The organism is Pseudarthrobacter cellobiosi, from assembly GCF_023913755.1.
GTDB classification, from domain to species: Bacteria; Actinomycetota; Actinomycetes; order Actinomycetales; family Micrococcaceae; genus Arthrobacter; species Arthrobacter cellobiosi.
In genome coordinates this window covers 1-109018 of sequence record NZ_JAMXBJ010000038.1, presented here as the reverse complement: position 1 = coordinate 109018, position 109018 = coordinate 1, and the positions used below count along the sequence as shown (strand labels likewise).

Annotated in this window: 83 protein-coding genes, 1 tRNA gene, 1 pseudogene and 1 riboswitch; of the genes and pseudogenes, 34 read left to right on the top strand and 51 right to left on the bottom strand. The window is 66.5% G+C overall.

Translation table 11 applies throughout. The annotated features are described in order from the left end of the window. A partial coding sequence (locus tag NG696_RS06950) for a hypothetical protein (protein WP_252574909.1) occupies nt 1-350 on the bottom strand: 350 nt, incomplete at its 3' end. Between the two features lie 51 nt (nt 351-401). Between NG696_RS06950 and NG696_RS06945 the strand changes: the two genes are divergently transcribed. From NG696_RS06945 to NG696_RS06935, 3 genes are read left to right on the top strand one after another with little or no spacing between them, the layout of a single operon-like run. Next, entirely contained in the window at nt 402-845 is a 444-nt protein-coding gene (locus NG696_RS06945) for a DNA glycosylase AlkZ-like family protein (protein WP_252564936.1), read from the top strand. Next, nucleotides 838-1218: a DNA glycosylase AlkZ-like family protein gene (locus NG696_RS06940; protein WP_252564938.1), complete on the top strand. Its 381-nt coding sequence runs from the start codon at nt 838-840 to the stop codon at nt 1216-1218. Before NG696_RS06945 ends, NG696_RS06940 begins: the two co-directional genes overlap by 8 nt. 32 nt (nt 1219-1250) lie before the next feature. Further along, nucleotides 1251-1781, top strand: a complete 531-nt coding sequence (locus NG696_RS06935) for a hypothetical protein (RefSeq protein WP_252564940.1) — start codon at nt 1251-1253, stop codon at nt 1779-1781. Between the two features lie 84 nt (nt 1782-1865). Here NG696_RS06935 and metX read toward each other — a convergent pair whose 3' ends face one another. Together metX and NG696_RS06925 are read right to left on the bottom strand one after the other, a co-directional pair. After that, the gene (gene metX, locus NG696_RS06930) at nt 1866-2981 is read right to left on the bottom strand and encodes a homoserine O-acetyltransferase MetX (protein WP_252564941.1); all 1116 of its coding nucleotides are present in this window, start codon (nt 2979-2981) and stop codon (nt 1866-1868) included. Between the two features lie 12 nt (nt 2982-2993). Continuing rightward, a riboswitch (SAM riboswitch) is annotated at nt 2994-3108 on the bottom strand. 68 nt (nt 3109-3176) lie between these two features. After that, entirely contained in the window at nt 3177-4529 is a 1353-nt protein-coding gene (locus NG696_RS06925) for a bifunctional o-acetylhomoserine/o-acetylserine sulfhydrylase (RefSeq protein WP_252564943.1), read from the bottom strand. Between the two features lie 203 nt (nt 4530-4732). Between NG696_RS06925 and NG696_RS06920 the strand changes: the two genes are divergently transcribed. Next, nucleotides 4733-5371 carry a VOC family protein gene (locus NG696_RS06920; protein WP_185263043.1) on the top strand — a complete coding sequence of 213 codons (639 nt, stop codon included), beginning with the start codon at nt 4733-4735 and terminating at the stop codon, nt 5369-5371. 125 nt (nt 5372-5496) lie between these two features. On the opposite strand, the gene NG696_RS06915 is transcribed toward NG696_RS06920, so the two are convergent. Beyond that, complete coding sequence (locus tag NG696_RS06915) at nt 5497-6276, bottom strand: CPBP family intramembrane glutamic endopeptidase (protein WP_252564945.1); 780 nt, start codon at nt 6274-6276, stop codon at nt 5497-5499. A gap of 170 nt (nt 6277-6446) precedes the next feature. Between NG696_RS06915 and NG696_RS06910 the strand changes: the two genes are divergently transcribed. Beyond that, nucleotides 6447-7103, top strand: coding sequence for a histidine phosphatase family protein (locus NG696_RS06910; protein ID WP_252564947.1), 657 nt, complete (start codon nt 6447-6449; stop codon nt 7101-7103). 17 nt (nt 7104-7120) lie between these two features. Here NG696_RS06910 and NG696_RS06905 read toward each other — a convergent pair whose 3' ends face one another. The 5 genes from NG696_RS06905 to tdh form a co-directional block, all read right to left on the bottom strand. Beyond that, nucleotides 7121-7909: a DeoR/GlpR family DNA-binding transcription regulator gene (locus NG696_RS06905; RefSeq protein ID WP_058929556.1), complete on the bottom strand. Its 789-nt coding sequence runs from the start codon at nt 7907-7909 to the stop codon at nt 7121-7123. Nucleotides 7910-8005: 96 nt separating this feature from the next. Further along, nucleotides 8006-9217, bottom strand: a complete 1212-nt coding sequence (gene hutI, locus NG696_RS06900) for an imidazolonepropionase (protein ID WP_252564949.1) — start codon at nt 9215-9217, stop codon at nt 8006-8008. A 12-nt stretch (nt 9218-9229) separates the two neighbouring features. After that, nucleotides 9230-10351 carry an NAD(P)/FAD-dependent oxidoreductase gene (locus tag NG696_RS06895; RefSeq protein ID WP_252564951.1) on the bottom strand — a complete coding sequence of 374 codons (1122 nt, stop codon included), beginning with the start codon at nt 10349-10351 and terminating at the stop codon, nt 9230-9232. Nucleotides 10352-10444: 93 nt separating this feature from the next. Continuing rightward, nucleotides 10445-11641: a glycine C-acetyltransferase gene (locus tag NG696_RS06890; RefSeq protein ID WP_252564952.1), complete on the bottom strand. Its 1197-nt coding sequence runs from the start codon at nt 11639-11641 to the stop codon at nt 10445-10447. A gap of 8 nt (nt 11642-11649) precedes the next feature. Next, entirely contained in the window at nt 11650-12696 is a 1047-nt protein-coding gene (gene tdh, locus NG696_RS06885; protein WP_252564954.1) for an L-threonine 3-dehydrogenase, read from the bottom strand. A gap of 135 nt (nt 12697-12831) precedes the next feature. On the opposite strand from tdh, the gene NG696_RS06880 reads away from it, so the two are divergent. Further along, nucleotides 12832-13743: a LysR family transcriptional regulator gene (locus NG696_RS06880; protein WP_252564956.1), complete on the top strand. Its 912-nt coding sequence runs from the start codon at nt 12832-12834 to the stop codon at nt 13741-13743. Between the two features lie 57 nt (nt 13744-13800). On the opposite strand, the gene NG696_RS06875 is transcribed toward NG696_RS06880, so the two are convergent. The 5 genes from NG696_RS06875 to NG696_RS06855 form a co-directional block, all read right to left on the bottom strand. Further along, complete coding sequence (locus tag NG696_RS06875; protein ID WP_252564958.1) at nt 13801-14415, bottom strand: hypothetical protein; 615 nt, start codon at nt 14413-14415, stop codon at nt 13801-13803. A 216-nt stretch (nt 14416-14631) separates the two neighbouring features. After that, entirely contained in the window at nt 14632-16140 is a 1509-nt protein-coding gene (gatB, locus tag NG696_RS06870) for an Asp-tRNA(Asn)/Glu-tRNA(Gln) amidotransferase subunit GatB (protein ID WP_252574908.1), read from the bottom strand. Then, nucleotides 16140-17699, bottom strand: coding sequence for an Asp-tRNA(Asn)/Glu-tRNA(Gln) amidotransferase subunit GatA (gene gatA, locus NG696_RS06865; RefSeq protein WP_252574906.1), 1560 nt, complete (start codon nt 17697-17699; stop codon nt 16140-16142). Before gatA ends, gatB begins: the two co-directional genes overlap by 1 nt. Nucleotides 17700-17701: 2 nt before the next feature. After that, a complete protein-coding gene (gene gatC / locus NG696_RS06860; protein WP_056348187.1) occupies nt 17702-17998 on the bottom strand; it encodes an Asp-tRNA(Asn)/Glu-tRNA(Gln) amidotransferase subunit GatC in 297 nt (98 codons plus the stop codon). Between the two features lie 145 nt (nt 17999-18143). Beyond that, nucleotides 18144-19655 carry a CitMHS family transporter gene (locus tag NG696_RS06855; RefSeq protein WP_252574904.1) on the bottom strand — a complete coding sequence of 504 codons (1512 nt, stop codon included), beginning with the start codon at nt 19653-19655 and terminating at the stop codon, nt 18144-18146. Between the two features lie 239 nt (nt 19656-19894). Between NG696_RS06855 and NG696_RS06850 the strand changes: the two are divergent. Together NG696_RS06850 and NG696_RS06845 are read left to right on the top strand one after the other, a co-directional pair. Continuing rightward, nucleotides 19895-21575: pseudogene (locus NG696_RS06850) on the top strand (sensor histidine kinase). Then, complete coding sequence (locus NG696_RS06845) at nt 21568-22230, top strand: response regulator (protein WP_252574902.1); 663 nt, start codon at nt 21568-21570, stop codon at nt 22228-22230. The pseudogene NG696_RS06850 and the gene NG696_RS06845 overlap by 8 nt, the downstream one beginning before the upstream one ends. 96 nt (nt 22231-22326) lie before the next feature. Here the strand turns inward: NG696_RS06845 and NG696_RS06840 are convergent, their stop codons facing one another. The 20 genes from NG696_RS06840 to NG696_RS06745 form a co-directional block, all read right to left on the bottom strand. Next, entirely contained in the window at nt 22327-22710 is a 384-nt protein-coding gene (locus NG696_RS06840; protein WP_058929567.1) for a RidA family protein, read from the bottom strand. A 38-nt stretch (nt 22711-22748) separates the two neighbouring features. Further along, on the bottom strand, nt 22749-23261 hold the full coding sequence (locus NG696_RS06835; protein WP_252574900.1) for a GNAT family N-acetyltransferase: 513 nt from the start codon (nt 23259-23261) through the stop codon (nt 22749-22751). Nucleotides 23262-23287: 26 nt separating this feature from the next. After that, entirely contained in the window at nt 23288-24106 is an 819-nt protein-coding gene (locus NG696_RS06830; RefSeq protein ID WP_252566172.1) for an inositol monophosphatase family protein, read from the bottom strand. Further along, the gene (gene ligA / locus NG696_RS06825; protein WP_252574898.1) at nt 24103-26433 is read right to left on the bottom strand and encodes an NAD-dependent DNA ligase LigA; all 2331 of its coding nucleotides are present in this window, start codon (nt 26431-26433) and stop codon (nt 24103-24105) included. Before ligA ends, NG696_RS06830 begins: the two co-directional genes overlap by 4 nt. A gap of 447 nt (nt 26434-26880) precedes the next feature. Further along, entirely contained in the window at nt 26881-27447 is a 567-nt protein-coding gene (locus NG696_RS06820) for a hypothetical protein (RefSeq protein WP_252566175.1), read from the bottom strand. Between the two features lie 122 nt (nt 27448-27569). Further along, the gene (locus NG696_RS06815) at nt 27570-32015 is read right to left on the bottom strand and encodes a type VII secretion EssC family protein (RefSeq protein WP_252574896.1); all 4446 of its coding nucleotides are present in this window, start codon (nt 32013-32015) and stop codon (nt 27570-27572) included. Further along, the gene (locus NG696_RS06810) at nt 32012-32716 is read right to left on the bottom strand and encodes a hypothetical protein (RefSeq protein ID WP_104061062.1); all 705 of its coding nucleotides are present in this window, start codon (nt 32714-32716) and stop codon (nt 32012-32014) included. Before NG696_RS06810 ends, NG696_RS06815 begins: the two co-directional genes overlap by 4 nt. A gap of 61 nt (nt 32717-32777) precedes the next feature. After that, complete coding sequence (locus NG696_RS06805; RefSeq protein WP_252574894.1) at nt 32778-34631, bottom strand: serine/threonine-protein kinase; 1854 nt, start codon at nt 34629-34631, stop codon at nt 32778-32780. Continuing rightward, a complete protein-coding gene (locus NG696_RS06800) occupies nt 34628-36358 on the bottom strand; it encodes an FHA domain-containing protein (protein ID WP_252574892.1) in 1731 nt (576 codons plus the stop codon). Before NG696_RS06800 ends, NG696_RS06805 begins: the two co-directional genes overlap by 4 nt. A gap of 1 nt (nt 36359) precedes the next feature. Next, complete coding sequence (locus NG696_RS06795; RefSeq protein ID WP_252574890.1) at nt 36360-37259, bottom strand: PP2C family protein-serine/threonine phosphatase; 900 nt, start codon at nt 37257-37259, stop codon at nt 36360-36362. Beyond that, on the bottom strand, nt 37256-38782 hold the full coding sequence (locus NG696_RS06790) for an RDD family protein (protein WP_509908564.1): 1527 nt from the start codon (nt 38780-38782) through the stop codon (nt 37256-37258). The genes NG696_RS06795 and NG696_RS06790 overlap by 4 nt, the downstream gene beginning before the upstream one ends. Further along, entirely contained in the window at nt 38779-41385 is a 2607-nt protein-coding gene (locus NG696_RS06785) for a transglutaminase TgpA family protein (protein ID WP_252574888.1), read from the bottom strand. Before NG696_RS06785 ends, NG696_RS06790 begins: the two co-directional genes overlap by 4 nt. Continuing rightward, nucleotides 41382-42713 carry a DUF58 domain-containing protein gene (locus tag NG696_RS06780; RefSeq protein WP_252566194.1) on the bottom strand — a complete coding sequence of 444 codons (1332 nt, stop codon included), beginning with the start codon at nt 42711-42713 and terminating at the stop codon, nt 41382-41384. The genes NG696_RS06785 and NG696_RS06780 overlap by 4 nt, the downstream gene beginning before the upstream one ends. Nucleotides 42714-42766: 53 nt before the next feature. Next, nucleotides 42767-43738, bottom strand: a complete 972-nt coding sequence (locus tag NG696_RS06775) for an AAA family ATPase (RefSeq protein WP_056348155.1) — start codon at nt 43736-43738, stop codon at nt 42767-42769. Between the two features lie 64 nt (nt 43739-43802). Continuing rightward, complete coding sequence (locus NG696_RS06770) at nt 43803-49928, bottom strand: Ig-like domain-containing protein (RefSeq protein WP_252574886.1); 6126 nt, start codon at nt 49926-49928, stop codon at nt 43803-43805. Nucleotides 49929-50015: 87 nt separating this feature from the next. Beyond that, on the bottom strand, nt 50016-50321 hold the full coding sequence (locus NG696_RS06765; RefSeq protein WP_252566202.1) for a hypothetical protein: 306 nt from the start codon (nt 50319-50321) through the stop codon (nt 50016-50018). 19 nt (nt 50322-50340) lie between these two features. Beyond that, nucleotides 50341-51465, bottom strand: coding sequence for an adenylate/guanylate cyclase domain-containing protein (locus NG696_RS06760; protein ID WP_141139924.1), 1125 nt, complete (start codon nt 51463-51465; stop codon nt 50341-50343). Continuing rightward, on the bottom strand, nt 51455-52054 hold the full coding sequence (locus NG696_RS06755; RefSeq protein ID WP_252574884.1) for a PH domain-containing protein: 600 nt from the start codon (nt 52052-52054) through the stop codon (nt 51455-51457). Before NG696_RS06755 ends, NG696_RS06760 begins: the two co-directional genes overlap by 11 nt. Beyond that, on the bottom strand, nt 52047-52955 hold the full coding sequence (locus NG696_RS06750) for a biotin--[acetyl-CoA-carboxylase] ligase (protein ID WP_252566208.1): 909 nt from the start codon (nt 52953-52955) through the stop codon (nt 52047-52049). Before NG696_RS06750 ends, NG696_RS06755 begins: the two co-directional genes overlap by 8 nt. A gap of 68 nt (nt 52956-53023) precedes the next feature. Continuing rightward, nucleotides 53024-53911, bottom strand: a complete 888-nt coding sequence (locus NG696_RS06745; protein ID WP_252574882.1) for an SDR family oxidoreductase — start codon at nt 53909-53911, stop codon at nt 53024-53026. A gap of 235 nt (nt 53912-54146) precedes the next feature. Between NG696_RS06745 and NG696_RS06740 the strand changes: the two genes are divergently transcribed. The 4 genes from NG696_RS06740 to NG696_RS06725 all read left to right on the top strand — a co-directional run bounded on the left by NG696_RS06740 (nt 54147) and on the right by NG696_RS06725 (nt 59405). Then, nucleotides 54147-55730, top strand: a complete 1584-nt coding sequence (locus NG696_RS06740) for an acyl-CoA carboxylase subunit beta (RefSeq protein WP_252566213.1) — start codon at nt 54147-54149, stop codon at nt 55728-55730. Next, nucleotides 55727-55990 carry an acyl-CoA carboxylase subunit epsilon gene (locus tag NG696_RS06735; RefSeq protein ID WP_252566216.1) on the top strand — a complete coding sequence of 88 codons (264 nt, stop codon included), beginning with the start codon at nt 55727-55729 and terminating at the stop codon, nt 55988-55990. The genes NG696_RS06740 and NG696_RS06735 overlap by 4 nt, the downstream gene beginning before the upstream one ends. A gap of 9 nt (nt 55991-55999) precedes the next feature. Next, complete coding sequence (locus NG696_RS06730) at nt 56000-57685, top strand: DUF885 domain-containing protein (protein WP_252574880.1); 1686 nt, start codon at nt 56000-56002, stop codon at nt 57683-57685. A 256-nt stretch (nt 57686-57941) separates the two neighbouring features. Next, nucleotides 57942-59405 (top strand): dicarboxylate/amino acid:cation symporter, encoded by a 1464-nt coding sequence (locus NG696_RS06725; RefSeq protein ID WP_252566221.1) that lies wholly within the window; start codon nt 57942-57944, stop codon nt 59403-59405. Between the two features lie 95 nt (nt 59406-59500). On the opposite strand, the gene NG696_RS06720 is transcribed toward NG696_RS06725, so the two are convergent. Further along, a complete protein-coding gene (locus NG696_RS06720) occupies nt 59501-60079 on the bottom strand; it encodes a hypothetical protein (RefSeq protein ID WP_252574878.1) in 579 nt (192 codons plus the stop codon). 160 nt (nt 60080-60239) lie between these two features. Between NG696_RS06720 and NG696_RS06715 the strand changes: the two genes are divergently transcribed. The 6 genes from NG696_RS06715 to NG696_RS06690 all read left to right on the top strand — a co-directional run bounded on the left by NG696_RS06715 (nt 60240) and on the right by NG696_RS06690 (nt 67384). Next, entirely contained in the window at nt 60240-60929 is a 690-nt protein-coding gene (locus tag NG696_RS06715) for a TetR/AcrR family transcriptional regulator (RefSeq protein ID WP_252574876.1), read from the top strand. Between the two features lies 1 nt (nt 60930). Further along, on the top strand, nt 60931-63456 hold the full coding sequence (locus tag NG696_RS06710; protein WP_252566229.1) for an MMPL family transporter: 2526 nt from the start codon (nt 60931-60933) through the stop codon (nt 63454-63456). A 9-nt stretch (nt 63457-63465) separates the two neighbouring features. Then, the gene (locus tag NG696_RS06705; RefSeq protein WP_252566232.1) at nt 63466-64152 is read left to right on the top strand and encodes a Maf family protein; all 687 of its coding nucleotides are present in this window, start codon (nt 63466-63468) and stop codon (nt 64150-64152) included. 129 nt (nt 64153-64281) lie between these two features. Beyond that, entirely contained in the window at nt 64282-66096 is a 1815-nt protein-coding gene (locus NG696_RS06700) for an acetyl/propionyl/methylcrotonyl-CoA carboxylase subunit alpha (RefSeq protein WP_252566235.1), read from the top strand. A 19-nt stretch (nt 66097-66115) separates the two neighbouring features. Then, on the top strand, nt 66116-66556 hold the full coding sequence (locus NG696_RS06695) for a YybH family protein (RefSeq protein ID WP_252566237.1): 441 nt from the start codon (nt 66116-66118) through the stop codon (nt 66554-66556). Nucleotides 66557-66652: 96 nt separating this feature from the next. Then, entirely contained in the window at nt 66653-67384 is a 732-nt protein-coding gene (locus NG696_RS06690; protein ID WP_252566240.1) for a glutamine amidotransferase, read from the top strand. A gap of 146 nt (nt 67385-67530) precedes the next feature. On the opposite strand, the gene NG696_RS06685 is transcribed toward NG696_RS06690, so the two are convergent. After that, a complete protein-coding gene (locus NG696_RS06685; RefSeq protein ID WP_252566243.1) occupies nt 67531-68943 on the bottom strand; it encodes an MFS transporter in 1413 nt (470 codons plus the stop codon). A gap of 271 nt (nt 68944-69214) precedes the next feature. Between NG696_RS06685 and NG696_RS06680 the strand changes: the two genes are divergently transcribed. Genes NG696_RS06680 through NG696_RS06670 form a run of 3 tightly spaced genes read left to right on the top strand, consistent with a single transcriptional unit; the run spans nt 69215 to nt 74476 of the window. Further along, entirely contained in the window at nt 69215-70687 is a 1473-nt protein-coding gene (locus NG696_RS06680; protein ID WP_252566246.1) for an MFS transporter, read from the top strand. 1 nt (nt 70688) lies between these two features. After that, nucleotides 70689-72917 (top strand): molybdopterin oxidoreductase family protein, encoded by a 2229-nt coding sequence (locus NG696_RS06675; RefSeq protein WP_252574874.1) that lies wholly within the window; start codon nt 70689-70691, stop codon nt 72915-72917. Beyond that, nucleotides 72914-74476, top strand: coding sequence for an FAD-dependent oxidoreductase (locus tag NG696_RS06670; protein WP_252574872.1), 1563 nt, complete (start codon nt 72914-72916; stop codon nt 74474-74476). Before NG696_RS06675 ends, NG696_RS06670 begins: the two co-directional genes overlap by 4 nt. A gap of 123 nt (nt 74477-74599) precedes the next feature. Here the strand turns inward: NG696_RS06670 and NG696_RS06665 are convergent, their stop codons facing one another. Further along, complete coding sequence (locus tag NG696_RS06665) at nt 74600-74785, bottom strand: PspC domain-containing protein (protein WP_252566255.1); 186 nt, start codon at nt 74783-74785, stop codon at nt 74600-74602. Between the two features lie 78 nt (nt 74786-74863). Further along, entirely contained in the window at nt 74864-76279 is a 1416-nt protein-coding gene (locus NG696_RS06660; RefSeq protein WP_252566258.1) for an NAD(P)H-quinone dehydrogenase, read from the bottom strand. Between the two features lie 127 nt (nt 76280-76406). Here NG696_RS06660 and NG696_RS06655 point away from each other — a divergent pair, with 127 nt between their 5' ends. Continuing rightward, nucleotides 76407-77225, top strand: a complete 819-nt coding sequence (locus NG696_RS06655; RefSeq protein ID WP_252566261.1) for a purine-nucleoside phosphorylase — start codon at nt 76407-76409, stop codon at nt 77223-77225. A 76-nt stretch (nt 77226-77301) separates the two neighbouring features. Here the strand turns inward: NG696_RS06655 and NG696_RS06650 are convergent, their stop codons facing one another. Continuing rightward, nucleotides 77302-77787, bottom strand: a complete 486-nt coding sequence (locus NG696_RS06650; protein WP_252566264.1) for an RrF2 family transcriptional regulator — start codon at nt 77785-77787, stop codon at nt 77302-77304. Between the two features lie 112 nt (nt 77788-77899). Between NG696_RS06650 and NG696_RS06645 the strand changes: the two genes are divergently transcribed. Then, entirely contained in the window at nt 77900-79657 is a 1758-nt protein-coding gene (locus NG696_RS06645) for a phospho-sugar mutase (RefSeq protein ID WP_252566267.1), read from the top strand. Between the two features lie 111 nt (nt 79658-79768). Here the strand turns inward: NG696_RS06645 and nirD are convergent, their stop codons facing one another. Then, nucleotides 79769-80131, bottom strand: coding sequence for a nitrite reductase small subunit NirD (gene nirD / locus NG696_RS06640; RefSeq protein ID WP_252566269.1), 363 nt, complete (start codon nt 80129-80131; stop codon nt 79769-79771). 265 nt (nt 80132-80396) lie between these two features. Between nirD and nirB the strand changes: the two genes are divergently transcribed. From nirB to NG696_RS06610, 6 genes are all read left to right on the top strand, one after another. Then, nucleotides 80397-83042, top strand: a complete 2646-nt coding sequence (nirB, locus tag NG696_RS06635; RefSeq protein WP_252574870.1) for a nitrite reductase large subunit NirB — start codon at nt 80397-80399, stop codon at nt 83040-83042. A 2-nt stretch (nt 83043-83044) separates the two neighbouring features. Continuing rightward, complete coding sequence (cobA, locus tag NG696_RS06630) at nt 83045-84079, top strand: uroporphyrinogen-III C-methyltransferase (protein WP_252574868.1); 1035 nt, start codon at nt 83045-83047, stop codon at nt 84077-84079. Nucleotides 84080-84093: 14 nt separating this feature from the next. Then, nucleotides 84094-85248 (top strand): uroporphyrinogen-III synthase, encoded by a 1155-nt coding sequence (locus NG696_RS06625; protein ID WP_252574866.1) that lies wholly within the window; start codon nt 84094-84096, stop codon nt 85246-85248. 206 nt (nt 85249-85454) lie between these two features. Continuing rightward, on the top strand, nt 85455-86381 hold the full coding sequence (locus NG696_RS06620) for an FAD-dependent oxidoreductase (protein WP_252566280.1): 927 nt from the start codon (nt 85455-85457) through the stop codon (nt 86379-86381). A 101-nt stretch (nt 86382-86482) separates the two neighbouring features. Further along, complete coding sequence (gene deoC, locus NG696_RS06615) at nt 86483-87208, top strand: deoxyribose-phosphate aldolase (RefSeq protein WP_252566283.1); 726 nt, start codon at nt 86483-86485, stop codon at nt 87206-87208. A gap of 52 nt (nt 87209-87260) precedes the next feature. Continuing rightward, nucleotides 87261-87506 (top strand): hypothetical protein, encoded by a 246-nt coding sequence (locus NG696_RS06610; RefSeq protein ID WP_252566286.1) that lies wholly within the window; start codon nt 87261-87263, stop codon nt 87504-87506. A gap of 113 nt (nt 87507-87619) precedes the next feature. Here the strand turns inward: NG696_RS06610 and NG696_RS06605 are convergent, their stop codons facing one another. Both NG696_RS06605 and mfd read right to left on the bottom strand, forming a co-directional pair. Further along, complete coding sequence (locus NG696_RS06605) at nt 87620-88441, bottom strand: metal-dependent hydrolase (RefSeq protein ID WP_252566289.1); 822 nt, start codon at nt 88439-88441, stop codon at nt 87620-87622. A gap of 6 nt (nt 88442-88447) precedes the next feature. Next, a complete protein-coding gene (gene mfd, locus NG696_RS06600) occupies nt 88448-92140 on the bottom strand; it encodes a transcription-repair coupling factor (protein ID WP_252574864.1) in 3693 nt (1230 codons plus the stop codon). A gap of 179 nt (nt 92141-92319) precedes the next feature. Between mfd and NG696_RS06595 the strand changes: the two genes are divergently transcribed. From NG696_RS06595 to nhaA, 4 genes are all read left to right on the top strand, one after another. Next, the gene (locus NG696_RS06595) at nt 92320-93873 is read left to right on the top strand and encodes an SDR family oxidoreductase (RefSeq protein ID WP_252566295.1); all 1554 of its coding nucleotides are present in this window, start codon (nt 92320-92322) and stop codon (nt 93871-93873) included. A gap of 48 nt (nt 93874-93921) precedes the next feature. Next, nucleotides 93922-94419: a DUF2505 domain-containing protein gene (locus NG696_RS06590; protein ID WP_056348089.1), complete on the top strand. Its 498-nt coding sequence runs from the start codon at nt 93922-93924 to the stop codon at nt 94417-94419. A 4-nt stretch (nt 94420-94423) separates the two neighbouring features. Then, nucleotides 94424-94645 (top strand): SCO4848 family membrane protein, encoded by a 222-nt coding sequence (locus NG696_RS06585; protein WP_252566298.1) that lies wholly within the window; start codon nt 94424-94426, stop codon nt 94643-94645. 71 nt (nt 94646-94716) lie between these two features. Next, complete coding sequence (nhaA, locus tag NG696_RS06580; protein ID WP_252566301.1) at nt 94717-96030, top strand: Na+/H+ antiporter NhaA; 1314 nt, start codon at nt 94717-94719, stop codon at nt 96028-96030. A gap of 44 nt (nt 96031-96074) precedes the next feature. Here nhaA and sufU read toward each other — a convergent pair whose 3' ends face one another. From sufU to NG696_RS06535, 9 genes are all read right to left on the bottom strand, one after another. Next, nucleotides 96075-96524: a Fe-S cluster assembly sulfur transfer protein SufU gene (sufU, locus tag NG696_RS06575; protein ID WP_252566303.1), complete on the bottom strand. Its 450-nt coding sequence runs from the start codon at nt 96522-96524 to the stop codon at nt 96075-96077. A 24-nt stretch (nt 96525-96548) separates the two neighbouring features. Then, nucleotides 96549-97874 carry a SufS family cysteine desulfurase gene (locus NG696_RS06570; protein ID WP_252566306.1) on the bottom strand — a complete coding sequence of 442 codons (1326 nt, stop codon included), beginning with the start codon at nt 97872-97874 and terminating at the stop codon, nt 96549-96551. A gap of 426 nt (nt 97875-98300) precedes the next feature. After that, nucleotides 98301-100973, bottom strand: coding sequence for a helix-turn-helix transcriptional regulator (locus tag NG696_RS06565; protein ID WP_374211188.1), 2673 nt, complete (start codon nt 100971-100973; stop codon nt 98301-98303). Between the two features lie 34 nt (nt 100974-101007). Continuing rightward, nucleotides 101008-103746, bottom strand: a complete 2739-nt coding sequence (locus tag NG696_RS06560; RefSeq protein ID WP_252566309.1) for a LuxR family transcriptional regulator — start codon at nt 103744-103746, stop codon at nt 101008-101010. A gap of 112 nt (nt 103747-103858) precedes the next feature. Then, a complete protein-coding gene (gene pth / locus NG696_RS06555) occupies nt 103859-104455 on the bottom strand; it encodes an aminoacyl-tRNA hydrolase (protein ID WP_252566312.1) in 597 nt (198 codons plus the stop codon). Between the two features lie 79 nt (nt 104456-104534). Beyond that, nucleotides 104535-105125 carry a 50S ribosomal protein L25/general stress protein Ctc gene (locus NG696_RS06550; RefSeq protein ID WP_058929619.1) on the bottom strand — a complete coding sequence of 197 codons (591 nt, stop codon included), beginning with the start codon at nt 105123-105125 and terminating at the stop codon, nt 104535-104537. Nucleotides 105126-105407: 282 nt separating this feature from the next. After that, nucleotides 105408-106388: a ribose-phosphate diphosphokinase gene (locus tag NG696_RS06545; RefSeq protein ID WP_252574862.1), complete on the bottom strand. Its 981-nt coding sequence runs from the start codon at nt 106386-106388 to the stop codon at nt 105408-105410. Then, the gene (gene glmU, locus NG696_RS06540) at nt 106388-107869 is read right to left on the bottom strand and encodes a bifunctional UDP-N-acetylglucosamine diphosphorylase/glucosamine-1-phosphate N-acetyltransferase GlmU (RefSeq protein WP_252566315.1); all 1482 of its coding nucleotides are present in this window, start codon (nt 107867-107869) and stop codon (nt 106388-106390) included. Before glmU ends, NG696_RS06545 begins: the two co-directional genes overlap by 1 nt. Before the next feature lie 110 nt (nt 107870-107979). Beyond that, nucleotides 107980-108051: transfer RNA gene (locus NG696_RS06535), tRNA-Gln, on the bottom strand. A 148-nt stretch (nt 108052-108199) separates the two neighbouring features. Here NG696_RS06535 and NG696_RS06530 point away from each other — a divergent pair. After that, nucleotides 108200-108844, top strand: coding sequence for a TetR/AcrR family transcriptional regulator (locus NG696_RS06530; protein WP_252574859.1), 645 nt, complete (start codon nt 108200-108202; stop codon nt 108842-108844). Nucleotides 108845-109018: the final 174 nt, after the last annotated feature.

The window sequence follows — 109018 nt, the reverse complement described above, 5'->3', positions numbered from 1 at the left end:
GAGCGGCGGCACGGCGTGAGCGGCGGCACGGCGTGAGCGGCGGCACGGCGTGAGCGGCGGCACGGCGGGAGCGGCGGCACGGCGTGAGCGGCGGCACGGCGTGAGCGGCGGCACGGCGTGAGCGGCGGCACGGCGTGAGCCAGTGACAGCTCCCCCGGACAGGCATGGATCCGGATGAGGTGGTGCGGCGGCGGCTTCACGCCCAACGGCTGCGCGGGCCCGGCCTGGGCTCCCCGGAGGACGCCGTCCGGCACTTGCTGGCGGTCCAGGCGCAGGAGTTTCCTTACGCCCGCTGGAGCCTGGCGCAAAGGACCGGCAGTCTTGGAGCTGCCGTCGGGGCCCAGTCTCATCGGGTTGCTGCCGAGGCTGCGGTGGCCACCGCCGCGTAAGTGGAGGAGGCGGTGTCCGACGGGCGCATCCTGCGCACCCATATCCTGCGGCCCACCTGGCATTTTGTGCACCGCGAGGATCTTCGCTGGCTGACGGCCTTGTCCGCGCCGCGGCTTCACCAGGGCAACGCGGGCATGTACCGGCAGACGGGGATTGATGCCGCCGCCGCTGACCGGAGCGGACAGGTCCTGGCCGAAGCCGTCCGGGGCGGGTCACACCTGACCCGCGAACAGCTGGCCGCGCGGCTGCAGGACGAAGGGTTCGGGGCCACCGGCTTCGGGATGGCCTACATGATCATGCACGCCGAGATCAGCGGAATCCTGACCAGCGGGTCTCCGGTGCGCAGCCGGGGCGGGGCCCTGAAGCAGACCTACGCCCTTTTTGGCCGACGTGCGGCTCGGCCTTCAACAGACCCTGGCGGCTGCTCCCGAAACGCTGGCAACGGCGGTGATTGACGGCGTCGAGCATTACTTCGACGCCGGCACGGAGGGCGGGGCGGATGGCGGCAATGCCACACCGGCGTCCGGACCGCGGATCGACCTGATCCAGTGCTACGACGAATACGTGATGGGCTATTCCGCAACGCGGCACTATCTGTGCGGCAGCGCTCCGGCGTTCCCGGTCGCCGGGGATCCGATACATGTGGTGCTGCTGGACGGGCGGATGGCCGGCTGCTGGCGGCACACCATGTTCTCCGGCCGCTGTGAGCTGGATATCCGGCTTGTCCGCTGCCGCGGACCCGGTACTGGACGCGGCGGTGCAGGACGCCGTGGACCGGTACGGGGCCTTCCTGGGGATCCCGGCCGCGCACGTGGGCTCCGGGGTTAAGCTGGAAGGACACATATGAGAGGCGCTACACCGTGAACAGCTTGTTTTTCTGGATCATCATTCTGTCGTTCGTAATACCGATGGCGATGCGGATGTACCGGAAATCCGTGAACAAACGGAACCAGGAGCAGAGCTTTTCCGGGCGCTACCCCGAGCAGTTTCCAGGCGGCGGGCAGTACCCCGGCAGCGATCAGTACCCGGAGCCGCAGAACAAACAGCCCCGTGACGGCTACACGCAGCAGGACTACATGAGTGGCGGCTTCCGGCAGATCATGAGCCCGCAGCCCCTGCCGCCGAGCCAGCCGTTGCCGCCCATGCAGCCGATTCCTTCTGCGGATCAGCAGTTCCCGCCGTACGGTCAGCCGCAACCCAACGGCCAGCCGGTGCCGGAGCAGCGCGCGGAAGCACCGCAGCAGCCTGCCGCCCCCGGCATTCCCCTGCCGCCGTCGGGCCCGCAGGGATACCGTGCCCGGAAGCTGGCCGAACTCGACCAGCAGTACAGCAACGGCGAGCTGGCCATGGAGGACTACATGAAGCGCCGCTCCGAAATCATGAACGGCTGATCCCTTAGTCAGCGCGAACGAACACTTGTGGCCCTGATTCCAGGGCCTCAAGTGTCCTCTCGCGCATAAGGGCGGTGCTTGCGCTTAGACGAGGAAGGTGTTCCGGAGCTGGACGCCGAGCTGGCCGATCTCGGTCAGGAAGCCGTCGTGGCCGATCGGGGCCTCAATAACGTGCACGTCCACGTCGCCCGGGAGCGCGTCAGCCAGCTCGCGGGACTGGGACGGGAAGTACAGCCGGTCGCTGTCCACGGCAGCCACGAAGAACCTGGCGGTGGCCCGGCCCAAGGCCTCGTTCAGTGAACCCCGCCCACGGCAGACGTCGTGGCTCATCAGGGCGTCGGTGATGGCGATGTAGCTGTTGGCATCAAAGCGCCGCACCAGCTTTTTGCCCTGGTGGTCCAGGTAGCTTTCCACCTGGTAGCGGCCCCGCTCCCCCAGCGCTGCCGCCTGAAACGGCGATTCCGGGTGCTGGGCCGATCGTCCGAAGCGGCCATGGAATTCCTCGGCGGAGCGGTAGGTGATGTGCGCAATGCGCCGCGCCAGGGCCAGTCCGTCCTCCGGCAGCGGACCGCCGTAGTAGTCGCCGTCGTTAAAATTGCTGTCCTGGCGGATGGCGAGCGTCTGCGCCTGGGCGAACGCGATCTGTTCGGCCGTGCTGGCGGCACCGATCGAGATAACGGCGCACCGCTGGACCCGTTCCGGGTAGGTGACCGCCCATTCCAGGGCCCGCGCGCCACCCATGGAGCCGCCCAGCACGGCGTACCAGCTCGGGATGCCCAGCTGGTCAGCCAGCCTGGCCTCAGCCGCCGTCGTGTCCCGCAGCGTTACCAAAGGGAATCGCGACCCCCAAGGCTTGCCGTCCGGGGCAACCGAGGATGGCCCAGTGGAGCCGTAACAGCCACCCACAATGTTGATGGAGACCACAAAGAACCGGTCCGTGTCCACCGGCGCACCGGGCCCGGCCAGCTGTTCCCACCAGCCGGGCTCGTCACTGTCGCCGCGGGTCACGTGCGTGCTTCCGGTCAGGGCGTGCTCAATCAGGACGGCGTTGGAGCCGTCCGCGTTGAGGGTTCCCCACGTTTCATAGCCGAGGGTGACTTCCGGGAGGTAACCGCCCGCTTCGAGCTCAAGTCCGCCGATGCTGGCGTAACGGACCACCCCGTTTCCGGGTGCTGCCGTACGGGAAATCGTAATCGTCATGGAAGGACCTTTTCTATGCGCTTGCCCACCCTCAATTGACCGGCAGGCCAGGTCCTCACCCGGGGCACCCCACCGCAAAAGAGGGTTGCCGGCCAGCAAGCCGGGGCTGTCGCTGGCACTCATGACCTGCTTCGAGTGTACGAACAGCCCCGGTCTATTGCTAAGCGTGTGACTGGTTGTGACTTTGCGGGAGCCCTACTGCTGCTGGCCTGCCGCGTCTTTGCTGGGGTCCGCCGCGCCCTTGGCCGCCCGGAAGCCGGCCTCAAGGTCGGCGAGGATGTCATCAATGTGTTCGATGCCCACGGACAGGCGGACGAGTCCCGGAGTGACCCCGGCGATGGCCTGCTGCCCGGGCGAAAGCTGGCTGTGCGTGGTTGACGCCGGGTGGATCACCAGTGAACGGACGTCCCCGATGTTGGCCACATGGGAGTGCAGTTCCAGGGCATCCACGAAGCGTTTCCCGGCCTCTGCGCCGCCGGCCAGGTTGAACGCGACCACCGCACCCGTGCCCTTGGGGCCGTATTTGCGGCCACGCTCATACCAGGGGCTGGAGGGCAGCCCCGCATAGGCGACGGATTCGACGTCGTCCCTTGCCTCAAGCCACTGGGCGACGTCGACGGCGTTGGCAACGTGCCGCTGCACCCGCAGGCTCAGCGTTTCCAGCCCCTGGGCGATGAGGAAGGCGTTGAAGGGTGACACGGCCGAGCCGAGGTCGCGCAGCAGCTGGACGCGGGCTTTCAGGATGTAGGAAAGGTTGGCGCCAAGGGCTCCGGCTGCCCCGAGGTCACGGGCATAGACCAGCCCGTTGTAGGTGGGGTCCGGGGTGTTGAAGCCCGGGAACCGTTCCGGGTCCGCGCCGAAGTCGAAGTTGCCGGAGTCCACAATCACACCGGCAATGGCAGAGCCGTGGCCGCCGAGGTATTTGGTGGCGGAGTGGACCACAATGTCCGCGCCCCATTCGAGCGGGCGGATGAGGTAGGGCGTGGAGAGCGTGTTGTCCACAACGAGGGGCACGCCGGCGTCGTGGGCGGTCCGGGACACACCCTCGATGTCCAGCACGTCCTGGCGGGGGTTGGAGACCACTTCGGCGAAGAAGAGCTTGGTATTGGGCTGGACGGCATCGCGCCAATGGTCCAGGTTGTCCGGGTCAGCCACAAACGTGACGGAGATGCCGAACTTCCTGAGGGTGTGCGCCAGGAGATTATAGGTCCCGCCGTACAGGCTGGGGCTGGCCACGACGTGGTCACCGGCCTCGGCAATGTTCAGGATGGCAAAGGTTTCAGCGGCCTGTCCCGAGCTCAGCAGCAGACCAGCGAGCCCGCCCTCAAGGCTGGCAATCCGCTGTTCCACAGCATCCTGCGTGGGGTTGCCGATGCGGGTGTAGATCGGCGCGAGCTCCGCGAGGGCAAACCGGTTGGCGGCGCTTTCGGCACTCGGGAAGACGAACGACGTCGTCTGGTAAATCGGGAGCGCCCGCGCGCCGGTGGCGCTGTCCGGTTCCTGGCCAGCGTGGATCTGGCGGGTTTCGAAAGACCATCCGTTCGACATTCAATGCTCCTTGACGTGGCGTGGCACTGCTCGGTTGCGTTCAGTGTAGGAAGACTTTCCCTGACGGGAACAGGATTGTGACGAACGTGGTCAGCCGGCCGCTCTTCTCCTGCTTTCCGGCGGAATGTCCACTCGTGACGCAACAGATTCCGGTAAGGCTACCCTTAGCTGAGAGCCGGATCACAAAGTGCCAAGATGATGGCATGCGCATGGATCACGTCTCTTACGCCTGTGAACAAGATGGCCTCGTTGCCACCACCGAACGTATTTCGTCCGCCCTCGGCGTTGAAGCCGTGAAGGGCGGCGTGCACCCCCGGTTTGGAACCCGGAACATGATTATTCCCCTCGCCGGCCACAAGTACCTGGAAGTCGTGGAGGTCCTGAACCACCCGGCATCGGACAAGGCTCCCTTCGGCCAGGCTGTCCGGGCCCGGTCCGAAGCCGGCGGCGGCTGGATGGGCTGGTGCGTCGAAGTGGACGACCTCGCTCCGTTCGAAGACCGCCTGGGCCGTGCTGCCGTCAACGGCAACCGCAAGTTCCCGGACGGCCGCGAGCTGGTCTGGAAGCAGATCGGCATCCTGGGCCTGATCGCGGACCCACAGGTCCCGTACATGCTCAAGTGGGAGGGCGACCCCGCCCTGCACCCGTCCAACGCCTATGAGAGCAACGTCAAGATGAGCTGCCTGACCATCGCCGGTTCCGCCGCCCGCGTGACGGAATGGCTGGGTGAACCCGTCGAGAAGCCGCTGGAGGATGTGGCCGTTGACTGGGTGGCTCCGCACGGAACCCCGGGCATCCTGTCGGTGACCTTCGAAACCGCCACGGGCGCAGTCACCATCTGATTGCACGTTCAACAGCTTCGGCCGCCATCAGCGGGTGCCAATGATGCCACCCACCGATGGCGGCCGAATCCCTTTAAGCCGGACCTGGGTAAGTACACCCGTGCCGCACGGGCACGGCGGCTGTCCTAGCCCAGGCCCACCGCCCGGCCAAAGAGGCTGAAGCCAACGAACGCCACGATGTCCAGCAGCGCATGCGCGATGACCAGCGGCATCACCCGCTTGGTCCTGGTGTAAAGCCAGGCGAACACCACACCCATCACCGCGTTGCCGATGAACGGTCCAAACCCCTGGTACAGGTGGTAGCTGCCGCGGAGCATCGAGCTGGCGAAGATGGCAAGCGGCATGCTCCAGCCGAACTTGCCGAAGCGGTCCAGGAGATAGCCCACCACGATAACCTCCTCCACCACGGCGTGCCGCAGCGCGGACAGGATCAGGACGGGAACGGTCCACCAGTACGAGTCGAGTGCGCTGGGGATGATGGCCGTGGTGATCCCCAGGGCACGTCCCGCGGCGTAGAGGCCCAGCGACGGGACCCCGATCAGCGCCGCAAGGCCGAGTCCCTGCAGCAGGTCGCGGCCCGGCCTGGCAAAGTTGAAGCCCAGCTTCCGGAACGCCGAACTGCCCTGGCTGCCCACGCCGGCGCCGGACTGCCGCTGGTCCGTAAGGAAGTAGATGACCAGCAGCACGGGCACCAGGGCGAAAATGATGTCCAGCAACTGGTACGTGAGGTCGAAGTACTCGCGCGGGCTCTGTGACCGGTTCAGCGTGGACGTGCCTTCGGCCAGCGGGGCCCGCGTCATCTTGTCCAGCAGCTGCACCACCGAGTAGACGGCGGACTGCCCCAGGGAAAGACCCAGCACAATCCAGACTTCGATCCGCAGCCGACGGCGGGAGGGAACCAACATGGTTCCATCTTGCCTGTAGTTTCTGGTTCTTCGCTGATTAGGCTGAGTCCCAGCTCGCCGGGACTCACCAAAAGTGAAAGAGCGTCCGCCAAAAACCTACCAAAAGTGAGAGAGCGTCCATGCGGCGGCACCTATGCTAGGGGCTTATGAGCGCGCCAGGGAAAATCTTCATGATCCGGCACGGCCAGTCCGCGGCCAATGTCGATACGTCCATCTACAACAGGGTCCCGGACTACCGGATTCCGCTGACTCCCCAAGGCCTGGCGCAGGCCACGGTTGCCGGGGAACGGATCCGCCGCGAGCTGGATGGCCGGCAGGTCTGCGTCTACGTATCCCCGTACCTTCGGGCGCACCAGACCCTGGAGGCACTCAACCTCGGCAATCTCACGGAACGTGTGATCGAAGAACCGCGCCTACGCGAGCAGGACTGGGCCAATTTCCAGATCACCGGCGACATCGAGGACCAGAAGGAACTCCGCAACGCCTACGGCCACTTCTTCTACCGGTTCCGGGAAGGCGAATCCGGCTCGGACGTTTACGACCGGATCTCATCCTTTATGGAGACGCTGTACCGCCACTGGTCGAAGCCGGACTACGCCCCCAACACCTTGCTGGTGACCCACGGGCTCACCATGCGCCTGTTCTGTATGCGCTGGTTCCACTGGTCGGTGGAGTATTTCGAATCACTCAACAACCCGGACAATGCCGCGGTGCGGACCCTTCACCGCACCGACCTGGGCAAGTACGAACTCGATATTCCGTTCAGCCAATGGGTGGACCGCCGGGTGGACGAGACCGTCCTGGACGCGCCGCCGGTGATCTTTTAGGGATTGTTGCCGGTCCCTTAGTGCGGGGCCACGATCACTTCGGTCCCGTTGGCTTCGAATGCGGCCTTGTCCTCGGCGGATATCCCGGAGTCAGTGATCAGGCGGGTGAACGCGTAGCCGTCCATGGTGGCGAAGGCTCTGACACCGACCTTGGAGGAGTCGGCCAGCACATACGAGATCCGGGCCCGGCTGGCCAGCAGGGCATTCACGGACGCTTCGCCCTCCCCCGTGTTGGTGGGACCGACCTCGGGGTCGATGCCGTTCACGCCGATGAAGGCGATGTCCATGACCACTTTCTGCATGATGATGTCGGTGTACGGTCCCACGAGTTCGTACGAGCGGGGGTTCAGGATGCCGCCGGTCACCATGACTTTGATGTTGGGGCGGACAGCCAACTGCGCAGCGATGTTGATGGCGTTGGTGACCACCGTCAGGGTGGACTGGTGGCCGGGAGCGTTGAGGTCCTCGCGTGTGGCCAGGATCTGCGCCAGGGCCGTGCTGGTGGTGCCGCCGCACAGCCCGATCACCGCGCCGGGAAAAATCAGCGCCGAAGCCGCCTGGGCAATCTGTTCCTTGGCTTCGGCGTGGTCGTCACGGTTGTACCGCCCGGGGAGGTCGTAGGCCAGGGCGCCGGTGGTGGCCCCGCCCCGGGTCCGGGTCAGCAGCCGCCGCTTGGCCAGGCTGTCCAGGTCTCGCCGCGCCGTGGCCGGCGAAACCGCGAGCTGGGAGACAATCTCCTCCACCTCCACCTGGCCGGTCTTGGCGAGAATGTCCAGGATGGCCGTCAGGCGGTCAGTGCGGGTCATGGGGGCCTCTCAGCGTCAAACAGTCACCAAAATATGACGTTATCTGATCATAACAGGCACAAATGATCACCTCGCAATCACAAAGTGCGCCCCTGATTAGCGTGCCCGTACACCGGCTCGCCACACAGCGTACGTGAGCGGCATGCCCGGGCGGTAAGCGAGATGCGTTGCCGAGGGGGCGTTGAGCATGTGCAGGTCTGCCCGGTGTCCGACGGCGAGGGAACCCACCGCCCGTTCGCCGTCGGCGTCGTGCCCTGCCTCCCGGTGCAGCGCCAGCGCTCCCCCATACGTTGCGGCGCGCACCGCTTCATGGACGCTCAGGCGCATCTGCAGCACAGCCGTAGCCACGTTGAACGCCATGGAACTGGTGTATGAGGTACCCGGATTGCAATTGGACGCCAGCGCCACCTGCACGCCTGCGTCCAACAGTTCACGCCCCGGGGCCAGCTGCTGCCGGGTGGAGAGATCGCACGCGGGGAGGCAGGTTGCCACGGTGCCGCGGGCACCAGTACCGGTTCCCGGGTTCCAGCCGGACCAGCTTTCGGCCAGCGCCACCACGTCACCGGCCGACAGGTAGTTCACGTGGTCCACGCTGGCTGCGCCGAGTTCCACCGCCAGCTGCACGCCGGGACCCTCGCCGAGCTGGTTGCCATGGACGCGGATCCCCAGTCCGGCGGCCCGGCACGCCTCCAGCACACGGCGGGACTGCTCTGCCGTGAAGGCGCCTTCCTCGCAGAACACGTCCGCCCACCGGACGTACGGCCGGACGGCGTCAAGCATGGGCCCGCAGACGAGATCGGTGTAGGCCTCCGCATCGGTGCCCGCGGGGACAAGGTGGGCACCCAGGTAGGTGACTTCGTCTACGACAGTGGAGGCGATCCGGGCACTCCGGGCCTCGTGCTCAATATCCAGCCCGTAGCCCGTCTTGGTTTCCAGGTAGGTGGTGCCCTGCGACACGGCCTCCGACACACGCGCCATCGCCAGCCGGGTGAGGTCGAAATCGGACGCGCGCCGGGTGGCGTCCATGGTGACGGCGATGCCCCCGGCCGAATACGACTCCCCTGCCATCCGCGCCTCGAACTCCGCTGTGCGGTCGCCGGCGAAGACCAGGTGTGTGTGCGAATCCACCCAGCCCGGCAATACGGCCCGGCCGCCGGCGTCCACGGCGTCATCGGCCGCCGGCGCATCCGCGGCGGAACCGAGCCAGGCTATCCGTTCGCCCTCGATCACCACTGCGGCATTCTTAACGACGCGGTGTTCCAGGTCCTGGGTCATCAGCTCGGCGATGTTGGTGATCACGGTGCTCATGGGTTCCATTGTTCAGCGCCGGATGGACCAGCGCGTGGCGGCCAGCGCCTCCGCTGTCCGGGATGCCGGATCGTGGGCCTTAGCGGCCGCCCTGTGCCCGGTGCCCTGTCCGGCCAGGATCTGCGCGGCGGCGAGCTCCGCCATGGCCGATGAGGTCTGGAAACCGTAACCGCCCTGACCGGCAAGCCAGTAGAACCCTGGGGCTTCGGCGTCGAAACCGGCTACCGGGACGCCGTCGGCTGCCTCGGTCCGGAGCCCCGTCCACGCGCTCCGTACTCCGCGGATTCCCAACGTGGTCAGCTGGTTGAGCCTCACGATCAGCCGCTCGACGTCGCCGGGCCGCGGCCGGGCGTCCTCCGGTCCGCTGGGGACCGTTTCCGACGGCGAGATCAGGACGGCAGATCCCTCGCGGCGGAAGTAGAACGTATTGTCCGCTGCCGCCACCATGGGACTGCCCTCAGGAAGTGGATGTTCGACGTCGACAATCGCCGCCGTGCGCCGGTAGGGCTGCAGTCCAAGCTTCTCCACACCGCTGATAACGGCGAGTTCGTCGGCCCAGGCGCCGGCGGCGTTGACCATAACCCCGGTCTGGAAGGCTTCCTGCCCGGCACCGATTTCCCACCCGGAGCCCAGCCGCTGGGCGGAGTGCACCCGGGCGCCGGTGATGATGTCGGTGCCGGCGGCTTCCGCCCGCTCCCGGTGGTCGGCCAGCAGCAGCGGGGCGTCGCAGCCGAAGGATCCGGTGTCCAGGCCTGCGGCGGAGAAAGCTCCGGGGACCAGCGCAGGGCACAGTTCCAGTGCCCGTTCATGCGTGATGGCATTCATGTGGCCGCTGCCCTCGGCGCGGACCGATTCCTCGGTGCCGATGAGCATAAAGCTCCGCGGCGTCAGGACGGGTTCGGGCAGTTGCGCGTCCCGGGCCGCGATCAGTTCCAGGGTCCGGACCGTGAGCTCCCGGACCACGTCCGGGCCGTAACTGGGAATGAGCTGGCGGGCGGAACGGGAGGACGTGTGGTACCCCAGCTCCTGCTCCGCCTCGACCAGCGCCACGCTGCAGCTGCCCGCGAGCGCGGACGCCAGGGACAGGCCGGCGATGCCGCCACCCACAATCAGGACGTCGTAGTGTGCTGCCATGGCTCCATCCTCGCAGAGTTGCCCTGCGTCCGCGCCGGGTCTGGCCCGCCGCGTCAGCACGCGGGCTCGCCGGGCTGGGTTAACCCGGCTGGGTTAGCCTGCTACCGCCGCACGGCTGGCGACGAACGCACGCACGCACGCTTCGACGTCGTCCGCTGAGTGCGATGCTGAAAGCTGCACGCGGATCCGGGCGGCGCCGCGCGGGACCACTGGGAAGCTGAAGGCGGTGACAAAGACGCCGTGCTGGAGCATCTGGTCCGCCACCTTGGCGGCCATTACGGCGTCCCCGAACATCACGGGGACAATCGCGTGTTCGCCGTCGAGGAGTTCAAAACCTTCTTCGGTCATCCGGCGGCGGAACAGCCGGGCGTTCTCGAAGAGCCGGGTCCGCAGGTCACCGGAATTCTCCACCAGGTCAAGCGCCTTGATGGTGGCGGCGACGATCGCAGGTGCCAGGGAATTGGAGAACAGGTACGGGCGCGCTTTCTGGCGGAGCATGGCCACCACTTCACTGCGGCCGGACACATAGCCGCCGGACGCGCCGCCCAGGGCCTTGCCAAACGTTCCGGTGTAGATGTCCACGCGCTGGGACACGCCTGCGTGCTCGGGGGTTCCGGCACCGGTGGCACCCATAAAGCCGACGGCGTGGGAATCGTCCACCATCACCAGGGCGTCGTGCTTCTCGGCGAGGTCGCAGATGGCCTCCAGCGGTGCCAGGTAGCCGTCCATGGAGAACACGCCGTCGGTGACGATGATCTTGCGCCGCGCATCCTTCGCCTCAATTAGCTTGGCCTCGAGGTCCGCCATGTCCTGGTTGGCGTAGCGGAACCGCTGGGCCTTGCAGAGCCGGATGCCGTCGATGATGGAGGCATGGTTGAGGGCATCGGAGATGATGGCGTCCTCGGGGCCGAAGAGGGATTCGAAGACACCGCCGTTGGCATCGAAGCAGCTGGAGAACAGGATGGTGTCCTCGGTCCCGAGGAACCTGGAGACCCTGGCTTCGAGTTCCAGGTGAAGATCCTGGGTGCCGCAGATGAAGCGGACGCTGGCCATGCCGAAGCCTCGTGAGTCCATGGCCTCTTTGGCCGCGGCGATGATGTCCGGGTGGTCCGCGAGGCCCAGGTAGTTGTTGGCGCAGAAGTTCAGGACGGTGGCGCCGGGCTGGCCGATCTGCCCTGCCGTGATGTGGCTGGACTGCGGGGAGTTGATGCTGCGTTCGGTTTTGAAGAGCCCGGCAGTGCGGATGTCGTCCAGCTCAGTCTGCAGCTGGTCCTTGATGGAGGTGTACATGGTGCTCCTTAGAGTTCGGTCCAGTCGAGGACAACTTTTCCGCCGACGCCGGCGCGGGCGGTAGCGAAGCCCTTTTCCCATTCTGCGGCGGGCAGCTTGTCCGTCACCACCGCTGAGATGCCGGCGTGCAGCACGGGGTTGGAGGAGAGCATGGCGCTCATGGCGTACCAGGTCTCATACATTTCCCGGCCGTAGATGCCCTTCAGGGTCAGCATGTGCGTGACCACTTTGCCCCAGTCGATGGTGATGTCCTGGCTGGGCAGGCCGAGCATGGCAATGCGGCCGCCGTGGTTCATGTTGTTGATCATCTCAGGCAGGGCGGTGGGGTGGCCGGACATTTCCATCCCGATGTCGAAGCCCTCCCGCATGCCGAGTTCACGCTGGGCGTCCTTGACCCGCGTGGTGGAGACGTCGATGGCCAAGTCGACGCCCAGCTGGCGTGCCAGGTCGAGCCGGGGCTTGGAGACATCGGTGATGGCGATCTTGCGCGCACCGGCGTGGCGGGCCACCGCGATGGCCATCAGCCCGATGGGGCCTGCCCCGGTGATCAGCACGTCCTCGCCCACCAGCGGGAAGCTGAGGGCGGTGTGCACGGCGTTGCCGAACGGATCGAAAATCGCGCCGAGTTCCGGGGTGATGGAGGGGTCGTGGTGGACCCAGACGTTGGTCTCAGGGATGACCACGTACTCGGCGAAGGCGCCGTCCCGCTGGACGCCGACGCTGACGGTGTGGATGCACATCTGGCGGCGGCCCGCGCGGCAGTTCCGGCAGATCCCGCAGACCACGTGGCCCTCGCCGGATACCCGGTCCCCCACTTTGACGTCGCGGACGCCGTGGCCGATTTCCACTACTTCACCGTAGAACTCATGGCCGGCGATGAGCGGCGCCTGGATCATGCCCTGCGCCCACGCATCCCAGGACTGGATGTGCAGGTCGGTGCCGCAGATCCCGGTGGTCATGACCCGGATCTTGACGTCGTTGGGGCCGGCCTCGGGCTCGGGCCGGTCAACCAGCTCGAACCCGGCGTGTGCACCGGACTTGTAGAGTGCCTTCATTGGCTTCCTGACTGTTGGCAGTAACCCGCGGCCTGCGGGTGTGGTCTCCCTTCATTAGAGCCACTTCGAAGCATTAGCACAAGCAGAATTCTCTCAATCGACGATGAAGCATTCGCTTATGCATAGACTGGATGGATGGAAATTCATCAGCTGGAAATCCTCCGCGAACTGGGGGCCCTGGGCAGCGTGAAGGCGGTGGCGGAGACGCTGATGGTCACGCCGTCCGCAGTGTCCCAGCAGCTGGCGCTGCTGCAGCGCAACGTTGACGTTCCGCTGACCAGGAAAGAGGGCCGCAACCTGGTGCTGACCGAGGCCGGCCAGGTGCTCGCCGACGCAGGTGCCGCCGTCGTCAGTGCCATGGCGGATGCCCGGACGGCGATCGGCGCCTATCACGGCTCGCCCGTTGGCCCCGTGACCATCAGCGGTTTCCACAGCGCGGGCCAGGCGCTGTTCGCGCCGCTCGCGCGGATGCTGGACGCGCCCGACCAGCCGCGGATCCAGCTTTCCGACGAGGACGTGGCGCAGCAAGACTTCCCGGCCCTGACGGCGCGGTACGACCTGGTGCTGGCGCACCGGATGGACCACAGCCCGCGCTGGCCGGAGGAGCGTGTGGCGGTCATTCCGCTGGCGCACGAACCGCTGGATGTTGCCTTGCCGGCCGGACATCCCCTGGCGGACCAGGACACCGTCACCGCGGCCGACGTCGTGGGCGAACCGTGGGTGACCAGCCACACCGGATACTCCCCCGCCGACGTCTTGTCCGCCGTTGCGGCCGTCTCCAGCAAGGAACTGAACATCGTCCACCGGATCAACGACTACTCCACCGTGGCCGCGCTGGTGGCGGCGGGCGGTGTGGTGGGCCTGCTGCCGCGGCATACGGCGCGGCCCGTGCTCAACCCGGGCATTGTGCTGCGGCCGCTGGAGGGCATCAGCACCCGGCGGCGGATCGACATCCTGGCCCGGCCGGAGAACCTGAAGCGCCGCTCTGTGATGATTGTGTGCGAGGCGCTGCAGGCGATCATGACCGGGCTGGTGGAACAGGGCTAACCCAACTGAGTAGCACTAACTGTCGTTTTCAGGGCTCATAACGACAGTTGGCGCTACTTACTTGGGGGCAAGCCGCTTGGCGTGGCCGAGGCCCTTGCCCAACCCGTGACCGCGCCCCTTGCCCAGGCCTTTTCCGTGGCCCGGACCCGTGCCTTCGACGATCTGCCGGGCGGTGGCATTGTCACCGTTCTTCACGCCGGAGACCCTGACGGCCTCACCCGTGGCGATTTCCGCGATGGTGACCTCTGACCGCTTCAGCCGTTTGCCGTCGTCGCCCGTTGCCGGCGAACCGTCCGCGGCCGGGGCAGGGAACTTGATGATCCTGGTCTCCGCGTTGACGCCGTAGGTCTGGGTGAAACCGTCCTCGCTCTTGACGGTGAGCGACGTTTCGCTGACGGCCTCCACGGTGCCCTGCTGGGTCAGCAAGGTTTCGAATGTCCCGTCGGCCTTCTTCACCACACTTTCACTGTGCAGGTGCTGCGGGCGCTGGGCCTTGGCCGGCTTCTCCTGGCCCTTAGCCTTGTCCGATTTCCCCGGCGCAGAGGCCGACGGCGACGGCGACGGCGCGTCTGTGGCGGACCAGGCGATGGCCACACCCGTGCCGGTCAGGGCCAGAGCAATGACGCCGGCCAGCAAAGCCTTGCGGAAACTCAACGGTTCTTGGACCGACATGGCCATTCCTCCCACGGCACCGGCAGGGCTCCGGCGCCCTGGAACTTTAGTCTAGAACCGGCAGGCCCCGCTGAACACGCGTACTTTGCGGGCGGGAAGTGAGTACTTAAAGCCGAACTGGGTCGCAGTAGACGTCGTCATGAGCGCTCATAACAACATTAACTGCGACCCAGTTGGGTTAAAACACGTGGCTTAGCGCCTGGCTTGGCCTACGGCTCAGCCCTCAACTCCAAGCTTGGCGAGGATCAGCTCCTTGACGCGGCCGGCGTCGGCCTGCCCGCGGGTGGCCTTCATAACGCCGCCGACGATCGCGCCGATCGCCTGGAGTTTGCCGGCGCGGATCTTGTCCGCGACGTCGGGCTGCGCGGCGAGCGCGGCGTCGATGGCTTCCAGCAGGGGGCCGTCGTCGGAAACAACGGCGAGGCCGCGCTTCTCCACGATCTCCGCCGGGGTGCCTTCACCGGCGAGCACGCCGTCCAGGACTTCGGTGGCCATCTTGTTGTTGATCTTGCCGTCCTCGACCATCCGGTTCAGCTCCACGATGGTGGCGGGCTGGACGCCCAGCTGGCCGGGATCGACGTCGGCGTTCTTCGCACGGCCAACGATCTCGCCCATCCACCACTTACGGGCGACAGAGGCAGAAGCTCCTGCGGCGATGGTTTCCTCGATCTCATCCATAACGCCGGCGTTGACAACGTCGCGGAATTCCAGGTCCGAGTAGCCCCAGTCTGCTTGCAGGCGCTTGCGGCGGGCCGCCGGCGGCTCGGGCAGTGTGGCGCGGAGCTCCTCCACCCATTCGCGGGACGCAACGATCGGAACCAGGTCGGGCTCCGGGAAGTAGCGGTAGTCATCGGCGTCCGACTTGGGCCGGCCCGAGGTGGTGGTGCGCGTGTCCTCGTGCCAGTGGCGGGTTTCCTGGATGATCGGGTTGCCGGCATCCAGGACGGCTGCGTGCCGCTGGATCTCGTAGCGGACGGCGTGTTCGACGGCGCGCAGCGAGTTGACGTTCTTCGTTTCGGAGCGGATGCCGAAGCGTTCGCGGCCGTGCGGGCGCAGCGAAACGTTCGCGTCGCAGCGCACGTTGCCGCGTTCCATCTTCGCGTCTGACACACCAAGGTTCTTGACGATCTCCCGGACGGCGGCCACGTAGGCCTTGGCCAGCTCCGGGGCGCGGGAACCGGCACCCTCGATGGGCTTGGTGACAATCTCCACCAGCGGTACGCCGGAGCGGTTGTAGTCCACCAGCGAGAAGTCGGCACCCTGGATGCGGCCGGCGGCCCCGCCCATGTGCGTCAGCTTTCCTGCGTCCTCTTCCATGTGGGCGCGCTCGATCTCCACGCGGAAGATGGTCCCGTCCGACAGTTCGATGTCCAGGTAACCGTCGTACGCGATAGGGTCCTCGTACTGTGACGTCTGGAAGTTCTTGGGAGTGTCCGGATAGAAGTACTGCTTCCGGGCGAACGTGCAGGATTCAGCGATCTTGCAGTTCAGGGCAAGGCCGATCTTGATCGAGGACTCGATCGCGACCCTGTTCACTACCGGCAGCACGCCGGGCATGCCCAGGTCCACCTCGTTGACGTTGGTGTTCGGCTCATCGCCGAAGACGTTGGGCGCGGAGGAGAACATCTTGGACTTGGTGTTGAGTTCCACGTGGACCTCGAAACCCAGGACGGGATCGTACTTCTCCATGGCCTCTTCGAAGCTCAGGGTTGCGTCCGTGCTCATTATTTTGCCTCCTTGGCGTCAACAAGGGTCTCAACCAACGGCGGCGCCTGGTCCAGGAGCGGGCCGCCCCACTGTGCCTCCAGGAGGGATTCCAGGACAGCACCCACCCGGTAGAGCCGGGCATCCTTGCGGGCCGGAGCCAGCAGCTGGATGCCGACGGGAAGGCCGTCCTCGTCCGCCAGGCCGCCGGGCAGGGTCAGCCCGGGCACACCTGCCAGGTTGGCGGGGATGGTGGCGACGTCGTTGAGGTACATCGCCAGCGGGTCATTCAGTTTCTCCCCGAGCTTGAACGCCGTGGTGGGCGCCGTGGGAGAGATCAGGACGTCGGCCTGTGCGAACGCGGCCTCGAAGTCGCGCTGCACCAGGGTGCGGACCTTCTGGGCCGACCCGTAGTACGCGTCGTAGTAGCCGGCGCTCAGGGCATAGGTGCCCAGGATGATGCGGCGCTTGACTTCGTCGCCGAAGCCGGCGGCGCGCGTGGCTCCCATAACGCGTTCGATGGTCATGGGTCCGTCCTCGGGGAGGACACGCAGGCCGTACCGGACGCCGTCGAACTTCGCCAGGTTGGAGGAGGCCTCGGACGGCATGATCAGGTAGTAGGCCCCGAGGGCGTACTGGAAGTTGGGGCAGGACACCTCAACGATTTCCGCACCGGCCTGCTTGAGCAGCTCCAGGGATTCGTTGAAACGGTTCTCGACGCCGGCCTGGTAGCCCTCGCCGTGGAGTTCCTTGATGATGCCGATCCGCATGCCTTCGACGTTGCCCACGCGGGCAGCGGCGACGAGGTCTTCCAGGGGGTCGGGCAGGGACGTGGAGTCAAAGGGATCATGCCCGCCGATGACCTGGTGCAGCAGCGCCGAGTCCAGGACGGTGCGGGAAACCGGGCCGATCTGGTCCAGCGACGAAGCCATGGCGATGGCACCGTAACGGGAAACACCGCCGTACGTGGGTTTGACTCCCACGGTGCCGGTGACGGCGCCCGGCTGGCGGATGGACCCGCCGGTGTCCGTGCCGAGGGCCAGCGGGGCCTCAAAAGCAGCAACGGCCGCGGCCGAACCGCCGCCGGAACCGCCGGGGATCCGGTCCAGGTCCCACGGGTTGCGGGTGGGGCCGTAGGCGGAGTGCTCGGTGGAGGACCCCATGGCGAATTCGTCCAGGTTGGTCTTGCCCAGGATGGGCATTTTGGCGGCACGGAGGCGCTTGACCACTGTGGCGTCATAGGGGCTGTGCCAGCCCTCGAGGATCTTGGAGCCTGCCGTGGTGGGCTGGCCGATGGTGACGATGAGGTCCTTGACCGCGATCGGCACGCCGGCGAGTACGTGGAGTTCCTCGGCCGCGGCACCACCGGCGGCGCGGATGGCGTCCACCTCGGCGGCGACGGCGAGCGCTTCCTCGGTGTTGACGTGCAGGAACGCGTTCACGCCGCGTTCGCCGCCGTCGACAGCTGCGATCCGGTCCAGGTAAGCCTGCGTGACCTCGACGGAGGTGACCTCGCCCGCGGCCAGCATGCCGGCCAGCTGCGCGGCGGACAGGCGGATGAGTTCGTTGGTGTCAGTCATGGTTATGCCTCATCCAGGATTGCCGGGACCTTGAAACGGTTCTCGTCGGAATCCGGAGCCCCCGAGAGTGCCTGCTCCGCGGTGAAAGTGTGGCCCACAACGTCCTCGCGGAACACGTTGGTCAGCGGGATCGGGTGGGAAGTTGCCGGGACGTCATCACCGGCGGCTTCACTCACGGACTTCACTGAATCAACGATGACGGCGAGTTCGCCGGCCATCCTGTCCAGCTCTTCAGCACTCATCTCGATGTGAGCGAGCTGCGCGAGGTGCGCAACATCGTCACGGTTGATCGCAGCCATGGATCTCCCCTGCAGGTTCGGATTGTTTTCCGAACCAGTCTAGTGGGGAAACGTCAGTGCCCGTCTGACGACCCCCAGCGGGCGTCAGACGGGCACCTCGGTGCCGTGGTCCCGGTCACGGGGACCGGCCACAGGCAGCTACAGACTAACCGATCCCGATGGCTCCCGTCAGCATTCCCACACCCAACATGACGAGGGAAACCACTGCGGTGCGCCACAGGACCTTTTTGTGGTGGTCGCCGAGGTCCACCTTGGCCAGCGAAACGAGCAAGAGGATGGCCGGAACCAGCGGGCTCTGCAGGTGGAACGGCTGCCCGGTGATGGAGGCACGCGCGATCTCTGCGGCGCTGATTCCGTAGTGTGCGGCGGTCTCGCTGAGCACGGGCAGGACGCCGAAGTAGAAGGCGTCGTTGCTCATGAAGAAGGTCATGGGGATGCTGAGGACGCCGGTGATGACGGCCAGGAAGGGGCCCATTTCGGTCGGGATGATCTGGACGAGCCACGCGGACATGGCCTCCACCATTCCAGTGCCGGTCAGGACACCGGTCAGCACTGCGGCCGCCATCACCATGCTGACCACGGCCACGATGGACGACGAGTGGGCCACCAGCTGGGCGCCCTGTTCCTTCACGTTGGGGAAGTTCACTACCAGCGCGATGGCCGAACCGACCATAAAGACGAAGGGCAGCGGGACGAGGTCGGCCACGAGCATCACCATCACGGCGACAGTCAGGACAAGGTTGAACCAGAACAGCTTGGGGCGAAGCGTGGAGCGGTTGGGATCCAGGGCGGTGTCGGCCAGCCCGCCGTCCTGTTCATCCACCAGCGTTTCGGTGCGTTCCAGGACAGCTACTGACGAACCTTCCGGAGAGTAGCCGCCGACGGCGGGACTTCCGGTTCCGGGGGTACGTGACCCATTGCGGCCGGTACCGGCGGAGGCAGCGGCGGTGCCGCCGTCGGAAGCGCCGCCGTCGAACTTTTCAGCGGTGAACGGCTCTGCCGTATCCGGCGTTCCCCAGATTTCCGGTGCGGTGGCGCGGAGGCGGTTGCGTTCCTGCAGGCCCAGCAGCCAGGCGAAGCCGAACACGACTACAAGGCCGGCGATGAGGGACGGGATCATCGGGACGAAGACGTCATTGACGTCGAGGTGCAGCGCGGTGGCGGCGCGGGCAGTGGGACCGCCCCACGGCAGGATGTTCATGGTGCCGTTTGCCAGGCCGGCCACGCAGGTGAGGACAACCGGGCTCATCTTCAGGCGCAGGTAGACGGGCAGCATGGCGGCGGTGGTGAGGATGAAGGTAGTGGAGCCGTCGCCGTCCAGGGAGACCGCGGCCGCCAGGATGGCCGTGCCGAGCACCACCTTGGCGGGGTCATTGCCGAGCTTGCGGAGGATGAACTTCACCAGCGGGTCGAACAGCCCCACGTCGATTATCAGGCCGAAGTAGACGATGGCGAACATCAGGAGGGCCGCCGTGGACGTCATGGACTTCATGGACTTCATGGACTCCAGGACCATGTCCCCGATGCCCAGTCCGGCACCTGCGAAGAGGCCAAAAACGGTGGGGACGATGATCAGCGCCAGTACTGGCGTCAACTTCTTCGTCATGATCAGCACCATGAATACCGCGATCATTGCGAATCCAAGTAATACCAGCACGGCCGGCTCCTTCGTGTGAACAACGCCACCGCAGTGTGACGCGTGCTACAGACATTAGGGTGGCGGGCGTCACGGCAGCGCCTTTGGCTCAATTGATTGGCATACTGCTTATTCGGAGCATTTTGCGCATTGTGCTCAGTGCCTAAGATGGGGAGAAGAACTTTGATTTCCAGCGCCCCGGCTGCCCCGTACATACCGGCGCGTGCGACGGCGGGAGGAGCCCGGTGCCACGGCTCGCCATGCGCTTCTCCACCCAGACACTGCTCCTGCAGTTGGGTGTCGTGCTGCTCGTGGTGCTGCTCAGCGGCGCCGTCCACGCCTGGCTGGTGTCCGGGCGGATCGGCGACGAGGCCGAGAACCAGGCTTTGACCCTGGCCCGGACCGTGGCCTCGGATCCGCACATCCGCTCCGCCGTCGAGGCCATCAGCAAGGAAGAGGGCACGCCGCCGGCTCCCGTATTGGCCGCCGGGCCCGTGCAGGCCGCCGCAGAGGCCGCCCGCCTCGGCACCGGCGCCTTCTTTGTGGCGATCACGGACGAGACGGGCCTCCGCCTGGCCCATCCGGACCTTGCCCGTCTCGGCGAGCACGTGAGCACCGATCCCTCGGTGGCGCTTTCCGGTCAGGAAGAGACCACGCGGAACACCGGGACCCTCGGCCCGTCAGCAGGTGCCAAGGTGCCCATCTACGCCCCCGGGTCCTCCACAACCGTGGTGGCAATTGTCAGTGTTGGCGACTCAATGGAAACGCTGGGCCAAAGCCTCGCGCGCGATATCGTCCCGATCGCCCTCACCGCGGGCGGTTCCCTGTTGGCGGGTGTGCTGGCCTCGTTCCTGCTGCGGCGCAGGCTCCAGCGCCTGACGCTGGGCCTGGAGCCTGAGGAAATCAGCATGCTAGTCCATGACCAGGTTGCCGTTTTGCAGGGCGTGGACGACGGCGTCATCGGTGTTTCGGCCGACGGCAGGATCAGCGTGTTCAACGCAGCGGCGCAGCGCCTTTTGGAGCAGCCGGACCTTTCCGGGACGCCGTGGGCCGACGCTCCGCTGCCCGAGCAGCTCAGGGCGTTGACCCGGCCGGACGCTGCGGAGGCGGACGCCATCGAGCTGGTAGCCGGTGGCAGTGTCCTGGTGGCCAGCGCGCGCAAGGCCCTGCATCGAAGCGAGGACCTTGGCTGGGTGGTGATGCTCCGGGACCGCACCGAACTCCAGCAGCTCAGCCGGAAACTCGACGCCGTGGGCACCATGTCCACGGCCCTGCGCGCCCAGCGCCACGAATTCGCCAACCAGCTGCACACCATCGCCGGCCTCATGAGCATCGAGCAGCACCAACAGGCCCGCGAGTACCTGGCCGGGCTGGCCGCCACGGGGCCGCTGAAGTTCCCCGTGGACCAGGCCGAACTGTTGCAGGACCCGTACTTGCAGGCGTTTGTGGGTGCCAAGGGTGTGGAGGCCGACGAGCGCGGCGTGACGCTGCGGATCGGCCCCGAAACCCTTGTCCGCGGCCAGGTCACCGAGCCGCAGGACGTGACCACCGTACTGGGCAACCTGGTCGACAACGCGGTGAACGCCGCCGTCGCTGGCTCCTCCCCGGATCGCTGGGTGGAGCTGGGTGCTGGATGAACCGCACGACGACGCCGGGACGAATGCGGAAGCGGTCTTCGCCGAGGGATTTACGACGGCGGCTGGCCCAGTATTGGCGGCTCCGGCGGCTGCTGGTGGACGGAGTGGCGGGCAGGGGCTGGGCCTGGCCCTGGCCCGGAAGCTGGCCCGGCGCCGCGGCGGAGACGTCCGCTTGCTGGAGCCGGGGACACCGGGCGGACCCGGTGCCGTGTTTATGGCTTCCCTGCCACGCACAACGGCCGGGACCACCGCCGGGACACCTGCGGGGACCCAGGATTTAGCTGGAAAGGACAATGATGCCTGAGGATTTCAGGGTGCTGATTGTGGACGACGATTTCCACGAGGCCAAGCTGCACGCAACGTATGTGGATTCGGTGGCGGGATTCCTGGCGCTGGCGCCAGTGGGGTCGGCATCCTTGGCGCTGCAGGCGATCCACAGCCTCCGCCCGGACCTGGTGCTGCTGGATGTCTACCTCCCGGACGCCTCAGGTCTCGACCTGCTGCAGCAGTTGGACGTGGACACCATGATCCTCAGCGCCGCATCGGACGCCGAGTCGCTGCGGAAAGCGTTCCGCCGCGGCGCCCTCGGGTACCTGTTGAAGCCCTTTACCGCCGAGTCGCTCTCGCAGCAGCTACGTTCGTATGCCCGGTACCGCAGGCTGCTGGGCCAGCCCGGGGCCCTGGACCAGGGCTCCCTGGAGCGGGCCAAACGGGCATTGATCCCCGGGGACGTGGCGCCAGCGGCCAAACCCCGCTCCGCCACCGAGGCCGCGGTGTTGGAATCGCTGGTCGCCGGCGAGCAGTATTCGGCGGTGGAAGTGGCCGCCCGCGTGGGGGTTTCCCGGGCCACGGCGCAAAGGTACCTGTCCTCGCTGGCCGACGACGGCGCCGTCGGCATCCAACTGCGCTACGGAACCACCGGACGCCCGGAACACCGCTACAGCCTCCCTGGCCAGTAGTCCCTCCCCCTTAAGCGCGAACTGGCAGATAACACGCTCAAAGTCGGGATTTGAGGGTATTACCTGCCAGTTCCCGCGGGGGTGCGGGCGGATAGGCTAGCTGGCGCTCTTCTGGGCCACGAGCTCGATTTCGACGAGCATCTTCGGGTCAAGGAACGGCAGGACGTGCACAAGGGCAAGCGTGGGGCGGATCTCGCCGAAGACTTCGCCGTGGGCGCGGCCGGCCTCTTCCCATTTGCTGATGTCCGTCAGGTACAGCTTGGACTGGACCACGTCTTCGAAGCTGAAGCCGGCATCGGCCAGGACCACGCCGAGCTTCTGCAGGATGTACTGCGTCTGCGTGTAGAAGTCCTCGCCCACAATGCCGTCCTCGCCGCTGGCGGCCGTGGCGGAAATATAGAGCGTGTTGTCCACCTGGACGGCGCGGGAGTAGCCGAGGGTCTGCTCCCAGACGGAGCCGGTGCCGAATGTTTTGCGCATGGTGGGCCTTTCAGTGCCGAAAATGAGTCGGCACCACTTTAGGTTGACTGGACGTCAAGCCGGTAAACCAGCAGCTTTATGTCGGTGCCCGGAATCGGCCAGTCACGCTCGGGGACTCGTTTGAAGCCCGTCTTCCGGTAGAGGCCATGGGCGCTCTCCCAGGTCCCGCCGGTGGTGAGGGCCACGCCCGTGATCCCCTCCAGCGATTTCGCATGCTCAATGATGGCTTCCACCATGGCCTTGCCTGCGCCGCTGCGCTGCACCGCGGGATCCACCACAAGCATCCGGAACTCCAGCTCATCAGCGAGGGCGATGTCGGCGAACGGTTCACCTGCCAGTGCCAGCGTCACGGAACCCACCACCTGCCGGTCACGCTCGGCAACCCAGATCGTGGCCTTCGCGGCACGTGCGGCAACATCCTGGATCTGCTGCATATAGGGGTGGTCCGCGCTGTCGAAATACCCTGCTGCCAGGTACGAGTCCACGGTGATCCTGGCGATGGCCTGGAAGTCTGCCTCAACGGCCGGTCGGATGGTTATTTGCGATTGCACCTGACAATGCTAGTGGCGCAGCAGCGTCACAGCGGAAACTTGCCGGACAGCGCCAAGGTCCCGGCGCAGGTCCAGGCGGACAGCCTGTCCTCGTCGGCGGGTCCGCCGTCCAGCGGACTGGCCAGCCGGGGACGCCGGACCCAGCAACCGGCTTCCTCGGCAATCAGCGCACCGGCGGAGAAGTCATGTTCGTTGAGCCCGCGTTCGCCGTAGGCGTCGTGGGTCCCGTCAGCCACCATGCAGAGGTCCAGCGCCGCGGAGCCCAGCCGCCGGACGTCGGCGAATCCATCCATAAGACTGCCCAGCAGTGCAGCCTGCTCGGCGCGGATGGCGGGGTCGTAACTGAAGCCGGTGGCGAGGATCTGCCCGGCGCGGTCCGGCGCCGGACCCTGGAGCTGCGTCACCCGGCCGCCTTCTTCCAGCCACGCACCCTGGCCGCGGGCAGCGTAGTAGACACGGCCCAGCGCCGGGGCGTTGACGACGCCGGCCAGCCAGACGCCGTCGGAATCCGCCACTGCCACGGAGGTGGCGTAGTAGACGATGTTCCGGATGAAGTTGGTGGTACCGTCCAGCGGGTCGATGGACCAGCGGTAGCCGCTGGGGGCAGCGGGCCTCGTGGTGCCATGCTCCTCCCCCGTAATGGTGTCCTGTGGACGGGCAGCCGTGATGGCATCCCGAACGGCATTCTCCGCCGCGACATCAAAGGCCGTAACCCAGTCGCCGGCGTCGCCTTTGTTACTGACGTCCAGCGTCTCGCCATTGCGGGAAGCCAGCACGGCGGCGCCGGCGGCGGCTGCTTGCCGGGCCACCGCAAGCAGTTCGGTGCTGAGGTCCGGATGGCTCATTCGGCTGCCTCTTCTGATTCTGTGGACGTCGGTATGGGCGTGGCTTCGGCAGCGGGGGCCGGGCCGTTCGCAAGGAGTTCCCGGAAACCGTCCTCGTCCAGGACGGGAATTCCGAGCTGTTCGGCTTTGTCCAGTTTGGTGCCGGCGCTTTCGCCGGCGATGACGTAGCTGGTGTTTTTGGAGACGGAACCGGCAGCTTTGCCGCCCCTGATGAGGATGGCTTCCTTGGCCTCGTCCCGGCTGAAGTTCGGCAGGGAGCCGGTAACCACAATGGTCAACCCTTCCAGGGTCCGCGGCATGGAGTGGTCGCGCTCGTCCTCCATGCGGACCCCGGCCGCAGCCCAGCGGTCGATGATTTCCACGTGCCAGTCCTCGGCGAACCATTCCTTCAGCGCGGCCGCGATGGTGGGGCCGACACCATCCACATGGGCCAGGTCCTCCTCCGAGGCGTTCCGGATGCCGTCCATGGTGCCGAACGCGGCGGCCAGGGCCCGTGAGGCGCGGGGACCAACATGCCGGATGGACAGGGCAACGAGCACCCGCCACAGCGGCTGCGTCTTGGCTTTGGTCAGTTCGTCGAAGAGCTTGTTCGTGGTTGCCGTGGGCTTGGACGGTGTTTTGGCGGTGGCTCGAGACCAGAAGTACGGGACCAGGTCCCACGTACCCGTGCTCACGCCCTTGGTGCGCTTCTCGCGCCAGACCTTCACGTCTGCCAGTTTGTTCCGCAGCTCGTCCAGTCCGGAATCCGCAGCCAGTTCGAACAGTGCGGACTCACTGGTCAGGATACCGTCGCCGGCCGGTTCCACCCTTCCGCCGTTGGTGGCTGGATCCGCACCCGGTCCGGAGGTCAGCGCGATGGCTGCCTCCCAGCCCAGGGCCTCGATATCGAAGCCGCCGCGCCCGGCCAGGTGGAAGACGCGCTCCCGAAGCTGCGCCGGGCAGGAGCGGGCGTTGGGGCAGCGGATGTCCACGTCACCTTCCTTGGCCGGTGCCAGCGGTGTGCCGCAGGCAGGGCATTCGGTGGGCATCACGAAGTCCCGCACGGGTGGTTTCTGCTGGTCGCGCAGGGCGAGCACCGGCCCCACAATTTCCGGAATGACGTCCCCGGCCTTCCGCAGGACAACGATGTCGCCGACCTTCACACCCTTGGCCTTGACGACGTCCTGGTTGTGCAGCGTGGCCATCTCCACGGTGGACCCGGCCACCTTGACGGGCGTCATGATACCGAACGGGGTGACGCGTCCGGTGCGTCCGACGTTGACTGCAATGTCCAGCAGTTTGGTGTGGACTTCTTCCGGCGGGTATTTATAGGCCACGGCCCACCGCGGCACCCGGGTGGTGTAGCCCAAGGCACGCTGGGTGGCGAGATCGTCCACCTTGACCACAATGCCGTCGATTTCATGCATGAGGTTGTGCCGTTGTTCGCCATAGCGCTTGATGAAGGCAAGGATCTCCGGCAGGCCCCCGAGAACCTCGAAGTACGGGCTGACGGGAAGGCCCCATTGTTCCAGCACGCCGTAGGTCTGGGACTGGCTCAGGGTTTCCAGCCCTTCGCGCGCACCAATGCCATGGACAAACATCCGCAACGGACGCTTGGCGGTTTCCGCCGGATCCTTTTGCCTGATCGAACCGGCGGCGGCATTCCTGGGGTTGGCCAGCGGCGCCTTGCCGGCTTCGATCAGTGCCTCATTGAATTCCGCAAAAGCCTTGGAAGGGATAAAGACCTCGCCCCGGATTTCCACCTCCGGGGGAAAGCCGGTGCCCGTCAGTTCCGTCGGGATTTCCTTGATCGTCAGGACGTTGTGGGTGATGTCTTCACCCGTGGTTCCGTCACCCCTGGTGGCCGCCCGGACCAGTTTCCCGTCGCGGTACAACAGGTTGACCGCGAGGCCGTCAATCTTCAGTTCCGTGAGCCACGCGAGCTGAGCCGTATCCCCCAGCTTGCTGACACCGGCCTCGGCTTTGGTGATCCAGGCCTCCAGCTCCTCCAAGGAAAAGACGTCCTCGAGGCTGTACATCCGCTGCAGATGTTCGACGGCGGCGAACGCTGCTGAGACTTCCCCGCCAACCTCCTGCGTGGGCGAATCATTGGCGACCAACTCCGGATGCAGGGCCTCGATCTCCTCCAGGCGCCGGAACAATTCGTCGAATTCGGTGTCGGAGACCAGGGGTTCGTCCTCCTGGTAATACGCAAACCGGTACTTCCTGACCAGGTCCGTCAGGTTCTCATATTCTTCGCGCACTGAACCGGCGGGGACGGCGTCCGGCTCGGTTAGTTCCTCAGTGCTGTTTGCTGTTTCCTCTGCGGGGACCGGTGCTGTGCTCACAGACCTATCTTGCCTTACCGCCCCGACATTGCGCCCAAACGCCTGCTGCGCCGCCGTGCCCCGCGGTTAAGTGCCGCGGGGCCCGGACACTGTGCTGTGTCCGGGCCCCGCGTTAAAGCTTCTGCGATTAGCGTGAAGCCTGGGTCCTGCTCGTTGGCGTTCTTGGTGGCCTTCTGGCCAGCATCCTTGAGCGCCTGGATGACCTGGTTCAGAGCTGCGGGGTGCGTGCCTGACCATTCGCCGCGGAAGTGAGTGGCGTCCGGGCCTTCCCAGCAACGCTGCCCATGGGCACGGAACGCCTCCATGTAGGTAGCAGTAACTGTCGTTTTGAGCGCTCATAACGACAGTTACTGCTACCTAGTTTGGGAAGGTCGGGGCTGAGGAAGGCGGGGCGGGTTGGGGAGCGAAACCTGGATCTCGACAAGCTCGATCACCGGATAACAAAGGTCAGTGTGAGGCGAGGCGGTTCCGGCTCCACCAGGCGAAGGCGAGGCCGGCGACTCCCACCAGCAGCACGCCCGCCATGATGGCCAGCAGGCCGGGGCCGCCGAAGAGCCCGGAGCCGTCGTTCCGGGAAACGGCGGCGGCCTGTGTGGGCTTGGCCGACTTGGTGACTGGCTTGTTCCAGTTCGATTCCGTGGACGGGGGTGCGGACGACGGTGGGCTGGGGATGGTGGTGCTGGGCGCGGCCGACGGCGATTCCTCACTCGGCGACGCGCTCGGTTCCGGGGCGAGGGTGGGAACCGTTACCGGTGCTGGCGCCACGGGCGGCGGCGCCGGGGGCTGGGTTGGGACGATTGGGGACGGGACTACCGGCGGCACTTCAGGTTTGCCCTTGCCCGGATCGTTAGGCTCAGTGCTGGCCGTTTCACAGTTCAGCAGGCACCACTGCGGCGTGGGTTCGCCGTCTTCGGCCTGCGCCGGGACCGCCGCCGAAAGGCCAACCAAGAGCGCCAGCACCGCAGCGGCCGCAGCAGCGGACACGTCGCGGAGCACGGATGAGGATCGGATCATGGTTACCTTTTCGACAGCGCGCGGCACCCCCTGCCGCAGCGAACAGTGTTTCCGGTAGTCTCCTACAACGCGGCACGGGCCCGCAAATCCAATGGATCTACGGGCCCGTTGGAAGCAACGGCTCAGCCCCTGTTTTCCGGCGGCAGCGCAATCTGCAGTTTCCGAGCCTTGCCGCGGCCCACGATGTAGCCGCGGCCCGGTATGAACTCCGGGCTGACCCGGCCCAGCGACGTGTTGAGCAGACTGTCCCCTTCGATGTCGCCCGGGTTGATGAGCAGGCCCCGGCGTCCGGATTTGAAGGGCTGGGACAGCGACCAGGCGGAGGACCAGGTTGATGTTTCCGATTCCCCGATGACCCACTGGTCGGCCTTGATGGACGCCGTCACGAGCTGCGATACGCCCGATTCCGCCACGGTATCCGTGAACTCGGTCAGGCCCTCGATGAAGATCGCCAGCTTCCCGGGGTTCCCGGAAGAGTGCTCCGTGAGGTCCTCGATGATCTCAGCCAGGTCATCGGCACCCACCACCGAACGGTTCCAGAGCGGCAGCGACGCCACCGCGGACCGGCGGGAGCCGATGTACACCAGCTCCGTGTCCGGGTTGGACCGGCGCAGCGCGTAGGCCATGGTCACCAGCGCCACCGTCCTGCCCGCCCCTGGCGGACCCGCCAGAAGCAGCGGTCCCTGGGCCATGATCCCGGCCGGCTGCAGGGTTTCGTCGTCGACGCCGATGACGGGAAGGTCCGGGCTGCCGGGAGGCAGCACGTCCAGATCCACCTGTTCGGGAAGCCGCTGGATTTTCGGTGCCGATTCCAGCCCCTGGCGCAACATCGCCTGGCTGAGCTTATGGACTTCGCGGGCCTGCAGCGCCAGGTTCGAGTTGCCGCCCAGGACGGCGAGCTGGACCTCGTAGCCGCCCAGCATGCCGCGCCCCGGCGGTGAGGAACTGGTGAGGACGTCCTTCGCGACGTCCATGGACATGTAGTCGTCCTCGGACGTCAGCCGCAGCACCAGCCGGCGCTGGATGGAAGCCAGCAATGTCGCCGGTACGGCGTTGGGCCGGTCACCGGTGACCACGAGGTGGATCCCCAGGGGACGGCCGTCGGTGGCCAGCTGCAGGAAGATGTCCCAGAGTGCGGACAGGCGGCTGAATTCGTACGTTTCGCGGAACGCCGAAATGCCGTCCAGCAGCACGAAAATCCGCTTCTCGTCCGGGCGGTTGGCCAGGGTCCGGTATTCGACGATGGTGGAGGCCCTGACCTCGGCGAACCGGGCGGACCTTTCGTCGGCGATGTCCCGGAGCAGGCGGAGAAGCCGGCCGACGCGTTCCACGTCGTCACCGTTGATGATCTCGCCGACGTGCGGCAGCTCTTCGAGCATCTTCAGCCCGGAGGAACCGCAATCGATCCCGTAGATGTGCACGGGCCCGCCGCGGGGCGTGACGGCGGCGGCAATCGCAATGCCCCGCAGGGCGGCGGACTTTCCGGAGCCGCCTGTGCCGTAGATGGCCATGTTGCCGTCCTGGTCCGGCTCGTAGAACACCGTGGGCTGTTCCTGGCGGGCAGGATCATCCGCCACACCCAGCAGCAGCCGTTCGTCCGTCCGGGGGTTCGGGAGCTTGGAGAAGTCGTACGTCTTGGCCAGCTCGTCCAGCCACGGTTTGCGCGGCGGCCGGATGGCCAGCGATTCCGCGGCCCTGACGATGTTGGTGGTCATTCTGGCGATGTCATTGGGTCCGGCCGGAGCTTCCTTGACGGGCTTCTCCGGGGCGGGCGCCTCCCAGCTGGGCCCTGACCCGAAGGCCATTTCCACGATCTCGATCTGGGGACGCTGGGGCTTCTCCGTGGTCCAGCCGCCGGCATAGCCGGTCTGGAACCCCTGGATACGGCCGGGCCCGGTCTTGGCGGCACCGCGGCCCGGGATGGACGGGTCGAAGTAGGCCGCATCAGGCACGCCGAGGATGTCGGTGGCATCGTCCTCGTCCGCCATACGCAGGGCAACCCGGAGGTTGGTGTTGGCGCGCAGGCTGTCCTTGATGACTCCGGCGGGACGCTGCGTGGCCAGGATCAGGTGCAGGCCCAGGGACCGGCCACGGGCGGCAACATCCACCACACCGTCCACAAATTCGGGGACCTCGGTGGCCAGCGCCGCGAATTCGTCCACAACAATGATCAGGTACGGCGGAGCTTCCGGGTCGGCTTCGCGCTGGAGCCCCAACAGGTCCTTGGCCTTCTTGCGGTTCAGCAGGTGCTCGCGGTAGTGCAGCTCCGCACGGAGGGAGGTCAGGGCGCGGCGGACAAGGTGCTGGGAGAGGTCGGTGACCAGGCCCACGGTGTGGGGCAGGCTGAGGCAATCGGCAAACGCCGCCCCACCCTTGTAATCCACAAACAGGAAGCTCACGCGGTCCGGGCTGTAGGCGGCAGCCATGCCCATGACCCAGGACTGCAGGAACTCCGATTTGCCGGCGCCGGTGGTGCCGCCCACCAGCGCGTGCGGGCCCTCGTTCTTCAGGTCCAGGTAGAGCGGCTCGATTCCCTTGGAACCCACCAGCGCGCGGAGGGTCCCGTTGTCCTTCCGGTTGGGAACCGCGGAGGCATGGACTGAATTGTTCTCCACCCAGCGCTCCGCCACGGCCTGCGGGTTGTCCAGGAAGTCCTTGCCGATCAGGGTGGCGTAGGACACCGCACGCGGCAGGTCGGAGTCGTCGCTGACCGGCTTGCCAACGTCCACCACGGGCGCCAGCATCCGGGCCAGCTGCGCGGCCAGTTCGGCGTCAAGGCTTTCGCAGCTCACGGGATACGTGTGCCGTCCCAGCCGCACCTGCCCGGTGGTGGTGCCGTTTTCGCCGTCAACCACCATAAAGTCCCGGCAGGCGGCAGGGAGTGCCTGGATGTCGGTGGCCACCCACATCACGTGGACGCCGGAATCCGGCCCGCGCTCGGCGAGGCGGGTCAGCCTGCCCCGGTCCACCGGAGCATCGTCCTCGACGATGACCAGGACCGCCGGCAGCACCGGGACCGGGATCTCGTCCTTGGCAGGGTCCACGGATCCCCGGTGTTCCGGGGTGGAGCGCTTGGCCATGGCTTCGCGTGCGTCGAGCAGGTCCTCAAGCCTGGCCACGAGGGAGGAGCCGCTGGCTGAACCGGCGGCCAGGTGGTCGCCGTTGAGGGGGCTGTGGCCGGAGCCCACGTGGGGCAGCCACTGCAGCCAGTCCCAGCGCTGCCGGGACTGCGCCGACGTAATGGCTGTCACCACGGCTTCCGCGGGCGAGTGCAGGCCCACGAACTGCAGGACCATGCCGCGCGCAACGTCGTCAACCAGGCCCCGGGCTCCGGCCACGCCGAAGGACCCGGCGGTGCGCAGCTGGGAGACCATCGGGACACCCTCGATGTCCCTGAACTGCTTCAGGCAGTCCTGGATCTCGCGCATGAATTCAGCTTCGGTGTCGTTGCTGTTGGGTTCCTCGAACAGGATGCGTGATGTACCGGTGCCGAGCCCGAACCGCAGACCCAGGAAACCGGTGTGCTCGGGGCGGTGGGTCCACAGCAGCGGACCGAGTTTGTAGATGGAATCCACGGTGTCGCTGACCGACGGTGCTTCCTGCAGGCGGACCGCGCGTTCCACGTGCTGCAGTTCGGTGATGTCCTGCCGGAACGCAGCCATGGACTCCCGGAACTGTTTGAGCTGTTCCTTCTGCTGGCGCCTGGTCTGCATCTTGTGGTCCACGTAGTGACCCACAATGAACAGCGGCATCATCATCATGAACACCACCGAGAGGATGTTCCGCGTGACCGCGAACATGATGCCGCCCATCAGCAGCGGCGCCATCAGCATGATGTATGGGAACGGCTGGTGGTCCGGACGCTTGGGTCCGGCCGGTGGCACGCGCTTAGGCGCCTCAAAGCGGGGAACCACCCGCGGGGAGCGGTTGAAATCGACAAGGGGCGACGTCGGGGCTGCCGCCAGGTTGCGGCCCAGCGGCACCACGGTAACGGTGGTCTCCCCCAGCGTCACCGTGTCCGAGGAGTTCAGGGTGGCCCGAGTGACCGGCAGGCCGTCCATCAGGAGGCCGTTGGCGGAGTTCGTATCCACGATCTCCACGCTCTCGCCCACGGTGATGCGGGCGTGGCGTTTGGAGGTCAGGGGGTCCGTGAGCCGGATGTCCACGTCCCGGTCCCGGCCGATGTAGCTGGTGCCGGAAGGCAGCGAAAATTCCTGGCCGACGTCGGGCCCGGAAAGGATCCGCAGGGTGGCTGCGGCGGGTCCGCGGTTGGCGCCGGGTGCGTTGAAGAGTTCGCTGACCTCGGTCAGGGACACCACGGATCCCGGCCGCAGGCCCGATTCAAGGAGGTTGTCCGTGCGGGTCAGGACGCTGCCGCGCACGCCGCCGCCCACAAAGGCCTCGTCGATGCGGAGCGAAAGGTTTTCCGGTGCCGGTGATCCCTTGCGGTCGGGGTCCGCGACCCATAGCTGTGTGGCGATATCCGCCACCGTGGCCAGGCCGTCGACGGTGACGGCCAGGTCCCTGGTTTCCGCCGGGTCCCGGCGGAGTGTCAGCCGGATCCTCATCCTTCGTCCACGCCCCTCATCTTTTCCAGTAAGTACAAATCATCGGGGGTGACCAGGTGGGAGGTGACGGCGTGCTCGACGAGCCTCGCGCGCCGGTTGGTGGCCAGTTTCCCGCCGCCGCCGCGGAGGCCCACCACGCCCACGCGGTCAAGTTTGTCGCAGACGTTGTCGAGCTTTCGGTTGAACCGGGTGAGTGCCCAGCCCAGGGTCTTGGCCGCCGCAGCCGAGGACGGGATGGCGCTGAATCCGGTCCCTTCCCGCCGCAGCATGGGTTCGGCCAGGGCCACGATAAGGGCCCTTTGCGAGTCGGTGAAGACCACGGGGCCGATGGTGGTATCGCCATTGCTGTCGTCCTCGCGTGATTCCTGGCGGAAGGACGGCGTCTTGAGGTGGACGGCGAACTCATACGTGGTGGGCCCGGCGGTGAAAATGACGTTTGTGTGGCTGAACACCAGCGGGATGCGCGCCCCCGGCGACAGCCAGGCCTGCATCCCGCCTGAACCGTCGGCGACGGTGGCGGACAACATCCCGCCCACGTTGCTCAGCCACCAGATCCCGTCGTAGCGGGCCACCTGCAGGAACTGGCGGTGAAGGTACGGGTTGTCGTCCACCTCAAGGTCGCCTTCACGGCCGATGTTGAAGATTTCCTCATCGGACGGTTCGTACCATTCACCACAGAAATCTATGGCTAGATCCCCCATTTTCCGCGCCTCCTCGTCGGGCGGTGCCCGCGTTCACTAACTGTTGCAGTCTTTTCTGCCGTCACTTGCGGATGCAGGCGATCGAGTCTTCTTCCAAGGGTGAGAACGCGCCGTCACTCCGGACGATCATCACCTGGACACAGGTGGGTTCCGTCGGATTCAACGCAACCTGGGCGGTTGGCTCGGCAGTGGACTGGTACTCGCCGTTGCTGCCCAACGCGTAGACCCGCCACTTGTAGGCGTCGCCCGACTTTGGCTGCGGATTGGTCCACGTGAAAGTCGCCTTGCCGGCGGCGTCCACAGTCCCGGCCAGGTCCGCGACGTCGGGGACTGTCCCGTTGTCCAGGGCATCCGCCGGGGGTTTGCTGACCTGGCCGGTCTCTTCGACCTTCCGTGCCGGAGCCGAAGACGCCACCACGATCCCTACGATGATGGCGAGGACCAGCAGCGTTCCGCCCGCGGCGGCGAGCCACACGTTGCGCCTGCCGTGGTCGGGCGCCGCTTCGGGGGCGGTTTCGGTGACCGGGGCCGGTCGGCTGATCGTCGCGTCGATTTCCGGATCGGCACCCGCCGCCCGGTGGCCGGGCGCGCCGGGCCGGCCTGCCTGCCGGCCTGCCCGCTGTCCGGTTAGTTGGCCGGTTTGTTGGCCGGCCGGTGCAGGAAGGAGCCCGGGGCGCTGGACGGTTGCGTCCGGCGCCGAGCCGTATTCGGCCGCGGGTGTACGGCCTCGAAGCATCGTGGCATGGGCCCACTCGCCAGCGGGGTTGCTACCAGCCTGCGAGCCGCCGTCCTGCTCACCGTCCTGCTGACCGGCGAAGAGGTTGCCCGGAACCTGGGGCCGGGGTCCTCCCGGGGCCGCAGCGGCAGGGGGGAAGCCGCCAGCCGGAAAGCCCGACGGCGGCGCACCGGTTCCGGGGCGTTGCGGCCGGGTGCGTGCCGGGAAAGTAGGGGCGCTGCCGGTCCGCTCCGGGTCGATGGACGCGATATTGCGGACGCGGGTTTCCTCGAAGCCGTCATCCGGGTGGTTCTCTTCCAGTTGCTGCTCTTCGAGTACCTCGAAGGGCGTGACCGAAAGGTTCAGTTCGGCCTGGATCCGCTGCAGGGCGAGGGCAAACGCGTGGGCTGAGGAGTACCGGGACGCCGCGGATTTGGCCATGGCCGTGGACAGCGCCCGCTCCAGTGACTCCGGAACGTCGGCCCGGCCCAGGCGCGGCAATGCCGCGCTGGTGATCCGCGAGATCAGTTCTCGCTGGGAATTATCGGTCCCGGGCATCACGAACGGCGACCTGCCGGCCAGCAGTGTGTACAGCGTGGCGCCCAGCGCCCAGACATCCACCATCACGCCGTCCACGGAGCCGTCCGCGAACTGTTCCGGCGGCGACCATGGAATGGACATCCCGGCGTCCTCGTCGGCGTCGCCGCCTAGGGTGCCCGAGATTCCGAAGTCCGTCAGGGCCGGCCGGTTGTAGTCCGTCACCAGGATGTTGGCGGGCTTGATGTCCCGGTGGGCGATGCCGGCCCGGTGGGCAGTCTCGACGGCGGACGCCACCTGAATGCCGACGGCCAGCACCTCATCAACGCTGAAGCGCTGACGGCGGTACCGGACGTCCAGGCTGGGCCTGGAGCAGTACTCCATTGCCAGGTAGGAGTGACCGGCCTCGGTCACCTCGGCCTCGAAGATGGTCACAATGTACGGGTGGGAGGAGAGCTGGGCCATCAGGTTGGCCTCGGACTCGAACCTGCGCCGGGCACCCTCGGTCTTCAGATCCGACAAAAGGACCTTGACCGCCACCTTCCGGCGCGGCCGGTCCTGTTCGTAGAGATAGACGTCCGAGAACCCGCCGGAGCCGAGCAGGCTGCTGTACGTAAACCCCGGAATGTGGGGCGGCGGCGCAACCGGCCGTTTGGAACTCAAAGAATCTCCTCAAAACGCAGTGAGATGTCGTCACCCAATTCGGCGATGTCGCCGTCGAGCAGGATGGCCATCTCGTTCTGGGCCAGGCGGCGCGGCGGCTGACCCTCGCGGACCAGGACCGTACCGTTGGTGGCCTTGAGATCGCAGAGCATCACGTGCCAGCCCTCCAGCCGCACTTCCACGTGCGAGCGCGAGATGTCGCCGCTAGGGCTGGCCACCTGGACCAGCCGCGGCATAACACCACCCTGGACCCGGGAAACGGACGGCTGACGCCCAATGACCAGCGACTGGTCAAGGTCAACCAGTGCACCCGTAGAGACCCGCATCCGGCCCAGCCGTGGCCGGGCCACCTGAACGGCATCGGCGGGCAGCGGCGAGCCGCAGGCAGCGCACTGCGCCTGGGTGGGTGGATTGGCGTGTCCCCGACCGCAGACCCGGGCCAGCACCAGGGGGCCTGCGGCCGCATCCGGCTCCGGAACCGGGGCGGGATGCGCGGCCATTCCGGCGAGGTCGCTCTTCATGATCGTGTGGCCGTCGTGGTCACCGTCGAAGGCGTCCGGGTCTGCTGCCGGCTGCCCTGCGTGCGCTTCTGCCGGGACGTCCGCCGGGGGCTGATTCGACGGGGACAGGTTCGACGGCGGCAGAATCAACGCTGGCAGATTGGACGACGGCGCGGCCCGGGCAGCAGGTGTGCTCCCGCCGGTCCGCCACGGGACCGAGTCGATAAGCCCGCCGATCGTCCGGGCGGCCGCTGCGGCCGCAGGCGGTGTGGCTGCAGGCGGTGTGGCAGGTGGACCTGCGGGTTCGTGGGCGGGCGGTGCCGGAGCCGGGCTGGCCACTGCCTCCGGCTGTCCTGGAGCGTCCGCCTGTGCCGCATCGACCGGTGCCGGAACCGCGTCAACAGGTGTCGCAGGGGCGCCGTGATCTTCCTCGGGTTCGTCGCGGACGGCTGCGTCCTCGATGCGGCGGACAACAGTCCGTTCCCAGAGGTGGTCGTAGCTGCCAGTCATTTCGTGGGCCGGGACCTGATCAGGATGGGCCGTGCGCTCCGGGGCGGGCTCCATGTCCGGCTCGGGGTCCGGGGCTCCGGCTGCAAAGTTGGCGTCATCATCCATGAGCCCCATCACCGTTTCGGCGGAGACCTCCCGGTCATGTTCCGGCTCTGGTTCAGACGCAGGTTCAGCTTCCGGTTCAGTTTCCGCTACGAGGACGACGCCGCCGACAACGGTGGGTGCCTCGACCTCAGCGGGCGTGTCAGCCGGAGCCGCCACCTCCTCCACGGGAATTCCGGTGGGCGACACTGTCAGCGACTCCAGCAGGACCACGCCTTCGCTCAGCGGCAACGCGGGTCCGGGCGGGCCGTCTCCGGCCACAGTGAGGCGGTACCACTCGGGGGTGTCCAGGCGGCGCTCCGTCCAGGTGGTGACGTCCCGCCCGTTCAGGTCCACGGTGCCGCCGGGCAGCTGTACGGTCAGGTCCAGGTCGCCGCGGAGGAAGATCCGGAGCGCGTCACCGGAATCGACTATCCCGAACGACGGTATTTGCGCCAGGGAAACGCCGAAGCTGCTGGTGACGGCGTGGAGCACTTCGTGGACTTCCGGGGCGTGCTCCAGCAGTTCCCACAGGGACTGGCCCAGGGCGGGCGGGGTCCCGGGCCCCAGGAGGACCACAGTGTTGGCCCGGACAACACCGAGCCAGGTGCCCGCGACGTATGTTGCGGTGGCCATCTCAGTGTTCCCCTCTTCCGTCGTCCTGGCCGGCCGGCCGGCTGGCGTCAACAATCCGCGCCCGGGGCAGCGTGACCTCCGCGGCATCAGCGGCGGGGCGGGGCGCCGTGGTGGCGATGCCGCCGTCGTTCATCACGTTCCTGGCGTCCACCACAATGACGGTGACGTTGTCCCTTCCGCCGTTGCGGAGCGCGGCCTGGATCAGGGCATCCACCGCGTCCTGCGGATGGCCCACGGTGCTCAGGATCCGGAACATGTGCTCATCCGTCAGCTCGGCATTGAGCCCGTCCGAGCAGACCATGATCCGGTCGCCTTCCTCCACGGGCAGGAGCCAGTAATCAGCCTCGGTCTCGTCCCCCGTGCCCAGCGCCCTCGTGACAACGTGGCGGCGGGGGTGGACGGTGGCCTGCTCGGGGGTGATTTCACCGGCATCCACGAGTTCCTGGACCTCCGAATGGTCCACGCTGACCTGCTCGAAGTGCCCTTGGCTTAGCCGGTACGTGCGGGAATCCCCGATGTTCATAACGAGCCAGTACGGCATGCCCATCTGTTCCACCACAACGGCTCCAGTGAGTGTGGTCCCGGCGCGGGCACCGGTCACCTTCCGGATGGAACTGTCGGCGCGGAGCAGGTATTGCTGGAGCACTGCCGCCGTGACGCTGCGCTCCCCGGTGGCGAGCTGTGGCATGGCAGCGAGGGCGCGGACGCACATGCCGCTGGCAATCTCGCCGGCTTCGTGTCCGCCCATGCCGTCTGCCACGGCGAAGACGGGGTCGGAGGCGATGAAGGAATCCTCGTTCAATTCCCGGCGCAGCCCGCGGTCGGTGCCGTAGCCGTAACTCAGGCTGAGGCCGGTTCCGTGGTCTGCGTCAGCTGGGTCACTGGCGGGCTGTGAGTTCATGCCTGTCCTAGGTGGAAGGAACGGTCACCAAAGTGGACAGTGGATCCCGGGCTGACAAAAGCGGGCACGCCCGGCTGCAGTGGCCTGCGCCGGCCGTCCGGTGTGGTGACGGCGCTGCCGTTGGTGGAGTTCCGGTCCGTCACCCAAATGCCGGCACCGTCGGTCAGCAGGTGGAGGTGGGTCTTGGAGATCGAGCGGCCGGGATCACTGACCGCCAGGAGCTGGGCCTGCTGCTCCCCCGCCTGGCCAAGGGGGTTCCTGCCCAACAGGACGTTGCGGTCGAGCTGGAAGTCCCGGCCGTCGTCGAGCTTTATCCGCAGCACGGCGACGGGCGCCGCATGCGTTGCGCCGCCGCGCATCTGTGTGCGGTCGAGGTCGTCATCTGGATGGAACTGGGCGCCCGGCGCGGGAACGGCTGGGGCCGCGTACGGGACATGCGGCTGGAAAGGAGTGGACGACGGCGGCGCGTCCGGCTGGGGTGCGAACGGCGGCGGCGCGGCTGACGGTTGAGCCGCTTCCGGCTGCGGAGTGTAAGGCTGCACCGGGGCGGGCTGTTGGGCGGGCGACTGTTGGGCCGGCTGCCACGGCTGCCACGGTGGCTGGGCCCCGGGCGCCTGGGCGTTCACAACCTGGGGCGGCTTTGCGGCTCCGGCCACGGGTGAGGCGACCTGCTGGACGGGCGGGAGGTCCAGGGGCGCGAAACTGTACGGGCCCTGGATGCCGCCGGACGTGATGGGGTTGCGGCCGTCCTTGACGTCGAACACCAGTGTTTTGGCCGCGGTATCATGCCAGCCGCGGAGCCTGCCGTTGCGGTCCCAGGTGTTGGACACGGCCACCAGCACGGCCCACACCGCGCCGGCCATAAGCAGTGGGCCAAGGATGAAGACGGCCACATCGAACCATTTGAAAATGACGATGGCAACGGCGGCCAGGAGCGTAAGGATGATGCCCGCGCCGGTGATGAGGCCGCGCAGGAACACTCCATCGGCGCCGGGGGCGTAACCATCCTTGTCAGCGCTACGGATGCCCATGACGTGGTTGCCGAGGGTCTTCCCGGAGCGGCCTTCCATGCCCACCAGGACCGCCAGATAGACCAGCGTCAGTCCCAGGCCGATGCCGCCGAACAGGACCAGCGAACTGGTGTCATAGATGATGAAGCCGCCGCTTTGGGTGCGGGTGATTCCCGCGAACCCGATGGCGAAAGTCACCACCAGGACCGCGACGGGGGCCAGCCAGTCGAGCACTGCTGCGCCGAGCCGTTTTCCCGCCGTGGCCGGAACAAGCTCAAGATTGGCTGCCATTCCCGTTCCTCCCCCTGGAGCCGTTTGTACTACCGGGATAGTACCGGGATTCTGGCTGGCGTGCGCCGCCACACGCTCCATCATGGCCCGCTGTGCATGGTCCACGTTGCGTCCGCTGCGTGCCGCCCTGTTGGGCAGTGGAGCACCGCACGCCGGACAGAACGTGGCGCCGCCCCGGATCAGTTGCTGGCACCGCTGGCAGCGCTCGGCCTCGTTCATCATGATTCAGTGGGGTTCTTCCTGCCAGGGTTCCGCAGAACGGCGGACTCATCAGGCTCGGAAGCCGCCGCCGTCGTCCCGGGTACGCTTTCCTGTGCTGCCGGATTCGGGGTTCGGGCAGCGTCCGGGCCGGTCCCCACCCTACCGGTGGCGGACCGCCATCCGGGGGAACCCTGGCCGGACGGACGTACCAGCGGGCCCAGCCCGAGCCTGGCGCCACGCAGCTTAAGGGCGTTGCGGCCATCAGCCAGCAGCGACCGGGGTGAGAAGCGGGCCTGCTGGCGGCGCCAGAACCCCAACGCCCCGGTCATCTCCTTCAGCGAGCCGTCCACGATGGTCCAGTATTCCCGGACCTCCTCCTCGCTGGGCTGGCCAACGCCGAAGATGGAGGCGTCCGCACGGTGCGCCAGCATGGTGGTGGTCTGCCCGGTGGCCGGGAACGAGTCGGCAAGCACTACTGCGCTTTCGCGCCGGGTTGCACGGCTGTCGATGCCGGCGCCCAAATCAGTGGCGAGGCTCACCACCTCGTTCCAGCCGCCGCCTACACGCTGGGCCGGGTGCCCCTCCGTGAGGCGGGCCTTCCGGCGTCGTGATTTAAGGAGCGCGATCAGCAGCAGCGGCAGGGCAAGGATGGACAGCGGGATCAGGGCGATGCCCAGGGCCCCGAGCAGGGCACCCCAGAAGAGCCACGGATTGTTTTTCTTCTCGTCGGCGTCCAGGGCGTCCGGCGAGGAATCCGGCGGCAGATCGGCCGGTTCCTGCGGCGGGGGCGGCGGCTGCAGCACCTGGGGCTTGGGTGTGGACTTGTTTTCGGGGTCCGGCGGGATGGGGACGTTGTCCTTGGGCGGTGTGGGGTCGAAGCTGACCCAGCCCACCCGGTCGAAGGCCACCTCAACCCAGGCGTGGACGTCCTTTCCCGTGACCTTTACCTCGCCGGCGCCGTTCTCCGGGCTGGTCGGATCGGGGTAGAAGCCCATGACCACGCGTGACGGGATGCCCAGGTGGCGGAGCATCAGCGACATGGACACGGCATACTGCTCGTCGTCGCCGAGCATCTGCTTAGCGGTCAGCAGGTTCCTGATCCGCGACGAGCTGTGGCCGGAAACGCTGGGCAGCTGGCCGTCGGCGACAAGGCCGTTGCTGAAGGCGCCTGTCTTTTGGAAATGCGCCTCGATCTGGCGGACCCGGTCAATCGCGGTGGGCGCATCGGCCGAGAGATCGTTGGCCTGTGACCCCACCACCGGCGGGACCTCGACGACGTCCGGCAGCGTAATCTTCGCGAAGTCGTACTGCGTCAACTGACCGTGTTCGAGCTTCACGGGATCGGACACCTGGACGCTGTAGGAATCGCCCTCGGACAGGCCCTGCGTGGTCACGGCCGTGTCTGTGCCCGCGTTGAAGTACAGGCCCGACGCCGCGGCGGAGGCGCTCTGGTCAAAGCTCAGGCCGGTGGTCTTCCGGCCTCCCGGGACAAAGTGGCCCTGGTAATCCTCGATGGTGATGTCGATGGAGTAGTCATTCGAGGGGACGATGCCCGAGGTGTCGGCCAGGGTGTTGATGGACTCGGTGTCGCCCACCTTGCTGAAGCTGCCGGAGCCGTTGGGATCCATGTTGTAGTTGGTGCCGTTGAAGGCATCCAACGCCCCCAGCCGGACACGGCCGTCCCGGGGCAGTCTTTTGACCACGAACAGGGTGTCGTCTTTCTTGTCCTTGACGAACGTCCGGAAGCTTGCCAGGGGCGTGACGTAGTCCTTGGGATCGAACGGCGGAACCACCACGTTGCGCAGGACCTTGCGGTCACCGCTGGCGGTGACCAGGGGCGCCGCCACCGCGGTAATGGCGACGCTTGCGGCGATCACGGCAGCGGCCGTGCCCAGCCGGCGGAGCTTGGCCCGCTGGGCTGTGGCCGCATCGGTCTGCGGACGGTTGACTGAGACTTTTCGCGTGTCGCTGCGCCGTAGCGCGTCACGGCGGAAGGTGGCCCAGGCAATCGCAATGACGGTGAGTCCGATGCCGCGCTCCACGGTGAGGAAGGCAGCGTTGGTGCTGAAAGCTATGCCCGTGACGAAAAGCACCAGCACGGGAAGCAGTGGCCAGTACGGGGTTTTCAGCCGCCAGGTGAGGATGCCGGCAACCAATGCGGTGAGCAGCGAACTCAGGAACGGGACGATCAGGACGCCGCCGGCAGACCCTACCGGAACGCCCACCGTGAGCATGTCCTTCCAGGCGAACACAACTCCAAGGAGCAGCGTCCGCAAGGAGTCAAGGCTGGGAACAAAACCGGCAATCGCCGCGTCCGGGACTGCGAGGAGCGTGCCGAACACCAGGTAGGCCCCAAGCGCGAGGGCTGTAGTGATCAGCAAACCCAGGCGCAGGTGCGCGTTGGCGGCAGCGATGCCAAGGCCCAAGAGGATGCCGCCGAAGCCCGAGACCAGATAGTAGGGGTCCCCGCCGAAGCTGAGGCTGAAGCCCAGCAGGCCCAACCCCAGCAGGACGGTGAGGGCGCCGGCGTCGAGCACAAAATGCCAGGCCGGCTGGCCGTCGGCGAACGATGATTCGTACTGCCGCTGCTGCGAGCGTGGCCGGAGGCCCGGTGCGGAGCTCATGCGGCCGCCTTTCTGAGGACGATGGCGAGGTCAGCGAGGTCGCCGAGGGTCAGCACTGTCAGGTCTGCGATGTTGGCGCGGCCCGGGGCAGCACCGATTTGGAGGCGCACGGCCAGGCTCCTGACACCGAGCGGCACGGAGGCCGCGGCCGAACGGAGCTGGGAAGGTGTCACGTTGCTGCCCACCACAAAAAAGACCACCGATGCGTTGGGGACGGTGTCTGCCAGTGTGCGGGCGAGGTCGACGGCGGTCCGGCGCATGGGTGCCCCGGCGATCCGTGTCATGTCGTCCAGCATGTTCCGCCCGGTTTCGCAGCGCAGCGGCCCCTTTTGCGTCAGGACGTCCAGCTCGCGCTGCTCGCGGATGGCCTGCCGGCCGATCGAGGCGGCCGCTGAGATGGCCATTTCGAATTCCTGCTCTGATGCGTACTCGTCCGTGTTGATCGACAGCGAGATGGCCAGGTGGGCGCGCCGGGTCTCCTCGAACTGGCGCACCATCAGCTTGTTGGTCCGCGCGGTGGTCTTCCAGTGGATGTGCCGCCGGTCATCGCCCGGTACGTAGTCCCGCAGGGCATGGAAGGACACGTCCGCACTGGACAGGTCGGTGGTTGGCATTCCCTCGAGGTCGCGGATGAATCCCGCCGCGGAACCGGCCAGGGCCACTGTCTTCGGGTGCACGAACAGGTCCTCCGGTTCCGTCCACAGCACCTGCCGACGGAGGAGGTGCAGGGGGTCGGCCCGGACGGAGCGGACAGGTCCCACCACGATGACGGCGCGGCGGGCGGTTGGAATGGTGAAAAGGTCCTCGTGCACCTGCGCGGGCTTCATCCTGGGCAGGTGGAAGACGGCGGTGGCGTTGCCCACCGGCAGTTCCAGGGCGGCGGGCAACAGGGGCCTGGCCGAGGTGTTGGAGACGGCGATGCTTCCTACCGCACTGTCCCCGACGGCCACACGGGTCCGGGCGAGGTCCAGGATCACGCCGTAGGATGACCGGCCCAGGATGAACCCGATGGCGATCAGGAAAAGGACAAACGCCGCGATGGCCGCCGCCTTGGCCTCCTGCCAGCCGAAGGCCTGACCGGCAGTCCACAGCAGGATGGAGGCGGCCAGGACAGACCAGCCCAGGACGCTGACCACCGAAAGGACAGGCCACACATAGCGCAGCCACAGGCCACGGACCCTCTCCCACGCCGGGGTGAGGGCGAGGGCGGCGGTGCTGGTAGCTTCGGCCCAGACGGACGAGGGATGCAGCCTGGTGGGTCTGCCGTCCCGGCGGAAGGGTTGCCGGAGACGTTCAGCAAGCCGGGTCAACGGAGTGCTGCTGGACATAAATGTGCCTTTGTTCGCGCTGGTCAGTGGTGGTCTGGAGCTCCGAGGGAGCGTCAGACGGCGGCGCGCTGCTGCGGTGCCGCGATGTCGGACAGCACCCGGGCCAGAACGGCCTCGGGGGTGGCGCCGGAAAACTCAGCTTCCGGGTCCATCACAAACCGGTGCGTCCACACCACGGCTGCCAGTTCCTTGATGTCGTCAGGCAGGACGAAGTTCCGTCCCTGCCCCGCGGCCCAGACCTTCGCGGCGCGGACCATGGCGATGGCGCCACGCACGGAAACGCCCAGCCGGGTCTCGGGCGCGTTGCGGGTCTCTTCGCAGAGCCGGGAAATGTATTCAAGGACCGCCGTGTCCACATGCACTGTGGCAGCAAGGTCAGCCATGTCCGCCACGGCCTGCGTGGTGATAACTGCGGAGATCTCCTTGGAGCGGTCCTTCAGGTTCGAACCGCCGAGCAGCTGGACCGTGGAGGCGTGGTCCGGATAGCCGATGGAGGTCTTGATCAGGAAGCGGTCCAGCTGCGCCTCCGGCAGGCGGTACGTACCGGCCTGCTCGATCGGGTTCTGCGTGGCCATCACCATAAACGGCCGGCCGGCCTCGTAGGTGACGCCGTCCACGGTGACCCGGGATTCCTCCATGACCTCCAGCAGTGCCGACTGGGTCTTGGGCGAAGCGCGGTTGATCTCATCGGCCAGGACGATGTTGTTGAAGATCGGTCCCTTGTGGAACTCGAACTTCTGCGTTTTCTGGTCGTAGATGGTCACACCCGTGACGTCCGAGGGCAGGAGGTCGGGGGTGAACTGGATGCGGTTGTTGGACCCCTGGACGGTGGCGGCCATCGCCCGGGCCAGCATGGTCTTGCCGGTGCCGGGGGCGTCCTCGAACAAGACATGGCCCTCGGCCAGCATCGCGGTGAAGGTGAGCCGGATGACGTGGTCCTTGCCGAGCACCGCCTGTCCCACGTTGGCAACGAGCTTGTCGAAAGTGCCTGCAAACCATTCGGCCTGCTCGGTGGTCATGGTCATGAAGGGAGTCCTTTTCTTGTGGTGCTGGTCTGTTGGGGCTGGAGCGGACGGGCTGTGTGGACCGTCAGCACCGGCCGACGTCCGGGCCGCTGATATCGATGGTGGCGAGCTTGACGTACCAGCCCGAGTGGGGGCCGCCGTCCATGCGGTACCACTTGTAGTACCCCGGGTCCGATTCCGGTGAACCGTAGATGTTCATCCAGCAGGCGCTGTTGATCCAGCCATCCGAGGTGGACACCCAGTTCGCGTCGTTCCCGCCGCAATCCGGGCTGCCGTTCCGGTACCCGAAGCGGTCCGGGACGCCGGGCTTGCCCGGGCAGCTGTTGTTCGTGGCGGGTTTGACGCGGACCTTCGTAGGTGTGACCGGCGGGGTGGGATCGGCGCCGGACGTGGAAGTGACAGGCCCGCCAATGGCGCCGTCCACCACAGTCACGGCACGGACGCGCAGGTTATGGCTCTTGGACCAGCCTCCAGCGCCGGCGTCGAAGCTGTTGGCCTGGCCCACGTTCTGCCAGCCACCACCGTCCATGCTCACTTCGTAGCGGTTGAGCGGGCGGCCGTTGGTGTTGGGGTTGTTCCAGGACCAATGCACCTGGCCGTCGCCCTTGGGCGAAGTCATGCCGTTCACGTTGGGTGCGTTCGGCGGACCGTAGGGGTTGCCGGTACCGATGGCTTTGGCGTCCCCAGACACGTTGTTCTTGGTGGACGTCGCGATGATGGTGACCGTGATGTCCCGGCCGTTAGTGAGGCCACCGATGGTTCCGCCGCCGGCTTGGATGCTTCCCGACTTGCCGTCTGCGTTGTACGTGTACTGGATTTCGGTGTCCGTCGAGCCATTCCGCTGGGCCTGGGTCAGCGGCGTAAACGTCACGCGGAGCTGGCCGCTGTTACCGGTGTCAGCCACGGTTCCGCTGCTTACCTGGCCTGGCTTGCCGGCTGCCCGGATCTGGGCCGACGGGTTGCTGGTACCGCTGGTGCCGGCCTTGTTGGTGGCCGAAACGGTGAAGGTGTAGTCGGACTCGGAGTTGTCCACGGTGACGTTCTGCGTGGTGCCTGAAGCCACCGGCTGAGTGGCCACTACGGCCCCGCCCTGCAGGGTAGTCAGGGTATACGACGAGATCGCATCACCGTTGTTGTTCGGCGCAGTCCAGCTGACCTTCAGCTGGCTTGTGGATCCCACCTGGCCCGCCTGGGTCGCCGTCGGGGCGGCCGGGGTGGCCGGGACGCCCGCCGGGACTTCCGCTGCCGAGTACGGGCTCCACTCGGACGGATCCTTGGCATCATTGCGGGCCAGGACGCGAACCTTGTAGGAGACGCCGTTCTGGAGTCCCTTCCAGACATAGCTCACCGCTGCCAGGTTCTGGATCTGGGCGTTCTGCCCTGGCGGGGCCGGCGAGATTTCCAGATCGTAGGTCTTGACCGGTGATCCCTTGCTGGCCGGTGCCACCCAGTTCACGGAAAGCTGCTTGTCACCGAACTTCAGGGTGGGCGCCAGCGGCGTGTCCGGCTTGACGTCCGGGCGGACCTCGGCGGAGGCCGGGGAACGAACAGACTCGCCGAACTCGTTAGTAGCGGTGACCTCGAAGTGGTACTTCGTATTGTTGACCAGCCCGGTCAACGTGCAGGTGTTCGCCGGACAGTCCTGCCTGAAGCCCGATTCGCCGTAGACCGTGTACTTGGTAATGGGCGCACCGCGGTCTGCCGGGGCAGACCAGTTGAGCAGGGCAGTCTTGTCGCCAACGCTCTGCGCCTGCGGGGTAGTCGGTGCCAGGGGCTTGTCCTTGACGGTAAGCCGGATTCGCGCCGTGGCGTTGCGGGAATCGTCTCCTGTCTTGTCTGCCACCGTATAGGCGACCACCATGGTCCCCGTGAAACCGGACGACGGCGTCACCGTCACCGACTCCCCGGACACCGTTGCGGTGCCCTGGCCCGTCTCGGTTGATGCCGAAATAATCTTCAAGGCGGTCTCTGGGAAGGGGTTTGCGTCGTTGGCCAGGACCTTCACGGTGACCGGATTCCCGGCGGCCGCGTTCGGCTCCAAGTCATCGTTGGCCACCGGCTTGGGCCGGTTGGAAGCCGTGACAGCCAGCTGGTAGGTGGCCGTTGCCTCCAGCCCGCGGGAGTCCTTGGCCTTGATCTGGACCGTGCCTGCCGTGCCCGTGCCGCTGGAATCAGCGGCGGAGACCTTCAGGGTCTTGCCGTCAATGCTTGCGTTGAAGCCGGACGGCATGCCGCCCACCACTTCGTACTTCATGTTCTCGAGGTCGTCACGGTCCGGATCGGCGGTCAGCTTGCCCAGGTCCAGGGTGGCGCTATCGCCCTTGGGCACCTCAACGTTCGCGCCCAGGAGTTCCGGCGGGTTGTTGCGGTTGGGGTCAGGCAGTACCTTGGTGCGGATGCTCAGGGTGGATTTCAGCCCTGCAGGATCATCCGGCCCGGTGCCGTCGGTAACCTCAAAGCTCAGCGAGCCCGGGCCAGCGTAGTCAACGCCGGCGGTGTACTTCAGCGCTGTTCCGTCACCGGATACCGGGTTGCTGCCATCCGAACCGATGAGCTTGATCCGGTCAGTCTGCGTCAGGCGCGGTGAGCGTCCCTCCCGGACCTTGACCCATTCCTTGAGGTCAACGTTCACGGATTGTCCGGCGATGACCTCAATAACCTCGTCTTTGACGAGGGTGGGAACCTGCTGCCCCAGCCCCGGCGCCCAGATGATGGCTGTGGACTTTTGGCCGTCCACGTCTTCGACGGTGTATGGGATCAGCTGCGGCTGTTCGGTCAGGTCTACGAGCATGGTGCCGTCAGGCCCCGGGCGGGCGGTGAGGGACTCGGTGCTCAGCTTGAGGTTCTCGCCGACGCCGTCGGGGTCTTCATCGTTCTTGAGGACCGGCACATCCACGGCAGTCTTGCCCATCGCCTGGGCCGAGGTGACCCGGTCGTCGCGGGCGATGGGCGCCTTCAGCGGAACCTCGTTGTCCACCACCACGCGGATGGTGGCTTGGGCGGTGGCGTCGCGGTCGTCGGCGATGGTGTACCGGACGTTGACCGTCCCGGCAGCGCCGGGAGCGGTCAGGATGATGCGGCCGCTGGTCTTGCTGACGGTGGCCTGGAGGGCGTCGTCGGCCTCGATACCGTCCGTGAGGATGCGGATGATGTCGCCGTCGGGATCGGTGTCGTTGCCGGTGGCGTCGACGGCGATCTGCCGTCCCGGCCGGACCTTCACTTCGTCATCCACGGGGGTGGGGTTCTGGTTCGTTTCGCCACGGGGGGCGATGCCCACCGTCACGGTGCCGGTGTTGACGGCGCCCTGGCGGTCCACCACCTTGTAGCGGAACGTATCTGTACCGGCGCCGTCGCCGGCAGCGGTGAAGTCGATGAAGTTGCTGCCCACGGTGGCGGTTCCCATGGCCGGGGTGCTGTCGATACCCGTTAGCTGAACGGAGTCGCCGTCGGGATCGATGCCGTCCAGCGGGACGGGAATGCGCACTGTTCCGGCGGCAACCACACGGGCGGTGAGATTCTGAGGCTGAGGCCTCGAATTCTCGGCCCCCTCCAGCGGAAGGACGTGAATGGTGACGGCGGCGGCGCTCTTCTGCCCCTGCGGGTCCACGGCATTGTAGATGGCTCGCACCGTCTTGGGCTGCGGCCCGGCGATGAAGCGCAGGGTGTTTTCCGAGACGAAGCTCTTGCCGTCCAGTTCATCCACGGCCTGTGGCAGGACGGGGTCCACGCTCAGCTCCAGGCCCTGCGGGTGGGTGTCGTTGTCCAGCACCGGGATGGTGACGACGTCGTTGACCCTGACGTTCACTTCGTCGGGTTTGGGCTGGGGGGCCTCGACGACGGCGGGGGCCGGGACGGGGACCACGGAGACGCTGCCGGTGGCTGATTTCCTGCCGTTGGACATGGTGTATTCAAAAAGGAACGGGTCCTTGGTGCCCAGCACATCGGTGATGCGCAGGACGCTGTGGTCGATCACGCTGACCGAGGCCGTGGTGTTGTCCGGGAGTTTCACGGACTGCAGCACCAGCACGCCGCCGGAAGGATCCGAGTCATTGGCCAGCGGGTCCAGCAGCACGCTGCCTCCGGTGGGCATCAGCGCAACGTCGTGGACCGCCACGGGGTCACCGGCGTCCTTGCCGGACTCCACATCAACCCGGATCAGGCCCTGGCTGCTCTGCGGGCCGTTGCTGGCGATGTAGGTCAGGTAGACGGGACCGGGAGTGGTGCTGCGGAACGTGAAGGTACCGCCGTCGGTGACCGGGCCCAGTTCGGCAGGACCATTGGCCTCCACCTGCGCCAGGCGGAGGGCGCCGCCGTTGGGATCGACGTCGTTTTTCAGGGGCGCGATCACCAGGTCCTGGCCCACCACGGCAGTGACGTGATCGGCGTTGACCACCGGCGCCAGGGCACCCGGCGGCTGGACGTTCACCACGACTTTTCCGGCGACCGTTGCCCGGCCGTCCCAGATGGTGACTTCCACGTTTTTCTTGCCGGCGGTGGCGCCGGAGTCTTGGAACGTCAGCAATCCGTCACGCCGGACCTTGACCTGGTCCTGGTCGTTGTCTGCCTTGGCGTCCAGCAGGACAAGGTCGTCGCCGTCGGGATCCACCCAGTCGGTGAGGATGTTCTGGCTGACGGTTTTGCCCTGTTCCACCAGCATGGTGGTGGAGTCTCCGCCGCGCTTGAATGCCGGCGGCTTGTTTTCATCGGCTGCCACCACGTTGAGCGTGACCTGTCCGCCTGCTGAAAGTCCCCGGCCGTCCGCGGCGTTGTAGCTGAACGTCTCGGCGCCAGGCCGAGCGTCCGCGGGAACGGAGATCTGGAACGCGGTGCCGCCGTAGATGCTCTCCAGCGTTCCGGCTTTGGACCCTGAATCGCCGACGGCGGCGGTCAGGACGTCGCCGTCAGGATCCGAATCGTTGTCCAGGACGCTGAGGATGGTGGTCCGCCCCGGACGAACGCCCAGGGTGTCCGGTTTGGTTTCCGGCGGCCGGTTCGGTTTAGTGCGGTCCGGCAGGACGTTGATGGTGTTGTTGTCCGCTGATTCCTGGTCCTGCTCATCGGATTCGTTCTTCGGAGGAACAACGTCGTCCCAGTTGTTCACGAGCTGCATGTTCTGGTTCACCAGCCACACGTTCCCGGAGTTCACATCGTTCAGGACCACCAAGTCCCGGTTCACCCGGAAAACGTACGACGGCGACGCACTCGCCTTGGGCACCTCAACGTTCTTGTCATCAGCATCATTGATGCAGTCACGGACATACTCGTTCGCCCCGGACCACGCAGCATGCACACACCCGGCGAGCTGCACCGGAGCCGCCGGCACACCCTCGCCATCAAAGGTGACCGTCTTCGCCGTCGAACCGTCCAGCGGCTGCTTCAGCAACGCCTTCTGCGTCGAAACCGCCACAAAATCACTCGCCGGGCCGCCCTGCTGCAGCTTCGCATCCCGCGCATTCTCCAACTGCAGCCGCTTACCGCCCGGCAGGAACAGCTTCCCTGCAGCAGCATCCAACACCACCGGATTGTCCCCCACCACCGTGATCTGCAGGTCCCCTGCACCCTTAAGCTCACCCCAGGTACTGGAATCGGTGGACACCACTTCGCCGTTCGCGTCCACCTCCGTGACAGTCACCGCGCCCGACTTGGGATCGGCACTGTAGATCCGGTCATCGGTACCGACTGCGGAGACCAGACCTTCGGAGCCAACCATCACAGGTTCCGAGGCTTCCTGGTCAAAACCATTTACCGTGGACGGCGACACCGCCCAGACCTTTCCCGATGCGGCGTCCGTCACTGAGATCACGCTGGCACCGAAGCTCACATCCGCCGAACCCGGCAGCTGTCTGTCCCCGCCGAGGCGCATGTTCGCAGGAGAAACCTGGTTCAGCGTCGAACCCGTCTCATCATCCACAAACACATCCCCGGCATTCTGGAGAATATCGAAAGTGGTACTCGCCGGCGTCACCGCACCATCCAACACACGCGAGGGATAATTCAGCCGACCCACCGCATTCTTGGACTTGGAGACTACCCACACGCCGCCGTCGTTCAACTCCACCTCCGTGGTCTTAAACCCCGGATAGATGATCGCGCCGGCAACCAGCACAGCGCCGGCCGCGGCAAAGGCCGAACCGGTAACGATCTTGTTGTGGCGCTTCTTGAGACCGAACTTCCCCAGCAGTGATGTCACAGCGTTACTAATCCCCCAATTGTGTCGCGGCCCCCAGTGCGGCCCCTCCAAAGACCCGATACCGGGCTCTCTGTTCCCCGCGTCAGCCTACCGAAGCATGGCTGCTGCCGCGATGGGGAGCGCTCCCCTGGTGCTGCGCGACAGGCCGCCGCCAGGGTCGACTATAGCGCGATACGCCAACAACTGGATAAACCAGCAGGTCAGGACAAACACGTCCCTGACGCTCAGCAATGGGGTATTCCATGGCTCCCGGACCGTCCCGGTTTCGTGGGCGACGCCACGATGTAACGTCCGAACCGGCGCCTCTTCCTGCGCGCGGATTTTGTGGCACGTTCCTGCGCGCGGATTTTGTGGCACGCGGATTTGTTGCGCAAGCCATTCGGCGAAGTTCATGGCCGGGGACGGTAAACGGCTAGTCGAGGACCAGGCCTTTTCCTTGACCGCGTGCCAAGAGCACGGGATGGATTTCGCCGAACCCACGGACATTTTCAGCAGGCTGCGGAACGAGAATGAAGCGCTTGTCCTGATCCAGCGCGGATGCAGTCATGGAGTCGATCAGGACCGTTCCCGGATCCGCCAACGTGGTGAGACGGGCGGCGAGGTTGACCGTGGGGCCGTAGATGTCCCCCAGCCGGGACAGGATCCTGCCCCAGACCATCGCCACCCGCGCTTCCGGCAGGATCTCGTCTTCGGTGAACGCCTGTGCCAGGGCCAGCGAGATCTCGGCTCCGGCAGCCGGAGTTTCCGCGATATACAGGACTTCGTCGCCTACCGTCTTGACCAGCCGCCCGCCGCCAACGGAAATGATCTCGGCGCATTTGTTCTCAAAGCGCTGGACCAGCCGGGCGAGGGTCTTTTCATTCATCCGGCGGGAGAGACTCGTATACGAAACGAGGTCAGCAAAGCCGACGGCGCGGGCCAGCGGCAGCGGGGCGTCGTCTTCGTCGCCGTCGCGGCCTTCTTCGCTGGCCTGCAGGCCGGCTTCGGCGCGCACGGCCAGGCGTTGCACGCCGGCATTGAGTTGCCGCCGCCACGAATAGACCAGCATCTCCTCTAGTGCATCCAGTAGTGAGGGAAGTTCCTTCACCAGGCGCTTGCGGGCCACAGCGTCCGTCACGCCCTGCTCGTGGACCATGTCCTCCACCAGGGCCTCGATCTGCCAAACCACCATGCGGTCCGTCATCTGTCCGATGGACCGGGTCACGGAGATGGCGGCTTCCTCGGTCAGCACTCCGGTGCGGACCAGGTCAACCACGGTAGACAGCGCAGCCTGATCCCGTTCGGTGAAGGCGACGTCTTCGTCGCCGAAGTTCGGGAAACCGAGGGCACGCCACAGCTTCCGGGCCGAAAGGAGGGACAGCCCTGCCCCGGCGGCCACCTCACGGCGCCGCAGCTTCCGTTCGCCGCCCAACAGCCGGGCCTCGAGAGCCTTGGCAGCCACTCGTTCCGGAGAGAGTGTGCCTGTTGCCGGGTGGGCGGTTTCGGGCACGGCGGGAGCCGGCAGGTCCGCTTCGTCCCGCTGGTCCTCATCGTTCATCGTCTCCACCTTCTCTCAACTCCCACGGCAACGCTTCGTCTGTGTAATCCGATATCTCATCAGTCCCCGGGTCCCCGCCCACGGGCAGTTCGTCAATCGCATCCAGCACGAAGTCCCGGAACCGCACTGCTTCCGGGACGTCCTGGATGTTCACCACACCTTGGTACCCGGTTTCCAAGGATATATTCCCGGAGCGCAATATGCGCTGCAGCACCGACTGGTGGACCGACACGTTGCGGATCGACGCGAGGTTGACCTGCTCGTCCCGGCGCCGCACCATGCCGTAGCGGGCAACAATCCGCCGGCTCGTGAGGATGTACCGGGTTGCCTGCCACCGCAGCAGCCGAGGCAGGCAATATGCCAACCATATCCACGCAGCGGCCAAGACGCATGCAAGGACGATCCAGGGTGTCCAGTCAGCGGAAGCCAAAGGCACCAACCGGGTAGCCTCGCCCCGCACGGTCCAGGCACTGGCAAAAGCTGCAGCCGCCGGTGCCGCAATGAAGGCTGCGGCCGGGCCGGCCAGTTTCCTCGGCTGCGGGCGGGTAATCGTAATGACCTGCTCGCCCGGCACGAGGCCTTTACGCATAGCCGCTTTCAGCGCCCTGGCCCGGCGGGGTCCATGGGCGCAGGTGGACCACATCGCCGGCGGTGACCACATGCTCGCGACGGTCCTTGTCCACCACCAGCAGTGAGCCGTACTCGTCCAGCCTCGAAGCGTGCCCGATGATCTCGTGGTCACCGGGCAACTGCGCGCGCACCTGCTTGCCCAGCGTCACCATCACGGACTCCACCCGCTTGTGGAGCGAAGGGCCGCCGGCAATCCCGGCGGTGGGGTCGCCGTCGGCATTGCAGAAGCTGCGGTAGAGCACGGCGAAATGGGCGAGGTAGCTCTTGAGCAGCACGGTCCGATCAACAGTCAGCGGTTCTTCCAGGGCAACCGACGTCGCTGTGGGCACCGGGAGTTCCGACGCGGTCAAAGTCACGTTCAGGCCGGTCCCCAAAATGACCGGAGGAACAGAGCCGTCCCCCATGGGCCCCAGCTGGGCAAGGATCCCGGCGATCTTGCGGCCACGGACCAGGACGTCATTGGGCCACTTGAGCTCGGCCGGAATGCCCGCGGTCTCAAGAAGCGTCTCCCGCAGCGCCAGCGCGCCCAGCAGTGACAGCCACGAATACGTGTGCGTGGGCAGGGGCCTGCCCTCGGCATTGGCGGGCCGCAGGACCAGGGACACCGACACCGAGCTCAGCGGCGGCGCTTCCCACCGCCGGTCCAGGCGTCCGCGGGCAGCGGTCTGGTACTCGGCCGTCAGCACCGACAGGTCCGGCCACTCCTTTGGCTCAACCGTCACCGAGCGCAGGAGGTCCGCGTTGGTGGAACCGGTGGAGTCCACCACCACCACCTTGGCGACGCCTGTGGCCGCCAGGAAATCCTGGTCCGCCAAGGCTCCACGATCCAACGGATTTCCTGGGGTGTGTGAGTCATCCATGGTTGAATCCTATCGACTCAGGCGCCGCCGCTGGCTGTTCCCGCAGCCACGTGAGTGGAACCCGCGGCTCAGAGGAATATGTCCGGAACCAGGCGATCCTCCGCGGCCCCGAGGCTGTACGGACGGAAGTCGGTGACACCCGCCGCGCGGAGCACCTGTTCGTCCGTATAGAAGTTGCCGCTTGGTGCACCGGCGCCGGCCAGGTTGCTGCCGGTCAGGACGGCGTGGGCTGCGTCGGCCATGATCTGTGGTCCGCGCGCGGCCTGGACGATCTCCTGGCCGCCGGGCATGTTCCGGATGGCCGCGGTATCGATGAGCGTGCACGGCCAGAGCGAGTTGACGTTGATTCCGTCGGCCTTGAGTTCTTCGGCAAGGCCCAGCGTGGTGAGGCTCATCCCGTATTTGGCCATGGTGTAGGCCAGGTGCCTGCCTGCCCACTGGGGGTCAAGGTTCAGGGGCGGCGACAGCGTCAGGATGTGTGCGTGGGCCGATTTGCGGAGGGCGGGCAGTGACAGCTTGGACAGCAGGAACGTGCCGCGGACATTGATGTCCTGCATCAGGTCGTAACGTTTCATGTCCACGTCGTCGGTGGTGGAGAGATCGATCGCGGATGCATTGTTGAGCACGATGTCGATCCCGCCGAAGCGTTCGACGGCGGCCGCCACGGCTCCTGCGACGTCTTCGTCGCTGCGCACATCACCGACGATTGCTAGGGCGTGGCCCCCGGCGGCCTCCACCTGCTCGGCGGCGCTGAAGACGGTGCCTGCCAGCTTGGCGTGGGGCTGGCCGGTCTTGGCCATCAGGACAATATTGGCACCGTCCTGTGCCGCCCGGGTGGCAATGGCCAGCCCGATGCCGCGGCTGCCGCCGGACATCAGAATGGTGCGGCCCCGAAGGGACCCGGTGGCCTGGTAGGGCCCTGCGGCAATGGACCTTGCGTCGTTGCTGGAAGTCATGGCTCCACTGTAGCCGAGGTATGTTACTGGCGAGTAACATAGTGCTGGCCGCCGGAAAGTGCGGAAAATTGTAGGTTTTCTACAGTCGTCCCACGCAGATGCGTCATTAGACTAGCCAGCAGGGTTCGTCTCTTGTGTGGAATCTACTTAAATCCCGCGCCTGACCTGCCAGTTACCACCGCACGCAGCACCACATTGTTACAGCACCAATCTGCTACAGAGCCGGAGACACTTGATGAGCCACGATCTGACAACGACAGCGGGAAAGATCGCCGATTTCCGCGACCGCCAGGCCGGTGCAGAACAACCCTCCGGCCCCGAAGCCATCGAAAAGCAGCACGCCCGCGGCAAGAACACCGCCCGCGAGCGCGTGGAACTCCTGCTGGACGAAGGCTCGTTTGTGGAGCTTGACGCACTGGCCGTGCACCGCTCCACCGCCTTCGGCATGGAAAAGAAGAAGCCGCTCGGCGACGGGCTGGTCTCCGGCTACGGCACAGTGGACGGGCGTCCCGTTGCCGTCTACAGCCAGGACTTCTCGGTCTACGGCGGATCGTTGAGCCAGGTCAACGGCGAGAAGATCGTCAAGGTCCAGGAATTCGCCCTGCGCAACGGCTGCCCTGTAGTGGGCATCCTCGACGGCGGCGGTGCCCGCATCCAGGAAGGTGTGGCCTCCCTGGCCATGTTTGCCGACATCTTCCGCAATAACGTCCACGCTTCCGGCGTCGTCCCGCAGATCTCGCTCATCATGGGACCGTCCGCCGGCGGCGCGGCCTACTCCCCCGCCCTCACGGACTACGTGGTGATGGTGGACAAGACCTCGCACATGTTCATCACGGGACCGGACGTCATCAAGACCGTCACGGGCGAAGACGTGGACATGGAAACCCTCGGCGGCGCCCGCCAGCACAATGCCAACACGGGCACCTCAACGTACCTGGCCTCCGACGAAGCCGACGCCATCGAGTTCGTCCGCGAACTGCTGGACTTCCTGCCGTCCAACAACCTCTCCGAGGCCCCGGTGCTGGAGCACCAGCAGGAGCTGGAGATCAACGACAACGACCTCGCCCTGGACACGCTCGTCCCGGACTCTGCCAACCAGCCGTACGACATGCGTACCGTCATCGAGCAGATCGTTGACGACGCACACTTCCTGGAGATGCAGTCCCTGTATGCCCCCAACGTCATCATCGGCTACGGCCGGGTGGAGGGACACACCGTGGGCATCGTGGCCAACCAGCCGCTGCAGTTCGCCGGCACGCTGGACATTGCAGCCTCTGAGAAGGCTGCGCGCTTCGTCCGGAACTGCGATGCCTTCAACGTCCCCATCATCACCCTGGTGGATGTGCCCGGCTTCCTGCCCGGCAAGGACCAGGAGTTCCAGGGCATCATCCGCCGCGGCGCCAAGCTGCTGTACGCCTACGCCGAAGCCACCGTCCCCAAGCTGACGGTCATCACCCGCAAAGCTTACGGCGGCGCGTACATCGTGATGGGCTCCAAGAAACTCGGCGCGGACCTGAACCTGGCCTGGCCCACGGCGCAGATCGGCGTGATGGGTGCCCAGGGCGCCGTCAACATCCTGTACCGCCGCGACCTGGCCGCCGTTGCCGAGGCCGGCGGGGACGTTGAGGCCCGGCGCGCCGAGGTCATCCGCCAGTACGAAGAAGAGTTGCTGAACCCCTACCAGGCCGCCCAGCTGGGCTACGTGGACGCGGTCATCGCACCGTCCGATACCCGGGGCCACATCATCAAGGGCCTTCGCGCCCTCCGCGACAAGCGGGCGAGCCTGCCCACCAAGAAGCACGGGAACATCCCGCTGTGATCGCGAAAGATCCGCTGGTCGGAGCCCCGTTGGTTGAGCCTGTCGAAACCAATGCGCCCGCCGATGCCCCCGTGCTTTCTGTAGTCAAAGGGCAACCGTCGGCCGAGGAGCTCGCGGCGCTGACCGCCGTCGTGCTTTCCCTGGGCAGCGCGGACGCCGTGGCCGACGGGAAGCCCACCGCCCGCGACTGGGTGCGCCGCCAGCAGCTGCGGCTCGCCCCGACGCCGGGTCCCGGCGCCTGGAGGCGGAGCCGGGGTTAGGCTCGTGGGGTGACTACCGAAGCCGCCCCCGCCGCCCGTCCGCACTCCGCCATCGATGCCGTGGCGGATGACTATACCGACACACTTATCCGCCTGAACCCGTCGCTTGCCACCGAGTTGGGGCTGCCGGGGCATGAGACCGAGTACCCGGATTACTCCCCCGCCGGCATCGCCGGTTTCGCAGCGGAAGCCCGCAAGGCCCTTGCTGCCCTGGAGGGCCTCGCGCCCCAGGACGACGTCGATACTGTCACCCTGGACGCCATGCGGGAACGGCTGGGCCTCCAGCTGGAAATCCACGAGTCCGGCTGGGACGTGGCGGAGCTGAACAACATCGCCTCCCCCGCACAGGACATCCGGGCCATTTTCGACCTCATGCCCACAGACACGGCTGAGCACTGGGAACGCATCGCCGGCCGCGCGCTGAACGTCCCGGGCGCCCTCCGCGGCTACACCGAATCACTGCGCCAGGCCCGGGACGCGGGCAAGGTCGCAGCCGAACGCCAGGTCTCCATCGTCATCGAGCAGACCGCCAAATACGCCGCCGAAGACGGCTTCTTCGCCAAGCTCGCCGCCGAGGCCCGGACTGCGGACGGTCCCCTGCCGGGCGAAACGCAGGAAACGCTCGACGCCGGCGCTGCCGCTGCCCGGGGTGCCTACCGGGAGCTCGCGGAGTTCCTCCGCACAGAACTGCTCCCTGCCGCGCCGCAGCAGGACGCCGTCGGCCGGGAACGCTACGCCCTGGCCTCGCGCTCCTTCCTGGGCGCCGCCGTCGACCTCGAAGAGACCTACGCGTGGGGAGTCCAGGAACTCGACCGGCTCATCGCCGAGCAGGAAAATGTTGCGTCCATCATCAAGCCAGGGGCCAGCATCGAGGAGGCCAAGGATGTCCTCAACAACGACCCGGCCCGCCAACTCAAGGGCACGGAGGCCCTCAAGGCGTGGATGCAGGAACTCTCGGACAAGGCAGTCGCCGAGCTTGCCGGCGTGCACTTCGAGATCCCGGACGTGATGAAGAAGCTCGAATGCCTCATCGCCCCGACCGACGAGGGCGGCATCTATTACACAGGCCCCTCCGATGACTTCAGCCGACCCGGCCGGATGTGGTGGTCAGTTCCCGCCGGCGAAGACACCTTCACCACTTGGGCCGAAACCACCACGGTCTTCCATGAAGGCGTCCCCGGCCACCACCTGCAGGTGGCCACCGCCACCTACCGGCGGGAACTGCTGAACAAGTGGCGGCGGAACATCTGCTGGACTTCCGGCCACGGCGAGGGCTGGGCCCTGTACGCCGAAAAGCTTATGCAGGAACTCGGCTACCTGGCCGATCCCGGCGACCACATGGGCATGCTGGACATGCAGCGGATGCGGGCGGCCCGCGTGGTGTTCGACATCGGCGTCCACCTGGAACTGGAGATCCCCGAACGCTGGGGCAGCGGAACATGGACCCCGGAGGCGGGCTACGACTTTCTCAAAGAAAACCTGCCCATCAGCGAAGGCCAGCTCAAATTCGAATTCACGCGCTACCTCGGCTGGCCCGGCCAGGCCCCGTCCTACAAAGTGGGACAGCGCCTCTGGGAACAGATCCGGGCCGACCTCGAAACCCGGCCCGGCTTCGACCTCAAGGCCTTCCACACCAAGGCATTGAACATCGGCTCCGTAGGCCTCGATACCCTCCGCCGGGCGCTGCTCTCGTAGGTCCACCCGGGATGGGCCCGGAGGGGCCACATCCTCGGCGTGCTGCTCCTTCGTCGCTCTGACGCACGCTGCCGGATGCGCCCCCTCCGGCCCCCTGAGTGCGAGACGTTTGCCACATCCGGCGCGGGAATAACTTCACAATTGCCTTGTGGGACGCCGGATTTGCGGGATTCTTGGCTTATTGTGGCGAGGCTGCGGCGTAACATTTCTCAACATCTGTTCGCCGTGATAAGAAACCCGGGCCTAGCGTGTTCTGGTGAGCACTCAAACCCGCACCCCCGAATCCGCAGGAAAGACCGGCTTCCAGCTGCCCAAGTGGGCTGGCTCGTTCGGTTTCCAGATCATCGCCGCCCTCATTGTGGGCCTGGGCCTCGGCCTGCTGGCCAAGTACACAGGCAGCACCAAGGAGGCCCCCAACGGCCTCGGCGCCACGCTGCAGACCATTGGCTCCAGCTACGTTTCGCTGCTGCAGACCGCGGTAGTTCCGCTGATCTTCACGGCCGTGGTGAGCTCGATCTCGAACCTGCGCCAGGTCTCCAACGCCGCGAAGCTGGCCTGGAACACCCTGCTGTGGTTCGCCATCACCTCCCTGATCGCCGTCGTGATCGGCATCGGCCTCGGCGTGCTCCTGCAGCCCGGCGCCAACACCGGCATCACCCAGGAGGCCAAGTACGCCGGCAAGTCCGGTGACTGGTGGTCCTTCCTGATCGGGCTGTTCCCCAAGAACTTCCTCGGACTGGGTGCCACCTCCACCGTGACTGAAAGCGCCACCGCGGCCACCACAGTCAGCACCTCCATCAGCTTCAACGTGCTCCAGATCCTGGTGATTGCCATCGCCGTCGGCGTTGCCGCCCTCAAGGTCGGCAAGGCTGCCGAGCCGTTCCTGAACCTCAACGCGTCGGCGCTGGCCGTTATCCAGAAGGTCCTCTGGTGGATCATCCGCATCGCCCCGCTCGGCACGGTGGGCCTGATCGGCAACGCCGCGGCCGTGTACGGCTGGGACACCATCGGCGCGCTCGGCAAGTTCACGTTCGCCATCTATGTGGGCCTGGCCCTGGTGCTGTTTGTGGTTTACCCGACGCTGATCCGCTCGCACGGCCTGTCCGTGAAGCGGTACTTCTCCGGGGTCTGGCCCGCCGTGCAGCTCGCGTTTGTGTCCCGCTCCTCGATCGGAACCCTGCCGCTGACCCAGCGCGTCACGGAACGCAGCCTCGGCGTTCCCCGCGCCTACGCTTCCTTCGCCGTGCCCCTGGGCGCCACCACCAAGATGGACGGCTGCGCCGCGATCTACCCCGCGATCTCGGCCATCTTCGTGGCCCAGTTCTTCGGCGTCCAGCTGGACGTCAGCCACTACCTCCTCATCGCCCTCGTCTCGGTCCTCGGTTCCGCCGCAACGGCCGGCACCACCGGCGCCGTGGTGATGCTCACCCTGACGCTCTCCACGCTGGGACTGCCCCTGGCCGGCGTCGGACTCCTGCTCGCGGTGGACCCCATCCTGGACATGGGGCGCACCGCGGTCAACGTCGCGGGTCAGGCCCTCGTGCCCACCATCGTGGCCAAGCGGCAGGGCATGCTCGACGAGGCGCTCTACAACGCACCCCGCAACGGCACTCCGTTTGTGGACGACGACGCCGACTCCTCCGCTGCGGATCCTTCCGCCATCGCCGGAGGTACTGACTCTCCGGAAGCCGGACGCGAACTGGCCGACGCGAAGGCCTGACGCACGGCTCGAACAGCAAAGAGGAGAAGTCCCCGGGAAGTGCTCCCGGGGACTTCTCCTGTTCGGTGCCGGGTTTCGCTCAGCCCGGCCTCTTGTTAGCGGCCGCCACCTCCGATGACTCCGTTCTGGACCGCCTTGGTCACGGCGTCGGCCTCGGCCTGGGTCAGCTTGCCGTCGGTGACGGCCTGGTCCAGGCGGGTCTTCAGAGCCGCGGCGCGATCTGCCTGTTCGGCGGTGCGCAGCTCTTCAAGCGCCGCCGTGACCTTGGCCTCGTCGATGCCGAGCGTCGCCGCGAGGGACTTCGCGAGTTCAGCCTGCTTCGCGGCCGGGTCCGGCCGGGTTCCTTCAGTTCCGTCGGCCGGCGGGGTGGTGGACTTGTTGGCCTCGCGGTAGGCCTTCAGGGCCTCCGTCACCTTGGCCTCGTCCACCCCGAGCTTGGTAGCCAGTGCCGCGGCGTCCACGCCGCGGAAGCCGCCGTGGCAATGGCCACCCCGCATGCCCTTCCCTTCAGCTGGGGCAGTTCCGGTGCTCCCGTCGGCTGAGGCGCTTGAGCTGGCGCTGGGGGTGGGCGTCGGCGTCGTGGTTGCGGACGCCATGCCTGCGACGCCGATCCCGGCGCCAAGGGCCACCGCGGTGGCCGTGAGGCCAAGGGCAATTCTCTTTGTGCGTACCATTCTTGTCTCCTGGATCTGCCGTCCGGTGACGGCTGGTGAAGGTGTCCCAGACGGGACTCTTCCAGTCTTCGGCGGCAGGTTCAGGCTCAGCTGTCGGGAACCTTTCATCTTCCTGTGAATCAACTTGCGCGGCGTGCAAACTTGCACGTAGTGTAATTTCATGCCCGAACTTCTCTCGCGCCGTGAGCTGAACAAAGCCGCCACCCGCCAGGCCATCACCGATGCCGCCCTGACCCTGCTGCGCGCCCAGGGACCCGGGAATTTCACGGTGGAAGACATTGCCGAATCAGCCGGGATCTCGCGCCGCACCTTCTTCAACTACTTCAGCAGCACCGAGGCCGCACTTGCCTCCATGACGCACGGGTTCCTGGACAACGCCCTTCAGCAGTTCCGGCAGCGGCCCGCCGACGAGCCCATCCTCGAATCGGCGCGCGCGGCCCTGATGCAGCTGGCCGACCCCATGACGGTGGCGCCGCTGGCTGAACTCTTCACCCTCACCCAGGACAACGCGGTCCTGTCCCGGTCCGAACTTGAGGCGTGGGACCACTGCACCGAAGAGATCATCAGCGCGGCCCGGGAGCGCTTCGCAGGAACCCCGGGCGCCGTCGTCGACGAACTGTACCTGCGCTCCCTCGCAGGCTCCGTCATCTCCTGCGGGAAGGCGGCCATGGACGTGTGGTTCGCCCGATGCGGCGCCGATCTCTCCCCCGCATCACTCGCTGTCCTCCGGCAACTGCTCATTGACGCCATGGGCCACCTCGGCTCCGGCTTCGGCAGCCCCGTTCCGGCAGCCAGCCCCTCCGCGACGTCCACAACCGGCACTACCCACCTCAACAAAGAACGGCTCTGACATGGCCCTGCTGCTCTACCGCCTCGGCAAGTTCTCCTACCGCCACCGCTGGCTGGTCATTTCGCTCTGGCTCGCGGCGCTGGTGGCCGTCGGCGGCTCAGCAGCCGCCTTCCACGGCACGCTGTCCAATAACTTCCAGATTCCGGGCACTGAGACACAGCGGATCGCGGACAAGCTGAAGCAGGAACTGCCGGCAGCGTCGGGCGGCTCTGCCACGATCGTCTTTGAAGCCCCGGAAGGCGGTTTTACTGACGGTAGCCGCGCCGCCGTCACGGCTGCCCTCACCAAGCTTGGTGACCTGCCTGACGTCAAGGCCACGGTGGATCCCTTCGCCACGCAGGCCCAGCTGGACCAGGCCGGGCATGCCATCGCCGACGGCGAGCAGCAGCTCGCCGCGGGCAAGGCCCGCCTGGATGCCTCACGTGCCGAGCTCGCCGCCGGCACCGCGCAGCTGAACGCCGCGGAGAAGCAGCTCGCTGCCGGCGGCGCAACTGCAGCCATGATCGAGGCCCGGCTCGAAGCACAGAAGGCCGCCCTGGCACAGGGCCAGGCGCAGCTCGACGCCGGCACACAGGAATGGGAGGCCGCCAAGGCCAAGCTCGATCTGGGCAAGCGGCAGGCGGAGGCATCCGGCGGGATCCGGTTTGTCTCGGCGGACGGCCAGGCTGCCGTGGCACAGGTGCAGTTCAACACCTCCATCAACGCCCTCACCCCGGCGGTGCGCCAGCAAGTGCAGGACATCGCGCATGAGACTTCGTCCGCGGGCGTGACGGCACTGGCCAGCAAGGAAATCACCGAAGACATTTCAGAACTCTTCGGCACGGCCGAAATCATCGGCATCGGCGTGGCGGCCCTGGTCCTGATCCTGATGCTCGGCACGCTCATCGCCGCGGGTCTGCCGCTGCTGATGGCCGTCATCGGCGTCGGTGTCGGGGTGGGCATCACGTTCGCACTGTCCGGCGCCTTCGAGATGAGCTCCATCTCCCCCATGCTTGCCCTGATGCTGGGCCTCGCGGTTGGCATCGACTACTCCCTGTTCATCGTCAACCGGCACCGGACCCAGCTGCTTGCAGGCATGGATCCTGAGGAATCCGTGGCACGCGCCACCGGAACCTCGGGCAACGCCGTGCTTTTTGCCGGCCTGACGGTCATCATTGCCCTGGCCGCCCTGGTGGTGCCCGGGCTGCCGTTCCTGAGCGTGATGGGCCTGGCAGCAGCCGGCACCGTCGCGGTGGCCGTCCTGGTGGCGCTCACCCTGACCCCGGCCCTGCTGTCCCTGATCGGCCGGCGCATCATTTCCCGGCGGGCCTGGGCCAAGGCCGATGCCCACAACGCCGAGGCCGGCCACGAGGTTGCCGACCAGGCCAAGGATGAGGAAAAGAGCACCCAGGGCTGGGGCGGCCTGGTCACCCGGCACCCGGTTGTGGCGCTCGTCGCCGGCGTACTCCTGCTGGGAACGCTGGCCCTGCCCGCCGCACAGCTCCAGCTGGCACTGCCCGACGGCGGCTCCGAACCGGTGGACTCCGAGGCCTACCAGGCCTATGACGTCACCGCCCGCAGCTTCGGCGAGGGCGTCACCGGACCCATTGTGGTAGTGGGTGAATTCCCGGCCGGACTGGACGAAACCCGGGCCCAGGAACTGCAGTATGACGTCGCGGACCTGATCCGTGGCGTGGACAACGTGGTGGCAACAGTGCCCGTGGCACTGAGTGAAGACCGCCGCACCGCCGTATTCCAGGTCATCCCGGAAGAGGGGCCCGCCAAGGCCGGCACGGTGCAGGTGGTGAGCGAACTCCGCGAACGCGGCACCCAGATCCAGGCCGAAACGGGGGTCACCATCGGCCTGACCGGGCAGACCGCCGGCAACATCGACGTCTCCACAAAACTCGGTGACGCCCTGCCGCCGTACCTGGCGATCGTCGTCGGGCTTTCCCTCATCCTGCTGCTGCTGGTATTCCGCTCCATTGTGGTTCCCCTCCTGGCAACCGGCGGTTTCCTGCTGTCCCTGGCCGCCGCTTTCGGCCTGGTGGTGGCCGTATACCAGTGGGGCTGGCTGGGGGGAGTGTTCGACGTCGCCAATCCCGGCGCGGTCCTGAGCTTCCTGCCGATCATCCTGATCGGTGTGCTGTTCGGCCTGGCGATGGACTACCAGGTGTTCATCGCCTCCGGCATGCGTGAGTCCTACATGCACGGCGCCCCGGCCAAAAAGGCCGTACGCATCGGCTTCACCCACGCCGGCGCCGTGGTGACCGCCGCCGCGATCATCATGGTCAGCGTGTTCGCCGGCTTCATCTTCAGCCACCTGACCATGGTCCGGCCGCTGGGCTTCGCCATGGCGTTCGGTGTGCTGCTGGACGCGTTTGTGGTCCGCATGACCATCGTGCCGGCTGTGATGTACCTGCTGGGCGAAAAGACCTGGTGGCTGCCCAAGTGGCTGGACCGGATCCTGCCCGACGTGGACGTGGAGGGCGCCCGGCTGGAACGCCGCGAAAACGAGCCGCAGAAGCTGACCGAGCCCGTCCACTAGGCTAAAACGGTGACCCGCCTCATCCTCGCCTCTCAGTCCCCCGCCCGCACCAAGCTCCTGGCCGACGCCGGCATCCGGCACTCCGTGCTGGTCTCCGACGTGGACGAGGACGCGGTCCAGGCCCACTACGGCGTCACGGATCCGCACGATACCGCGCTGCTGCTGGCCCGCGCCAAGGCCGAGGCGGTGGCCGCGTTGCCGGAAGCGGAGGGCGCGCTGGTCATCGGCTGCGACTCCATCTTCGAGTTCGACGGCGAGGCACACGGCAAACCGTACACGGCCGCCGTCGCCCGCGAACGGATGCTGCGGATGAGCGGCAACAGCGGTGTCCTGCACACCGGGCACTGGCTGGTGGACTGCCGCGCGACGGCAGCCGATGACGAGCCCGCCGAGATAGGCACCGACGCAGCGGCCGACGGCGGCAGCACGGCACCGGGATCCGGCGCCACGCTCGGGGCGGTCGCCTCCGCCGAGGTCCACTTCACCGAGATGGATCCGGAAGAGATCGACGCGTACATCGCCACGGGCGAACCGCTGCACTGCGCCGGCTCCTTTACGATCGACGGCCTGGGCGGGGCGTTCATCCGGAAGGTGGACGGGGATCCGCACGCCGTCGTCGGGCTGTCAGTCTCCACGCTGCGCAGTCTCCTCGGGCACGCCAACGTACGCATCACGGACCTGTGGTCCGCCGAATAATTGCGGCGATTTTCCGACCAATTGTAGGTTCCCTACAAAGCCGCGCCCGTTTACACGCGGAAACCGCAAGTAACATCGGCGGAACCCACAAAATCGCGCTAGGCTCCCTGAAGGAAAGAAGGAGACGCCTTGTCAGCAAATTTGGAGCAGTCCGCTAGTCCCGTGCAGTCGAACCTCACCAAGGTGCTGATCGCAAACCGAGGCGAAATCGCAGTGCGCATCATCCGCGCGGCACGCGACGAGGGCATTGCCTCCGTGGCTGTCTACGCCGATCCGGACCGCGACGCGCTCCATGTCAGGCTGGCCGACGAGGCCTACTCCCTGGGTGGCAACACCGCCGCGGAGTCCTACCTGGTGATGGACAAGATCATTGACGTTGCCCGCCAGTCCGGTGCCGACGGCATCCACCCCGGTTACGGTTTCCTCGCCGAAAACGCCGAGTTCGCCGCCAAGGTCATCGCGGCCGGCATCACCTGGATCGGCCCGTCCCCCGAGGCCATCTCCGCCCTCGGCGACAAGGTGCAGGCCCGTCACATCGCCGAGAAAGTGGGCGCACCCCAGGTCCCCGGCACCGCCGATCCTGTGCAGTCGGCCGAGGAAATCCTTGAGTTCGTAGACAAGTTCGGCCTGCCCGTGGCCATCAAGGCAGCCTTCGGCGGCGGCGGCCGCGGCATCAAGGTGGCCCGCACCCGCGAAGAAATCCCGGAGCTCTTCGAGTCTGCCGTCCGTGAGGCCACCGCAGCCTTCGGCCGAGGCGAGTGCTTCATCGAACGCTTCCTGGACGCCCCGCGCCACGTCGAAACACAGTGCCTCGCGGACGCCCACGGCAACGTCGTTGTCATCTCCACGCGTGACTGCTCGCTGCAGCGCCGCAACCAGAAGCTCGTTGAAGAAGCACCGGCCCCATTCCTCACAGAAGAGCAGAACCGCCGCCTGTACGAATCCTCCAAGGCCATCCTGAAGGAAGCCGGATACCAGGGCGCCGGAACCTGCGAGTTCCTGGTGGGCCAGGACGGCACCATCTCCTTCCTCGAGGTCAACACCCGCCTGCAGGTGGAGCACTGCGTCTCCGAAGAGGTCACGGGCATTGACCTGGTCCGCGAACAGTTCCGGCTGGCCCGCGGCGAGGAGCTCGGCTACGGCGACCCCGAGGTCCGTGGACACTCGTTCGAATTCCGCATCACCGGCGAGGACCCGGGCCGCAACTTCATGCCCGCCCCCGGCACCATCACCACCCTGAAGAACCCCACAGGCCCCGGCATCCGGATCGATTCCGGCGTGGAGGAGGGCGATGTTATCAGCGGCAACTTCGACTCGATGCTCTCCAAGCTGATCGTCACCGGCGCCACCCGCGCCCAGGCCCTGCAGCGTTCGCGGCGCGCCTTGGAGGAAATGGTGGTGGGGGGCATCCCCACCGTTATCCCGTTCGACCTCGCCGTTGTTTCGGACCCCGCTTTTGCGCCCGCGGAGGGGCCTTTCAGCATCCACACCCGCTGGATTGAAACCGAATTCGTCAACAACATTCCCGCCTGGACGCCGGACGGAACCGCTGAAGCCAGTGGCGACGCCGGTGAACGCCAGCGCGTGGTGGTTGAAGTGGGTGGCAAGCGCCTCGAGGTTATCCTGCCGGCCTCCCTTGGTTCGATCGGGGCGGGTTCCGCCGCCGGCGCGAAGTCCAACAAGTCCAAGAAACGCGTCCGTTCAGGCGGAGCGGCTGCGGCCGCCGCCGGCGACGCGCTGACCTCCCCGATGCAGGGCACCATCGTCAAGGTTGCCGTGGCAAACGGCGACGTTGTGTCCGAGGGTGACCTGGTGGTGGTGCTCGAAGCGATGAAGATGGAACAGCCCCTGACCGCGCACCGTTCCGGCATCATCACCGGACTCAGCGCAGTGGCCGGTGAGACGGTTTCGGCCGGCGCCGTCATCGCCACGATCGAAGACTAGACCCTGCCGGAGGCACCCCATGCTCGCACCCAGTTTTGAAGAAGAAGTAGACCGCTACCACCTGGCGGTTCCGGAAATCACCCGCGGGAATCCCGGTGCCGTCAAGGACCTGTATTCCAGGCTCGACGACGTCACGCTGGCCAACCCGTTCGGCGGCATCGCACGTGGCTGGGCCCAGGTGGAGGCCCGGCTGGACCAGGCGTCCCGGCAGTTCCAGGACGGCGAGATGCTGGGCTTCGACACCATCACCTCCTACACCGCACGCGACACGGCCTACCTGGTGGAGACGGAGCATTTCCGGGCCCGTCTGGAGGGCGCCGCGGCGCCGGAAGAGTTCGCGCTCCGCGTGACCAGCATCTTCCGGCGCGAAGAAGGCTACTGGAAGCTGGTCCACCGCCACGCAGATCCTGCCGCCCAGCCGCAGTCCCGCCGGTCCCTCGCGCAGCCTGCCAGCCACTGACGTCCCTCTGGCGCCGGGGCTGTGCTCCGGCGCCAACTGCAGGCTGGCGCTGGGCGTCCTCTGGCGTTGAGCTGGGGCGAAAGGCACACTTAGCGTGTGAAGCCTTTCCTGTTCCTTGCCTCCCGGGCTGAAGACGCCGCCGCCGAGGAAGAGTATGAGGCGTACCTGACCTATGGCGGGCTGACCCCTTCGCAGCTGAGGCGTGTCCGGCTTGAGGCCGCTCCCCTGCCGCAACTGGACCTGGCCGAATTCTCAGGCGTGATTGTGGGCGGGAGTCCCTTCACGTCCAGCGACCCGGCAGACCACAAGAGCGAAACGCAGCACCGGGTGGAGCATGAACTGGCCGGGCTGCTGGACCGGATCGTGGCCCGCGACTTTCCGTTTCTGGGCGCCTGCTACGGCGTGGGGACTCTGGGCAGGCACCAGGGCGCCGTGATCGACAGGACCTTCGGCGAACAGCTGGGCGGGGTGGAAATCGAGCTGACGGAGGCGGGGCTCGCGGATCCGCTCCTGCACGGGATGCCACGGCGTTTCACCGCCTTCACCGGGCATAAGGAGGCTTGCACCAGATTGCCCTCCCACGCGGTGCTGCTGGCATCCTCCCAGGCCTGCCCCGTCCACATGTTCCGCATCAAGCAGAACCTGTACGCCACACAGTTTCACCCGGAACTGGACGCGGAGGGGCTGGTCACCCGGATCGATATCTACCGGCATGCCGGATACTTCCCGCCGGAGTCCGCCGAGGAGCTCATGGCTGACGCGCGGACGTACACCGCCACGGAGCCCATGAAGATCCTCCGTAACTTCGTGGCCCGCTACGGCAACTGACAGCGGCAACTGGAGCCCCGCCGTCGTGCGTTCCTCCCCGGTTGGTCCCGCCGCACACAGCAATGCCCGGCGCGCTCCCCGGAATAACGGGGAACACGCCGGGCAGTTCTGTCAGCAACCGGGCTGGAAGGCCCGACGGCGGGGCGTCAGGCTACGTTGTTCTCGTAGTCCAGGTCGCGGGTTTCCTTGCTCACGAACAGCGCAATCAGGGTCAGCACGGACATCGCGGTCAGGTAGACACCCACCAGGACCGGGCTGCCGTCGGCCAGCTCCCAGAGCGCGACGGCGATGAACGGAGCCACCGCAGCACCCAGGATGCTGGACACGTTGTAACTGACGGCGGATCCCGTGTAGCGCACATTGGTGGGGAACAGTTCCGGCAGCAGCGCACCCATGGGGCCGAACGTGAGGCCCATCAGGGAGAAGCCGATGACCAGCAGGGCCATGGTGCCCACGAAGCCGCCGCTGAACAGCGGGACGAACAGCAGGCCGAAGACGAAGATGCCACCGGTGACGGTCAACAGCATCTTGCGGCGGCCGTACTTCTCCGCCAATGGTCCGGAAACAAGGGTGAAGATGCCGAAGAAGACGACGCCGGCAATCAGCATCCAGAGGAAGTCGTTGCGGGTGAAGCCCAGGCCGGGAACAAACGCTGCCGCGGCGGCCTCGGACATCGGCTTGCCGGCCTTCTCGGCGGCAGCCCGGGCGGCATCCAGGTTGGAGGCTCGGGTGCCGTAGGTCAGCGTGAACGTGGTCATCAGGTAGAAGAGCACGTACGTGGCGAGCATGATGAACGTGCCCAGGATGAGCGGACGCCAGCTGGTCTTGAAGACCCGGGCCAGCGGCAGCTTGGCCACCTCATTGGATTCGAGCACCTTGGTGAAGGCAGGCGTTTCGATCAGTTTGAGGCGGACGTACAGGCCGATGATCACCATGACGGCGCTGAGCAGGAACGGCACGCGCCAGCCCCAGGCCAGGAAGTCGGCCGGTGTCAGTGCATAGCTGGCCACCAGGAAGATCACGTTGGCGATGATGAAGCCGATGGGTGCACCGAGCTGCGGGAACGTGCCGTAGATGGCGCGCTTGTTGGCCGGGGCGTTTTCCGTGGCCAGCAGGGCCGCGCCGCTCCATTCGCCGCCGAGGGCGAGGCCCTGGGCGAAGCGCATAACAACGAGCAGTGCCGGAGCCCAGAACTGCCAGCCCGGGACCAGCGCAGTGGGCAGGCAGCCGATCAGGAAGGTGGCAATGCCCATGGTCAGCAACGAGGCCACCAGGGTGCCCTTGCGGCCGAACTTGTCGCCGAAGTGGCCAAAGACGATGGATCCCAGCGGGCGGGCAACGAAAGCCACGCCGAAGACAGCGAAGGAGCTGAGCAGCTGGGTGGTCTCATTCTGGTTGGGGAAGAACAGCGCCGGGAAGACCAGTACGGCGGCGGTGGCGTAGACGTAGAAATCGTAGAACTCAACGGTGGTGCCGATCAGGCTGGCCACAATCACGCGGCCGCGTGAGTTCACCGCCTTGGGGGATCCTTGCTCCGCGGTGGTTTGCGTAGATGACATATGAACACTTTCCTGAGAACCGGCCGGGCCCGGTAGGGTCCGGCATGCAGTAGTTAGAGTTCAATATTAGTTCCGGCCGTCCAGTCAATGGACAAAAGGTCCACCATATGGACTAGTGGCACACGTCTCATCCTTCGGTCCGTTAACTCTCCTCACGTCGCCCGTCGGTTGCCGATAGGCAAATGTCACAGCGCGTTAACAAACGGCGACCGTCCATGAAACGCACGTTCTCTACCTTGGAAGGACAACATCCCCCAAGAGGAGGTCCACCGTGACTGTTGACCGCAGCGCAGATGCCGGCACCGGCAATTCCGTAGATATAGACACCGCCCCGTTGCACGGAGGCGTGTCTTCATCCGCCAGCGCCCAGCCCTCCACCCGTACAACCGACGCCCCCGCCCTTGAATTCCGTCCTGGCCGCTGGATCGCCAACTGGAACGCCGAGAACAAAGAGCAGTGGGAGTCCGCCGGCCGAACCATCGCCCGCCGCAACCTGAACTGGTCCATCTTCGCCGAGTTCCTCGGCTTTGTGGTCTGGCAGCTCTGGTCCATCGTGGTGGTCCAGCTCCCGGCAGCCGGCTTTACGTTCACCACCTCGGAAATCTTCTGGCTGATCTCGATGCCCAGCCTGGTAGGCGCCACGCTCCGGATCCCCTACACCTTTATGGTTCCCCGCTTCGGCGGCCGGAACTGGACCATCGTGTCCGCGCTCCTCCTTCTGATTCCCGCCGTTGGCCTGGGACTCTGCGTCTCCAATCCGGAAACCCCGTTCGGTGTGATGCTGCTGGTGGCTGCACTTGCAGGCTTCGGCGGCGGCAACTTCGCCAGTTCCATGGCCAACATCACGTTCTTCTACCCGGCCCGTGAAAAGGGCTGGGCTCTCGGCCTGAACGCCGCAGGCGGCAACATGGGTGCCGCCGTCGCACAGCTCGCCGTCCCGATTGCGATCACCCTGCTCGCGGTCGGCAGCGTCAACCTGCCGATGGCCGGCTGGATGTGGATCCCCTTCATCCTGATCGCCGCCTTCGGTGCCTGGAAGTACATGGACAACCTCACCAGCGCCAAGGGTGACGTGGCCGGCTCGGTCGCGGCGCTCAAGGAACCGCACCTCTGGATCATGGCGCTGCTGTACATCGGCACCTTCGGTTCGTTCATCGGCTTCGCCGGCGTGTTCCCCAAGCTCATCAAGGACTACTTCCCGGCCTTCTCCTCCATCGGAGTCGGCACCGTGGCACTCTCGCTGGCCTTCCTCGGCCCGCTGGTCGGTTCACTCGCCCGCCCCTACGGCGGACGCATGGCTGACCGCATGGGCGGGGCCCGGATGACCGTGGCGGCCTTCGCCTCCATGGCCGTCATCACCCTGACCATGATCTGGACCCTGCCGCTGAAGAACTTCTGGCTGTTCCTGGTCCTCTTCCTGATGCTTTTCACCGCCAGCGGCTTCGGCAACGGCGCAACCTACCGGATGATCCCCATCATCTTCGCAACGTCCAGCCGGGCTGCGAAGTCCGGTGCCAGCACGGTGGAGACCCAGCGGCTAGCGTCATCGGCCCTCGGACTGATCTCGGCCATCGGCGCCTACGGCGGCTTCGTTATCCCGCAGGTCCTGAACGCTTCCAACACAGCCAGCGGCTCCTATACCCCGGCCTTCTACGGTTTCGTCGGAGCCTACGTTGTAATGCTGGCGGTCTGCTGGTTCTGCTACATCCGCAACGCCAACCGAAACGCGATGGGACACGTCTAACATGACCAAAAGCGCCGACACGCACTGCCCTTACTGCGCCCTGCAGTGCGCCATGACGCTCACGTCCCCTGCGGGACTGACCCCGGCTTCCGAGCCGGGGTCAGTCCCCGTGCCGGCTGAATCCGCGGCGCTGGCCGCTGCGGACGCCACCCTTCTGAAGGCCCCCCTACTCGAAGTGAGCGGCCGCGACTTCCCCACCAACCGTGGCGGACTCTGCCGCAAAGGCTGGACCTCAGCCACGCTCCTGAACCACCCCGGACGGGTCACCGAACCCCTGCTCAAAGGGGCCGACGGCGTCCATCGCCCCATCGGCTGGGACCAGGCCCTGGCGCTGGTCACCACCGCCGTGAAGGACACGCAGGCACGCTACGGCAAGGACGCCGTCGGGGTCTTCGGCGGCGGCGGCCTCACCAACGAAAAGGCCTACATGCTAGGCAAGTTCGCCCGCCTGGCCCTTGGCACCTCACGCATCGACTACAACGGCCGCTTCTGCATGTCCTCCGCCGCGGCCGCCGGGATGCGCGCCTTCGGCCTGGACCGCGGCCTCCCGTTCCCGCTGACAGACCTGGACTCCGCCAGCACCATCCTGATGCTCGGCTCCAACGTCGCCGAAACCATGCCGCCGTTTGTGCAGCACCTCCAGGGCGCCCGCGACGCCGGCGGGCTGATCGTGGTAGATCCCCGCCGTTCAGCCACGGCAAAATTCACGGCCGACGGCGGCGGACTTCACCTCCAGCCCCTGCCGGGCACCGATCTCACCCTTCTGCTGGGCCTCTCGCACGTGATCATCCACGAGGGCCTGGCAGACGAAGACTTCATCGCGGCACGCACCACCGGCTATGAAGCCGTGGTCCGCAGCGTCAACTCGTTCTGGCCCGAACGCGTCCAGTCCCTCACCGGCGTCCCGGCGGAGCTCATCCGGGAAACCGCCCGCAGGCTCGCCGACGGCGCGGGCAAGGGCGGCAGCTACATCCTTACCGGACGCGGTGTGGAGCAGCACGTGGACGGCACGGACACCGCCACCGCCGCGATCAACCTCAGCCTCCTGCTGGGCCTGCCCGGCTCGCGCCGCAGCGGCTACGGCACCCTCACCGGCCAGGGCAACGGCCAGGGCGGCCGCGAGCACGGCCAGAAGGCCGACCAGCTCCCCGGCTACCGGAAGATCACCGACCCCGCCGCCCGCGCCCACATGGCCGGCGTCTGGGGCGTCCCCGAAGAAACCATTCCCGGGCCGGGACTCCCAGCCGTCCAGTTGCTGAAGTCGCTGGGACAGCCCGACGGCGTCCGGTGCCTTTTTGTGCACGCCTCCAACATCGCGGTGGCCTCCCCCGACGCAAACGCCGTCATCGCCGGGCTCCGCAGCCTGGACTTCCTGGTGGTCTGCGACTTCTTTATGTCCGAGACGGCCGCCGAAGCCGACCTGATCCTCCCGGTCCTGCAGTGGGCCGAGGAGGAGGGCACGCTCACCAACCTCGAGGGGCGCGTCCTCCGCCGCCGCCAGGCCCTGCAGCCGCCGGCCGGCGCACGCAGCGAACTGTGGATCATGGCCCGGCTGGCAGAAGCGCTCGGGGCCCCGTCCACGTACAGCGAAGATCCGGAAACCGTCTTCGAGGAGCTGCGGCTGGCCTCGGCCGGCGGGCACGCCGACTACTCCGGCATCGATTACGCCATGCTGGACCGCGGCGAAGCTGCCTACTGGCCGTACCCCGTAGGGAGCACCGGCACGCCCCGGCTCTTCCTGGACACGTTCGCCCACGCCGGCGGCAAGGCGGTCATGACCCCGGTGACGCCCCGCCGTCGTCGTACGCCGGCCCCCAATCCGGACCCGGCCGCGAAAACCATGACCCTGATCACCGGGCGCCTCCTGGAGCACTACCAGTCCGGGGCGCAGACCCGGCGGGTGTCCGAGCTGCTGGCCAGCCAGCCCGAGGCGAAGATGCAGATCCACCCCGCCGCAGCGGCCGCCATGGGCATCACCGAGGGTGCTTTTGTCTCGGTGGCCAATGAACGCGGTGAGGTGGTCTGCCGTGCGGAACTCAGCACCGCGATCCGGCCCGAGACAGTCTTCCTGCCGTTCCATTTCCCGGAGCTTGAAAGCGCCAACCGCCTCACCGAGGCGGTGACGGATCCCATATCCGGGATGCCCGAATTCAAGTTCAACAAGGTGTGGGTCCGGGCGGTCGCAACCGGACTTCAGAACAGTGTTCTTCAGACATCGGAGGCCTCATGAGTGAGCAGATTGTCATTGTTGGTTTCGGCCCCGTGGCTGCCCGGCTGATCGATGAACTGTTGCCCGCGGTCCGCGACGGGCACGTCAGCCTCACAGTCGTGGGCGAGGAAGCCGAGGCCGCGTACAACCGTGTGCTGGTGGCCGATCTTGGGGTCGGACGCACCACTGCCGATGCCCTGGCCCTCTCTGACGCCGCAGCCCTGGCCGAAGATGGCGTGGACGTCCGGCTTGGCGTGCGCGTCCGCCGCGTGGACCGCGCCCGCCAGCAAGTGCTCCTCACCGACGGCACCTCGGCCCACTATGAGCGGCTGGTCTTCGCCACCGGTTCCCGGCCCGTCATCCCCAACCTGACCGGCATCAACCCCGATCCCGCCTCCCCAGTCCTTCCGGCCGGCGTCACAGCCCTCCGGGACCTTCGCGACGCTGCAGTGCTCAAACAGGCAGTCGACGGCGGCAAGCGCGTGGTGGTGCTGGGCGGCGGTGTCCTTGGGCTCGAAACAGCCCTCGCCGCTGCCGAGGAAGGTGCCACCGTCACGGTGGTGCACAACGGGCCGCACCCGCTGGGGCGCAACATCGACCGCGGCGGCGGGGCGGTCCTCGCGGCCAGCCTGCGCCGGTGCGGCGTCCGGATGGCCGGCAACGCCCGGTCCACCGGGGTGGAGCACAACGCGCCCGACGGCGGGTTCTCGGCGCTGCTGCTCAATGACGGTTCGGCGATCGACGGCGATCTCCTGGTCCTCTCCTGTGGCGTCCGTCCCCGGACCGAGCTCGCGGAGGGCTGCGGCCTGTCCACCGGTACCGGCATCCTGGTGGACCACCGGCTGCGTGCCCACCACGAGCCGCACATCTTCGCGATCGGCGACTGCGCCGAGGTCCGCTGCCCGGACCCCGCCTGCGGTGAATGCCGCACGGCGAAGGGCCCGTCCGGCCTGGTGGGACCCGGGTGGCGGCAGGCAGAATGGCTGGCCGAATACCTGACGCTGCTGGCCACCGGCACGCAGGAGGAAGCCGACGCGCTGCAGGAGCTGCCCCAGGAACAGGCCGCCGTGATTGTGCTGAAGGCCCGTGGCATGAACATGGCTGTGGCCGGCGACAACGGTGCCGAGCCGTGGGACGAAGAAGTGCTCACCGCGGGCGCCGTGAACGGCCGGCCGCGCCTTCAGATCGCCCAGTGGGCCGATCCGGAACACGGCCGCTACGTCAAGATGACCACGCGCGGCGGAGTGCTGGAAGGCCTGGTGGTCGTGGGCATGCCGCGGACCGCCGCGGAGCTAGTGGGACTGTTTGAGCGTGGCGCGGAGCTTCCGGCTGACAGGTCATTGCTCCTGCGCCTGGATGGCCCGGACCAGCTGGCCGCGTCCGGTCCCGCGGATCCGGCTGGCACCGTGTGCCGCTGTGCCGGAGTCAGCGGGGCCAAGATCCAGGGTGCCGTGGCGGATGGCTGCTCCACCGTGGCCGAGGTGTCCAAGGCAACCCGCGCCGGCACCGGCTGCGGCGGCTGCCACGAGGACATCAAGGGGCTCATCGAAAAACACTTCCAGGCGGCTCCCGCCGCCTGAAAGCATGGGTAGCTGAGCCCCAGGGTGTTGTCCAGATCGAAGAGGACAGCTCGAATTTCCACCCACCAAGCGTAGCGGCCGGTGTGCTTTCTCGCCCGGGCCCTGGTCTGGGCAGGCCCTGCTCTACGCCGGGGCCTTGGGGATCATGATCCACAGCGCGATGTAGACCAGCTCGCCGATCCCCACCAGGCCAAAGATCACAAACCCGAGCCTGACCAGGAACTTCGGGATCCCGAATCGGGCTGACAGGGCGGCACAAACCCCACCGATGATTTTTCCGCTGCGCGGCCGCTCCAGAGCTGTAGTCATGCCCGCCACGCTACCCGAGATTGCCGGCGATGGAGACTGCCGGGTCCCTCGGGTTTCGGCAGGCTCAACCACCGGTACTTACATGCGGACGTGCAGGCGCCGCGCCGCTTCCGAGATGGAACCGCTCAGTGACGGGTACACAGTGAAGGTGCTGGCGACGTCGTCGACGTGCAGCTTCTGGGTGACCGCAAGGGAGATGGCGAAGATCAGCTCGGAAGCGTTCGGCCCCACCACAACACCGCCAATCACGGTGCCAGAGCCCTTACGGGCGAAGATCTTGACGAAGCCGTCCTTGTGATTGCGCATTTTGGCGCGGGCATTGCTCTTGAGCGACAGCTTGACGATGTCGCCCTGGTATTTGCCGGACTGGATCTCGGCCTCGGAGACGCCCACGTTCGCGATCTCGGGTGAGGTGAAGATGTTCGACGCCACCTGGTGAAGCTTGAGCGGCATAACGCTGTCGCCCAGGAAATGGGCGATCGCGATCCGGCCCTGCATTGCGGCCACCGAGGCCAAAGCCAGCACGCCGGTGCAGTCGCCGGCGGCGTAGATGTTCGGCGCCGTGGTGCGGGAGACGCCGTCGACCTTTATATGGCCGCTCTCGGTGAGGGCCACGCCGGCCTCTTCAAGGCCGATGCCCGCGGTGTTCGGGATGGAGCCCACGCAGACCAGGCAGTGGCTGCCGGTGACTTTCGATCCGTCACCAAGGGTGACCACCACGCCGTCGTCGGTCCGCTCGACGGTTTCGGCACGGGCGCGGGACAGGACCCGCACACCGCGGCGCTCGAAGACTTCCTCCAGCACCTCCGCGGCGTCGGTGTCCGAGCCGGGCAGCACCCGGTCACGGCTGGAGATCAGGGTGACTTTGGAGCCCAGGCCGTTGTAGGCCGAGGCGAACTCGGCACCGGTGACACCGGAGCCCACGACAATCAGTTCCTCGGGAAGCTCGTCAAGGTTGTAGATCTGCGCCCAGTTCAGGATGCGTTCCCCGTCCGGCCGCGCGGTGGGCAGCTCGCGGGGATGCGCGCCGACGGCCAGCAGGATGGTGTCCGCTTCCACGATTTCGGTGCCGTCAGCGGTCAGGACCTCGATGGTGTGGTTGTCCAGGAGCTTGCCCGAACCAAGCAGGATGCGGACGTTTTGGTGCTCAAGTCCGGTGGAGATGTCGGTGGACTGTTGGCGGGCAAGGCCCAGCAGGCGGTCGTTGATGTGTTTGAGGTCGGCGCGCATCGCCGGCACAAAGTCGCCGCCGTCGACGTCGAACTTCACTCCCAGCTCGCCCGCCTCACCGACGCGGGTCATCAGATCCGCCGTCGCGATCAGGGTCTTGGAAGGCACGACGTCGGTCAGCACGGCGGAGCCGCCCATGCCCGCGCGTTCGATGATGGTGACCTGCGCCCCCAGCGAGGCAGCGACCATAGCGGCTTCGTATCCGCCGGGGCCACCTCCGAGGATTGCGATCCGGGGTGAGCTGAAATCAGGGTGCGTAGTCACAATCAACCATTCTCGCGCATCTGCGCAGGGACCACCAATAACGAGTGCCCCGTCACGGTGCCGTCTGCGGCCCGGCGCGACGCTGTTGCCACTGTGCACAGCGGCACCAGCACGATAACTTGTACCAGTGAGTAATACAGACTTCCAGAACACGGACCCTTTCGCCGCCGCGCGCTCTGCCGCTGAGTACATCGCGCAGGAGACCGGGGTGGACAATCACGACGTCGCTCTCGTCCTGGGCTCAGGCTGGGCCGAAGCCGCCGACCTCATCGGCGAGACCACCGCCACCCTGACCGCCGACACCGTCCCGGGCTTCCACGCCCCCGCGGTCGAAGGGCACGTCGGCACCATCCGCTCCGTCCTGACCAAAGAGGGCAAACGCGCGCTGGTCCTGGGCGCACGGACGCACTACTACGAGGGCAAAGGCGTCCGCGCCGTGGTCCACGGCATCCGCACCGCTGCCGCTGCCGGCTGCAAAACCCTGGTCCTCACCAACGGCTGCGGAGGGCTGAACGAAAGCTGGACGCCGGGCACCCCGGTCCTCATCAAAGATCACATCAACCTCACCGCCACGTCCCCGCTTGAAGGCGCAACGTTCGTTGATCTGACGGATCTGTACAGCCCGCGCATCCGTGCCCTCGCCCGTGAAGTGGACTCCTCGCTGGAGGAAGGCGTCTATGCCCAGTTCAGCGGACCGCATTACGAAACACCGGCCGAAGTCCAGTACGCCAAGCGGATCGGCGCGGACCTGGTGGGCATGTCCACTGCTTTGGAAGCGATCGCCGGCCGGCACGCAGGCATGGAAGTGTTCGGAATTTCGCTGGTCACCAACCTCGCGGCCGGCATCAGCGCCATGCCGCTGAGCCACCAGGAAGTCATCGAGTCCGGCCAGGCCGCCGGACCGCGCATCTCCAAGCTGCTGGCGGGCATCATCGCCAAGCTTTAGGACAACGCGGGGTCACTTAGCGCCCATCCGAGGCTTCCCATGGGCGTTTAGTGACCCCGCGTTGATGTAGGGCTGGTCAGGTTCGCGGACCGACGAGCTGCAGGACGGTGGCCTCCCGGGCCTCGGGAAACCGGCGCTCGATGGACTGGGCGATCCCGGCAATGCTCTGCCGGGACAGCTCAGTCCGCCATGTGACTTCGGCGTGGCGCATGGTCTGCGAAATAAGGCAGGTGCGGGCGTAGTCGGCGTCCATGCTCGCGCCCGGGGCGTCCTTGGCGATGCCTTCGCACCGGAAGGCATGGTTCTTTCCTTCGATGGCCAGGACCACATCAAGGACGGAAATCCGGTCCGGACGCCTGGCCAGCGAGAAGCCGCCCCGCGGGCCGGACACCGAGGTCAGGATCCCGGCCCGCACCATGGCCTGGAGCTGCTTGTTCAGGTACGCGGCGGGAAGCTTGTAGAACTCGGCCAGCCGTGCGCTGCTGACGGCCTCCCCCGGCGCGGTCCAGGACATGTTGACGCAGCTATGCAGCCCCCACTCAACGCCCTGCCCCAGTTTCATATTCGCGACATTACTTGTCCAGAAAATTTACTGCAAGGATTTCGCTGCTTTCCGCTGTCACGGGCGAGTGTTCCGGCACAGTTCCTGGAGCAATGACGATAGCGTTGACCGCATGACGTCCTCCGATGCCGCTTCCTTGTTCAGCCACGCCCGCGAATGGGCGGCCAAAGATCCGGATCCCGCCACAGCCGCAGAGCTCACAGAGCTGCTGCAACTCGCGGAGGAGGGCTCGCCCGCAGCGTCGCAAGAGCTCGCCGACAGCTTCAGCGGCACGCTGCAGTTCGGCACCGCAGGCCTCCGCGCCGCCTTGGGCGCTGGGCCGAACCGGATGAACCGCGTCGTGGTGCGCCGCGCCGCCGCCGGCCTCGCCATCTTCCTCGTTGATGCGGTGGGTGAGGCCGCGCCCGGGACCCGGCCACGCGCCGTCGTCGGCTATGACGCCCGCTACAACTCGGACATCTTCGCCGAGGAAACGGCGGCCATCTTCACGGCCGCCGGGATTGAAACTTTCCTGATGCCGTCCGCGCTGCCCACCCCGCTGCTCGCTTTCGCCGTGCGGGCCCTCGATTGCGACGGCGGCGTGATGGTGACGGCAAGCCATAATCCTCCGCAGGACAACGGATACAAGGTGTACCTGGGCCGCCATGCCGTGGAGGACAGCGGCCGCGGTGCGCAGATCGTGGCGCCCTACGACGCCCGGATCGCCGCGCGGATCGATGCCGTGGGCGCCCTGGAAACCATCACCCTTGCCGCGGACGGCTGGACGGTCCTGGATCCGTCGGTTGCGGCGGATTATGAACGCGCGACGGCGGCACTCGCTGATGCGGCCCGCTTCCCGTCCCGCGACCTGCGGATTGTCCTGACCCCCATGCACGGCGTCGGCGGCGAAACTGCCGTGGCAGTGCTGAAAGCTGCCGGCTTTGCCGATGTCACCCTGGTGGCCGAACAGGCTGAGCCGGATCCCGACTTTCCCACGGTGAACTTTCCCAATCCGGAGGAACCGGGCGCCTTGGACCTGGCATTGGAAACCGCCGCCCGCGTCGACGCCGATATCGTCCTGGCCAACGATCCGGATGCGGACCGCGCAGCCGTGGCGGCGAAGGATCCTGACACCGGCGCCTGGCGCATGCTGCGCGGCGACGAGGTGGGCGCGCTGCTGGGAGCGCACATTGTGGCCCGGCTGGCAGCCGGCACCGGCAGTACGGTTGAAGCAGGCAGTGGCGAAGGGCCCGGCGTCTTCGCCAATTCGATTGTGTCCTCGCGACTGCTCTCGCGCATCGCCTCGGCGGCCGGGTACGAGCATGAGGAAACGCTGACCGGGTTCAAATGGATTTCCCGGGTGCCCGGGCTGGTCTACGGCTACGAGGAAGCCCTGGGCTATTGCTGTGCTCCGGAACTGGTCCGGGACAAGGACGGGATCTCTGCCGCGGTCCTCATCGCGGAAATGGCCGCCGCTGCCAAGGCGGACGGAAAGACCATCTTCGACACCCTGGATGAGCTCTACCTTCAGCACGGGCTGCACGCCAGCGACCAACTGAGCATCCGAGTGGCGGATCTTGGCCTGCTGGACGCCATGATGAACCGGCTCCGGGTGAGCCCGCCCCATTCGTTCGGTTCGTCCGCTGTTGAAACCTTCGTGGACCTGGCCGAAGGGAGCGAGCACTTGCCGCCCACCGATGGCCTGCTGTATCTGACCCGGGACGAGACCCGGGTCATCATCCGGCCCAGCGGCACCGAGCCCAAGCTTAAGTGCTACCTGGAAGTCATCCTCCCGGTTGAGTCAGCGGCCGAACTGCCGGAAGCCCGGCAGGCAGCCCGGACCGCCCTGGACAATGTGCTCGGCGATGTCCGCGAGGCCCTCGGGCTCTAACGTTTCGACCCGCCCTTCGCGTAAGGACGGCCGCGCCCCGCATGACCGTTGCTGGCCCACACCGCTATTGCGGGGCAGGACAGCTCAACGCAGGTCGGCCGGATCCTTGGCCTAGACCGCGACTTCGATGAAACCGTCGGAAATGCGGGTGCTGAACGTTTCCAGGCGCACCGCGGCGGTTCCGAAGCATTCGCCGGTTTCCAGGTCGTAGACCTCTTTGTGCAGCGGCGAAGCGATGGTGGGGCGGGTGCCGCGTGAACCCAGAATGCCGCGGGCCATTACGTGGGCGCCGGTGGCCGGATCTTCCTGGGCCACCGCAAAAACCTCACTGGGGCCGGTCCGGAAGAGTGCCACCTGGCGGCCTTCAATGAGCGCTGCTTCGCCCCAGGCAAGCTCTAGCTCGTCCACGGCGCAGACCCGGTGCCAGGTAACGGTATCGGCGGCGAGCGCCCCAAGTTCCAGTGTTGCCGTCATGTCCGGCTCCTCTCCCCGTGCTTGATTGGCCACCTCTATGGCCATACCAAACAACTTAGGCAACGGGTGTTTCAAAGGCGTGCAGTGAATGTGTCCAGCGCGTAAAAGAGACCTCACCCGATCGGAAACGCGTTCGTGATGCAGAAGTTAAGCCTACGAAACATAAGGGAAACTGAAGCGAAACTGCGGCTACCTAGTCTGGATGGACACACCTCGTCAGAGAAAGTCGCAGAACATCGTCTGCGGCACATGCGAAAGGCCCACAGTGACCGAACAGACTTCAAGCCAGACGGCAACGCGCCGGATCGTCGTCGCCGGTGGCGGCCCTGCTGCCCACCGCTTCGCCGATGCCATGCACACCCGGGGCCTTGAGGGCTGGGACGTCACGGTCCTCACGGAAGAAGCCCACCTCCCGTACGACCGCGTGGCGCTCTCCAAGGCACTGACGGACAGCAGCGTGGACCTCACCTTGGGCTCTGCCTCAATGTGGGACCACGACTCCCTGACTCTGAAGACCGGCGAGCGCGTGGTCAAGATCAATGCCGAAGCAAAGACGGTTGAGACCGCTGCCGGCAGCATCTTCGAATACGACGACCTGGTGGTCGCCACCGGCTCGAATGCCGCACGCCTCCCCATCCCCGGCGCCGAGCACACGCACGTCTACCGCACGCTCGAAGACGTCTGGGCCATCAACGAGGCCATTACCGGGCTCACGGAGAAGCTGGGCCGCAAGGTCAACGCCGTCACTATCGGTGGAGGCCTCCTCGGACTCGAATCGGCCGCCGGCACGGAGCAGCTGGGCGCCAACCCGATCGTCATCGACGGATCGCAGTGGCTGATGGCCACACAGCTGGACGAAGGCGCTGGCCAGGCAATGGGCCGGCTCATCAAGGCCAAAGGCTTCGCAGTCCACGGCGGCGTGTTCCCTTCGGAAGTATTGTCCGACGACGACGGCCAGGTCACCGGTGTCCTCATGGCAGACGGCCGCATTATCGACGCTGACCTCGTGATCGTCGCCATCGGCGTCCGGCCGCGCGATGAACTCTTCCGCGCAGCCGAAGGGGAAGAGCAGGTGTTCAGCCTGGGCCAGCGCGGCGGCGTGGTCATCAACGACTTCTGCGCCACCGAGGTGGAAGGCATCTGGGCCATCGGTGAGGTCGCCAACTACGGTGGCATGTGCCTGGGCCTCGTTGCACCGGCCAACACCATGGCGGAGATCGTGGCAGACCGCCTCCACGGCGGCCAGGCAACGTTCCCCGGCTTCGATACTGCCACCAAGCTCAAGCTCTCCGGCGTTGACGTTGCCAGCTTCGGTGACGGGTTCGCCAAGACCGAACACTCCCTTGAAATCGTCTATGCCGACCCCGCCCGCGGTGTCTACCAGAAGATCGTCACCACCGACGACGCAAAGACCCTCCTGGGCGGCATCTTCGTAGGCGACGCTTCCCCGTACATGAGCCTGCGTCCGCTCCTGGGCCGCGAGCTCGCTGCTGAACCCGGCGCTTACCTGAGCGCGGCCGGCGGCGGCGACGCTCCGGAATCCGAACTCCCGGACGACGCCATCCTGTGTTCCTGCAACAACGTGGCCGCCGGCACCATCCGCGACACCATCAACGGCTGCGGCGCCTGCGACGGCAACGCCCCCGTCCAGGAACTTGGCGAGCTCAAGGGCTGCACCCGCGCCGGAACCAGCTGCGGTTCCTGCGTCCCGATGCTCAAGAAGCTGCTGGAAACCGAACTCACCAAGTCCGGCGTCGAGGTCTCCAAGGCACTCTGCGAGCACATCGAGCTGTCCCGCCAGGAACTCTTCGACGCCATCCGTGTCCTGGAAGTGACCTCCTTCGAAGAGATCATGGCCAAGTACGGCACCGGCGCCGGCTGCGACATCTGCAAGCCCACCATCGCCAACATCCTGGCCAGCCAGAACAGCGCCTACGTCCTTGACGCCGGCCGCGGCACCCTGCAGGACACCAACGACCGCGCCCTCGCCAACATGCAGAAGGACGGCACCTACTCGGTGGTCCCCCGCATCGCTGGCGGTGAAATCACCCCCAAGAAGCTCGGCGTCATCGCCGCCGTGGCCGAGAAGTACAACCTGTACACCAAGATCACCGGCGGCCAGCGGATCGACATGTTCGGTGCCCGGCTGGAAGAGCTCCCGGAAATCTGGAAGGAACTGGTGGACGCCGGCTTCGAATCCGGCCAGGCGTACGGCAAGAGCCTGCGCACCGTGAAGTCCTGCGTCGGTTCCACCTGGTGCCGCTTCGGTGTCCAGGATTCGGTGGCCATGGCCATCCAGCTGGAGCTCCGGTACCGCGGCCTCCGCAGCCCGCACAAGCTCAAGATGGGCGTCTCCGGCTGTGCCCGTGAATGCGCCGAGGCCCGCGGCAAGGACGTCGGCGTGATCGCCACGGCCGACGGCTGGAACCTCTACGTCGGCGGCAACGGCGGTGCCACCCCGGCCCACGCCCAGCTCCTAGCCAAGGACCTCGACGACGAAACCCTGCTTAAGTACATCGACCGCTACTTCATGTACTACATCCGCACGGCGGACCGCCTTCAGCGCACCGCGCGCTGGCAGGAAGAACTCGACGGCGGCATCAGGCACGTCGAGGACGTGGTGGTCAAGGACACCCTGGGCATCGCCGAGGAACTTGAAGCCGCCATGGCCAAGCACGTTGACACCTACGTGGACGAATGGGCGGACACCCTCAAGGACCCCGAGCGCCTGCGCCGGTTCCGGTCCTTCGTCAACGCGCCAGACCAGAAGGATGACTCCATCACCTTCGTCTCCGACGAGCGTGGCCAGATGCGCCCTGCCCCCGCGGAGGAAAAGAGCCGCGCGGTCCAACAGCCGGTCCTGATCGGCGCCTCCATCCCCATGCGGCCCCGCGCCGAGAACGAGGTATAGCCATGCAGCTCAGCATCGATCTCACCGGCCGCGAAGTCCTGGTCACAGGCTCCGACCACGCCGCGCGCCAGGCGGTCCGCCGCTTCGTGGCCGCGGGCGCCGTCGTCTACCGTCTCAGCACCCCTGCGGGTGCAGCGCATGACGGGCCGCTCCCTGAGCGTCCTTTCCTGGTCGCAGCGGTCGACGACGGCCAGCCCGGCTGGGAGGCCCTGCTTGAGCGGTGCCGTGTCACCGGCATTCCGGTGGCGGCCGAGCCGGCCGCCGGTCCCATCGGCCACGTCACCCTGGTGGGTGGCGGACCCGGCACCACCGAGCTGCTGACCGTCGCCGCCGTCAAGGCCCTCCGCGACGCGGACGTGGTGTTCTTCGACCGGCTGGCTCCGTGCCAGGACCTGCCGGAGCTGACCTCGGCCGAACTGGTGGATGTGGGGAAGAAGCCCGGACACCACAAGGTGGGCCAGGCCGACATCGAGAAGCTGATGGTCGCCGCCGCCCTGGAAGGCAACAACGTGGTCCGCCTCAAGGGTGGCGACCCCTATGTCTTCGGCCGCGGCGGCGAGGAAGTGGCCTCCTGCGTGGCGGCGGGCGTGCCCGTCCGAGTCATCTCCGGCGTCACCAGCGCGATCTCCGTGCCGGCGGCCGCCGGCATTCCGGTCACGCACCGCGAGGTCAGCCACATGTTCACCGTGGTCTCCGGCCACGCGCCGCTGACCGAAAAGGAACACACGCACCTGGCCGGTCTGGGCGGCACCATTGTGGTCCTGATGGGCATCGGCACCCTGCACCAGCTCGCGGCCGGGCTCCGCAAAGCCGGTATGCGCCCCGATATGCCCATGGCCGTCGTCGAACGCGGTTACCGCCCCGGCCAGCGCACCACCATCGCGGACTTGGGCACCATCACCTCGGCCGCTGCCGGGTGCAGCAATCCCGCCGTGCTGGTCATCGGCGAGGTGGTTCGCGTGGCGGAAGCCAACCGTGGGCATGCTGAGGCCGCCGCCGACCTCGACCGGCTGGCGGCCTCGCTGCTCGGTTCATGAAAGGATTGACCCCCATGACCGCACTGGCACCCGGTGAGCCCGCCCAGCTTGAAGAGACCTCAGGGCCGGAGGCCTCGGACTCCCCGCTGGAGGGCTTCCGCATCGGAGTCACCTCGCACCGGCGCTCCCGGGACCTCATCGAGGCCCTGGAACGCCGCGGCGCGGAAGTTCTGCACGCACCGGCCCTCAAGATCGCCCCGGTGCAGGAGGACATCCGCCTCATCGAGGACACCAAGGCCATCATCGCCGCGCGCCCGGACCTGTGCATCGCCACCACGGCGTACGGCATGCGCCGCTGGTGCGAAGCTGCCGATTCCTTTGGGATCGGTGAGCAGCTGCTGGAAACCCTCGGGGCGTGCCGGATGTTCGTCCGGGGCCCCAAAGCCCGCGGCGCCGTCCGCGCGGCCGGACTCGCCGACGTCGGAATCAGCAGCGACGAAACCACCGCAACGCTGGTGGACATGCTGCTCGCCGAAGGCGTGCGCGGCAAGACTGTGGCCGTGCAGCTGCACGGCTACACGGACGTCCGGCAGCTGGAACGGCTGCGTATGTCCGGCGCCACCGTCCTGACGGTCACCCCCTACCGCTGGGTAAAGCCCGACGGCGAAGACAGGCTCCCGCGCCTCATCGAGGCTGTGTGCAGCGGCAACCTTGACGTGCTCACCTTCACCAGCGCCCCCGCCGTCGACGCCGTGTGGAGTACAGCCCACGAAATGGGCGTCTACAAGCAACTCATCGAAAGCCTCAAGTCCAACGTCACCACGGCAGTGGTGGGGCCCGTCACGGCCCAGCCCCTGCTCGACGCCGGTATCTCGCCGCTCGTTCCGGAACGGTTCCGGATGGGCGCCCTCATCCGGCTGGTGTGCGAGCACCTCGCCCTGAACCATGTGCGGCGGCTGGACACCGCGTCCGGCAACCTTGAGCTGCGCGGCCGCAGCCTGCGGGTCGACGGAGCGCAGGTTGAGCTGGCGCCTGCGCCGCTGCTGCTGCTGCGTGCCCTCCTGGGGGCCGGTGGGGCCGTGCTTTCCCGGGAGTCGCTGTCGGAGCTGCTCGAGCTGAAGGGCTCGGTCCACGCCTTGGACATGACTGTCAGCCGCCTGCGGTCATCGCTGCCGGACGGCCGCCTGGTGGAGACGGTGGTCAAGAGGGGTTACCGGATCCGCGTCTAGGGACGCGGGCTCCGGCCGCCTTTGTGTCATTCCGGAGCGTAGTGAGAGGTGCGTCACGGGTTCTGTTACCGGCCGGTAAACGTTGGCGAACAAAGGGCATTCTCCCAGCAACAGCGGGGAAACACGCCTGAAAAGCCCGCCGCCTACGCTGGGATTCATCACGAAGTCCCGGCCGCTCCAGCGGCCGCCAGCGAAAGGGCCAGCACATGTCCGCTCCGGCACCGTCCACCTCAGTTTCCCCGGCTCCGCGCATCGTCATTGCCGGGGCCGGGCCCGCCGCACAGGCGCTGGTCCGCCAGCTGGACGGTGCCCGCTTCCGCGGCACCGTCACCATCCTCAGCAACCGGGACGACGCTCCCGCCGAGCTCCTGGAGCTCGCAGAGCTGCCGCAGGTATCAGTCCGCTTCGGCCAGCCAGCCAGCTTCATCGACGCGGAGAACCGCTCCGTCACCACCGCCGACGGCATGGAACTCAGCTACGACGAACTGGTCATCGCCACCGGATCAGCGCCCGTTGCGTCCCCCGTGGCGGGCGCCGGCCGCTGCCTGAGCTACTCCACGATCGACGACGCCGCCCGGATCGGCGACGCCGTCAAGGAAGTGACGCGGGAACTGGGCCGGCGGCCACTGGGGATCCTCGTGGGAACCGGCGCGGCAGCGGGCCAGGCCGAAGCGGTGCTGCGGGCACGCGGCGTCAGGCCCATCCGCACAACGGTCCGGCCGGCCGCCGTGGTGCACTCCATCGCCGGCTCAGGTCTGACCGCCTCCGGGGTTGTCTTCGAGGACGGCAGCAGCATGAACGGCGACCTGGTTGTCCTGGCCGAAGAGCGGGTTGCCCGCGATGGACTCGCCGCCAGCGCCGGACTCGCCACCGCCCGCAACGGCGGAATCACCATCAGCAAGGACTTCAGGACATCGGTCGCCGGCGTCTGGGCCATCGGCGACGCCGCCGCGTTCGACGGCGTGCGGCTGGGACTGCTGGTCGCGGCGGCTTCTGCCGCCGGCGCCTGCGCCGCACAGCTGATGACCGCTACATCAGCGGCGGAAGGCGTGGCCGCGGGTGCGGAAGGCGTGGCCGCGGGTGCGGAAGGCGTGGCCGCGGGTGCGGCGGAGCGCGTGCCTGCGGCCGCGTAAGCGTCCGCCCGCCGCGACACCCGCTGTGACAAGATGGTCACCTGAACAGCCACGCACTACGTGGCTCCGGCGGCCCACAAGGCCACATGGAAAGGACCATCATGAGCAACGCAGCCACTCCTACCGACCAAACTGGAGCCGGTACGGTCTCAGCGTCGGGCAACATCGCTTCCTACATCGACCACACGCTGCTCAAGCCCGAGGCCAGCGAGGCGGAGATCCTCAAGGTGTGCGCCGAGGCCGCCGAGTACCACTTCAAGTCAGTCTGCGTTAATCCCGTCTGGGTCAAGACCGTCAAAACCGCGCTCAAGGGGTCCGGGGTACTGACGTGCTCGGTGATCGGCTTTCCCATGGGTGCCACGCCCAGCGACGTGAAGGCCTTTGAAGCCCGCGGCGCAGTGCTGGACGGCGCTGACGAAATCGACATGGTCATCAACATCGCAGCCGCCCGCGCCGCTGACAAGGGTGCGCTGGTGGACGATATCTCCGCCGTCGCGGAGGCGGTCCACGCGGGCGGGGCCATCCTGAAGGTCATCATCGAAACCGCGTTGCTCAGCGATGACCAGAAGGTCCTGGCCTGCCAGGCGTCCGTTGAAGCGGGGGCGGATTTCGTCAAGACCTCCACGGGGTTCAACGGCGGGGGTGCCACTGCCGAAGACATCGCCCTGATGCGCCGCACCGTAGGCCCCGATCTCGGCGTCAAGGCGTCCGGCGGCGTACGTTCGCTGGCTGACGCGCAGGCTATGATTGCTGCAGGTGCAACACGTATTGGTGCCAGCTCCGGCATTGCCATCGTCAAGGGTGAACAGGGTTCATTCAGCTACTGACACCGGCCCGGAGCAGCCACAGTTTGAGCCCCGCGGGGCCGAGGAGGAAAGAATGTCCAACAAGACCACAGAGTCCGGCAACGCCACGGTACAAACCCCCCAGAACGAGAACAGCCTCCTGGGCAGCATCCTTCTGTTTGTACCCATGATGGCGCTATTCCTGGGCTCCATCTACTCCCTGTCCTTCCTCACTCTCGGCAACCCGTGGCCGATGGCCGTCTGCCTTGGCCTGTTTTTCCTGGCGTTCTGGATCCCGCAGACCATCACCGGCCGCTCCGATTCAGCCGGCGGGAAGTAAGACTCCATAACTCAAAAGGCTGGGGCTCCGGATTTTCCGGGGCCCCAGCCTTTTGGGTTCTGGCCGCTTAAGCACTGGCGGATTAAGTGTTGGCCGCGTCAGCACTAACCACGTCAGCCCGCGCCGAGCAAGCGGCTGACCGTGGTCTTTCCGATCGCCATGGCTGCCGGGAAATGTGCCTTCGCCAACGACCAGGCCGCTACGCACATGCCCACCATCGCGTAGGCGCTCACCGGGATCAGCACCAGCCACTCGCGCCGGGAACCCGCGCGGCCCAGCAGCGGCAAGGAAAAGGCGCCGTTGGCTTTCCAGACGTCATTGAGCACCGGCAGCTTCCGGAGAAACTTCGGTGGCTTGATGACGATCGGCCAGAGCAGCGGCACGCCCCCGGTGGTGATCATGTCCCCCACGATGTGGACCACTACCCCGGTCAGCATCGAGACGGGCAGCCAGGTCCACTGCTCCGGCGCGAACCAGGCCACCAGTCCGGCCATGGCCAGGGCAAAGATCCAGTTGCTGATAAATCCTGACTTGGGAAACAGCTTCAGCGCCTTGGCCGCAATGTTGATCATGAACATGCACAGCAGGCCGGCACCCACGGACAGCAGGCCCCAGTCCGTCCGCAGCTGGAACTGTCCGGCCATCATGGCCAGCAGCACAAAGAACGCCGCACCGAGCACCGAGTGGGTGCCTTGCCGGTGCCCGCCGCTGGCGTTCTCAATACCCACAGCAATCAGGTTGGACAGCGGCGGCAGCGAGTTGGCCACGGTGCTGTGGCGGTGGTCCCAGTCGCACACGAGCGCCGTCCCCGCCGTCGCCATCCCGCCGATGAGGATTCCCGTGGCGTCCAGCGGATACCAGCCCAGCGTGTACGGCCCCGTTGAGGCAATAGCTACCCACGCCGCGGCCCCCGACGCGGCGTGATGTCCTCCCATCAAGCTCTAACCCCTTACTGCCGGAGCGGCAAGTGGTGCGTCGGAGAAGATGTTGCGGATGACCCCATTGGCCCATTCCAGGATTTCGGCGTCCTGCAGGTCGCGGCCGCCGATCCTCGCCGTCTTGGGCTTCGGAATCAGCACCGCGTCCAGGGCCGGCTTGGACTGCGAACCCGGGTACATCCGGGCCAGCCGCATCAGCTTCGACTCCGGCAGCTGCGCCGGCGAGAACTTGATGAAGTTCCCCTGAAGCGCGACGTCGGACAGGCCGGCCTGGCGGGCACCCACCCGGAAGCGGGCCACGGCAATGAGGTTCTGGACCGGCAGCGGCGGCTCACCGTAACGGTCCACAAGCTCGGCCAGGACCTCCTCGATGGCCTCGTACGTCAACGCGGAGGCCAGCTTGCGGTAGGCCTCCAGCCGCAGCCGCTCCCCCGGCACATAATCGTGCGGGAGGTGGGCGTTGACCGGCAGCTCGATCTTCATTTCGGCGGCCTTTTCCTCGGCGTCGCCGCGGAAGTCGGCCACCGCCTCACCTACCAGGCGGATGTAGAGGTCGAAGCCCACGCCCTGGATGTGGCCGGACTGCTCGCCGCCCAGCAGGTTGCCGGCGCCGCGGATTTCGAGGTCCTTCATGGCCAGCTGCATGCCGGCTCCGAGCTCGTTGTGGGTGGCCACGGCCTTGAGGCGTTCCAGGGCCACCTCGCCCAGGGGCTTCTCGGACGGATACAGGAAGTAGGCATAGGCGCGTTCACGGCCGCGGCCCACCCGGCCGCGGAGCTGGTGCAGCTGGGAGAGGCCGTACTTGTCGGCCCCGTCCACGATCAGGGTGTTGGCGTTGGAGATGTCCAGTCCGGTTTCGATGATGGTGGTGCACACCAGGACGTCGAAACGCTTTTCCCAGAAGTCCACGATGATCTGCTCCAGCCGGCTCTCGGACATCTGTCCGTGCGCCACCTCAACACGTGCTTCCGGAACCAGTTCACGGATCTTCGCGGCCGTCCGGTCGATGGTGGACACCCGGTTGTGCACAAAGAACATCTGGCCTTCGCGCATCAGCTCACGCCGGATGGCCGCCGAGGTCTGCTTGTCCGTGTACGGGCCCACGTATGTGAGGACGGGGTGGCGTTCCTCCGGCGGGGTGGCCAGCGTGGACGTTTCCCGGATGCCGGTCAACGACATCTCCAGGGTCCGCGGAATCGGGGTGGCGCTCATGGCCAGCACGTCCACGTTGGTCCGCATTTTCTTCAGTGCTTCCTTATGCTCCACACCGAAGCGCTGCTCCTCGTCCACGATCACCAGGCCCAGATCCTTGAACGCGAAGTCCTTGGACAGCAGGCGGTGGGTGCCGATGACGACGTCAACGGAGCCGCTCTTGACGCCCTCAACGGTCTCTTTGGTTTCCTTGGTCCCTTGGAACCGCGACAGGGCTTTGACCCGCAGGGGGAACCCGGAGAAGCGCTCGGTGAACGTTTCGAAGTGCTGCTGGGCGAGCAGGGTGGTGGGCACGAGGATCGCCACCTGCTTCCCGTCCTGGACCGCCTTGAACGCGGCCCGGACGGCGATCTCGGTTTTGCCATAGCCCACGTCGCCGGACACCAGGCGGTCCATGGGGATCTCGCGCTCCATGTCCGCCTTGACCTCATTGATGGTAGTCAGCTGGTCCGGCGTCTCCACGTACGGGAAGGCCTCCTCCAGCTCACGCTGCCACGGGGTGTCCGGCCCGAAGGCATGGCCCCTTGAGGCCATCCGCGCGGAGTACAGCCGGATGAGCTCGCCGGCGATCTCCTTGACGGCCTTGCGTGCCTTGGACTTGGTGCTGGCCCAGTCGGAGCCGCCCATTTTGCTGAGCACAGGGGTATCGCCGCCAACGTAGCGGGTCACCTGGTCCAGCTGGTCGGTGGGGACAAACAGGCGGTCCCCGGGGGCGCCGCGCTTGGACGGGGCGTATTCCAGGACCAGGTACTCGCGGACGCCGTCTCCGCCGCCGGCCACCTTGCGCTGGATGAGTTCGATGAAGCGGCCAATGCCGTGCTGTTCGTGCACCACGGAATCGCCGTTGACCAGCTGCAACGGGTCCACGGCGTTCCGCCGCTTGGACGGCATGCGCCGCATGTCCTTGGTGGAGCCCGCGGAGGTCCGTCCCAACAGGTCCGCTTCGGTGAGCAGCCCCAGCTTGAGGCTGTCCAGGACAAAACCGCGTCCGACGGCGGCAGTGGTCACCTCGATGATGCCCGCCTGCGGCTCCTTCTCAAGGGTGTCCACCCTGGCGCAGGGGATGTCGGCGTCGTGGAAAAGTTCCGCCAGGCGCTGCGCCGGGCCGGGACCCTCCGTGGCCACCACGATCCTCCACTGGTCCCGGACGTGGGAGCCGATGAAGTCCATCATCTCCGCCACATCACCCTGGTACCCGCGCGGTTCGCGGGCGCGGAGGTTCAGGACGTCAATCTCGGGCAGCAGCTCCTCGTCAGTGGCCAGCGACGTGATGGACCACCAGGACACCTCGTGCTCCAGCGAGAAGCTCCGGGTTTCGGCCAAGGAACGGAAGCTGGCTGAGTGCAAAGCTGCCGACGCCTGCGAACTGAGGTCCAGTGGAGCCGTGCCGCCATCCGAGGCCGTGGACCAGGCTGCTTCCAGGAACTCCTCGTTGGTGGCCGCAAGATCATGTGCGCGCCTGCGGACCTTTTCCGGTTCAATGATCACCGAGATGGACCCGGCGGGCAGCTGCTCCACGAACGGGACCATGGCGTCCACCAGCACCGGGGCCAGGGATTCCATCCCTTCCACGGCGATGCCGCCGGCGATCTTCTCCAGCATGTCCGCGGCCGCGGGCAGCTGCGCCTTCAGGGTGGCCGCGCGCGACATCACCGACGGCGTGATGAGGATTTCGCGGCAGGGCGGGGCGTGGAGCTCGGCGGGGTGGTGCACCCCGGGCGCCGACAGCGAGCGCTGGTCGGCCACCGCGAACCAGCGCATCTGGTCCACCTCGTCGCCGAAGAACTCCACACGGATGGGATGGTCCTCGGTGGGCGGGAAGACGTCGATGATGCCGCCGCGGACGGCAAACTCGCCACGGCGGGTGACCATGTCCACGCGTGCGTAGGCGGCATCGGCAAGGCTCCGCACCACGCTGGAGAACGGCATGTCCTGTCCCACCTTCAGGGTGACCGGAACCAGGTCACCCAGCCCGGCGACGATCGGCTGGACCACCGCGCGGACCGGTGCCACCACCACACGCAGCCGGCCCGCCGTCGAACTTTCCGGGTGCGCCAGGCGGCGCAGGACGGACAGCCGGCGGCCCACCGTGTCGGAGCGGGGTGAGAGCCGTTCGTGCGGCAGGGTTTCCCAACTGGGGAACTCGGCCACTGAATCGGCCGGCAGGTAAGCGCGCAGGGCCGCTGTCAGATCCTCCGCTTCGCGTCCCGTGGCGGTGACCGCCAGAACTACGGGAGGGAGCCCGCCGTCGGGAGTTCCTTCGTCGGAGCCGGCGTCCAGGCCGTCTGCCATTTCCGCCAGCAGGACGGCGCGGAGTCCGGCCGGCGCGCTGATCTGGTAGTCCTGGCCCCGCACGTCAAAACCCCTGGCCGCCTCCGCCTGGACCCGCGCGAACGTCTGGTCTTCTGCCAGGACACGGCGCAGTCCGGTCAGCGAGGGACCACCGTTGGACGGGCCAGGATGGGACGGGCCAGTGGGGCTCATGGCGGAAACTCCTGTGGGTTCATGGGATCGCAGGCAACACGAAAGCCCGAAATTCACTTCGAATCCCGGGTCATCCCAGCCTACCCCTGCCCCGGGGCCCGCCGGGCACCCCGTTGCTAAGCTTGCTGAGGAAGCGCGCCTATTGCGCGCCTCCGCCTGGCCGGCCTGAGGAGCTTTCAGTGAGCGATAGCAATAGTCCGAGCGACACTCCCACCACCGTGGCACCGGGGACGGCGCGAACCGTCCTGGTGACCGGCGCCACCGGCTACATCGGCGGCCGCCTGGTCCCCCGACTGCTGGAAGCCGGGCATACCGTCAGGGTCCTGGTCAGGACCCCGGCAAAGATCGCCGGCGTGCCGTGGCTGGGCAAGGTTGAGGTCATCGAGAGCAGTCTCGACGACGGCGGAGCCCTGGAGCAGGCGCTGGCCGGCGTCGACGTGCTCTACTACCTCGTCCACTCCATGGCTTCCGGCGCCGGCTTCGAGTCCAAGGAAAAGGCCATGGCGGAAACGGCCGCCACAGCTGCCGCCGCGGCCGGCGTAGGCCGGATCGTCTACCTGGGCGGCCTGCACCCGGCCGACGTGGAACTGTCCACCCACATGCGGTCCCGGGAAGCCGTGGGAAAGGTGTTCCTGGACAGCGCGGTGGACTCGGTGGTCTTCCAGGCCGGGGTGGTGATCGGTTCCGGGTCCGCGTCCTTCGAAATGATCCGCCACCTGTCCGAAACGCTTCCGCTGATGCCGGCCCCGAGCTGGGTGCGCAACAAGATCGAGGCGATCGCCGTCAGGGACGTGCTGCACTACCTTGTGGGCGCCGCATCCTTGGACGGGCCCGTCAACCGCACCTTCGACATCGGCTGCCGGCAGGTCCTGAGCTACGCGGGCATGATGAAGGAATACGCCGCCGAGGCCGGGCTGCCGTACCGGGTGGTGCTGGCTCTGCCCATTCCCGCCCCGAGGCTCGCCGGCGTGTGGGTGGCCCTGACCACGCCCATCCCGCTGTCCATGTCGCTCCCGCTCGTCGAGTCGCTGCAGCACGATGCCGTGTCCCGCGAGCACGACATCGACGCCCATATCCCGGTTCCGGCGGGCGGCCTGACCCCGTACCGGCGGGCCGTTGCCCTCGCCCTGGGCAGGGAGCGTGACGGCCAGGTGGAAACCACGTGGTCAAATGCCGGGGCCGACGCCGATCCGTTGCCCAGCGATCCGGACTGGGCAGGCCACACGGTCTACGTCGATGAGCGGACCTTCCACGGCGATGTTGATCCCGCCCACGTGTGGACCATCATCGAAGGTATCGGCGGCCGGAACGGCTGGTATTCCCTGCCGCTGGCATGGCGGGTACGTGGCTGGCTGGACAAGCTCACCGGCGGCGCGGGCCTGCTGCGGGGACGAAGGCACCCCGGCACCCTGGCCTCGGGCGAAGTGGTGGACTGGTGGCGCGTGGAACGGATCGAGCGCGGAAAACTGTTGCGCCTCCGCGCGGAGATGCGCGCCCCCGGACGGGCCTGGCTTGAACTGTCCGTCGAACCTGACGGGACGGGCAGCCGCTACCGGCAGCGGGCCATTTTCTTCCCCAAGGGCCTCAGCGGAAAGCTCTACTGGCTTGCCGTGCTGCCCTTCCACAGCCTCATATTTCCGGCGATGGCACGGAACATCACCACGGCGGCGCAGAAAATCGCCGGCGCCGACAGCGCGGAGGCCGGTTCCAACAACACGCAGGGCTCCCCGTAGGATGTGGGGAGCAAAAAGCGTTCTGACCTACACATCACTGGAGGACCCATGGCACTGAGTGCAACCACTACCCTTCCGCACGCCGTCGACAGCGTCGCTGCCGTCTTCATCAACGAGGACTTCCAGCGGCACACGAGCCAATTCGTTGGCGGCACACTTGAATCCTTCGAGGTGGCCGGAGACGTTGACGGAGTATTCAGCACCACCTCGGTCCGCACGCTGCCCACCACCCGGCTGCCGGAGATCGCCCGTAAGTTCGTGGGCGAAAAGCTCACTGTGACGCAGGTGGAGAACTGGGACGCCCCGGCGGCCGACGGTTCCCGCCAGAGCAACATCACGCTGAAGATCGCCGGCGCCCCCCTTGATGTGACCGCGGTCCAGCGGCTCGTCGCGGAGGGCGGCAGCACGCGCATTGAACTCGAAGGCAACGTGACCTCCTCCGTCCCGTTCCTGGGCGGCAAGATCGCCGAGGCAGCTGAGCCCATGGTGGCCAAGGCCTTGAACATCCAGTCACAGCAGGCCCAGGCCTGGCTCGAAAGCCACTAAGGCCATGCAGCTCCCCCTGTTGGCGGGCGTGGTCCTGATCATCGCCGGCCTCTGGTCCCTGGTGGTCTGGCCGCAGTTCCTGCGCCGCGTGATGAAGGATCCCAGGGCGCGGGACGCCGCCGGCAAGGCCACAAAGTTCCTCACCGTCCACGTGGTGCTGGTCAGCATCTCGCTGGTGCTGGGAGCTGCCACTGCCATGATCGGGGTTATGGGCCTGCTCCGGTAGGCTGGACACAGGTGCGCCGGGAAGTCTGGTCGGCAACAGTTTTGCCGACCCCTTAATTCCAGGAGCCACCCATGGCCAAGCGCCCATCCCGCCCCGCCTTCGCTGCCAGAGTCCTCAGCCGCTCAAGCTACCCCGAATTCCTGCGGATCTCAGAGATCCTCAGGCTGGAAACAGCCGGCGGTGCCCTCCTTTTGCTGGCCACAGCCGCGGCCCTCATCTGGGCCAACTCGCCGGCGGCTGAGGGCTACTTCGCGCTGCGTGACCTGAAAATCGGCTATGAGCCCTGGCACCTCCGGCTCTCTCTGGGGCATTGGGCGTCGGACGGCCTCCTGGCCATCTTTTTCTTCCTGGCCGGCCTGGAACTCAAGCGGGAGTTTGTCTCCGGTGAACTCCGCAAAGTGTCCAAGGCGGTGGTTCCGGTGGCCGCGGCCGTGGGCGGCGTGGCAGTTCCGGCCCTGATCTACACGCTGGTGAACCTGGGCCAGGACGCCGAGAGCCTGCGGGGCTGGGCCATTCCCACAGCCACCGATATCGCCTTTGCCCTGGCCGTGCTGGCCGTCATCAACACCCACCTGCCTGCGGCCCTCCGGACCTTCCTGCTCACCTTGGCCGTAGTGGATGACCTGCTGGCCATCGGCATCATCGCCTTCTTCTACTCGTCCGGACTGCAGCCGCTCTTCCTGTTAGCGGCACTGGTTCCGCTGGGGCTGTTTACCCTGCTGGCCCAGAGGAGGATCCGTAGCTGGTACCTGTTGCTGCCGCTGGCCGCCGCCACCTGGGGACTCGTGCACGCTTCCGGTATCCACGCCACGGTGGCCGGTGTGCTGCTCGCTTTTGCCGTGCCGGTACTGGCGTCGCGGAAACGTGGTGAGGCGGGTTCCGGTATGGCTGAGTCCCTGGAACACCGGCTCCGCCCGCTTTCGGCAGGTTTCGCCGTCCCGGTCTTCGCCTTCTTTTCCGCCGGAGTTGCCGTGGGCGGCCTCGACGGCTTTCGGTCGGCCCTGGCGGATCCCGTGGCGGTGGGAATTGTGGCTGCCTTGGTGGCCGGCAAAACGATTGGCGTGTTCGGTACTACCTACCTGATCACTAAGACCACCAGGGCAAAGCTCGACGACGGCCTGGCCTGGATCGATGTTGCCGGCCTTGCGATTTTGGCCGGAGTGGGCTTCACGGTGTCGCTGCTGATCGCCGAGCTGAGCTTCGGTGCGGGTTCGGCCTACGATGACCACGCGAAGGTGGCCATCCTCACCGGATCACTGGTTGCCGCCCTGCTCGCCACCGTGGTGCTCCGGCTGCGGAACCGGCATTACCGCGCAGTGGAACTTGCGGAACGGCATGATGCTGACGGCGACGGCATCCCGGACGTTTTCGAGCACCGGGGCTGACAGCGGCGCGGACCGGCCTCGGCCCGGCTTCGGCCCGTGCGGGCCTAGGCTGCCTGGTTCAGGGCGTCCTCGGCGGCCACCCAGGAAATCATGGCGCACTTAACGCGCGCGGCGTAGCGGGCCACACCCTCGAAAGCCGCGGCGTCGCCCAGGATCTCGGGATCGGCGTGGATCTTCCCGCGCGAGCGGAGCACTTCGCGGAAGTTGCCAATGACGGCGTGGAGCTCGTCCACGGTCATCCCCTCCGCGAGTTCGCTGAGGACCGACGCCGATGCCATCGAGATGGAACACCCTTCGCCGTCCCAGGAGATCTGCGCCACCTTGCCGTCTTCCACAGCCACCCGCAGGGTCACTTCGTCGCCGCAGACCGGGTTGAGCTGGTGGGACTGGCCCGTGGACGCCCCCGCCGGCGCGGCGATGCCTGCCAGCCCGCTGCCGTGACGGGCTTTGGAATGGTCAAGGATGATCTGCTGATACAGCTGGTCAAGGCTCATGGTGGTGTACCTTCGGTGATCGCGCTAGACGCGGAAGTAGGAACGGACCCCGGCGACGGCTTGCAGGAAGGCATCGACGTCGTCGGTGGTGTTGTACAAGTAGGCGCTTGCCCTGGTGGTTGCGGTCAGGCCCAAGCGGCGGTGCAGCGGCTGGGCGCAATGGTGACCCACGCGGACGGCGATGCCCCGGGAATCCAGGAATTGCCCGACGTCGTGCGCGTGCACACCGTCGACGTGGAATGCGGCAAGGCCGATCCGTTCCTGTCCGGCGGCGGGCCCCAGCACGCGGATGCCGGGAATGGACTCCAGCCCCGCCACCATCCGCTGACCGAGCTCCGCTTCCCAGCGGTGCACGCGGTCGAGGCCGGTTTCCGTGAGGTAGTTGGCTGCGGCGGCCAGGGCAACGGCCTGCGAGATGCGCTGGGTGCCGGCCTCGAAGCGCTGCGGCGCTGGCAGGTACTCGGCCCGTTCCATGGTCACCGTGGTGATCATGGAACCGCCCGTGAGGAACGGCGGAAGCACGTCCAGGAGGTCCTGCTTGCCGTAGAGGACCCCGATTCCGGTAGGCGCCAGCATCTTGTGGCCGGAGAACACGGCGAAGTCGACGTCAAGCTCCTTGACGTTCAACGGCAGGTGCGGTGCTGACTGGCAGGCGTCCAGGACCACGAGGGCTCCGGCCTGCCGCCCCAGCGCAACCAGTTCCTGTACGGGATTAATTGTGCCCAACACGTTGGAGGCGTGGGTGAACGCCAGAACCTTAGTTTTGCTTCCCAGGATCTCGGCCGCAATATCCAGCCGCAGGGCACCGGCGTCGTCGATGGGGATATAGCGCAACGTGGCGCCGGTGCGGAACGCCAGTTCCTGCCAAGGGATGAGGTTGGCGTGGTGCTCCATTTCGGTTACCACGATCTGGTCACCCGGGCCCACTGCGAGGTCTTTGAGCCGGGCGTCACCGCGCCCCTGCGCGGCCCACAGCGCGGCGTTGGACAGTGCGTAGCTGACCAGGTTCAGGCCTTCGGTGGCGTTGGAGGTCCACACCGTTTCCGCGTAATCGGCACCGATGAAGTCCGCTATGGTCTGGCGGGCATCTTCGAAAACCTCTGTGGCTTCCACGGCAAGATAGTGGGCACCGCGGTGCACCGCAGCGTTGCGCTGTTCGTAAAACTCCTGCTCAGCTTCGATGACACTCAGCGGGTTTTGCGAGGTGGCGCCCGAATCGAGGTACACCAGGGGCTGGCCGTTCACCAGCTGGCCAAGGACGGGGAAGTCGTTTCGAATCCTGAGGACTTCGGCGTTATCCATGGCGGGCACTGCGCGTTCCAGCGTGGCAGGCGTTGATACTAGGGCCAAAGCTAACTCCTTGAGATGCCAATGGATTGACACTCAATTGTCCCACAACACCACTGTGGCGGCGGCCCGATGGGCAACCGCCACAGCAGCTCCGGGCTTCAGCCCGCGGAGGTGAGGGCCGGCGACGGCTGGGGGGAGAGTCTCGGTCTCAGAAGACTCTGACGTCGCCGGCCCCGCTTCGATCCAGCCCCAGGGGCCGGAAATTTGCTTCAAAAAGAGGCCTGAAAGTCCGTTGGCCGGACCGCGGTTTTGGCTCCGTGTTTTCCTGCCGCACTAAGTCAATCGCATGCTGAAGCTCAGCACACGAGTAGGCAGTACTCTACTTTTTTGGGCCAGGGCTACGCGTTTCCGGACGTCCGTACGCAGGGTCCCGGACGCATGGCGTCCGTACGCAGGGTCCCGGACGCATGGCGTCCGCAGGCAGGCCTAGTGCGGAAGGGCTGAAGCCAGTTCGTCGCGGCTCCGCACGCCGAGTTTGACGTACGTCCGGTAAAGGTGGCCCTCCACAGTACGCACGGACACCATGAGCCTTTGTGCGATCTCCCGGTCGGTGAGACCTTGCACAGCGAGCTCTACGATGTCCTGTTCCCGGCGGGTGAGGTGCACGCTGGGTGCTGCGGCGATGAAGTGGCCTTCCCGGAACCGCTCGCCCAGTTCGTGGTCACACTTCTCCCGCAGGGCCACCGCCTGACGGGCCCGCCGACGCTCGCCGGAGCTCTCCAGGACGGTGCTCGACCGCGCGTAGGCTTCCCGCGCAAGGTTCACGAATCCCGCGCCTTCAAGCATGGCTGCCGTTTCCATGATGGAATCTGCGTCCGCGGACTCCCAATGCCCCGCCAAGGTGAACATTGCCGCGGCCCAGCGGCCTTCAACGCTCCCCGCCAGTGAGTGGACCAAAGGGATCACGGAATGATCGCCCAGGTCCCAGCAGAGAGCCAAGAGTTCCAGGAGTGTCCCGGCCCGGGTGGTCACCTCGGGCGTGGTGGCCAGTGTGTGGAGGGACGCCAAGCCTTTTCCGTCATGCGCCACATACTCGGATGCTGCTGCGGCGTACGCCTTTGCAAGGAGTCCGTAGCCGGTGGAGCCCTGCGGTGAATCCTTGTAATCCAGCTCAAGCCGGCCGGCCTGGGCGGCGTCACCGAGTCTCGCCGCTACATAAAACGCCAGCCCGGAACCAAACCGGAACATCTGCAGCGGATCGTTGAGCCTCAAGGTCTCCACCGCCGGCAACAGCGTTTGGTAGGCGCGTTCCATCCGCCCCTGCCGCAGCAGCGAGTAGCCACGGAGCACCTCGAGGCTGCCGCCGAAATATGCGACACCCCGCGGCTGTCCGGCAGCATAGTTCGCCAACTCCCCTTCCGCCAAGTCCCACTCCCCCATGGCCAGGTAATCTGCCACCAGGCGGCCAAGGACAAATTCATTGAAGAAGAACACGCCACCCTGCAGGGAGGGAAGTTCCGAGACTGCCAGCAATGCGGTATCCAGCCCCTGGACGGCACGTCCGGCCGAGGCGAGCGAATGGGCCAGCAGCGCCAGGCCCACAGCACGCAGGGCGTCGTCCGTGGCATCGCCGGCGCGGCTGCTCCGAAGTTCCTGGACCTCGGCCTCCAAGGCCTGGTGGTTGCCTGCCTCGCAAAGTTCCAAAAGACGGAATAAGCGCTCCTGCCAGGGCCCGGCCGTCGCACCGGCTGTCGCTTGGGAATTCGGCGGCACAGCATCCGGGCAAGCCGTCATGGCGCCTGAACGCTGAAGCGCTTCGCGGGAATCGGCTGCGAATACTGACAGCGGCGTTCCCAGTGCCTGGTGGGCCATGGCCCTGAGCATCAGGACCGGAACAGCCCAGGCGCCGTTCCCCAGCTGCAGCCAGCATCCGTCCAGGAGCTTGGCCGCACCCACAAAGTCGCCTTCATTGAACAAGGCCCGTGCCTGGACAGCCTGTGCTTGCGGCACGAGGTCCGGGTCCGCGACCTTCGCCGCCATCGTCCGGCTGCTCCGGTTCCGGGAGTGGACCAAGGCGGTGCCGGCCGCTTCAAGCAATTCGGGATCGGATATTTTCAATCCACATTCGAGGGCCCATTCCACGGCCCTCATGCTGCCTTCTGACCCTTCGGGAGCGGTTCCCAGCTGATCCCGGATCTTTTCAAGCAGCTGCAGGCTCCGGGACACCGAGATACTGGTGCGGAGCGCCTCACCGAACACGGAGTTCCAGATCCGGAGATCGGCTGGGACGCCGGAACTTTCCACCATCATCTGCTGGTCCAGCAGCGTGCGCACCACTTCGGCGCCAAAAATGTCCTCGATCACCTTCCGGCTCACGGGCCCGGCGAGGGCGACAAGTTTCAGTACTTCCTGCTCTTCCGGGCTGCGCCGGAGCATGTCCTTCACCACCACCTCGGTGAGCCTGGGTCCGTCGGCAGGCAAGGGGCCCAGCAGCATCCAGATCCCGTTCCGCTTTGCGAGTTCGCCCCGCTCTGCGGCATCGTGCAGCAAGGCGTCAAGAATCCGCGGATTTCCGCCTGACGTGCTCCAGATAGTGTCGATGGTTCCGGACGGGACTGTACCATCAAGTGCGTGAGAGAGGACTTCCTCGATCTGCTCCCGGTTCATGGGACGGAGATCCACACGGTCAGCCAGGCCGTCATACCAGAGTTGCGCGAGCGGCTGGGGCAGCCCGGGCCGCGGCCTGCCGGCAGCAAGCACGGTGGCCCAGCCGGCGGAGATCATGTCGGCCACGATGCTGGCCGTTGCCTCGTCCAGGTGATGGGCGTCATCCATCACCAGAAGCAACGGGGTATCCTTGCCGGCTTTCAGCTTCTCAAAGTACCTCCACACGGACCGCAGCACAGCCACCGGAGACACGGAGTCTTCGGCCGTCAGCTCCGCCGTGTAGGGCGCCAAAACTCCAAAGGGAACGCCGGACAGCGACGAACTTCCATGGATCTGAACAATGATCATCTCCTGGGAAAGCCGCTCGGTGATGGCCTCGGTCAGAGTTGACTTCCCGATGCCCGGGCCCGCCATGAGGAACACGGCCTGGCTCGTGCGGCTGCGAATGATGTTGCAGATCCGGTCCAGCGGTTCACGCCGGCCAGTGAGCAGTCGATATGGCGTTCCCGGTTTGGCAGCGTGGCCGTTAGACGAGTCCAGTCAGATCACCCCTGGACGTCACTCCGAGCTTGGTAAAAACCTGGTAAAGGTGGCCTTCCACAGTGCGCACGGACACGCCCATCTCCACAGCAATGTCACGGTTGGACGCGCCCCGGCCGGCCAGCCGCGCGATCTGCCGCTCCCTGGCGGTCAGCAGCGGGCTGCCGCTGCTCGGCACGATCGGCAGGCTTGCCACGGTGGCTGCGAGGATGTCCAGCCGGGCCTGTGCAGTCCTGGCGGAGACCGAGTCACCGGCCTGCCGGGCGTAGTCAACGGCCAGCGCCATGCACCGGGCCTCAACGGCATCCAGTTCCAGGGTGGCCGCCAGTTCCCCGCCGGCAAGCAACGTTTTGGCGTCGCGGGTGCGGCTGCCCACGGCGATCAGCCGCGAAATTTCCGCCAAGGGGCCCTGGCGATGCCCGGCCACTTGTTCCATCAGCCGGAAGTCCGCTTCCGTGCCGTTGACCGTGGCTCCGAGCAGGCTGATCCCGGCCAGGGTGAACCTGCCTGCTGCGATGTCACGGCGAGCTGACTGCTTGAGACGGGTGGCCGCGTCATTGTCCCCCAGCCATCGGGCGGCCATATCAGCGCAGAATTCGGTGCGGCTCCGGGTGGCATGATCAGCGGCACCTGCCGTCCGCTGCAGCCTGTCAAGATACTTCCGGGACTGCCCGGCATTGCCGATCTGCGCATACGCGAAGGCGATGGCGGCGTAGGCGGCGCGGAGCATGCTCTGGACGGGCCGCAGTTCCAGCTGGGCAGCGGCCGAGAGCAGCGAATCAAGGGCAACGGCGCCGCGACCCGAGTACACGTAAGCGATGCCGGCCGCGAGCTCCGCGGCGGCGCTCCGGTAAGGGAGCCGGTGGAACTCGCGCGCGGAAGGCGGATCCAGAAGGTCGATGCACCGGCGCCATTGCCCTGCCATCAGGAGCACGTTGTACGCTCGGCCGGCGAACCTCTCGCGCAGCCCCACGATCTCGGCGGCGTCCGAGATCTGCCCGCCCAACTGCCTCATCAGGCTCAGGGCGTCCATTTCCCGCCCGGCCATGGACAGGGCGCTCATGAGGATCACCGCTGAGTTCATCCTGAACCAGGTGTCCGGATTCTGCCCGGGGTCCGCAGCGGCTTCCAGTGCCGGCAAGGCGGAGGCGTAGTCCCCCACGAAAGCCTGGTACTCGAATTCGCTGAGGCTGATCCGGTTGGCCGCAGCAGCCAGCGGCTCCGGCCAGCCCTTCGCGATTCCTGGCTCCACGTCCAGCCGCTCCCGTGCCGTCTGCAGCAGCGCCGGCACCCGGGCGGTGTGTTCGGGGAGCCAGACCATAACCCGAGATTTGGCCGCGACCACCCGGGCGAACTCCTCAACGTCCAGGTTGTCCAGCTGCGGCTGGGAAATATCGTCCAGTGCTGCCATGGCCTGCACCGGGAGGTCCATGAGCAGGTACGCTGCCGCTTTCTGCCGCTGGGCAGGCACCCATTGAGGGTCATTCCGCTTCAGCGTGTCGGCATACTTGAGGGCAAAATGAGGGTCAAAGAGCTGCACTGCGGCCTCGGCAGCGGCCAGCGCCATGGCCGGACTCAGCTCCGCCTCGCATTCCTGGGTCCAGGCGCCGAACGCCATCAGTTCTTCCACCGTCATCGTGGCAGGGTCAGGTTCCTTGCCGCCCAGGAGCAGGCTCCGCAGTTCCCTTCGCCGAGTGATGCTGAGCCAGGAGCGGACAACGTCGCCGAGGTACTTTTCACGCAGTGAAACCCATCGGTTGTCCGAAGCATCGATCTCCAGCAGGCCCGAATCCTCCATGTCCGCCACCACACCGGCACCGTACACGGTGGTCAGCCTTGACAGTTCCACGCTGCGGGCGCAGGAAAGCATCTCGATGACATCCCGTTCCTCCGGAGACTTCCGGGTCCACTGGGACCGGACGATGTCGTCGAGGCTGGCCGCGCCGTCGAGCACCACCTTGTCCCGAAGAGTCCAGACGGAGTCCGACAGAACCAGGTTCCCCGAATGCTGCTGCTCGGTTACAAGCGCTTTCAGGAGCAGGGGGTTGCCGCCAACCATGGTGTGGAAAGTGCTGACCAGGGAGGACGAAACGCGGTGGCCCAGCAGGGAAAGCAGCACCTGGCGGGTCTGCAGCTCATTGAGGTTGTCCAGCCTGACCTCGGTGAGCCGGCGGTCGTTGAGGAGCCAGTGGAAGTCGGCCGGAAGATCACTAACCATGGGTGCCACGGCCACCATGCGGGCGGTCCCGGTCAGGAGGATGTTGAGCAGGACGCCAGCGCTCATATCATCAAAGCTGCCGGCGGTGTCCAGGGTGATGACACACTGGCGCCCCGCGGCATCGCTTTTGATGAGGGACGTAATGCCACGGAGGATGGCTGTGGGCGACCCCATGTACGCCTGGGGAAGACGCGCCAGCAGGAAAGCCAGGCAACCGTAGGGTGTTGTGCCGGACGACGGTCCGCTGCGCAGCTGCAACGTCCAGATATCCGGGCCAAGCTCGGCGACGGCTGTCCTGGCCAAGGATGATTTACCTACACCGCGTCCGCCGGTGATGACGACTCCCAGGGAGTCGAGGCTGGTCAGGGCGATACGGACCGCCTCGAGGTTGGCGCTCCGCGCGGGCACGGACCATCGCTGCGGCTCTGATACGCCAGCAGTGTCGGTGCGCAGCTCAAGGTCGTTGAGCGGTGACCCACGTCCCCAGCTGAGTGGCTCGATTGACATGAACTTGTCCCCTACATCCCACTAAAGCGGGATAAGCCCCATCGCTCCCCCGCTTAGGAAGAAGACTACCCCTTGGCACACGCAGGTAAACAGGGACAGGCGGTTTTAAGTTTTATTGCTGAACGTCTGACCTAGCCGGATGGAACTTCTGCTGGGCCGCAGTCAGTCCTTCCCTGACCAGCATCTCCACCGCATCAGCCGCCTCATCGAGCAGGAACGGAAGGTCCTTGCGCTCTGCAGTGCCAAAATCGCGCAGGACATAGTCTGCAGTGTCCATCCGCCCTGGAGGGCGGCCCACGCCCACCCGTACCCGCAGGTAATCCTTGGTGGCCAGCGCCTTGGACATGTCCCTGAGGCCGTTGTGGCCGCCCTCACCGCCGCCGCATTTCAGCTTTATGGTGTTGAACGGAATATCAATCTCATCGTGCACCGCGACAACATGGTCAGGATCAATGCCGTAAAAATTTGCCAGGCCGGCCACCGGGCCGCCGGAAACGTTCATATAGCTCATCGGCTTGGACAGCACCACCCGGGGACCGCCGATCCCCAGCCGTCCTTCGAGCACCTGGGCGCGTGCCTTGTGGGTTTTGAACTTGCCGCCCATCCGGCCCGCGAGTTCGTCCAGGACCATCTGGCCGACATTGTGCCGGTTGCCCTTGTATTCGGCCCCGGGGTTTCCGAGGCCAACGATCAGCCAGGTGTCAGTCATTATTCAATCCTAAGGTGGTCCGGACATGGCTGTGGCCGGACCCCGACAGGGCCCGGCCACAAATAAAGCGGTGCCGTTATTACTCGCCTGCGACTGCGGCTGCGGAGTCAGCCTGTGCCTCTTCCTCAGAGACCTCAGTGGCCTCGGAGATGTGGACAACCAGTGCGTCGGCGTCGGCCAGCAGGACCGAACCCTTCGGCAGGACCAGGTCGGAAGCGTGGATGTGCTGTCCGGCGGAGCGGCCTTCAATGTCGACCTCGATGGCGGTGGGCAGGTGGGTTGCCTCGGCCTCAAGGGAGATGACGGTGAGTTCCTGGTTGAAGACGCTGCCCGGAGCCAGTTCGCCAACGATGTGAACCGGGATGTCCACGGTGACTTTCTCGCCCTTGATGACGGTCAGCAGGTCGATGTGCTCGATGATCTGCTTGATGGGGTCGCGCTGGACGTCCTTGACCAGGGCCAGGTGCTCTTCGCCGTTGACGTCCAGGGACAGGAGGGCGTTGGCTTTGCGGACTGCCAGCGTGGTGGCCTTGGCCGGAAGCGTGATGTGGATCGGCTCGGCGCCGTGGCCGTAGATGACGGCGGGGATCAGGTTGGCCATGCGCGCACGGCGGGCGAAGCCCTTGCCGAATTCGGTGCGTACTTCTGCTGCGAGCTTCTGCTCAGACATGTGTATCTCCTCGGAAGACTAAAAGGTGTTCAGCAAGGGCGGAGGTCTGTTACGACCTTCAACGCCGGGCGGCCGTGAGGCGGCCCTTCCAGAAGGGAGATTCAGACCCAGTCGATAACGGAGACCTGCAGACCGGTTTCCCGGATGCTCTCCCTCGCCAAGGTATCGTGAAAAAGCTTACCAGCGCCGGACCCAATTACAGAAAACGGCGGTGATTGAGCCTGATTGCGGTGGTTGAGCCTGTCGGGTTTCGACGGGCTCAACCACCAAAAGCTTGGAGATTCAAGCGTTGCCGTCGAACAGGCTGGTGACCGAACCGTCGTCGAACACTTCGCGGATGGCCCGGGCGATCAGCGGTGCGATGGACAGCACCGTCAACTGCGGGAACTGCTGATTCGCAGTGAGGGGCAACGTATTGGTGACCACCACTTCGCGGGCGCCGGACTCGGACAGCCGCTGTGCCGCCGGCTCGGAGAAGACAGCGTGCGTCGCGGCGATGATGACGTCTTTGGCCCCGGCGTTCTTCAGGACCCGGACTGCACCGGAAATGGTGCCGCCGGTGTCGATCATGTCGTCGATCAGGACGCAGGTCCGGCCCTCAATCTGGCCCACAACGGTCTTGGAGACGGCCTGGTTGGGAACGGTGAGGTCACGGCTCTTGTGGACAAACGCCAGCGGCGCTCCGCCCAGGCGTTCGGCCCACTGCTCCGCGACGCGCACCCGGCCGGTGTCCGGCGACACCACGGTGACGTTGTCGGCGGCGACACGCGTGCGGATGTAATCGGCCAGGAGCGGGATGGCCATGAGGTGGTCCACAGGCCCGTCGAAGAAGCCCTGGATCTGCGAGGTGTGCAGGTCAACGCTCATGATGCGGTCAGCGCCGGCGGTCTTGTACAGGTCCGCCACCAGGCGGGCGGAAATAGGCTCGCGGCCGCGGCCCTTTTTGTCCTGCCGCGCATACGGGTAGAACGGGGACACCACGGTAATGCGCTTGGCGGAAGCCCGCTTCAGCGAATCGATCATGATCAGCTGTTCCATGAGGTGGTTGTTCAACGGAGCCGGGTGGGCCTGGATGACGAACGCGTCGGTTCCCCGGACGCTTTCGCCGGCGCGGACGTAAATCTCCCCGTTGGCGAAGTCGTAGGCATCAACGGGCAGCAGCTCGGTACCCAGTTCCTTGGCGATTTCCCGCGCCAGTTCGGGGTGCGCCCGCCCAGCGGCAAGCACCAGCTTCTTCTCGCCGCGTGCCGTAATTTCGCTCATTATCGCTGGTCCTCTTCTGTCGATGCTGGGGTATGTGAGGAATCTGAGGTGGCCGCCTGCGCCAGTTCCGCCGAGCGTGAGCCGGGGCGGTTGGCCACAACCCAGCCCTCGGCGTTGCGCTGCGCTGCAACGGACAGGACGAGCGCCCCTGCCGGGACGTCCTTGCGGATCACCGCGCCGGCGCCGCTGTAGGCACCGTCCCCCACGGTGACCGGTGCAACAAAGACCGTGTTGGAACCTGTGCGGACGCCCGAGCCGATCACCGTGCGGTGCTTCTTCTCGCCGTCGTAATTGGCCGTGATGTTGCCGCAGCCAATGTTAGTGTCCTCGCCGATTTCGGCGTCGCCGGCGTAGCCGAGGTGGGAAAGTTTGGAGCCGCGGCCAATCGTGACGTTTTTGGTTTCGTAGAACGCACCGATCTTGCCGGTGTCGCCGAGCACTGTGCCGGGACGCAGGTACGTGAAGGGGCCGACGGCGGCGTCCGCGCCGATCACGGCACCGGAACCGTGGGTGCGGGTCACCTTGGTGCGCTCGCCGATGCTGACATCGGTCAGGGTGGTGTCGGGGCCGACGACGGCGTCCCTCGCCACGGTGGTGGCGCCGTGCAGCTGCGTGTTCGGCAGGATGCGGACGTCCTCGTCCAGGGCGACGGCGGAATCGATCCAGGTGGTGGCGGGGTCAACCACTGTGACGCCGGCGCGCATCCAGGCTTCAACGGTGCGGCGGTTCAGTTCCGCGCCGAGGGCGGAGAGCTGCACACGGTCATTGGCGCCCTCCACCTGCCAGCGGTCTTCGGTGACCACGGCGGCAACCCGGCCGCCCGACTGCCGCGCGAGGCCCAGCACGTCGGTGAGGTACTTTTCACCCTGCGAATTGTCGGTGGTGATGTGGACCAGCGCGTCACGGAGAACATCGGCGTCGAAGGCGTAGATCCCGGAATTGACCTCGCGGATCAGGCGTTCGGTTTCCGTTGCATCCTTGTGCTCGCGGATGCCGGTCACGGAGCTGTCATCACCTCGGAGAATGCGTCCGTAGCCCGTGGCATCATCCAGCAGCGCGGTGAGCACGGTGACGGCATTGGCCTCCCGCTCATGTGTGGCCACCAGGTCCGCCAACAGGCTGCCGGTCAGGAGCGGAACATCGCCGTAAGTAACTACTACGGTGCCTGCGAGTTTTTCCTGGGCGTCCAGTGCCTGCACTGCCACCTCAACGGCGCGGCCGGTGCCGGGGACGTCGTCCTGGTCCACGATCAGGGCTTCGGGGTCTAGCTCCTTCAGGTGGCGGGCAACCAGATCCCGCTCGTGTCGGACCACCAGGGCCAGCCGTCCGGGGTTAATGCTGCGGGCTGCCAGCAGGGCGTGGCCCACCATGGACCGGCCGCCGATTTCGTGCAGGATCTTCGGCGTACGGGATTTCATCCGGGTACCGGCGCCTGCTGCCAGAACAATGACGGCGGCTGGGCCGGTAGTCTCGGGGATCACGTACGGGTTCTCCTTGCTTGGTTGCGCGTTGCGCTGGGCGCGGTGCCTGTCCGGCCAAAATCCACGGCGGGGCACCGAGTTCATCCTACTGGACGGTCTTCGCACAGCTGTTCCGCCCATAGGATTCGAACCTATACTCCACGGCTCCAAAGGCCGGGGTGCTGCCATTACACCAGGGCGGACCATGCCACAGGCGCAAAGGCCAAGGCACAAGTATTTATTTTGCCATGGCTTCAGGGCAGCCCGCGACATTGGCGGGAATCACGGCAGCCAGGCCTCTGTCCCACCACGGGTTCCAACTGTTTCAGCGTGCTAGGGCATGATGGAAATGTGAGCAATAACCCACCCCGGACACGGATGACAGGCGTACAGCGGCGCAGCCAGCTGATCGACGTCGGCCGTGGCCTTTTTGCCGCGCGCGGGCTCGACGGGACCACCATTGAGGAAATTGCGGCCTGTGCCGGTGTTTCCAAGCCCGTGATCTACGAACATTTCGGCTCCAAAGAGGACCTCTACACGCAGGTGGTGGACTTCGAGTTCCACATCCTGCTGGACTCGATCACCGCTGCCCTGACCGAAGAAGGCAAACCACGGGTCCTGGTGGAACGCGCCGCCCTGGCCCTCCTCACCTACATCGAGGACCGCGCGGAGGGCTTCCGGATCCTGATGCGGGACGCCCCGCCGTCGCAGCCCGAAGGCGCCTTCTCCACCCTGCTGTCCCAGGTCACCGCCCGCGTGGAACACATCCTGTCCGACGAATTCCACCGCCGCGGCTTCAGCGCCCAGGACGGCGCCATGTACGCGCAGATGCTCGTGGGCATGGTGGCAATGACCGGCCAATGGTGGCAGGACAGCCGCCAGCCCGACAAACACACCGTAGCCGCGCACCTGGTCAACCTCGCCTGGAACGGCCTCACAGGCCTCCAAAAAGACCCCGAGCTCCGCACCGAAGATTCAGCGCGAACGGACACTTAAGCCCCTGCGCGAGCGAAGTGTCCCGGGGTTGCGTGCGCTCGTGGTCACCTACGCGGCGCAGGAGCCCTTCGCCGTCGCTTAGCCTCGATCCACCGATCCGCCTGGGCGGATGAGCTGAATTCGGTTTCGGCTCGTTGTGCGGGCGAAGGGCGTGCTGGGGTGCCGGGCCTCGCT

Coding starts and splice junctions, on each gene's coding strand:
- mfd (WP_252574864.1), bottom strand. CDS start 92,140: ATGAGCCCCACTGGCCCGTCCCATCCTGGCCCGTCCAACGGTGGTCCC.
- nhaA (WP_252566301.1), top strand. CDS start 94,717: ATGGCCAAGCGCCCATCCCGCCCCGCCTTCGCTGCCAGAGTCCTCAGC.
- NG696_RS06775 (WP_056348155.1), bottom strand. CDS start 43,738: ATGACCATGACCACCGAGCAGGCCGAATGGTTTGCAGGCACTTTCGAC.
- NG696_RS06920 (WP_185263043.1), top strand. CDS start 4,733: ATGCGCATGGATCACGTCTCTTACGCCTGTGAACAAGATGGCCTCGTT.
- sufU (WP_252566303.1), bottom strand. CDS start 96,524: ATGAGCCTTGACCAGCTGTATCAGCAGATCATCCTTGACCATTCCAAA.
- NG696_RS06845 (WP_252574902.1), top strand. CDS start 21,568: ATGCCTGAGGATTTCAGGGTGCTGATTGTGGACGACGATTTCCACGAG.
- NG696_RS06875 (WP_252564958.1), bottom strand. CDS start 14,415: ATGTCGGTCCAAGAACCGTTGAGTTTCCGCAAGGCTTTGCTGGCCGGC.
- NG696_RS06590 (WP_056348089.1), top strand. CDS start 93,922: ATGGCACTGAGTGCAACCACTACCCTTCCGCACGCCGTCGACAGCGTC.
- NG696_RS06830 (WP_252566172.1), bottom strand. CDS start 24,106: ATGAGCCATCCGGACCTCAGCACCGAACTGCTTGCGGTGGCCCGGCAA.
- deoC (WP_252566283.1), top strand. CDS start 86,483: ATGAGCAACGCAGCCACTCCTACCGACCAAACTGGAGCCGGTACGGTC.
- NG696_RS06905 (WP_058929556.1), bottom strand. CDS start 7,909: ATGACCCGCACTGACCGCCTGACGGCCATCCTGGACATTCTCGCCAAG.
- tdh (WP_252564954.1), bottom strand. CDS start 12,696: ATGAAGGCACTCTACAAGTCCGGTGCACACGCCGGGTTCGAGCTGGTT.
- NG696_RS06880 (WP_252564956.1), top strand. CDS start 12,832: ATGGAAATTCATCAGCTGGAAATCCTCCGCGAACTGGGGGCCCTGGGC.
- NG696_RS06585 (WP_252566298.1), top strand. CDS start 94,424: ATGCAGCTCCCCCTGTTGGCGGGCGTGGTCCTGATCATCGCCGGCCTC.
- NG696_RS06925 (WP_252564943.1), bottom strand. CDS start 4,529: ATGTCGAACGGATGGTCTTTCGAAACCCGCCAGATCCACGCTGGCCAG.
- NG696_RS06560 (WP_252566309.1), bottom strand. CDS start 103,746: ATGTCAATCGAGCCACTCAGCTGGGGACGTGGGTCACCGCTCAACGAC.
- NG696_RS06695 (WP_252566237.1), top strand. CDS start 66,116: ATGCTCGCACCCAGTTTTGAAGAAGAAGTAGACCGCTACCACCTGGCG.
- NG696_RS06740 (WP_252566213.1), top strand. CDS start 54,147: ATGAGCCACGATCTGACAACGACAGCGGGAAAGATCGCCGATTTCCGC.
- NG696_RS06790 (WP_509908564.1), bottom strand. CDS start 38,782: ATGATGAACGAGGCCGAGCGCTGCCAGCGGTGCCAGCAACTGATCCGG.
- cobA (WP_252574868.1), top strand. CDS start 83,045: ATGCAGCTCAGCATCGATCTCACCGGCCGCGAAGTCCTGGTCACAGGC.
- NG696_RS06745 (WP_252574882.1), bottom strand. CDS start 53,911: ATGACTTCCAGCAACGACGCAAGGTCCATTGCCGCAGGGCCCTACCAG.
- NG696_RS06645 (WP_252566267.1), top strand. CDS start 77,900: ATGACGTCCTCCGATGCCGCTTCCTTGTTCAGCCACGCCCGCGAATGG.
- nirD (WP_252566269.1), bottom strand. CDS start 80,131: ATGACGGCAACACTGGAACTTGGGGCGCTCGCCGCCGATACCGTTACC.
- NG696_RS06665 (WP_252566255.1), bottom strand. CDS start 74,785: ATGACTACAGCTCTGGAGCGGCCGCGCAGCGGAAAAATCATCGGTGGG.
- NG696_RS06710 (WP_252566229.1), top strand. CDS start 60,931: ATGGCCCTGCTGCTCTACCGCCTCGGCAAGTTCTCCTACCGCCACCGC.
- metX (WP_252564941.1), bottom strand. CDS start 2,981: ATGACGATTACGATTTCCCGTACGGCAGCACCCGGAAACGGGGTGGTC.
- NG696_RS06605 (WP_252566289.1), bottom strand. CDS start 88,441: ATGGGAGGACATCACGCCGCGTCGGGGGCCGCGGCGTGGGTAGCTATT.
- NG696_RS06670 (WP_252574872.1), top strand. CDS start 72,914: ATGAGTGAGCAGATTGTCATTGTTGGTTTCGGCCCCGTGGCTGCCCGG.
- NG696_RS06715 (WP_252574876.1), top strand. CDS start 60,240: ATGCCCGAACTTCTCTCGCGCCGTGAGCTGAACAAAGCCGCCACCCGC.
- NG696_RS06890 (WP_252564952.1), bottom strand. CDS start 11,641: ATGTACACCTCCATCAAGGACCAGCTGCAGACTGAGCTGGACGACATC.
- NG696_RS06545 (WP_252574862.1), bottom strand. CDS start 106,388: ATGAGCGAAATTACGGCACGCGGCGAGAAGAAGCTGGTGCTTGCCGCT.
- gatA (WP_252574906.1), bottom strand. CDS start 17,699: ATGACTGACACCAACGAACTCATCCGCCTGTCCGCCGCGCAGCTGGCC.
- NG696_RS06750 (WP_252566208.1), bottom strand. CDS start 52,955: ATGGATGACTCACACACCCCAGGAAATCCGTTGGATCGTGGAGCCTTG.
- NG696_RS06815 (WP_252574896.1), bottom strand. CDS start 32,015: ATGAGGATCCGGCTGACACTCCGCCGGGACCCGGCGGAAACCAGGGAC.
- NG696_RS06755 (WP_252574884.1), bottom strand. CDS start 52,054: ATGCGTAAAGGCCTCGTGCCGGGCGAGCAGGTCATTACGATTACCCGC.
- gatB (WP_252574908.1), bottom strand. CDS start 16,140: ATGAGCACGGACGCAACCCTGAGCTTCGAAGAGGCCATGGAGAAGTAC.
- pth (WP_252566312.1), bottom strand. CDS start 104,455: ATGACTGACACCTGGCTGATCGTTGGCCTCGGAAACCCCGGGGCCGAA.
- NG696_RS06915 (WP_252564945.1), bottom strand. CDS start 6,276: ATGTTGGTTCCCTCCCGCCGTCGGCTGCGGATCGAAGTCTGGATTGTG.
- NG696_RS06765 (WP_252566202.1), bottom strand. CDS start 50,321: ATGAACTTCGCCGAATGGCTTGCGCAACAAATCCGCGTGCCACAAAAT.
- NG696_RS06895 (WP_252564951.1), bottom strand. CDS start 10,351: ATGGCAGCACACTACGACGTCCTGATTGTGGGTGGCGGCATCGCCGGC.
- hutI (WP_252564949.1), bottom strand. CDS start 9,217: ATGAGCACCGTGATCACCAACATCGCCGAGCTGATGACCCAGGACCTG.
- NG696_RS06760 (WP_141139924.1), bottom strand. CDS start 51,465: ATGAACGATGAGGACCAGCGGGACGAAGCGGACCTGCCGGCTCCCGCC.
- NG696_RS06780 (WP_252566194.1), bottom strand. CDS start 42,713: ATGTCCAGCAGCACTCCGTTGACCCGGCTTGCTGAACGTCTCCGGCAA.
- NG696_RS06820 (WP_252566175.1), bottom strand. CDS start 27,447: ATGATCCGATCCTCATCCGTGCTCCGCGACGTGTCCGCTGCTGCGGCC.
- NG696_RS06550 (WP_058929619.1), bottom strand. CDS start 105,125: ATGTCTGAGCAGAAGCTCGCAGCAGAAGTACGCACCGAATTCGGCAAG.
- NG696_RS06720 (WP_252574878.1), bottom strand. CDS start 60,079: ATGGTACGCACAAAGAGAATTGCCCTTGGCCTCACGGCCACCGCGGTG.
- NG696_RS06675 (WP_252574874.1), top strand. CDS start 70,689: ATGACCAAAAGCGCCGACACGCACTGCCCTTACTGCGCCCTGCAGTGC.
- NG696_RS06650 (WP_252566264.1), bottom strand. CDS start 77,787: ATGAAACTGGGGCAGGGCGTTGAGTGGGGGCTGCATAGCTGCGTCAAC.
- NG696_RS06685 (WP_252566243.1), bottom strand. CDS start 68,943: ATGTCATCTACGCAAACCACCGCGGAGCAAGGATCCCCCAAGGCGGTG.
- NG696_RS06620 (WP_252566280.1), top strand. CDS start 85,455: ATGTCCGCTCCGGCACCGTCCACCTCAGTTTCCCCGGCTCCGCGCATC.
- NG696_RS06610 (WP_252566286.1), top strand. CDS start 87,261: ATGTCCAACAAGACCACAGAGTCCGGCAACGCCACGGTACAAACCCCC.
- NG696_RS06625 (WP_252574866.1), top strand. CDS start 84,094: ATGACCGCACTGGCACCCGGTGAGCCCGCCCAGCTTGAAGAGACCTCA.
- NG696_RS06810 (WP_104061062.1), bottom strand. CDS start 32,716: ATGGGGGATCTAGCCATAGATTTCTGTGGTGAATGGTACGAACCGTCC.
- NG696_RS06785 (WP_252574888.1), bottom strand. CDS start 41,385: ATGAGCTCCGCACCGGGCCTCCGGCCACGCTCGCAGCAGCGGCAGTAC.
- NG696_RS06795 (WP_252574890.1), bottom strand. CDS start 37,259: ATGAACTCACAGCCCGCCAGTGACCCAGCTGACGCAGACCACGGAACC.
- gatC (WP_056348187.1), bottom strand. CDS start 17,998: ATGGCTGCGATCAACCGTGACGATGTTGCGCACCTCGCGCAGCTCGCT.
- NG696_RS06910 (WP_252564947.1), top strand. CDS start 6,447: ATGATCCGGCACGGCCAGTCCGCGGCCAATGTCGATACGTCCATCTAC.
- NG696_RS06800 (WP_252574892.1), bottom strand. CDS start 36,358: ATGGCCACCGCAACATACGTCGCGGGCACCTGGCTCGGTGTTGTCCGG.
- NG696_RS06840 (WP_058929567.1), bottom strand. CDS start 22,710: ATGCGCAAAACATTCGGCACCGGCTCCGTCTGGGAGCAGACCCTCGGC.